Annotated in this window: 108 protein-coding genes and 2 pseudogenes (1 of these 110 running past the window's edge); 50 read left to right on the top strand and 60 right to left on the bottom strand. The window is 72.9% G+C overall.

Translation table 11 applies throughout. The features are described 5' to 3' along the window. The 5 genes from AB0E85_RS13855 to AB0E85_RS13835 form a co-directional block, all read right to left on the bottom strand. Positions 1-310 carry the beginning of a SulP family inorganic anion transporter gene (locus AB0E85_RS13855; RefSeq protein WP_361925859.1) on the bottom strand. Its footprint begins 1,202 nt before the window's first position, so the window shows 310 of its 1,512 coding nt (coding positions 1-310); it begins with the start codon at positions 308-310; its stop codon lies off the left edge, out of view. Further along, positions 310-636 carry a carbonic anhydrase gene (locus tag AB0E85_RS13850; protein WP_361925857.1) on the bottom strand — a complete coding sequence of 109 codons (327 nt, stop codon included), beginning with the start codon at positions 634-636 and terminating at the stop codon, positions 310-312. The genes AB0E85_RS13855 and AB0E85_RS13850 overlap by 1 nt, the downstream gene beginning before the upstream one ends. Positions 637-1,154: 518 nt before the next feature. Next, positions 1,155-1,859, bottom strand: coding sequence for a hypothetical protein (locus AB0E85_RS13845; protein WP_361925855.1), 705 nt, complete (start codon positions 1,857-1,859; stop codon positions 1,155-1,157). Between the two features lie 191 nt (positions 1,860-2,050). Then, on the bottom strand, positions 2,051-2,587 hold the full coding sequence (locus AB0E85_RS13840) for a MarR family transcriptional regulator (protein ID WP_361925853.1): 537 nt from the start codon (positions 2,585-2,587) through the stop codon (positions 2,051-2,053). A gap of 34 nt (positions 2,588-2,621) precedes the next feature. Further along, entirely contained in the window at positions 2,622-3,722 is a 1,101-nt protein-coding gene (locus AB0E85_RS13835) for a PP2C family protein-serine/threonine phosphatase (protein ID WP_361925851.1), read from the bottom strand. A gap of 171 nt (positions 3,723-3,893) precedes the next feature. Between AB0E85_RS13835 and AB0E85_RS13830 the strand changes: the two genes are divergently transcribed. Next, positions 3,894-4,415: a nitroreductase family deazaflavin-dependent oxidoreductase gene (locus tag AB0E85_RS13830; protein ID WP_361925849.1), complete on the top strand. Its 522-nt coding sequence runs from the start codon at positions 3,894-3,896 to the stop codon at positions 4,413-4,415. A 175-nt stretch (positions 4,416-4,590) separates the two neighbouring features. Then, a complete protein-coding gene (locus AB0E85_RS13825; RefSeq protein WP_361925847.1) occupies positions 4,591-5,103 on the top strand; it encodes a hypothetical protein in 513 nt (170 codons plus the stop codon). A 229-nt stretch (positions 5,104-5,332) separates the two neighbouring features. Here the strand turns inward: AB0E85_RS13825 and AB0E85_RS13820 are convergent, their stop codons facing one another. Genes AB0E85_RS13820 through AB0E85_RS13805 form a run of 4 tightly spaced genes read right to left on the bottom strand, consistent with a single transcriptional unit; the run spans position 5,333 to position 7,752 of the window. Next, the gene (locus tag AB0E85_RS13820) at positions 5,333-5,839 is read right to left on the bottom strand and encodes an N-acetyltransferase family protein (RefSeq protein ID WP_361925845.1); all 507 of its coding nucleotides are present in this window, start codon (positions 5,837-5,839) and stop codon (positions 5,333-5,335) included. Continuing rightward, entirely contained in the window at positions 5,836-6,255 is a 420-nt protein-coding gene (locus AB0E85_RS13815) for an arsenate reductase ArsC (RefSeq protein ID WP_361925843.1), read from the bottom strand. The genes AB0E85_RS13820 and AB0E85_RS13815 overlap by 4 nt, the downstream gene beginning before the upstream one ends. Next, positions 6,248-7,321 carry an ACR3 family arsenite efflux transporter gene (gene arsB, locus AB0E85_RS13810; protein ID WP_361925841.1) on the bottom strand — a complete coding sequence of 358 codons (1,074 nt, stop codon included), beginning with the start codon at positions 7,319-7,321 and terminating at the stop codon, positions 6,248-6,250. Before arsB ends, AB0E85_RS13815 begins: the two co-directional genes overlap by 8 nt. 23 nt (positions 7,322-7,344) lie before the next feature. Beyond that, the gene (locus AB0E85_RS13805; RefSeq protein ID WP_361925839.1) at positions 7,345-7,752 is read right to left on the bottom strand and encodes a metalloregulator ArsR/SmtB family transcription factor; all 408 of its coding nucleotides are present in this window, start codon (positions 7,750-7,752) and stop codon (positions 7,345-7,347) included. Positions 7,753-7,831: 79 nt separating this feature from the next. Here AB0E85_RS13805 and AB0E85_RS13800 point away from each other — a divergent pair, with 79 nt between their 5' ends. From AB0E85_RS13800 to AB0E85_RS13780, 5 genes are all read left to right on the top strand, one after another. After that, complete coding sequence (locus AB0E85_RS13800) at positions 7,832-8,305, top strand: ArsI/CadI family heavy metal resistance metalloenzyme (protein ID WP_361925837.1); 474 nt, start codon at positions 7,832-7,834, stop codon at positions 8,303-8,305. Between the two features lie 260 nt (positions 8,306-8,565). Next, the gene (locus tag AB0E85_RS13795; RefSeq protein ID WP_361925835.1) at positions 8,566-9,615 is read left to right on the top strand and encodes a TerC family protein; all 1,050 of its coding nucleotides are present in this window, start codon (positions 8,566-8,568) and stop codon (positions 9,613-9,615) included. Positions 9,616-9,718: 103 nt separating this feature from the next. Further along, a complete protein-coding gene (locus tag AB0E85_RS13790; RefSeq protein WP_361925833.1) occupies positions 9,719-9,955 on the top strand; it encodes a hypothetical protein in 237 nt (78 codons plus the stop codon). A gap of 445 nt (positions 9,956-10,400) precedes the next feature. After that, positions 10,401-10,895 carry a hypothetical protein gene (locus AB0E85_RS13785; protein WP_361925831.1) on the top strand — a complete coding sequence of 165 codons (495 nt, stop codon included), beginning with the start codon at positions 10,401-10,403 and terminating at the stop codon, positions 10,893-10,895. Between the two features lie 139 nt (positions 10,896-11,034). Further along, a complete protein-coding gene (locus AB0E85_RS13780; protein WP_361925829.1) occupies positions 11,035-11,595 on the top strand; it encodes a DM13 domain-containing protein in 561 nt (186 codons plus the stop codon). A gap of 189 nt (positions 11,596-11,784) precedes the next feature. Here the strand turns inward: AB0E85_RS13780 and AB0E85_RS13775 are convergent, their stop codons facing one another. The 4 genes from AB0E85_RS13775 to AB0E85_RS13760 form a co-directional block, all read right to left on the bottom strand. After that, positions 11,785-12,894 (bottom strand): SPFH domain-containing protein, encoded by a 1,110-nt coding sequence (locus AB0E85_RS13775; protein WP_361925827.1) that lies wholly within the window; start codon positions 12,892-12,894, stop codon positions 11,785-11,787. Positions 12,895-12,922: 28 nt separating this feature from the next. Then, complete coding sequence (locus tag AB0E85_RS13770) at positions 12,923-13,360, bottom strand: NfeD family protein (protein ID WP_361925824.1); 438 nt, start codon at positions 13,358-13,360, stop codon at positions 12,923-12,925. Between the two features lie 154 nt (positions 13,361-13,514). Next, positions 13,515-14,909 (bottom strand): phosphatase PAP2 family protein, encoded by a 1,395-nt coding sequence (locus AB0E85_RS13765; protein WP_361925822.1) that lies wholly within the window; start codon positions 14,907-14,909, stop codon positions 13,515-13,517. Positions 14,910-15,069: 160 nt separating this feature from the next. After that, positions 15,070-15,924, bottom strand: a complete 855-nt coding sequence (locus tag AB0E85_RS13760) for a LysR family transcriptional regulator (protein WP_361925820.1) — start codon at positions 15,922-15,924, stop codon at positions 15,070-15,072. A gap of 103 nt (positions 15,925-16,027) precedes the next feature. Here AB0E85_RS13760 and AB0E85_RS13755 point away from each other — a divergent pair, with 103 nt between their 5' ends. After that, the gene (locus tag AB0E85_RS13755) at positions 16,028-16,753 is read left to right on the top strand and encodes an SDR family oxidoreductase (RefSeq protein WP_361925818.1); all 726 of its coding nucleotides are present in this window, start codon (positions 16,028-16,030) and stop codon (positions 16,751-16,753) included. A 24-nt stretch (positions 16,754-16,777) separates the two neighbouring features. Here AB0E85_RS13755 and AB0E85_RS13750 read toward each other — a convergent pair whose 3' ends face one another. Beyond that, complete coding sequence (locus tag AB0E85_RS13750; RefSeq protein WP_361925816.1) at positions 16,778-16,936, bottom strand: hypothetical protein; 159 nt, start codon at positions 16,934-16,936, stop codon at positions 16,778-16,780. A 384-nt stretch (positions 16,937-17,320) separates the two neighbouring features. Between AB0E85_RS13750 and AB0E85_RS13745 the strand changes: the two genes are divergently transcribed. From AB0E85_RS13745 to AB0E85_RS13715, 7 genes are all read left to right on the top strand, one after another. Beyond that, positions 17,321-17,524: a cold-shock protein gene (locus AB0E85_RS13745; protein WP_184848139.1), complete on the top strand. Its 204-nt coding sequence runs from the start codon at positions 17,321-17,323 to the stop codon at positions 17,522-17,524. Between the two features lie 180 nt (positions 17,525-17,704). Further along, positions 17,705-19,207, top strand: coding sequence for a DEAD/DEAH box helicase (locus AB0E85_RS13740; RefSeq protein ID WP_361925813.1), 1,503 nt, complete (start codon positions 17,705-17,707; stop codon positions 19,205-19,207). Between the two features lie 43 nt (positions 19,208-19,250). Continuing rightward, positions 19,251-19,484: a CBS domain-containing protein gene (locus AB0E85_RS13735; RefSeq protein ID WP_361925811.1), complete on the top strand. Its 234-nt coding sequence runs from the start codon at positions 19,251-19,253 to the stop codon at positions 19,482-19,484. A gap of 470 nt (positions 19,485-19,954) precedes the next feature. Then, a complete protein-coding gene (locus AB0E85_RS13730) occupies positions 19,955-20,305 on the top strand; it encodes a MerR family transcriptional regulator (protein WP_033310065.1) in 351 nt (116 codons plus the stop codon). A gap of 258 nt (positions 20,306-20,563) precedes the next feature. After that, entirely contained in the window at positions 20,564-22,627 is a 2,064-nt protein-coding gene (locus AB0E85_RS13725; RefSeq protein ID WP_361925809.1) for a discoidin domain-containing protein, read from the top strand. 19 nt (positions 22,628-22,646) lie between these two features. After that, positions 22,647-23,243: a TetR/AcrR family transcriptional regulator gene (locus AB0E85_RS13720; protein ID WP_361925808.1), complete on the top strand. Its 597-nt coding sequence runs from the start codon at positions 22,647-22,649 to the stop codon at positions 23,241-23,243. A 122-nt stretch (positions 23,244-23,365) separates the two neighbouring features. After that, a complete protein-coding gene (locus AB0E85_RS13715; protein ID WP_361925806.1) occupies positions 23,366-23,653 on the top strand; it encodes a DUF4190 domain-containing protein in 288 nt (95 codons plus the stop codon). Here the strand turns inward: AB0E85_RS13715 and AB0E85_RS13710 are convergent. From AB0E85_RS13710 to AB0E85_RS13695, 4 genes are all read right to left on the bottom strand, one after another. Further along, positions 23,631-24,203 carry a CGNR zinc finger domain-containing protein gene (locus AB0E85_RS13710; protein ID WP_361925804.1) on the bottom strand — a complete coding sequence of 191 codons (573 nt, stop codon included), beginning with the start codon at positions 24,201-24,203 and terminating at the stop codon, positions 23,631-23,633. The genes AB0E85_RS13715 and AB0E85_RS13710 overlap by 23 nt on opposite strands. A gap of 102 nt (positions 24,204-24,305) precedes the next feature. After that, positions 24,306-24,749, bottom strand: a complete 444-nt coding sequence (locus tag AB0E85_RS13705; RefSeq protein ID WP_361925802.1) for a hypothetical protein — start codon at positions 24,747-24,749, stop codon at positions 24,306-24,308. Positions 24,750-24,915: 166 nt separating this feature from the next. Then, positions 24,916-26,127, bottom strand: a complete 1,212-nt coding sequence (locus AB0E85_RS13700; protein ID WP_361925800.1) for a cation:proton antiporter — start codon at positions 26,125-26,127, stop codon at positions 24,916-24,918. A gap of 518 nt (positions 26,128-26,645) precedes the next feature. Next, positions 26,646-27,431, bottom strand: coding sequence for an AraC family transcriptional regulator (locus AB0E85_RS13695; RefSeq protein ID WP_361925798.1), 786 nt, complete (start codon positions 27,429-27,431; stop codon positions 26,646-26,648). 70 nt (positions 27,432-27,501) lie between these two features. Between AB0E85_RS13695 and AB0E85_RS13690 the strand changes: the two genes are divergently transcribed. Together AB0E85_RS13690 and AB0E85_RS13685 are read left to right on the top strand one after the other, a co-directional pair. Next, entirely contained in the window at positions 27,502-28,344 is an 843-nt protein-coding gene (locus AB0E85_RS13690; protein ID WP_361925796.1) for a phytanoyl-CoA dioxygenase family protein, read from the top strand. Continuing rightward, positions 28,341-28,616 carry a hypothetical protein gene (locus AB0E85_RS13685; RefSeq protein WP_361925794.1) on the top strand — a complete coding sequence of 92 codons (276 nt, stop codon included), beginning with the start codon at positions 28,341-28,343 and terminating at the stop codon, positions 28,614-28,616. Before AB0E85_RS13690 ends, AB0E85_RS13685 begins: the two co-directional genes overlap by 4 nt. 160 nt (positions 28,617-28,776) lie before the next feature. On the opposite strand, the gene AB0E85_RS13680 is transcribed toward AB0E85_RS13685, so the two are convergent. From AB0E85_RS13680 to AB0E85_RS13655, 6 genes are all read right to left on the bottom strand, one after another. Then, positions 28,777-29,979 carry an acyl-CoA dehydrogenase family protein gene (locus AB0E85_RS13680; protein WP_361925791.1) on the bottom strand — a complete coding sequence of 401 codons (1,203 nt, stop codon included), beginning with the start codon at positions 29,977-29,979 and terminating at the stop codon, positions 28,777-28,779. Between the two features lies 1 nt (position 29,980). Further along, positions 29,981-30,949, bottom strand: a complete 969-nt coding sequence (locus AB0E85_RS13675; protein WP_361925789.1) for a 3-hydroxyacyl-CoA dehydrogenase NAD-binding domain-containing protein — start codon at positions 30,947-30,949, stop codon at positions 29,981-29,983. Next, the gene (locus AB0E85_RS13670) at positions 30,946-31,692 is read right to left on the bottom strand and encodes an acetoacetate decarboxylase (RefSeq protein ID WP_361925787.1); all 747 of its coding nucleotides are present in this window, start codon (positions 31,690-31,692) and stop codon (positions 30,946-30,948) included. Before AB0E85_RS13670 ends, AB0E85_RS13675 begins: the two co-directional genes overlap by 4 nt. A 7-nt stretch (positions 31,693-31,699) precedes the next feature. After that, entirely contained in the window at positions 31,700-32,476 is a 777-nt protein-coding gene (locus AB0E85_RS13665) for a crotonase/enoyl-CoA hydratase family protein (RefSeq protein ID WP_361925785.1), read from the bottom strand. Between the two features lie 36 nt (positions 32,477-32,512). Continuing rightward, positions 32,513-33,682 (bottom strand): CoA transferase, encoded by a 1,170-nt coding sequence (locus tag AB0E85_RS13660; protein ID WP_361925783.1) that lies wholly within the window; start codon positions 33,680-33,682, stop codon positions 32,513-32,515. Positions 33,683-33,833: 151 nt separating this feature from the next. Next, the gene (locus AB0E85_RS13655; RefSeq protein ID WP_361925781.1) at positions 33,834-34,745 is read right to left on the bottom strand and encodes a LysR family transcriptional regulator; all 912 of its coding nucleotides are present in this window, start codon (positions 34,743-34,745) and stop codon (positions 33,834-33,836) included. A 123-nt stretch (positions 34,746-34,868) separates the two neighbouring features. Between AB0E85_RS13655 and AB0E85_RS13650 the strand changes: the two genes are divergently transcribed. The 3 genes from AB0E85_RS13650 to AB0E85_RS13640 all read left to right on the top strand — a co-directional run bounded on the left by AB0E85_RS13650 (position 34,869) and on the right by AB0E85_RS13640 (position 38,026). Beyond that, positions 34,869-36,041 carry a sensor histidine kinase gene (locus AB0E85_RS13650; protein WP_361925779.1) on the top strand — a complete coding sequence of 391 codons (1,173 nt, stop codon included), beginning with the start codon at positions 34,869-34,871 and terminating at the stop codon, positions 36,039-36,041. Then, a complete protein-coding gene (locus AB0E85_RS13645; RefSeq protein WP_361925777.1) occupies positions 36,038-36,751 on the top strand; it encodes a response regulator transcription factor in 714 nt (237 codons plus the stop codon). The genes AB0E85_RS13650 and AB0E85_RS13645 overlap by 4 nt, the downstream gene beginning before the upstream one ends. A gap of 96 nt (positions 36,752-36,847) precedes the next feature. Then, a complete protein-coding gene (locus AB0E85_RS13640; RefSeq protein WP_361925775.1) occupies positions 36,848-38,026 on the top strand; it encodes a serine hydrolase domain-containing protein in 1,179 nt (392 codons plus the stop codon). Positions 38,027-38,044: 18 nt separating this feature from the next. Here the strand turns inward: AB0E85_RS13640 and AB0E85_RS13635 are convergent, their stop codons facing one another. From AB0E85_RS13635 to AB0E85_RS13625, 3 genes are all read right to left on the bottom strand, one after another. Next, on the bottom strand, positions 38,045-38,722 hold the full coding sequence (locus AB0E85_RS13635) for a response regulator transcription factor (protein WP_361925773.1): 678 nt from the start codon (positions 38,720-38,722) through the stop codon (positions 38,045-38,047). After that, a complete protein-coding gene (locus AB0E85_RS13630; RefSeq protein WP_361925771.1) occupies positions 38,719-39,951 on the bottom strand; it encodes a sensor histidine kinase in 1,233 nt (410 codons plus the stop codon). Before AB0E85_RS13630 ends, AB0E85_RS13635 begins: the two co-directional genes overlap by 4 nt. Positions 39,952-40,057: 106 nt before the next feature. After that, the gene (locus AB0E85_RS13625; RefSeq protein WP_361925769.1) at positions 40,058-42,265 is read right to left on the bottom strand and encodes an MMPL family transporter; all 2,208 of its coding nucleotides are present in this window, start codon (positions 42,263-42,265) and stop codon (positions 40,058-40,060) included. Positions 42,266-42,613: 348 nt separating this feature from the next. Here AB0E85_RS13625 and AB0E85_RS13620 point away from each other — a divergent pair, with 348 nt between their 5' ends. After that, a complete protein-coding gene (locus tag AB0E85_RS13620) occupies positions 42,614-42,817 on the top strand; it encodes a cold-shock protein (RefSeq protein WP_003991681.1) in 204 nt (67 codons plus the stop codon). A 152-nt stretch (positions 42,818-42,969) separates the two neighbouring features. Continuing rightward, complete coding sequence (locus AB0E85_RS13615; RefSeq protein ID WP_361925767.1) at positions 42,970-44,418, top strand: DEAD/DEAH box helicase; 1,449 nt, start codon at positions 42,970-42,972, stop codon at positions 44,416-44,418. Between the two features lie 573 nt (positions 44,419-44,991). Here the strand turns inward: AB0E85_RS13615 and AB0E85_RS13610 are convergent. Continuing rightward, positions 44,992-45,987: a LacI family DNA-binding transcriptional regulator gene (locus tag AB0E85_RS13610; RefSeq protein WP_361925913.1), complete on the bottom strand. Its 996-nt coding sequence runs from the start codon at positions 45,985-45,987 to the stop codon at positions 44,992-44,994. 277 nt (positions 45,988-46,264) lie between these two features. Between AB0E85_RS13610 and AB0E85_RS13605 the strand changes: the two genes are divergently transcribed. Continuing rightward, positions 46,265-48,319 carry a glycoside hydrolase gene (locus tag AB0E85_RS13605; protein WP_361925765.1) on the top strand — a complete coding sequence of 685 codons (2,055 nt, stop codon included), beginning with the start codon at positions 46,265-46,267 and terminating at the stop codon, positions 48,317-48,319. 100 nt (positions 48,320-48,419) lie between these two features. Here the strand turns inward: AB0E85_RS13605 and AB0E85_RS13600 are convergent, their stop codons facing one another. After that, complete coding sequence (locus tag AB0E85_RS13600) at positions 48,420-48,785, bottom strand: SgcJ/EcaC family oxidoreductase (RefSeq protein ID WP_361925763.1); 366 nt, start codon at positions 48,783-48,785, stop codon at positions 48,420-48,422. A gap of 100 nt (positions 48,786-48,885) precedes the next feature. Here AB0E85_RS13600 and AB0E85_RS13595 point away from each other — a divergent pair, with 100 nt between their 5' ends. Further along, entirely contained in the window at positions 48,886-49,776 is an 891-nt protein-coding gene (locus tag AB0E85_RS13595) for a LysR substrate-binding domain-containing protein (RefSeq protein WP_361925761.1), read from the top strand. A gap of 54 nt (positions 49,777-49,830) precedes the next feature. Here AB0E85_RS13595 and AB0E85_RS13590 read toward each other — a convergent pair whose 3' ends face one another. Beyond that, positions 49,831-50,763: an NAD(P)-binding domain-containing protein gene (locus AB0E85_RS13590; RefSeq protein WP_361925759.1), complete on the bottom strand. Its 933-nt coding sequence runs from the start codon at positions 50,761-50,763 to the stop codon at positions 49,831-49,833. Between the two features lie 70 nt (positions 50,764-50,833). Between AB0E85_RS13590 and AB0E85_RS13585 the strand changes: the two genes are divergently transcribed. Beyond that, positions 50,834-51,184 carry a helix-turn-helix domain-containing protein gene (locus tag AB0E85_RS13585; protein WP_361925757.1) on the top strand — a complete coding sequence of 117 codons (351 nt, stop codon included), beginning with the start codon at positions 50,834-50,836 and terminating at the stop codon, positions 51,182-51,184. A gap of 165 nt (positions 51,185-51,349) precedes the next feature. Here AB0E85_RS13585 and AB0E85_RS13580 read toward each other — a convergent pair whose 3' ends face one another. Next, positions 51,350-51,829 carry a MarR family transcriptional regulator gene (locus AB0E85_RS13580; RefSeq protein ID WP_361925755.1) on the bottom strand — a complete coding sequence of 160 codons (480 nt, stop codon included), beginning with the start codon at positions 51,827-51,829 and terminating at the stop codon, positions 51,350-51,352. An 81-nt stretch (positions 51,830-51,910) separates the two neighbouring features. Here AB0E85_RS13580 and pip point away from each other — a divergent pair, with 81 nt between their 5' ends. Then, on the top strand, positions 51,911-52,873 hold the full coding sequence (gene pip / locus AB0E85_RS13575; protein ID WP_361925753.1) for a prolyl aminopeptidase: 963 nt from the start codon (positions 51,911-51,913) through the stop codon (positions 52,871-52,873). Positions 52,874-52,941: 68 nt separating this feature from the next. Here the strand turns inward: pip and AB0E85_RS13570 are convergent, their stop codons facing one another. Further along, positions 52,942-54,285, bottom strand: coding sequence for a BTAD domain-containing putative transcriptional regulator (locus tag AB0E85_RS13570; RefSeq protein ID WP_361925751.1), 1,344 nt, complete (start codon positions 54,283-54,285; stop codon positions 52,942-52,944). 118 nt (positions 54,286-54,403) lie between these two features. Here AB0E85_RS13570 and AB0E85_RS13565 point away from each other — a divergent pair, with 118 nt between their 5' ends. From AB0E85_RS13565 to AB0E85_RS13540, 6 genes are all read left to right on the top strand, one after another. Beyond that, positions 54,404-54,910, top strand: a complete 507-nt coding sequence (locus AB0E85_RS13565; RefSeq protein WP_361925749.1) for a hypothetical protein — start codon at positions 54,404-54,406, stop codon at positions 54,908-54,910. 114 nt (positions 54,911-55,024) lie between these two features. Next, positions 55,025-55,912, top strand: coding sequence for an amidohydrolase family protein (locus AB0E85_RS13560; RefSeq protein WP_361925747.1), 888 nt, complete (start codon positions 55,025-55,027; stop codon positions 55,910-55,912). A 98-nt stretch (positions 55,913-56,010) separates the two neighbouring features. Beyond that, entirely contained in the window at positions 56,011-57,990 is a 1,980-nt protein-coding gene (locus tag AB0E85_RS13555) for a glycoside hydrolase family 97 catalytic domain-containing protein (protein WP_361925745.1), read from the top strand. Between the two features lie 113 nt (positions 57,991-58,103). Further along, on the top strand, positions 58,104-60,308 hold the full coding sequence (locus AB0E85_RS13550; RefSeq protein WP_361925743.1) for an MMPL family transporter: 2,205 nt from the start codon (positions 58,104-58,106) through the stop codon (positions 60,306-60,308). A 5-nt stretch (positions 60,309-60,313) separates the two neighbouring features. Further along, positions 60,314-61,504 (top strand): sensor histidine kinase, encoded by a 1,191-nt coding sequence (locus AB0E85_RS13545; protein ID WP_361925741.1) that lies wholly within the window; start codon positions 60,314-60,316, stop codon positions 61,502-61,504. After that, positions 61,501-62,139, top strand: coding sequence for a response regulator transcription factor (locus AB0E85_RS13540; RefSeq protein WP_361925739.1), 639 nt, complete (start codon positions 61,501-61,503; stop codon positions 62,137-62,139). The genes AB0E85_RS13545 and AB0E85_RS13540 overlap by 4 nt, the downstream gene beginning before the upstream one ends. A gap of 5 nt (positions 62,140-62,144) precedes the next feature. Here the strand turns inward: AB0E85_RS13540 and AB0E85_RS13535 are convergent, their stop codons facing one another. From AB0E85_RS13535 to AB0E85_RS13525, 3 genes are all read right to left on the bottom strand, one after another. Further along, positions 62,145-63,434 carry a VWA-like domain-containing protein gene (locus tag AB0E85_RS13535; RefSeq protein WP_361925911.1) on the bottom strand — a complete coding sequence of 430 codons (1,290 nt, stop codon included), beginning with the start codon at positions 63,432-63,434 and terminating at the stop codon, positions 62,145-62,147. A gap of 470 nt (positions 63,435-63,904) precedes the next feature. After that, entirely contained in the window at positions 63,905-65,152 is a 1,248-nt protein-coding gene (locus AB0E85_RS13530) for a MoxR family ATPase (RefSeq protein ID WP_361925737.1), read from the bottom strand. Between the two features lie 92 nt (positions 65,153-65,244). Further along, a complete protein-coding gene (locus AB0E85_RS13525; RefSeq protein WP_361925735.1) occupies positions 65,245-66,582 on the bottom strand; it encodes a hypothetical protein in 1,338 nt (445 codons plus the stop codon). Positions 66,583-66,803: 221 nt separating this feature from the next. Between AB0E85_RS13525 and AB0E85_RS13520 the strand changes: the two genes are divergently transcribed. Genes AB0E85_RS13520 through AB0E85_RS13505 form a run of 4 tightly spaced genes read left to right on the top strand, consistent with a single transcriptional unit; the run spans position 66,804 to position 68,836 of the window. Further along, a complete protein-coding gene (locus AB0E85_RS13520; RefSeq protein ID WP_361925733.1) occupies positions 66,804-67,208 on the top strand; it encodes a sortase-dependent protein in 405 nt (134 codons plus the stop codon). Beyond that, positions 67,205-67,819: a class F sortase gene (locus tag AB0E85_RS13515; RefSeq protein ID WP_361925731.1), complete on the top strand. Its 615-nt coding sequence runs from the start codon at positions 67,205-67,207 to the stop codon at positions 67,817-67,819. The genes AB0E85_RS13520 and AB0E85_RS13515 overlap by 4 nt, the downstream gene beginning before the upstream one ends. After that, positions 67,816-68,307 carry an RNA polymerase sigma factor gene (locus tag AB0E85_RS13510; protein ID WP_031113208.1) on the top strand — a complete coding sequence of 164 codons (492 nt, stop codon included), beginning with the start codon at positions 67,816-67,818 and terminating at the stop codon, positions 68,305-68,307. The genes AB0E85_RS13515 and AB0E85_RS13510 overlap by 4 nt, the downstream gene beginning before the upstream one ends. Continuing rightward, positions 68,291-68,836: a hypothetical protein gene (locus AB0E85_RS13505; RefSeq protein ID WP_361925729.1), complete on the top strand. Its 546-nt coding sequence runs from the start codon at positions 68,291-68,293 to the stop codon at positions 68,834-68,836. Before AB0E85_RS13510 ends, AB0E85_RS13505 begins: the two co-directional genes overlap by 17 nt. A 9-nt stretch (positions 68,837-68,845) precedes the next feature. Here the strand turns inward: AB0E85_RS13505 and AB0E85_RS13500 are convergent, their stop codons facing one another. After that, positions 68,846-69,823 carry a cytochrome c oxidase assembly protein gene (locus AB0E85_RS13500; protein ID WP_361925909.1) on the bottom strand — a complete coding sequence of 326 codons (978 nt, stop codon included), beginning with the start codon at positions 69,821-69,823 and terminating at the stop codon, positions 68,846-68,848. A 282-nt stretch (positions 69,824-70,105) separates the two neighbouring features. Between AB0E85_RS13500 and AB0E85_RS13495 the strand changes: the two genes are divergently transcribed. Continuing rightward, the gene (locus AB0E85_RS13495) at positions 70,106-70,957 is read left to right on the top strand and encodes a putative RNA methyltransferase (RefSeq protein ID WP_361925727.1); all 852 of its coding nucleotides are present in this window, start codon (positions 70,106-70,108) and stop codon (positions 70,955-70,957) included. Here AB0E85_RS13495 and AB0E85_RS13490 read toward each other — a convergent pair. From AB0E85_RS13490 to AB0E85_RS13460, 7 genes and pseudogenes are all read right to left on the bottom strand, one after another. Continuing rightward, positions 70,951-71,625, bottom strand: coding sequence for a DUF4328 domain-containing protein (locus AB0E85_RS13490; RefSeq protein ID WP_361925725.1), 675 nt, complete (start codon positions 71,623-71,625; stop codon positions 70,951-70,953). The genes AB0E85_RS13495 and AB0E85_RS13490 overlap by 7 nt on opposite strands. 4 nt (positions 71,626-71,629) lie before the next feature. Further along, on the bottom strand, positions 71,630-71,989 hold the full coding sequence (locus AB0E85_RS13485) for a DUF952 domain-containing protein (protein WP_361925723.1): 360 nt from the start codon (positions 71,987-71,989) through the stop codon (positions 71,630-71,632). Further along, positions 71,986-72,957 (bottom strand): class A beta-lactamase, encoded by a 972-nt coding sequence (gene bla / locus AB0E85_RS13480; RefSeq protein WP_361925721.1) that lies wholly within the window; start codon positions 72,955-72,957, stop codon positions 71,986-71,988. Before bla ends, AB0E85_RS13485 begins: the two co-directional genes overlap by 4 nt. Positions 72,958-73,789: 832 nt before the next feature. Then, a complete protein-coding gene (locus AB0E85_RS13475) occupies positions 73,790-74,341 on the bottom strand; it encodes a TerB family tellurite resistance protein (protein WP_184848085.1) in 552 nt (183 codons plus the stop codon). 154 nt (positions 74,342-74,495) lie between these two features. Further along, positions 74,496-76,421, bottom strand: a complete 1,926-nt coding sequence (locus AB0E85_RS13470; RefSeq protein WP_361925718.1) for a hypothetical protein — start codon at positions 76,419-76,421, stop codon at positions 74,496-74,498. Positions 76,422-76,494: 73 nt separating this feature from the next. Beyond that, a complete protein-coding gene (locus AB0E85_RS13465) occupies positions 76,495-77,751 on the bottom strand; it encodes a serine hydrolase domain-containing protein (RefSeq protein ID WP_361925716.1) in 1,257 nt (418 codons plus the stop codon). A gap of 180 nt (positions 77,752-77,931) precedes the next feature. Continuing rightward, positions 77,932-78,318: pseudogene (locus AB0E85_RS13460) on the bottom strand (ATP-binding cassette domain-containing protein); the annotation flags it as partial. 312 nt (positions 78,319-78,630) lie between these two features. On the opposite strand from AB0E85_RS13460, the gene AB0E85_RS13455 reads away from it, so the two are divergent. Continuing rightward, entirely contained in the window at positions 78,631-78,993 is a 363-nt protein-coding gene (locus tag AB0E85_RS13455) for a DUF1304 domain-containing protein (RefSeq protein ID WP_062928074.1), read from the top strand. 2 nt (positions 78,994-78,995) lie between these two features. Here the strand turns inward: AB0E85_RS13455 and AB0E85_RS13450 are convergent, their stop codons facing one another. After that, complete coding sequence (locus AB0E85_RS13450) at positions 78,996-79,409, bottom strand: DUF5994 family protein (protein WP_361925714.1); 414 nt, start codon at positions 79,407-79,409, stop codon at positions 78,996-78,998. 181 nt (positions 79,410-79,590) lie between these two features. Here AB0E85_RS13450 and AB0E85_RS13445 point away from each other — a divergent pair, with 181 nt between their 5' ends. Next, complete coding sequence (locus AB0E85_RS13445) at positions 79,591-79,965, top strand: DUF6479 family protein (protein WP_361925712.1); 375 nt, start codon at positions 79,591-79,593, stop codon at positions 79,963-79,965. A gap of 13 nt (positions 79,966-79,978) precedes the next feature. Beyond that, a complete protein-coding gene (locus AB0E85_RS13440) occupies positions 79,979-80,467 on the top strand; it encodes a hypothetical protein (RefSeq protein ID WP_361925710.1) in 489 nt (162 codons plus the stop codon). Here AB0E85_RS13440 and AB0E85_RS13435 read toward each other — a convergent pair. Both AB0E85_RS13435 and AB0E85_RS13430 read right to left on the bottom strand, forming a co-directional pair. Beyond that, entirely contained in the window at positions 80,461-81,189 is a 729-nt protein-coding gene (locus tag AB0E85_RS13435; protein ID WP_361925708.1) for a carboxypeptidase regulatory-like domain-containing protein, read from the bottom strand. The genes AB0E85_RS13440 and AB0E85_RS13435 overlap by 7 nt on opposite strands. A 540-nt stretch (positions 81,190-81,729) precedes the next feature. After that, positions 81,730-83,412: a glycoside hydrolase family 13 protein gene (locus tag AB0E85_RS13430; protein ID WP_361925706.1), complete on the bottom strand. Its 1,683-nt coding sequence runs from the start codon at positions 83,410-83,412 to the stop codon at positions 81,730-81,732. Between the two features lie 294 nt (positions 83,413-83,706). Between AB0E85_RS13430 and AB0E85_RS13425 the strand changes: the two genes are divergently transcribed. After that, positions 83,707-84,642 (top strand): LAETG motif-containing sortase-dependent surface protein, encoded by a 936-nt coding sequence (locus tag AB0E85_RS13425; protein ID WP_361925704.1) that lies wholly within the window; start codon positions 83,707-83,709, stop codon positions 84,640-84,642. 204 nt (positions 84,643-84,846) lie between these two features. Here AB0E85_RS13425 and AB0E85_RS13420 read toward each other — a convergent pair whose 3' ends face one another. After that, positions 84,847-85,821 (bottom strand): nucleoside hydrolase, encoded by a 975-nt coding sequence (locus AB0E85_RS13420; RefSeq protein WP_361925701.1) that lies wholly within the window; start codon positions 85,819-85,821, stop codon positions 84,847-84,849. 198 nt (positions 85,822-86,019) lie between these two features. Between AB0E85_RS13420 and AB0E85_RS13415 the strand changes: the two genes are divergently transcribed. Continuing rightward, on the top strand, positions 86,020-86,565 hold the full coding sequence (locus AB0E85_RS13415; protein WP_361925699.1) for a pyridoxamine 5'-phosphate oxidase family protein: 546 nt from the start codon (positions 86,020-86,022) through the stop codon (positions 86,563-86,565). Positions 86,566-86,611: 46 nt separating this feature from the next. Here the strand turns inward: AB0E85_RS13415 and thrS are convergent, their stop codons facing one another. After that, positions 86,612-87,832 (bottom strand): threonine--tRNA ligase, encoded by a 1,221-nt coding sequence (gene thrS / locus AB0E85_RS13410; RefSeq protein ID WP_361925697.1) that lies wholly within the window; start codon positions 87,830-87,832, stop codon positions 86,612-86,614. A gap of 346 nt (positions 87,833-88,178) precedes the next feature. Here thrS and AB0E85_RS13405 point away from each other — a divergent pair, with 346 nt between their 5' ends. Beyond that, positions 88,179-88,964 (top strand): hypothetical protein, encoded by a 786-nt coding sequence (locus AB0E85_RS13405; RefSeq protein WP_361925695.1) that lies wholly within the window; start codon positions 88,179-88,181, stop codon positions 88,962-88,964. Positions 88,965-88,982: 18 nt separating this feature from the next. Here the strand turns inward: AB0E85_RS13405 and AB0E85_RS13400 are convergent, their stop codons facing one another. The 4 genes from AB0E85_RS13400 to AB0E85_RS13385 form a co-directional block, all read right to left on the bottom strand. Next, positions 88,983-89,774 (bottom strand): GAF and ANTAR domain-containing protein, encoded by a 792-nt coding sequence (locus AB0E85_RS13400; protein ID WP_361925693.1) that lies wholly within the window; start codon positions 89,772-89,774, stop codon positions 88,983-88,985. Between the two features lie 190 nt (positions 89,775-89,964). After that, entirely contained in the window at positions 89,965-90,795 is an 831-nt protein-coding gene (locus AB0E85_RS13395; RefSeq protein WP_361925907.1) for a TIGR03943 family protein, read from the bottom strand. After that, positions 90,792-91,799, bottom strand: a complete 1,008-nt coding sequence (locus AB0E85_RS13390) for a permease (RefSeq protein ID WP_361925691.1) — start codon at positions 91,797-91,799, stop codon at positions 90,792-90,794. Before AB0E85_RS13390 ends, AB0E85_RS13395 begins: the two co-directional genes overlap by 4 nt. 71 nt (positions 91,800-91,870) lie before the next feature. After that, positions 91,871-93,214 (bottom strand): tetratricopeptide repeat protein, encoded by a 1,344-nt coding sequence (locus AB0E85_RS13385; RefSeq protein WP_361925689.1) that lies wholly within the window; start codon positions 93,212-93,214, stop codon positions 91,871-91,873. Between the two features lie 134 nt (positions 93,215-93,348). Here AB0E85_RS13385 and AB0E85_RS13380 point away from each other — a divergent pair, with 134 nt between their 5' ends. After that, the gene (locus AB0E85_RS13380) at positions 93,349-93,495 is read left to right on the top strand and encodes a hypothetical protein (protein ID WP_361925917.1); all 147 of its coding nucleotides are present in this window, start codon (positions 93,349-93,351) and stop codon (positions 93,493-93,495) included. Positions 93,496-93,536: 41 nt separating this feature from the next. Here AB0E85_RS13380 and AB0E85_RS13375 read toward each other — a convergent pair whose 3' ends face one another. The 5 genes from AB0E85_RS13375 to AB0E85_RS13355 form a co-directional block, all read right to left on the bottom strand. Further along, on the bottom strand, positions 93,537-94,940 hold the full coding sequence (locus tag AB0E85_RS13375) for an extracellular solute-binding protein (RefSeq protein ID WP_361925687.1): 1,404 nt from the start codon (positions 94,938-94,940) through the stop codon (positions 93,537-93,539). Next, positions 94,940-97,468, bottom strand: coding sequence for a substrate-binding domain-containing protein (locus tag AB0E85_RS13370; protein WP_361925685.1), 2,529 nt, complete (start codon positions 97,466-97,468; stop codon positions 94,940-94,942). The genes AB0E85_RS13375 and AB0E85_RS13370 overlap by 1 nt, the downstream gene beginning before the upstream one ends. Positions 97,469-97,472: 4 nt before the next feature. Next, positions 97,473-97,808, bottom strand: a complete 336-nt coding sequence (locus AB0E85_RS13365; RefSeq protein ID WP_361925683.1) for a hypothetical protein — start codon at positions 97,806-97,808, stop codon at positions 97,473-97,475. Positions 97,809-97,931: 123 nt separating this feature from the next. After that, positions 97,932-98,993 (bottom strand): hypothetical protein, encoded by a 1,062-nt coding sequence (locus AB0E85_RS13360; protein ID WP_361925681.1) that lies wholly within the window; start codon positions 98,991-98,993, stop codon positions 97,932-97,934. Positions 98,994-99,058: 65 nt separating this feature from the next. Beyond that, entirely contained in the window at positions 99,059-100,279 is a 1,221-nt protein-coding gene (locus AB0E85_RS13355; protein ID WP_361925679.1) for a PP2C family protein-serine/threonine phosphatase, read from the bottom strand. Positions 100,280-100,400: 121 nt separating this feature from the next. Here AB0E85_RS13355 and AB0E85_RS13350 point away from each other — a divergent pair, with 121 nt between their 5' ends. Both AB0E85_RS13350 and AB0E85_RS13345 read left to right on the top strand, forming a co-directional pair. Continuing rightward, entirely contained in the window at positions 100,401-100,841 is a 441-nt protein-coding gene (locus AB0E85_RS13350) for a hypothetical protein (RefSeq protein ID WP_361925677.1), read from the top strand. A gap of 149 nt (positions 100,842-100,990) precedes the next feature. After that, positions 100,991-101,959: a hypothetical protein gene (locus AB0E85_RS13345; RefSeq protein ID WP_361925675.1), complete on the top strand. Its 969-nt coding sequence runs from the start codon at positions 100,991-100,993 to the stop codon at positions 101,957-101,959. Here the strand turns inward: AB0E85_RS13345 and AB0E85_RS13340 are convergent. After that, entirely contained in the window at positions 101,856-103,202 is a 1,347-nt protein-coding gene (locus AB0E85_RS13340) for a PLP-dependent aminotransferase family protein (RefSeq protein ID WP_361925673.1), read from the bottom strand. The two genes, AB0E85_RS13345 and AB0E85_RS13340, sit on opposite strands and share 104 nt — an antisense overlap. A 79-nt stretch (positions 103,203-103,281) precedes the next feature. Here AB0E85_RS13340 and AB0E85_RS13335 point away from each other — a divergent pair, with 79 nt between their 5' ends. Both AB0E85_RS13335 and AB0E85_RS13330 read left to right on the top strand, forming a co-directional pair. Then, complete coding sequence (locus AB0E85_RS13335) at positions 103,282-104,091, top strand: alpha/beta hydrolase (RefSeq protein WP_361925671.1); 810 nt, start codon at positions 103,282-103,284, stop codon at positions 104,089-104,091. A 58-nt stretch (positions 104,092-104,149) separates the two neighbouring features. Then, positions 104,150-105,151, top strand: a complete 1,002-nt coding sequence (locus tag AB0E85_RS13330) for an endonuclease/exonuclease/phosphatase family protein (protein ID WP_361925669.1) — start codon at positions 104,150-104,152, stop codon at positions 105,149-105,151. An 80-nt stretch (positions 105,152-105,231) separates the two neighbouring features. Here the strand turns inward: AB0E85_RS13330 and snpA are convergent, their stop codons facing one another. Next, positions 105,232-105,909 carry a snapalysin gene (gene snpA, locus AB0E85_RS13325; protein ID WP_361925667.1) on the bottom strand — a complete coding sequence of 226 codons (678 nt, stop codon included), beginning with the start codon at positions 105,907-105,909 and terminating at the stop codon, positions 105,232-105,234. Between the two features lie 173 nt (positions 105,910-106,082). Between snpA and AB0E85_RS13320 the strand changes: the two genes are divergently transcribed. Beyond that, a complete protein-coding gene (locus AB0E85_RS13320) occupies positions 106,083-107,042 on the top strand; it encodes a LysR family transcriptional regulator (RefSeq protein ID WP_361925665.1) in 960 nt (319 codons plus the stop codon). 148 nt (positions 107,043-107,190) lie between these two features. On the opposite strand, the gene AB0E85_RS13315 is transcribed toward AB0E85_RS13320, so the two are convergent. Beyond that, on the bottom strand, positions 107,191-109,287 hold the full coding sequence (locus tag AB0E85_RS13315; RefSeq protein WP_361925663.1) for a PhoX family protein: 2,097 nt from the start codon (positions 109,285-109,287) through the stop codon (positions 107,191-107,193). Positions 109,288-109,566: 279 nt separating this feature from the next. On the opposite strand from AB0E85_RS13315, the pseudogene AB0E85_RS13310 reads away from it, so the two are divergent. Next, positions 109,567-110,418: pseudogene (locus AB0E85_RS13310) on the top strand (Toxic cation resistance protein); the annotation flags it as partial.

Below are 110,418 nucleotides of genomic sequence, written 5' to 3'. Positions count from 1 at the left end.
TCAAGAAGCCCATGGCGAGCTGGAGCAGGCCGGCGAACAGCACGATCACGCCGAGCGTGCCCACGCCGAATGCGCTGACGGCCTCGAAGACGATCACGGTCAGACCGGCGGCGGGTCCGGAGACCTGGAGACTGCTGCCGGGCATGAACCCGGTGACGAGGCCGCCGACGATGCCGGTGATGAGGCCGAGTTCGGCGGGGACACCGGAGGCGACCGCCACGCCGACGCACAGCGGCACCGCGACCAGGAAGACGACGACGGACGCGAGGAAGTCCTGCCGCAGATAAGGGAACCGGGACAGCACGGTCATCAACTCCCTGTCACCAGATCGAGGGTGCCGGGCTCCCTGCGGGGGTCCCGCGCGTTTCCGCTCGGGACCGCGAAGTGCCGGCCGGTGGGGATGGCGGAGGCGTACGGCGGGACGGGGTTGCCCGCGGTCCGCAGTTCGAAGAGCTCGGCGGGCCCGGCGCCCGTGATCAGAGCGTGGACGACACGAGAGTCCGAGCAGGTGATGAAAGACCTGCGGAGGGCGGGCGCGGAGGCGGACGGCCCGCCGCCGTCGCCCCGGCCCTCGATGCGAGCGGATTCCTCGGGGTGCTGTCCGAATAAGCGGGCGTTGTCGATGAGGGGTTGCATGGTGTGCGGACCTCCTGGCGCGCCGTGGGGTGCGCGTCGGACTTACCGGGCAGGGGTGTGGGGTTGTCTCTGCTCAGCAGCGGGTCACCTGCGAGACGGCCGGTGAGCGGGCGGACGTCCGTCTCGGCGTCCGGCGATACGAAAGGCGGCGCGGGTCGGCTCGTAGGCGGGACGGCGACAAGAGTGAAAGCACAGTCCGTGACCTCACACCTCGGAACATGCGCCCCCCTCAAGGCAGCCCATTACCTTTTGCGTGCGCCAACGGCCGGTCAAGGATCAGTCAAGAAACACGTTAACTCGGCAAAGTCGTTTGCGGGGTCAACTGAGCCTTCGCAGGTCGAGAGAGCCTGAAAAGCGAACTGGAGTTGGCGCGAAGCTGTCATTTCCACAGGAAAGCGGGCCCCAGCAAGTCCTCCTACGCCGACACCCACCGGAAATACCGGCCATTGGTCATACGACTTCAGACCCTGCCGTTCAATCGGTCATATCCAGACGGGGGTGCGGCCCGGTGGTCGGCCTCAGAGCGACGGACGGGGCGCTCGGTCAGGAGCGGAGAGCCGGTAGGACCGCACGACGGCGACCGCACATGCGGACACGAGCCCGGCCAGCCAGCCGCCCAGTCCACTGAGGGCGTCCAGGGCGGACCCGCCTCCCTCAACACCGCGCGGCGGCACCCGTCCCTTCACGTCGTACACGACGGCGATCGCGTCACCAGGCCGGGTGGTCTGCTCGCAGCCGCGCCAGATACGGACCTTCATGGGAACGCCGTTCCGGTCGATCACCGAGCAGAGGTAGCGGCCACGGCCGGAGACATCCGCCGAGCCGCCATCGACCGCGGTCACCACCACGTTCTCCACACGCCCCCGCTCCGCCAGGACGAAACCCGCCGCGGCCTGGGGCGTCTGGAGAGCGAGGCAGACCGCGAGCACCGCGACGACACCGACCAGCGCACGTCCTGCCCGCACCCCGCACAGGTACGAAACGAGCAGGGCGGCGCACACCAGGCCGCCCTCGCCTGCGGCAAGCCCGGTGATCCCGTACCAGGCACCGGCGACCGTGCTCCCGACGATCGCACCCGCCGCCAGACCTCCCGCGAGGAAGCCCTTGGCGGTCAGCCGGATCGGCGGCAGCCCGACGAACTCGGCCGGCCCCCACACCATGCCGCGCAGACGCACCATCAGATGCGGTTCCGCCGCGAGGGCGGAGTGTCGTCCACGCCGCATGCGTGCCACCCCTCCCCGCCTCGCTTCCGACCGCGCCATCCTGATGGGCGCGGGAACGCCGCGCACCGCCCGGCCCCGGACAGACACGCATGGTCCGCATTGCCGGGATCCGGCAGTGATACCGGATCCCTTCACGATTCCCTTGCATTATGCAAAACAGACCGCAGGTGGAGAAGACCGGCCCGAGCCCGTCAGGCGTCGCCGGCCACGGGAACATCCATGGCCCACCCCAGCGGGTGCGATTCCGTCTCGTCCCGGGCCGGAGCGAGAGGCTCTCCCCCGGCCTCGTTGAAGGCCGCCAGCGCCTCGATGAGGGCCAGTCGCTGTGTCGGGGTGAGCCGCTCCACGATCTCGGCGATCGCGGCGCGGCGGCGGCCGGTGACGTCGGCGACCGTTCGGCGGCCCTCCTCCGTGAGCCGGAGCAGGGTCTCGCGGCGGTTGCCGGGGTTGGACTGCCGGTCGGCGAGACCGGCGGCGATCAGCCGGTCGACCATCCGCATGGCGGTGGACGGGGCGACCCGGAGCAGGTCGGCGAGCGTGACGAGCTTGGTGGCACCGCGGGTGGACAGCACCACGAGCATTCTGAACTGGGGCAGTGTCACCCGTTCCTCGACAGCGGCGAGGGAGCGCGCGGAGATCCCCACCAGCAGGCGGGACGCGGTCAGCACCGACCGGGTCACCACGTCCACGTCGTCCATCGCCCCCGCAGGGGTCTCACGCTCCGGCATGCGTCCTTTCTACCGTGCGGACGCACCTGCTCACTCAGGTGACGGAACCAGATTTTCCTTCCCCCTGACCGTCCCCATGACCGTGGTAGCGCAGCAGAAGCATCGCGGCGTCGTCGTGCGGCGGTCCGACGGAGTGCCGGCCGAGGTCCTCGCGCAAGGTCTCCAGGGCGCGGTGCGCGTCCGGGTCTTTCAGCAGGTGCGCGCGCTCGCCCACGGGATAGAAGCGGCCGTCCTCGTCGCGGGCCTCGGTGACGCCGTCGGTGTACAGCAGAAGCTGCTCCCCCGGGGAGAAGCCCACCCGGTAGGGTTTCGGGCCCTCGCTTCCGTGCGTCCCGAGGCCCAACGGCAGGGCGAACGAGTCCGGTTGCGGGAAGTCGACCGTGCCGTCCCCGCGCACGATCATCGGGGCCGGATGACCGTAGTTGAGGAAGACCGCCTCGTGTGCCGTGCCGATCTCGGCGAGGATCGCGGTGACGAACTTCTCCCCCTCCAGCTCCCGGGCGACGCTGCGCTCCAAGCGCTCGCCGAGCCCCGACAGGTCGGCCTCGTCGTACGCCGCCTCCCGGAAGGCACCCAGCACCACGGCCGCCGTTTCCACCGCGGCCAGACCCTTGCCCTGGACGTCTCCCACGATGACCCGCACACCGTGCGGGGAGGCCACCACCTCGTACAGGTCCCCGCCGATCCGGGCTTCGGCGACCGCCGACGTGTAGGACACCGCTGCCTGTAGCGGACCCGCGGTCAACGGCACCGGCCGCAGCAGTACCCGCTGGGCGACCTCCGCGATCGACCGCACACTGGCCAGCTCCGCCTCCCGGCGCGAACGCATCACCGCGGCCGCGACACCCACACCGGTGACACCGGCCACCGAGGCCAGCGCGGTGTAGCCCCGGCGCCCGTCGAACAGCCCGTCGTACAGCCCCAGCGCCACACACAACACCAGGGCCGCGAGCCCGAACCAGACCGTACGGCGCCACCCCCCGACCAGCCCGGCGAAGGCTGGCCCCAGCGAGACCAGCGGCAGGAATCCGACACCGGGCCCTGCCACGATGTCCGTCACCGCGACCACCGCCATCACCAGGACCGGCATGCAGGACAGCAGCGTCCAGCTCGACGGCGGCTTCCGGTCGGTCATGCGGCACTCCTGCGATGTCGCGGCTGTCGAGAGCCGCCGGTCTTCCCCGCAGGCGCCCCTCCCCCACCTTTAGACTATGCAAAGGTGGCTTCCGCGACACGACTCCTGCCGGGGGTCCTTTACTCAATCGATTCCGAAAGACGACATTCCCGACCCGCGGAAGGTCCCAGCATGGCCGCCAGAGACACCACGTCCCGCCGCCCACGGCCTCCCAGCGGGTGGCGACGCCTGGCCCTGCGCCTGCCGGTCCTGCTCTACCGCGCGGGGCTCGGCCCTCTCTTCGGAAAGCGGCTCCTGCTGTTGCACCACACCGGCCGGGTCTCCGGCCTCGACCGCTTGACGGTCCTCGAGGTCGTGTCCTTCGACCCGGCGGAGCCGAGTTGGACGGTCGCCTCCGGCTTCGGTCCGCGGGCCGACTGGTATCTGAACCTGCGCGTGCAGCCCAAGGCCCTGATCCGGTTCGGAAACCGCCCGCACGCGGTCACCGCTCACTTCCTGCCGGCCGAGGACGGCGCCGAGATCATGGCCGACTACGCGTGCAGGCATCCGCGCTCCGCCCGCCGACTGTGCGCGTTCATGGGGATCCCTCTTGACGGCGGCGAGGCATCGTTCCGCGAGGCAGGGCAGGCCATTCCCTTCGTGCGACTCGAAGCCTTCGGCGGGTACGGCCGGGCCGCGCGCAGGCACTCGTGATGCCGAAACGTCACTCAAGAGCACTGGCGATCATATTTTGCACTGTGCAAGCATCGGGACCAAGGGTCGGCCGACGGCCGATCGGCACAGGACAACCTTCCGGCCGTGGGCCGGCCCCCTGCTGGATGCGGCGGCCGCCACCGGCCGCACGGGCCGCACAGGAGGAAACGGGGACGTGGCGCCGGAACGGGACAGGCAAGGGACGCCGGACGGCTCGGATGCCACGCCGTCCCGTGCCGGTGATGTCTGGCTGAAGTTCCTGGCGGACAACGAGCGCGCCATCCGCGAGTCCGCCCCCAAGGAGCCCTCCGCGCAGGAACGGGCATCGGCCCGTCCACCTCGCCGGCTCGCCGCCGGCCGACAGAACCCGCCCGACCGGCGTCCCGATCACCCCCTGGCGGACGCGGACGCCGTGGGTGACCTGTGGCAGCCCGAAGGTCCAGGGCCGGCTTGGCGAGAGCTCGACGGGCCCGCCAGACTCCGCCGTGCCGGCCGCGTGATCGCGACGGTCGCGGCCATCGGCCTGGCCCTCGGGGCCTGGTCGCTGCTGTCCACCATGGCGGGCGCACCGAGCGACGGGCCGGGTGGCGGCACGGTCCAGGAAGTGGGGGAGGCGCCCGGTGCCGTCCCCACGACCAGCCCCGGATCCCCCGCCGTCGAACCGACACCGACCGCCCCCCTGGGGTGAAGGAGCCTCGCCGCCAACCCGGCCGATCCCGCCAACCGTTACATGCTCCAGACCCCGGTGATCGGCGCCGGCTGCTGAACTGGCCCGCCCAGGAGCTCTGACGGCCCGCGGCGGAGCGGTCCCACCGGCTTCTCGACAGGAGTAGTCGTTGCGCTGGGCGTCGCCGGACTCCGGAAGCAGGGTGGGCCCCGGAGTGTTCCGGGGCCCACCTCGTCGTCGTGTGTTCGCTCTATGCGATGAGAGGGCTGCGGCGTTCGACCAGGACCACGTCGCGCCATACGCCGCGGTGTCGGCCGATGCGTTCGCGTGTGCCGATGACGCGGAATCCGGCTCGCCGGTGCAAGGAGAGACTGGCGGCGTTCTCGGGAAAGACGCCGGACTGGATCGTCCAGATGCCCGCCGCTTCGGTCGATCCGATCAAGGTCTGCAGGAGGGCTGAGCCCGTCCCCCGGCCGCGGGCTGCGGGGTGGACGTACACCGAGTGCTCGACCACGCCGGCATACGCGCACCGATCGGAGACGGCCACGGCAGCGACCCAGCCCAGCCCCCTGCCGGCGTCGTCGAGAGCGACGTAACGATGCCGGGGCAGCTTGGCGGCATCGAACTCCTCCCACGTGGGTGCGACCGTCTCGAAGGTGGCATGGCCCTCGTCGATACCGAGTTGGTAGATCGTCAGGACCTCGTCGGCATGCTCGCGGCCCATGGCCACGATGCGAACCGTGCCTGTGAGACTCATGCTCGGCTCGCCGGGGCGATCTCGTCGACCAGGCCGCGGACGCGCTTGTCGATCTCGTCGCGGATCGGGCGAACCGCTTCCACGCCCTGCCCTGCCGGGTCGGGGAGTTCCCAGTCGAGGTAGCGCTTGCCGGGGAAGACGGGGCAGGTGTCCCCGCAGCCCATCGTGATGACGACGTCGGACGCCTGGACCGCTTCCACCGTGAGCACCTTGGGCACCTCGGCCGTGATGTCGATGCCCGCTTCCGCCATGGCCTCGACCACAGCCGGGTTGACGGTGTCGGCGGGGGCGGAGCCTGCGGAGCGGACCCGGACGCGGTCGCCCGCGAGGTGGGTGAGGAAGGCGGCGGCCATCTGTGAGCGCCCGGCGTTGTGGACGCAGACGAACAGGACGGACGGGGTGGCTGTGTCAGGCATGGGCTGCCTCTTCCTGAGATGGCGGGACGGCGGCCGGGGCGGTGAAGTAGCGGCGCGCGTACAGGGCGACGTACACCAGGCCGATGAGTGCCGGCACTTCGATGAGGGGGCCCACGACGCCGGCGAGTGCCTGGCCGGAGGTGGCTCCGAAGGTGGCGATGGCGACGGCGATGGCCAATTCGAAGTTGTTGCCCGCAGCGGTGAAGGCCAGCGTCGTGGCGCGCGAGTAGTCCAGACCGACGGCACGGCCCAGGGCCATGGACCCGGCCCACATGACGGCGAAGTAGACCAGCAGCGGCAGGGCGATGCGGGCGACGTCCAGCGGCTGTGAGGTGACCGCGTCACCTTGCAGGGCGAAGAGGACGACGATGGTGAAGAGCAGGCCGTAGAGGGCGAAGGGGCCGATGCGCGGAATGAGTTCGGCTTCGTACCAGGTGCGGCCCTTGGTCTTCTCACCGATGCGGCGGGTGAGGTAACCGGCCGCGAGCGGGATGCCGAGGAAGATGAGCACGCTGCGGGCGATCTCCCACACCGACACGTCCAGGCCGGTCTGTTCCAGGCCGAGCCAGCCGGGCAGGGCGGAGAGGTAGAACCAGCCCAGCGCCGAGAAGGCGATCACCTGGAAGACGGAGTTCAGGGCGACCAGGACGGCGGCGGCTTCGCGGTGTCCGCGGGCAAGGTCGTTCCAGATGATGACCATGGCGATGCAGCGGGCCAGGCCGACGATGATCAGGCCCGTGCGGTAAGCGGGCAGGTCCGGCAGGAACAGCCAGGCCAGGGCGAACATGAGCGCCGGGCCGGCCACCCAGTTCAGCAACAGGGACGGCAGCAACAGGCGGCGGTCGCGGGTGACGGTGTCGAGGCGGTCGTAGCGGACCTTGGCCAGCACCGGGTACATCATCACGAGCAGGCCCAGCGCGATCGGCAGGGACACTCCCGTGACCGTCACCTCGGCCAGGGCGTCACCCAGCCCCGGAACCAGGCGCCCCAGGCCGAGCCCCACCGCCATGGCCGCGAGGATCCAGACCGCCAGGTAGCGATCGACGAAGGACAGGCGTCCCGCCACACTCCCTTCAGCAGCGGCAGTGCTCACGAGGCGGCCCCGGCAGGCGCTGTGCGGTCGGGCAGCGGTTCTCCTGCCGGACGGGTCAGGATCGCGGCAAGCCGGTCGGTCATCTCCGGGACCAGCCAGTAGTAGACCCAGGTGCCGCGCCGCTCGCAGTCGATCAGACCGGCCTGCCGGAGCAGCTTGAGGTGATGGGAGATCGTCGGCTGGGACAGGTCGAACGCCGGGGTCAGGTCGCACACGCAGACCTCGCCGCCCGCACGTGAGGCGATCATCGACAGCAGCCGCAACCGCACCGGATCACCCAGCGCCTTGAACACCTTGGCCAGCTCCACCGCCTGGCCCTCGTCCAAGGGGGTCGTCAGCAGCGCTGGGCAGCAGTCGCCGGCCGCATCGTCCTGACCCAGCACCACGAACTCTTGATTCGACATTTCTCTATGTTGACATCCTTCGATTCAGAGCGCAATGTTGCATCGACAGACATCAATACAACCCGTTGGGAGTCGTGTCATGTCTCGCGCCCAGCTCGCCCTTCGCGTCAGCGACCTCGAAGCGTCGGTCACCTTCTACTCGAAGCTGTTCGGCACCGAACCGGCCAAGCGTCGCGAGGGCTACGCCAACTTCGCCATCACCGAGCCCCCGCTCAAGCTCGTCCTGATCGAGGGGCAGCCCGGCGAGGAAACGCGCCTGGACCACCTCGGCGTCGAGGTCGAGTCCACCGACCAGGTCAACGCCGCCACCACCCGGCTCAAGGACGCCGGCCTGGCCACCTTCGAGGAGAACGACACCTCGTGCTGCTACGCCCTCCAGGACAAGGTGTGGGTCCACGGTCCCGGCAAGGAACCCTGGGAGGTCTACGTCGTGAAGGCCGACGCCGACAACCTCGGCAAGAGCGCCGACCCCAACGCCGCCGGGGACGCCTGCTGCGCCGGCCAGGCGACCGAGGAGGCCCCGGCGGCGGCCGGATGTGCCTGCGGCCAGTGATGCGGACGGCCTGATCGGCCGAATGCCGGTCCGTCTCGGTTTCCGTCTCAGTCAGCGACGGTCACCACCGTTCATGCGAGTCCATCCAAGTCGGGTCACGCTTCCGCTTGCTCGGCTGCCCCGACGCGAAGGGGGGCGAGGTCCCGCTCCGGATCACGGCCGGGGCGCTGGTTGCGCATCCACACTGGGCGACAACCGCCGAGGTGTGCTCCAGACTCGAAAAGAGACCTCCGGTCGACCGCACCTGAGGGGCCACGCCCGTGTATGACGTTCCGTTCTGGTTGTGGGCGGTGTTCGCCGTCACCGTGCTGGTGTCGCTGGCTGTCGATCTGCTGGCGCACCGGCAGGCCCATGTGATCGGTTTCCGCGAGGCCGCCGCGTGGAGCGGGGTGTGGGTGGGGCTGGCGATCGTCTTCGGTGTGGTGGTGTTCCTCGTGGTCGGCACGACCGCCGGGGTCGAGTACACCACCGCCTGGCTGCTGGAGAAGAGCCTGTCCGTCGACAACCTCTTCGTCTTCGCGCTGATCTTCGGCTACTTCCAGGTGCCGCGCGCCTACCAGCACCGCGTGCTGTTCCTCGGGGTCCTGGGCGCCCTGGTTTTCCGCGGTGTCTTCCTCGCCGCGGGCGTGGCGGTGGTCAGCCGCTTCACGGCCGTGCTGTTCGTCTTCGCCGCCATCCTCTTCTGGAGCACGTACAAGATCCTCAAGGGCGAGGAGGAGAGCTTCGACCCCGGCAGGAGCCTGGCCGTGAGGCTGCTCCGGAAGGTCGTCCCGGTGCGGGACGAGTACGCCGGGCCCCACTTCTTCGTGAAGGAGGCCGGGCGGCGGGTCGCCACCCCGCTCCTGGCCGTCGTCGCCGCGATCGAGGCGGCCGACCTCGTCTTCGCCGTGGACAGCGTGCCCGCCGTGCTGGCCGTGAGCAGCGACGCCTTCATCGTCTACACCAGCAACGCCTTCGCCATCCTCGGCCTGCGCGCCCTGTACTTCATGCTGGCGGGGCTGCTCGACCGGTTCCACTACCTCAGTACGGGCCTGGCGGTCATCCTCGCTTTCATCGGCGTCAAGCTCATCCTCCAGGCCGCCCACGAGACGATCAGCACCGCCGTTCCCGAAATACCCTCGCCCATCAGTCTCGCCGTCATCGCCACCATCCTGGCCATCTCCGTCGCGCTCAGTCTGCTGCGACCACCACCCGACCAGGCCGGCGGCACGCCCGTCGCTCGGACCGCCGGGCCCGAAAGCTCGTCCCACGGTGGCTCCACCCAGCAGGCCGACCCGCCTGACCCCCCTGAGGCACCCGACGCCAGATGACCACCCCTACGGCATGGCAAGGGCACCGCAGCGGCTCATCAGCACCGGATGATCACGCCAAAACGATTCCAAATCTACGCAAAGCAGTCGTAAAATATCACCTATGAGCGCTGAGCAGAAGTCCCAGGCGACCACACCGTCCACCTACGTCTGCCACTCATGCAAACAGCCGGTGGACGCCGTGGTGGAGCGGCACAAGAGCATGGGCGTCTACGTCCCCCACTGGACCGCCGGCCCCTGCCACAACCCGCGGTGCGACCACTTCGTACCGGAGCAGATACCGATCAGCTCGGTCCGCAGCAGCGTCTGGAAGGACGTCGCCGGCTGGACCGGCCACTGACCGGCACCCGCTGACGCGGGTGACCAGGCCACCGACCTGAAGGACGCCGGATGCGCGTGCGGCCAGTGATGCGGACGGCCTGATCGGCCGAATACCGCCGACCGGCAACGGTTTCCGGTCGCGCCGAGGATGATCATTCAAGCCACTGGGTGGCGAAGGGGAAGGTTTCCTAGGCCAACTCGACCCAGGGTGCGGCACGGACCTGCTATGCCTGCTACAGCAATGAATAAGTAGGTCCGTGTCAGGAGGGTTGGTCTCCCTCGCATGTGGCATGACGTGGGGCGCACACCGGCCCGGAGTCATGCCACATGAGGACCGGAAAGGGGAGAGAGTGAACTTTCGGGGTGCCCGGGTCGCGTCGTTTGCGGCGCCGCTCGGGATTGGCTTGCTGCTTGGACTGATAGGCCCTGCCGCTGAGCGTTGGGGTGGTCTTCCAGGTGCGGCCGTGGGCGCCGTTTTCACCGGTGGGTGGCCGTGGGCCTGTTACGCGTTCCTGGTGGGCTATTTCCGCCGGTCGAAAATCGAATCGGTCGTCCTCGCGCCTCTGGGGCTGGCTGTCGGTGTCGTGGCCTACTACTTGATCAAGGGGAACCTGGCCTCCGTGGGTGGACTGGATTCCGCAGGTGTGAATTCCTCCGGAATCGCCCTCTGGGGTGTGCTGGCATTCCTCTTCGGAGCACCCCTGGGGCTCCTGGGGAACCTCGCACGGGTGCCGGGCATCGGCGGCCTGTTCTTCCGGCTGCTTGTTCCCCTGGTGGCCTTTTATGAGACGTCCATGCGTCTGGAGACGGAGTCGCACGGGCCGAGTCAGGTTGTGCTGGGCACCTGGACCGCCGTCAGGTTCACGGCTGTGGCCGTCGCGATCGCCATGGTGGGCCACACGCTCCGGGGTTGGTGGAGGTCTCGCCGTGTTCGCTCCGCCGAGGTGGGCGTTGGCTAGCGTCCGGTGATCGTGCCGGAAGGCATCCCGGCCCACCGGCGCGGCGTAAGGATTCCGTCATCACCTGCGGGGTGTGGGACGGGCCCCGGCTTCCGTTGAATGGGACAGGACGGAAAAGCTCCCGGAGAGCGAGGCGGGGATGGGGCGCGTGCAAAAGGTACTGACCAGGCCGCTGGTCATCGCGGTTCTGGTGGTGGCGGTCGGCGGAGTCGGCTTCGGGCTGTACTGGTTCCAGCCGTGGAAGCTGTGGCAGGACGAGACCGTGGAGGAGGCTTTGCCCCAGGTGGTGGAGACCTCGGCGCCTCCTGCGGCGGCACCCTCCCGGACCCCCACGACGCCGGCCGGACCGCAGACGCTGGCGAGCGGTGAGCTGATCACTCACGAGCACGCGACTTCGGGCACCGTGAAACTCGTACGGCTGGACGACGGCTCTCACATCGTCCGGCTGGAGAACCTCGACACCAGCAATGGACCCGACCTGCGCGTGTGGCTCACCGACGCGCCGGTGAAGGAAGGGAAGGCCGGCTGGCACGTCTTCGACGACGGGAAGTACGTCAGCCTCGGCAAGCTCAAGGGCAACAAGGGCAGCCAGAACTACGTCGTGCCCGAAGACGTCGACCCGGCCCGGTTCAGCAGCATCAGCATCTGGTGCGACCGGTTCGACGTCTCCTTCGGCGCCGCCGAACTCGCCCGCGCCTGACGGGCCCTGAGAGACCGGCACCGGTGACGCTTCGCCGAACGCCGATGACGTGCTGCCGCACGCGGTGCCACGCTGACCGCCGGTTCCAGCCGCAGTCATCCAGCGCATCTGCGTGCGCGGACGTCACCCCAGGGTGGTTCCGGGGGGGGGAGGACTCGGTCCTCCCCCAGGCGGTGGCCGGCGGTGGGTTCAGTCGTCGGACGTCCGCCCCCGGCGCGGCACCTGCGGTGACTTCGCCGCCTCCGCCTCAGCCTTGGCGTCGCTCACCGCCGCGGCGGCCTGCTTGCCGGCCTCGTCGGCGGCCGCGGCGGCGTCGAGGGCGGCCGTCGAGCCCGTGTCGAGCTGCGGGATCCCGGGCTCGTGCGAGGCCTCGTCGGCAGCGGCGGTGGCTGCTTCCTCGGGTGGCGCGGGGCGTGGAGCGCCCGCCGTCGGCTCGTCACCGAACGCCCGGGTGACGGTGCGGACCGCCTCGGTCAGCTCGCCCGGGATGACCCAGAACGTGTTGTTGTCGCTCCTGGCCAAGTGCGGGAGTGTCTCCAGGTACTTGTAGGCCAGGATCTTGGGGTCGGCGTTGTTGCGGTGGACGGCCTGGAAGACGAGCTCCACCGCCTTGGCCTCGCCGTCCGCCCGCAGGATCATGGCCTGCTGCGTGCCCTGCGCCTCCAGGATGTCCTTCTGCTTGGTGCCCTCGGCGGTGAGGATCTTGGCCTGCCGCTCCCCTTCGGCGTGCAGGATGGCGGCCCGCTTGTCGCGCTCGGCCCGCATCTGCTTCTCCATCGCCTCCTTGATGGTGTGCGGTGGATCGATCGCCTTGATCTCGACGCGGTTGACGCGAATGCCCCATTTGCCGGTGGCGTCGTCCAGGACGGCGCGCAGCCGGGAGTTGATCTCCTCGCGCGAGGTGAGCGTCTCCTCCAGGTCCATGCTGCCGATGACGTTGCGCAGCGTGGTCACGGTGAGCTGGTCGATCGCCTGGAGGTAGTCGGCGACCTCGTACGCCGCCGCCCGCGGGTCGGTGATCTGGTAGTAGAGCACGGTGTCGATGTTCACCACGAGGTTGTCCTCGGTGATCACCGGCCGGGGGTCGGACGAATAGACCTGCTCGCGCACGTCGAGTTTGGTGTTGATGCGGTCGGCCACCGGCAGGACCAGGTTCAGGCCGGGCTGAAGCGTCCGGCGGTACCGGCCGAACCGCTCGATGTTGTAGCGGCGGGCCTGCGGGACGATCCGCACGGTGGAGGCCACGAGGAAGACGATGACGAGGGCCGCCACGAGAATGGGGATGACAACTGGATCCACAGTGCCTCCGTTGCTGGTGTTCAGCCGTTCAGGGAAGGAGCTCGCGGGGGTAGACGATGGCGGTGGCCCCTTCGATCTCCATGACGTCCACCAGCGCTCCCACCGGGATCACATGGCTCTCGTCGAGGGCGCGGGCGGACCATTCCTCGCCGGAGAGTTTGACCAGGCCGCGGGTCGCGGTGACTTCCTGCACGACCTCGGCCCGCTTGCCGATCAGCGCGTCGCTGCCGTCGCGGACGAGCGGCTGCTGTGCCATGTGCCGCAGCGCGACGGGACGGACGAGGACGAGGCCCGCCGCCGCCGCTGCCCCCAGGGCCAGGAGCTGGCCGAGCAGACCGATGCCGACACCGGCGACGACGGCGGCGACCAGCGCGGCGCCCGCCAGCAGCCCGAAGACCAGGGTCAGGGTGAAGAACTCCGCGGCACCCAGCGCCGCGGCAGCGAGCAGCCACAGGAACCACGGCATCGTTTCGCCCTTCTTCTGGGGCTTTCTCCACCAAGCTACCGTCCGGACACGCCGGGCAGAACAGACACGGCAGCCGTGGTTCTCGCGCGTCGGGCGGCCCGTCCGACCGGAGGCGTCCGGTCCGGCCGGCGGGCCGCTCCCCTTCAGCGCGTGATCAGTGCGGCTCCGGGGCGGGCGTGGGCGTGGGAGCGGGGCCTTCCTGCTCTCCTGACGTGGCCTGCGCCGGCGCTGCCTCCTCGACCGGGGGCCGGGGGCCCGGCAACCGTGGGGTGGGCCTCGGTGTGGTGCGGACGTAGCCGTAGATCACCGAGGTCATGGCCAGGACGAGCAGGGGTCCGGACAGTTCCGGATGTGCGGCCATCTGCGTCGGCAGGTAGCGGTAGGACAGCAGGAGCGCGGTGAAGACCGTGGTGCCGTAGGCGACCAGCAGGATCCCCGGGCGGTCCCAGCCGCGGTCGAGCGAGCGCAGGGCCGCCTCGATGGTGAGGGCGAACACCACACCGGCGATGAGGTCCACGCCGTAGTGGTAGCCGAAGCCCAGGGTCGCGGCGAGGGTGACGACCAGCCAGAACGTGCCGGCGAGCCGCAGGGCCCGGGGCGCCTTGCGGGTGTGGACGAAGATCGCGACGGCCCACGCCGTGTGCAGGCTGGGCATGCAGTTGCGAGGGGTGATCCCGTCGTACGTCATCGGCTGCGGGGTGGTGACCGGCAGCGGGATGTGCGGCCACAGGTTGGCCGCCGCCCACTGCACGCCGCCCGTGCCGGAGGCGCCCGGGCCGTAGGCGAAGACGGGGCCGACCACCGGGAAGAGCATGTAGAAGGCCGGTCCGAGGAGGCCGATCACCAGGAACGTGCGCACCAGGTGGTGGCTGGGGAAGCGGCGCTCGACCGTGACGTTGCGCAGCTGGTAGAAGGCGACGACGACCGCGGCCACCGCGAGCTGGCCGTAGACCAGTTGGAGCAGATGGCTGCTGTAGGGGTCGGTGGCCTCGACGATCCGGCCGGCCAGCCAGGAGGGGTTGCCCAGCGCGTGGTCGGCGGTCGCCACGTACTGGTCGAGCACCGTCGGGCGGGTCTTCGCCGTGATGAACAGCCAGGTGTCACCGACCTTGCGGGCGGCGACCAGCAGCAGGCCCAGCCCGACGCCCTTCAGCAGCAGGACGCGGTCAGGGCCGGTGCGGCGGGTGACGGCGATGACCGCGGTGCCCAGCATCACCCACAACGCGCCGGTGCCGAAGACGTGGCCGCCCGTCATGTCGGCGTCCGCCGCCCACCGCACCGGCAGGAGGGCGGCGTCGATGCCGAGCGCGGCGCCGGCCGCGATGAACCGCTGCCGCCAGGTGAGCACGACCATCATCAGCCCCAGGCCGCCGTAGAGCGGCCCCGGTTTGGGGGCGAGGACCAGGCCCTTCACCTGGTTGGTGATCGGCCCCGGTTCGCCGTAGCGGCGCGCGGCGACCTCCAGCGCGATGAGGAATCCGAGCGTGACCACGCCCGCCGCGCCCCACAGCAGCACGCGCCTGCGGCGCCCCGCATCCCACGAACTCATGTCGCTTATTCGCGAAAACACCCGCGATGCTCTGGCTATCAATCTTTTGGCCGATTCTTCCGAATGGCTGGGCAGATGGAGAGCGATGGAGGGACCATCGCGAGTTCGAACATGTTATCGGAGGGTGTCGGTCCCGCCCGGCCTAGGCGGCTCCGCCCTCTCACGAGCTCACCCGTATCGCGGTGCGGACCAGGTCAGCGACCGCCCGGGACCGGCTGTGCGGTGGCCAGGCGATCACCGTGGTGACCGTCGGCGCGTCCGGCACCGGCACGGCGGCCAGCCCGTCGCGCAGCTGGGTCCGGCAGGACTCCGGCGCGATCCAGCAGGCGCGGCCGAGTGCGATCAGCTGGAGGAGCTGGGCGTGGTCGCGGGCCCGGGGGCCGGGGCCGGCCGGGTAGGTGCCGTCGGGGCCGGGCCAGCGGGGCACCGGCAGGTCGCGGAGGCCGGTGACGTCGGCCGTACGGAGATGGGGCCGGCCGGCGAGGGGGTGCCCGGCCGGGAGGATCACGACCTGCCCCTCCGTGCAGAGCTCTTCGGTGTCGAGGCCGGCCGTGGTGTCGAACGGCCGGTGCAGCAGCGCCACATCGGCCCGGCCGTCGCGCAGCATCGGTCCCTGCTCGCCCATGCCGCACAGGAGCAGATCGACACCGGCCGCGCCGGGTTCGGCGGCGTGGGCGTCGAGCAGTTTCGCCAGCAGCTCGCTGGAGGCGCCGGCCTTCGTCACGAGGACCACGCCGGCCTCGCCGGCCGGGGCGAGCGCCGCGCGGCGGGTCCGGCGTTCAGCGGCCTCGACCGCTTCCAGGGCCGCCCGGGCCTCCCTCAGGAGCACCGCTCCGGCCTCCGTCAGGGTGACCGCACGGCTGCTGCGCTCCAGCAGGACCGCTTGGAGACGCCGTTCGAGCCGGCCGATCGCCCGCGACAGCGGGGGCTGCGCGATCCCGAGCCGCTGGGCGGCCCTGCCGAAGTGAAGCTCCTCGGCGACGGCGACGAAGTACCGCAACTCCCTTGTCTCCACGCCGTGATGGTACTGCTCCGAGCTGGGCCGATACCGGTGCGGTATCGCCGCCCACCCGATCGGTGTTGGCCCGCCGGCCCCGGACGCGGACAGGATCGGCGGCATGAGCGAACAGACGATCGCGCTGGTGACCGGCGCGAACAAGGGCATCGGGTACGAGATCGCGGCGGGCCTGGGCGCCCTCGGCTGGAGGGTCAGGGTCGGCGCCCGGGACCGGGAGCGGCGCGAGACGGCCGTCGCGAAACTGCGGGCGGCCGGCGCCGACGCGTTCGGCGTACCGCTCGACGTGACCGACGACGCGAGCGTGGCGGGGGCCACCGCACTGGTCGAGGAGAGCGCCGGACGTCTCGACGTGCTGGTCAACAACGCGGGGATCACCGGCAGTGTGCCGCAGATGCCCACCGGGGTGGATCCGGCGACGGTGCGGACGGTCGTGGAGACCAACGTGATCGGTGTCATCCGCGTCACCAACGCGATGCTGCCGCTGCTGCGCCGCTCGTCGTCGCCGCGGATCGTGAACATGTCCAGCGGCGTGGGCTCCCTGACCCGGCAGACCACTCCCGGCAGTGACACGGGCCCGATCTCCGCCGCCTACACGCCGTCCAAGACCTTCCTCAACGCCGTCACCGTCCAGTACGCAAAGGAGCTCCGGGACACGGGCATCCTCATCAACGCGGCGTGCCCCGGCTACTGCGCGACCGACCTCAACGGGTTCCGCGGGGTCCGCACCCCGGAGCAGGGCGCGGCGGTCGCGGTCCGGCTCGCGACGCTGCCCGACGGCGGCCCGAGCGGCGGCTTCTTCGACGACGAGGGCGAGGTCCCGTGGTAGACCCGCCGGGAGCCGCGGGCCGGTTCAGCCGAAGGGGACGGCGTCCGTCACGGAGGTGTGCCAGGACGCGGCGGCGGACGAAGAACCCTGCGTCGCACCGGTGTCCGCGGCCTTGTCCGAGTCCCGGCACGCGGTCATCAGCACGGCTCCGCCGACGAGGGCGCTGTCACCGATCGGTGACATGTGCACGTACCTTCGGTCCGGGCAGGGCCCGAACGGGTGATGTGACCTTCGTCGCGGCAGCGGCGTCGGGGCGCCATCGCCGCCGCGCCGTGCATCGGCGGAGGTCACAGGGCCGGCGAGCGAGGGTGCGACAGGAAGAGCCGCGCCCGCGCACGGCAATATCTGTGCCCGCAAAATGAGAAATAGAAGCAGGGTCCGCCGAGTATTCCCCGATCACCCGGCGAAACAGAATTTTCGCACCACCCGGCGCCGAACCCACCGTGCTACTGTCGATCTCAGTTGCAGGTGTGGTTGCCAGAAGGTCATTTCCTACGGGGTAATCATCACGGCGACATGGAATTCACAGACGGTGAATTCCTGAAACCGCCTCCGAAGGAGAAACAAATGGCTACCGGCACTGTGAAGTGGTTCAACTCGGAAAAGGGCTTCGGCTTCATCGAGCAGGACGGCGGCGGCGCCGACGTCTTCGCCCACTACTCGAACATCGCCACCCAGGGCTTCCGCGAGCTGCTGGAGGGCCAGAAGGTGTCGTTCGACATCGCGCAGGGCCAGAAGGGCCCGACGGCCGAGAACATCGTGCCCGCCTGACATCGGCGCTCGCGCACATTTCGCAGCTGGGGCCCGCACCTGAAGGGGTGCGGGCCCCAGCTCGCTGTTTTTCCCGCCGGCCCGACCCGGCCGCAACGACTTCGGCTCGTCTCGAGATTCTCTGCGCCGCTCCACTGCTGCGGATTTTCCTTGCCACGCGCCCATCGAGGAAGGTCCCGCATGAAGCGTTCCCACACATCCCGTACCCGTGACCGTTTCTCAGGAGGTGACGGCGACGGCCGCCGCTTCGGCAGGCAGAGCCGCTCCGGTGGTCCGAGCCGCTCCAGGAGCTACGGAAGCCGCCCGGCCCTCCAGGGCGAGTTCGCCCTGCCGAAAACGATCACACCCCCACTGCCCGCCGTCGAGTCGTTCGCCGATCTCGCCCTGCCCGCGCGGCTGTTGGCCACGCTCAGTCAGGAAGGCGTGACCGCGCCGTTCCCGATCCAGGCGGCCACCCTGCCCAACTCCCTGGCCGGCCGGGACGTCCTGGGGCGCGGCCGCACCGGCTCGGGCAAGACCCTCGCCTTCGGCCTCGCCGTACTGGCCCGGACCGCAGGGCGGCGCGCCGAGCCGCGTCAGCCGCTCGCGCTCGTCCTCGTACCCACCCGCGAGCTCGCCCAGCAGGTCACCGACGCGCTCACTCCGTACGCCCGTTCCGTGAGCCTGCGGCTCGCCACGGTCGTCGGCGGGATGTCCATCGGCAGGCAGGCCGGTGCGCTGCGCGCCGGGGCCGAGGTGGTCGTCGCCACGCCCGGGCGGCTCAAGGACCTCATCGACCGGGGTGACTGCCGGCTGGACGGCGTCGACATCACGGTCCTCGACGAGGCCGACCAGATGGCCGACATGGGTTTCATGCCGCAGGTCACCGCCCTGCTCGACCAGGTGCGGCCCGGTGGGCAGCGGATGCTGTTCTCGGCCACCCTGGACCGCAACGTCGACCGGCTGGTCCGCACCTACCTGGACGACCCGGTGGTCCACTCCGTCGACCCGTCCGCGGGCGCGGTCACCACGATGGAGCACCACGTCCTCCATGTGCACGACGCGGACAAGCACCGGACCACCACCGAGATCGCGGCGCGGGACGGCCGGGTGATCATGTTTCTCGACACCAAGCACGCGGTGGACTCGCTGACGACGCACCTGCTGAAGAGCGGTGTCCGTGCCGCGGCCCTGCACGGCGGCAAGTCACAGCCCCAGCGGACCCGGACCCTGGCCCAGTTCAAGAGCGGCCACGTGACGGTCCTGGTGGCGACCAACGTCGCGGCGCGCGGCATCCACGTCGACAACCTCGACCTCGTCGTCAACGTGGACCCGCCCGGTGACCACAAGGACTACCTGCACCGCGGCGGCCGTACGGCGCGGGCCGGCGAGTCCGGCAGCGTGGTCACGCTGGTGACACCGGGCCAGCGTCGCGGCATGAGCCGGCTGATGGCGTCGGCGGGCATCACCCCCCGGATCGCCCAGGTGCGGTCCGGCGAGGCGGAGCTGAGCCGTATCACCGGTGCCCAGGCCCCTTCCGGCGTCCCGGTCGTCGTCACCGCGCCGCGCGCGGAACGCCACCGCGGAGCATCCGCCCCGTCCCGGGGCCGACGGGGCCGCCGCCCCGCCGGCCAGGGCCGCCCCGCCGGCGAGGCGGCGCGCCCGAGGGCGCAACGGCGGACCGGCTCCGGCTCTGCCGCGTAGCGCCCCGCGCCCACCCGCCCCCACCTCTCGGCAGGAGACACCCATGACGCCGGTTCTGACGCAGCACCCCGCCACGGCCCGCGCGCCGCGCATCCGTGACGACATGACGGTCGAGGTGGCGCTGTCCCTCATGGCCGGTGCCCGGGTCGACCACCTCGTGCTCTGCGACGGCGACGACCAGAGCACGGGCGTGGTCACCCTGGCCCGGCTCACCGTTCTCCGGAACGCCCCCACCTACACGGACCGGGTCCGTCTCCGGGACGTCCCGGAGAGCTGACACACCGGCGGGTGACCGCCACCCGGAGATCAGTGAGGGCCCTGGCGACGCGCGTCGCCAGGGCCCTCACCGCTGTGTCGCGGCACGGTCGTCCCTGATCAGAAGCGACAGGATGCCTGCGTCCGACGGACTTAAAAATCTGTCTTTGTCAGAGTAGACATTCGACCCTCACCGCGGTTAGCCTTCTTCTCGTAGACATGGTCAGAGGAGAACCGAGGAAGGACGGAGGAGCAGACGCCATCAGGATCGCCCGGCCGGGAAGCTCTCGGTCCGGGTACCGCAAGACCCCGGATTGGATGGTGGTCCCCGGTCACGCAGCCGCGATCCCCGCACCCCTCCCGCACGCGGGCCGGGTAGCGGAAACAGAAGGTCGGCGCAGCATGAGGGCCGACAGATGGTGTTGAATTTCCTTCGGGGCCCTGGTGCCGTACGGCGCCAGGGCCCCTCGACGCGTTCCACTACGAGGTGACATGCCGGCTGATACTCCGCTCAGCGATCGTCTGGACGACGACGACTACCCCGCCTACACGATGGGCCGGGCCGCCGAGATGCTCGGCACGACCCCCGGCTTCCTGCGTGCCATCGGGGAGGCCCGTCTGATCACTCCGCTGCGCTCGGAGGGCGGGCACCGCCGGTACTCCCGCTACCAGCTGCGGATCGCGGCGCGCGCCCGCGAACTCGTCGACCGGGGAACCCCGATCGAGGCCGCCTGCCGCATCGTCATCCTGGAGGACCAGCTGGAGGAAGCCCAGCGCATCAACGCGGAGTACCGTCGGGCCGCGCAGGAGGCGTCCGGCGTGACCGATCGCGGCCCGAGCTGATCGGCTGAACGCCCGCGGGTCACCTCACCCGCACCATGAGACCCCAGGTCGGCGACCCGGGGGTTTGCTGCTGCCCCGGCCGAGCGGCCGAGGCCCGGCCGCTCGGGGGCCCGCCCGGGGGAACCAGCCCCCCCCCCGCTCACCAGGTCAACCGTCCCGGACCCTTGACTCATCAGGCGGTAGTGGCGATTCTCGTCGCACACTTTGCGAGGTCATGACAACACGACCGAGCGACCCGCCGACCGAGGGACGTGGGCTGTGACCAGTTCCGGACGCCCGTACCGCCGACGCAAGAACCTCACCGTTGTGTCGCTCCTCCTGCTCGTGCTGTCGATCGCGCTCGGCCCCACCCCGAGCGCGGCGGCCGGAAGCGACTGGTGGGAGCCGGCCGCACGGCCCGCGCCGGACTCCCGGATCAACGTCACGGGCGAACCCTTCACCGGCACGAACGCCGAGGGCGAGGTGCGCGGCTTCGTCGACGCACACGACCACATCTTCTCCAACGAGGCCTTCGGCGGCCGTCTGATCTGCGGAAAGCCGTTCTCCGAGCAGGGCGTGGCCGACGCGCTCAAGGACTGCCCCGAGCACTACCCGGACGGCTCGCTCGCGATCTTCGACTTCATCACCAACGGCGGCGACGGCAAGCACGACCCGAACGGCTGGCCCACCTTCAAGGACTGGCCCGCCCACGACTCGCTGACCCACCAGCAGAACTACTACGCCTGGATCGAGCGGGCCTGGCGCGGCGGCCAGCGGGTGCTCGTCAACGACCTCGTCACCAACGGCGTGATCTGCTCCGTGTACTTCTTCAAGGACCGCTCCTGTGACGAGATGACGTCCATCCGGCTCCAGGCCAAGCTGACGTACGACATGCAGGCCTACGTCGACAAGATGTACGGCGGGCCCGGCAAGGGCTGGTTCCGGGTCGTCACCGACAGCGCGCAGGCCCGCAAGGTCATCGAAGAGGGCAAGCTGGCCGTCGTCCTGGGCGTCGAGACCTCCGAGCCGTTCGGCTGCAAGCAGGTCCTCGACATCGCGCAGTGCAGCAAGGCGGACATCGACAAGGGGCTCGACGAACTCCACGCGCTGGGCGTGCGCAGCATGTTCCTGTGCCACAAGTTCGACAACGCCCTGTGCGGGGTGCGGTTCGACTCGGGCACGCTCGGGACGGCCATCAACGTCGGGCAGTTCCTGTCGACCGGCACCTACTGGAAGACCGAGACCTGCAAGGGCCCGCAGGCCGACAACCCCATCGGCAACGCGGCGGCGCCCGCGGCCGAGAAGAAGCTCCCGGCGGGTGAGGAGGTCCCGACGTACAGCGCCGACGCGCAGTGCAACGTGCGGGGGCTCACCGGCCTCGGCGAGTACGCCGTCCGCGGCATGATGAAGCGCGGCATGATGCTGGAGATCGACCACATGAGCGTCAAAGCCACCGGCCGGGTGCTCGACATCTTCGAGTCCGAGTCCTACCCGGGCGTGCTGTCCTCGCACAGCTGGATGGACATGGACTGGACCGAACGGGTCTACGGCCTCGGCGGCTTCATCGCCCAGTACATGCACGGCTCCGAGGGGTTCATCGCGGAGGCGAAGCGCACCGAGGCCCTGCGCGACAAGTACGGCGTGGGCTACGGCTACGGCACCGACATGAACGGCGTCGGCGGCTGGCCGGGACCGCGCGGGGCGGACGCGCCGGACAAGGTCACCTACCCGTTCAAGAGCGTCGACGGCGGCTCGGTCATCGACCGGCAGACCACCGGAGAGCGCACCTGGGACCTGAACACCGACGGGGCCGCCCACTACGGTCTCGTCCCGGACTGGATCGAGGACATCCGGCGCGTCGGCGGCCAGGACACGGTCGACGACCTGTTCCGGGGCGCCGAGTCCTACCTCGGCACCTGGGCGGCCTCCGAGAACCACGAGGCGGGGGTCAACCTGGCGGCCGGATCCGACGCGTCGGCCAGCTCCTCGGAGTGGAGCCTGTTCACGAACTACAAGCCGCACCGCGCCGTCGACGGCGACCGCGGCACCCGCTGGGCCAGCGACTGGAGCGACGACCAGTGGCTTCAGGTCGACCTCGGCTCCGCGCGAACCGTGGGGCGGGTCACCCTCGACTGGGAGCGCGCGTACGCGAAGTCGTACCGGATCGACCTCTCCGCCGACGGCACGACCTGGCGTACCGCGTGGTCCACGACCGCCGGCGACGGCGGTCTCGACACCGCGCGGTTCGCCGGCACACCGGCCAGGTACGTCCGCGTCCACGGCCTGGAACGCGGCACCGACTGGGGCTACTCCCTCCACGAGGTCGGCGTCCACAGCCGCTGACACCCACGAGAGGGGCTCCATGGCACGGTTGCCGTCCGCCGAGCGGCGGCGACAGCTCACCGAAGCGGCGATCCGGGCGATGGCCCGGGACGGCGTCCCCAGGACGACGACCCGGTCCATCGCCGCGGAAGCGGGCGTCTCGCTGAGCGTCTTCCACTACTGCTTCGACTCCAAGCAGCAGCTGGTCGAGTCCGTCATCACCACCATCACCGGGCACTACGTGACGGTGGTGAGGGAGGCCATCCGGCCCCGAGCCACCCTGGAGGAGACCGTCCGGGCCGGCTTCCAGGCGTACTGGGACCACGTCCGCGCCCACCCCGACGAGCACATGCTCACCTACGAGCTCACGCAGTACGCACTGCGCAGCCCCGGTTTCGAACACCTGGCACGCCGTCAGTACGAGCTGTACGCCGAGACGTACACCGAACTGATCGACCAGCTGCGCGGGACCATGGGTCTGCGCCTGCGCGTGCCGGTGCCCGTGCTGGCCCGGTACCTGGCCGCCATGACCGACGGCCTGACGCTCAACTACCTCGTGCTCGGCGACGACGCGGCCTGGACGGCCGTCCTCGACACGGTCACCGCGCACGTCGCCGGACTGGTGCAGGAGAACTGACGGGATCCTCCTCCGAATCGGTTGTCATGGGAACGGCCCTGAGGGGCATTCGAACAAAACAAGTCGAAAGTGAGGAGAGTGCGGCCCGTTCGGTCCGTGCCATCGACAACTGGGAGTTTTCCATGGCGAGTTACGGCGGTTCCTCTGCCGCGTCCTCCGGTTCGCGCACCAACGGCCTGGCGATCGCGAGCCTGTGCTGCGGCATCATCGGCCTGTTCTTCCTGAACATCATCCTGGGCCCGCTGGCCATCATCTTCGGTGCCGTCGCCCGGCGGCAGGCATCGGTCAAGAGCGGCGCCGGAATGGCGAAGGCCGGCATCATCCTCGGCGTCGTCGACGTGGTCCTGTGGCTCGTCCTCCTGGCCGTAGCCAGCAGCAACGGCGGCTTCAGCTGGTACGTCGGCGGCTAGCCTCCGCCGTGGTCCTCTTGCGGGCGCGGTACGCGGCGGCCTTGATCTTGTTGCCGCAGGAGTCCATCCCGCACCACTGGCGCCGCATGCCGCGCGAGCGGTCGATGTAGGTGCGGGTGCACTCCGGGTTGTCGCACTCCTTGAGCAGGGGCACGTCCGGGCCGCTCAGGAGCTCGACGGCGTGCCGCGCCACCAGGGAGAGGGCCTCGTCCGGCGTCGCCTGCGTCCAGCGCCCCGACGGGGTGAGCTGGGGGACGGCGGGCGGCGTACGGGCGGCGTTGTTCACGACGGTCAGCGCCGCCCCGTCGTACTCCTCCCCGAGCCGGCGGGCGGTGACCAGCAGGTAGACCGCCTCCCGCACGGCCCTCGCCCGCTCGACGTCGGCCTCCTGGCCCGGGGAGACCGCGTCGACCAGGCCGGACTCCACGTACCAGGCGTTCAGCCGGTCCGGCGTCACGAACATCTCGAAGCGCACCGAACGGCGGGCCCGGAGCGTGGCGGCGAAGTCGAGCGCCGGGTTTCCGCAGACGAAGACGTGATCGAGATTCACGTCACCATTCTGACCGGTGACCATTTCCCCGGGCAAGCCTCAGAGGTGATCGGCGTCGACGACGCGCGGTGGTGACGTCCGAGAAGTGGGGGTGGCTCTGCGTCAGGAGTCGTACAGCCCGTCGCCGGTCCTGGTGTCGGAGCCGACGTGGCCGGGGGCCATGCGGCGGTAGGCGGCCCGGGCGTGGACGAGGCGGGCCAGGGCCGTGCCGATGAGGGCGGCGGTGAGCAGGCAGGCCAGCCAGGTGGTGTCGCGGTGACCTGCCCAGGTGAGGACGCCCGCGGGCGGTATGGCGAAGCCGTTGAGGAACAGCCAGCACAGGAGTGCCGTGCCGGGGGCGGCCGCGAAGCGGGCACACAGCCCCAGCAGCGCGGCCAGCAAGGACAGTGCGGGCAGGGCCAGTTCGGTCCGGTCCGGCCCCACCACGGTGTTGAGGAGCGCCACCAGCACCAGTGCCCCGACGCCGGCCCCCGCCCAGACCAACGGCGTGGCCACGGGCTGGGGGACGGGCCTGGCTCCGGTGCCCAAGGGCTTCCACTCGATCATGCTGGCGCTTCCTTCCGGTCCACCTGGACGGAATTCTCCCCCGGCCTCCCCTGCCGGTCCCGGGGTGCTCGTCAGGGTCCCACCCGGGCCCTTTCCCGTGAAACAGCCAATCCGGACAGTCAGGGGGCGGACCGGCTCTCCGGCCGGGCACACCGGCCTCTTCCGGTCAACCGCGGGCGGTGGCCGTCTCCTTGGCGGAGTCGGTGACCGGTGGGGCCGGGCGGGGGCGGCGGTGGGCGGCGCGGCGGGCCAGGGGTTCGGTCCAGCGGGCCGCCAGGGGGCCGAGGATGACCAGGATCAGGACGTAGGCGGTGGCCAGCGGGCCGATGCGGGGTTCGGCGCCGACCGCGAGACCGGCGATGACGATGGAGAACTCGCCGCGTGCGACCAGGGTGCCGCCCGCGCGCCAGCGGCCCCTGGACGAGATGCCGGCCCGGCGGGACGCCCAGTAGCCGGTGGCGACCTTCGTCAGGGTGGTGACGGCCGCCAGGGCGAGCGCGGGCAGCAGGACGGGCGGGATGGCGGCCGGGTCGGTGTGCAGTCCGAAGAAGACGAAGAACACCGCGGCGAACAGGTCCCGCAACGGGGTGAGGAGGCTGCTGGCGCCCTCGGCGACCTCGCCGGACAGGGCGATGCCGACCAGGAACGCGCCGACGGCCGCGGAGACGTGCAGCTGCTGCGCGAGCCCGGCGACGAGCAGGGTCAGACCGAGGACGGCCAGCAGGAGCATCTCGGCGTTGTCCGAGGACACCGCGCGGCTGACCAGGCGGCCGTGCCGCAACGCCACGTACAGGACGGCGCCCACGGTGCCCAGCGAGATCAGCAGGGTGACCGCGCCGCCCGCGAGGCCCACCCCGGCCAGCAGGGCGGTGAGGATGGGCAGGTAGACCGCCATGGCCAGGTCCTCCAGCACGAGCACGCCGAGGATGACCGGCGTCTCGCGGTTGCCGAGCCGGCGCAGATCACCGAGCACCTTCGCGATGACCCCGGAGGAGGAGATCCAGGTGACCCCGGCCAGGGCGACGGCGGCGACCGGCCCCCAGCCCAGCAGGAACGCCATGGCCGCTCCAGGGGCGGCGTTGAGGACGAAGTCCACGGCTCCGGAGGGGTATTGGGTCTTCAGCGTGGTGACGAGTTCGGAGGCGCTGTACTCCAGGCCGAGCAGGAGCAGCAGGAGTATGACGCCTATCTCGGCGCCGGTGGCGACGAACTCCTCGCTGGCCCGCAGCGGCAGGATGCCGCCCTGGCCGAAGGCGAGTCCGGCCAGCAGGTACAGGGGTATGGGCGAGAAGCCCACCCGTCCGGCGAAGCGTCCCAGGAGCCCCAGGGCGAGGATGATCGCCCCGAGTTCGATGAGCATGGCGGTGGTGTCGTGCACGGGCGTCTGACCTCCGTTGATCGGGTCTGCGGCGTCTGTGCCGTGGGCGTGAACGCCCCGGGTGCGGCTCGGTGAGCGGTGGGATGGGGCCGGGCCGCGTGCGAGGCGGCGGAGCCGGACAGGGCGATGCGGCGTCGGCGGCGTGCTCCACTCCGACGGACAGCGGCGCGAGCACGCGTCCCGCCCCGCCCTTGGACATCGGGCGTCAGGCGTCAGGCGACCGGCTGGCGTCGACCGTCACGCGTCGGGCAGCACGCGTCGCGCGTCAGAAAGAGAGGAGACCGCTCACGCGGAGCGGTCGGTATCAGGGACGCCGTCACGGGCGGCGTTGTGGACGCGGACAGGCACCACTCGCCCCATGTCACGCCCCCTCACGCCGGCCCGGAAAGCCGGGCGGCCACTGTCGACGAACCGAGCGGCCGGCGCGACTGTGCGCGGCGCCGCTCAACCGAGCGTAAGAGCTCGGTAAAGAATCCTAGCGCACGCCAACGCTCCGTGATCGCACAGTCGTTCATGGCCTACGCACCGGCGGCCTGCCGCACGGCGCGCGGGGACGCGCCGAGTTCCTTGCGGCAGGTCTTGTTGAACGCCTGGAGGTCGGGGATCCCGACCGTCGCCGCGACGGCCGGGATCGCCAGCGTCGAGGCGATGAGCAGGTGGCGGGCGCGCTCCATGCGGCGGCGCCGGACCCAGCCGACGACCGTGTGCCCGGTGTCCTCGCGGAACAGCCGGGTCAGGTGCGTGTGCGAAACCCCGGCGGCCCGGGCGATCCCGGGAACGCTCAGCGGATCGGCCAGGTGCTCCTCGATATGGGCCATGGCCGCCCGCAGCGCCGGGTGCCGGGACCCGGAGGGCGTCTGCGCGGCCGCGGCCAGACCGGTCGTGCGCCACAGCGCCGTCCACAGTTCCGCGGAGGCCCGGGCCGGGGACTGGGCGCACGCCGCGATCGTCTGGCGCAGCAGGGCGCTCAGCACCGCCGCCTCCGCGCCGGCGTCCTGCATCGCCGGGAGCCGGTGCCGCTCCCCGTCGCCCGGCAGCCGGAAGTGTGCGTACAGGTGCTCGCAGCGCGGGGCGTCGTAGTGGAAGTGCACCTCCATGCCGGGCGGTACGAGGCTGAGGTGACCGGGGCGGATCGGGTGCCGTGCGCCGCCGAACTCCAGGGTGCCGGAGTAGCCGTAGAGGTGGAGCTGCCACAGGTGCGGGAGGCGGAAGACCTCGTGCGGGCCGGCGGAGCCGTGCACACCCACGCCCGCGTGGACCAGGTCCGGCGGCAGTTCGAGGGGCAGTTCCACGTGGGTCGGCATGGTGGAAAATTACCAGTGCTTGTCGATTACGCCCCACGACATCCACCCTCTGCCCTTCTACGGTTGCGTCATGCAAACCACGAAACAGCTGTTGAGCTCCGCCGAGGTGGCGCGCTTCACGGCCCACGGATTCCTGCGCCTCGACGGCGTCGTGCCCCGGGAGATGAACGAGGAGGCGCTCGGTGTCTTCGCCGCCGGGGCGCTGCCCGCCGTGCCGTACGGGACTCCGGTGCCGGTGGCCTTCCCGGAGGGTTCCTTCACCCGGCGGCTCGTCGAACTGCCCGCCGTGGCGGGTGCGCTGGAGAGCCTGGTGGGACCCGATCCGGACATCGACCACCACTTCGTCCACACCCGCATGCCCCGGGAGGGCAATGCGCAGGCGTTGCACGCCGACGCCCTCATCGACGTGCGGCCCGACGCGTTCGACGTGCAACTCATGTACTACCCGCAGGAGGTGACCGCCGACATGGGCGGCACACTCGTCGTCCCGGGCAGCCATCTGCGGCGCATCAACGAGTCCGACACCGGCCGCTACCAGAACCTGCTCGGCCAGACCCGGCTGACCTGCCCGGCCGGCACCGTGCTCCTGATGCACCACGGCATCTGGCACGGCGGGCGGCGCAACGACAGCGACACCGTGCGCCACATGTACAAGATCCGCTTCAATCCGACCGTGCCGCAGGTGCGGCTGTGGGACACGCGGGACCTGGACTCCCCTGCCGTACGCGAGGAGTTGGGGCGCTTCTTCCCCTGGTACGAGCAGGCCACCGGCCGGCTGGAGATCCACAACCGGGTCCTGCTGTGGCGCTCCATGACCGCCGACCCCGGCTTCGACATCGAGCACTGGGCCACCCGCATCGCCAACCGGCCCGGCGCGTCCACCGCGCCCGCCGCGCAGAGGAGCACCGTATGACCACCACCCGGCAGCAGGTCCTCGTCCTCTACCTCGACAACTCCGCCCTCGACTCCCGGGTCGTCGGCTGGGCCCGCTACGACGGCACGGGCACGACCCGCCCGACGACCGGCGACAGCGACGAACCCCCGTACGACACGGGGGTCGGCGCCCTGGAGGACGGCTGGCGGCTCTTTCAGGCGTCCCCGCTCATTCCGCCGTATCCGGGGGCGGAGCACGCGACGTCGTTCCTCAAGCACGAGTTCTTCTTCGAGAAGCTCGTGTCTCGGTGAGGACGGCCGCCGGAGCGCGCTTCGGCGGTGGCCTTCCGGCCCTGCTCTTCACCGCCGAACCCGACGCGTTGGCGGTCCCGCCGCCCGATCAGCGCACCGAAGCCGGCCGGGCATGACGAAACCCCGGGTCACAACCCGGGGTTGGTTCGTCTCATAAAGCTCAGACGAATGCGCTCTGGCCCGTGATCGACTTGCCGACGATCAGGGTGTTCATCTCGCGGGTGCCCTCGAAGGAGTAGATCGCCTCGGCGTCGGCGAAGAAGCGGGCGATGTCGTGCTCCAGCAGGATGCCGTTGCCGCCGAAGATCTCACGGCTCCAGGCCACCACCTCGCGCATCCGGGAGGTGACGAACGCCTTGGCCAGCGAGGAGTGTTCGTCGCGGAAGATGCCGGCGTCCTGCAGCCGGGCGAGCTGCGTCATCATGCCCCAGGAGGCGGTGATGTTGCCGAGGCTCTTGACCAGCAGGTCCTGCACCAGCTGGAAACCGCCGATCGGGCGGCCGAACTGGCGGCGCTCCCGGGCGTAGTCCAGGGCCAGTTCGTAGGCGCCGACCATGACACCGAGCGCCTGCCAGGCCACTCCCGCACGGGTCGCGCGCAGGATCTCGGCGACGTCGCGGAAGGAGTTGATGTTCTGCAGCCGGTTGGCTTCCGGCACCCGGACGTCGGTCAGGGTGATCTCGGCGTTCTCCACGATCCGGAAGGCGATCTTGCCCTCGATCTTCACGGGGTCGAAGCCGGGCGTGCCCTTCTCGACGACGAAGCCCTTGACGTGGTTGTCGTCGAGGTCGCGCGCCCACACCACGACGTAGTCGGCGAAGGTGGCGTTGCCGATCCACTTCTTGGCGCCGTTCAGGACCCAGGTGTCGCCCTCGCGCCGGGCGGTGGTGCGCATGCCGCCCGCGACGTCGGACCCGCCGAGCGGCTCGGTCATCGCGAACGCGCCGATCTTGTCCATGGCGGCCATCGCCGGCAGCCAGCGGTCGCGCTGCTCCTGGTCGCCGCCGGAGTAGATGGAGTACATCGCCAGACCGTTGTGGACGCCGAAGAAGGTGGACACCGAGGCGTCGGTGCGGGCCATCTCCATGGCCATCGTGCCGCTGAGCAGGTTGCTGACGGCGGGACGGTGCTCGCCGTAGCCCTCATAGGGGAGGCCGGCGAGGCCGCTGTCGCGGAAGAGGGTGATGAGCTCCGTCGGGAACCGGTCCTTGCCCCAGTTCTCGTTCACCAGCGGCTTGACCTCGTCGCGCATGAGGGCGCGGGTCTTGAGGAGGAGCTTGCGCTCGTCGTCGGGCAGCAGCGCCTCGTAGTCGTAGAAGTCCGCGACCAGCTGGTCCTGGAGGGGTTCGTGCGTGGTGGTCATCTCAGTTCTCCTCCTTGTCCGCGCTGTCCAGGGCTGCCAGGACAGCGAGTTGCCTGCGGTCGCGCGTCCCGGTCAGTTCCGAGTACGTGGAGGAGCCGTAGGCCTTTTCCACGGCTTCGATGAGCCGTTCCTGTGCTTCCTCTTGTTCCTTCTGTTCCATCTCATGCGCCGGGGTGCCGAGGCCCGCGCCCGTCTGCTGCATCGACTTGCCGATGTGCTCGACCAGGTGCCGGTAGCCGCCGGGTCCGCCGCCCAGGTGCGCGCCGAGGAACGGCCCGACCGTGGCCCAGCGCAGGCCCAGCGAGTTGATCACGACCTTGTCGAGGTCCTCGGGGGTCACCACACCCTCCTGGACGAGGTACGCGGCCTCGCGGCTGAGGGCGTTCTGGAGACGGTTGCCGACGAAGCCGGGGATCTCCTTGCGCTCGACGACCGGGGTGCGGCCGACCGAGGTGTAGAAGTCCACCGCGTCCAGCACGGCGTCCTCGCCGGTGCGTATCCCGGGCACGACCTCGACGAGCGGGACCAGGTGCGGCGGGTTGAAGGGGTGGCCGATCAGTACCCGGGCGGCGTCCTCGTCGGACAGCTCCCCGGTGAACGCGCTCGACGGGATCGCCGAGGAGGAGCTGAGCAGCAGGGCGTGGGCGGGTGCCTCCCGGGCGAGGGTGGCGAACAGGTCCTTCTTGAACGCGGCCCGCTCGGGGCCGTTCTCCTGGACGACGTCGGCGTCCCGGGCGGCCTCGGTGACGTCGGCCGCGAGGTGCACGCGGTCGGCCAGGCCGGTGGTGTCCAGGCCGCGGGCGGCCAGGTGGGGGGCGTAGGTGGCCAGGGCCTCGTCCACCGCCTCGGCGAGGTCGGGGCGCGGGTCGCTCACCCGGACGGTCAGGCCGTGCGCGGCGAACAGCGTGGCCCAGGACAGTCCGATGGTCCCGGCGCCGATCACCGCGGCGGTACGGAAGGCGCGGTTCATGACGCGGCTCCCTTCAGGTAGTCGTGGACCGGCTCGACGCCCGCCAGCGTCAGGTCGGTGAGGATGTGGGAGGCGGAGACGACCTCCAGCACCGGCAGGTCGGCCAGCGGGGCGAGCACGTGCTGGAACAGCTGGAGCCGGGCGGGGCCGGTCCAGGCGCCCTTGACGGTGACGTCGGTGATGCGGGTGCGGACGAGTTCCTGCACGCGCGGGAGGCCGTCGTAGCCGGGGATCGTCTTGAGCATGAAGGTGGGCACGGTGATCTGTGCCTCGGCCTCGGCCCGGTCCAGCTCGTGGTGCTTGTAGCCCATGGTCGCGGTGGCCACCCGCAGGCCGCCGTGGTCGAGGGTGCCGACGAGCGCACCGGAGTCGACGTACAGCGACGGGGAGCCGATGACCTTCGGGTAGGCGGAGACCTCGCGGCCGGAGGCGGTGGCCGGGAAGTTGTCGAGGTGCATCGTGTGCAGGTACTCGCCCTGCTCGCCCTCGAAGCGGACGGGGATCGCCTGGCCGGCCTCGGTGTAGGGGCCGTAGCCGCTGACGTCGCCCATCTTCATGACCTCGAACCGGACCAGCGGCTCGTCGATCCGCAGGGGTTCGGGGACGACGGCCCGCAGGGCGTCGGGGTCGGTGCGGTAGACGACGTTGAGGTACTCGCGGTCGGTGAAGCGCGGCACCATCGGCGCGTACGCCGGGCTCGTGAGGGGGGTGGTGACGCGCTGTCGTACGTCTGCGGCCTTCATGTCCGGCTCACCGCCCGGTCCACCGCGCGGGGCGGCGCTCGGCGAAGGCGGTCATGCCCTCGCGGACGTCGTCCGAGGCCATCAGGGACTTCATCTGCGTGCGCTGGAAGGCGAAGGCCTCCTCGTCGGACGCCCCCTCGGCGGCGCGCACGACGCGCTTGACTGTGGCGAGGGCGAGCGGTGCGTTCTCGGCGACCCGTTCGGCCAGCCGGAGCGCCTCGGCGACGGCCTGTCCCTTCGCGGTGACCCGGTTGGCCAGGCCCAGTTCGCCGGCCCGGCGGCCGTCGACGGGATCGCCGGTCAGCAGGAACTCCATCGCGAGGTGGTGCGGGATGCGCTCGGGCAGCCGGATCACGCCGCCGCCCGCGGCGATCAGGCCGCGCTTGACCTCGGGCAGGCCGAACCGGGCGTCCTCGGCTGCGACGATCAGGTCGCAGGCCAGGGCCAGTTCGAAACCGCCGCCCATGGCGAAGCCCTCGACGGCGGCGATGAGGGGCTTGTCCGGCCTGGATTCGGTCAGGCCGCCGAATCCGCGGCCCTCGACCTCGGGCGACTCGCCGCGCAGGGCGGCCTTGAGGTCCATGCCGGCGCTGAACGTGCCGCCCTCGCCGGTCAGGACGCCGACCCGCAGGGCGGGGTCGGCCTCCAGCTCGTCGAGTGCGGCGGCCAGCGCGGTGGCGGTCGCGGCGTTCACGGCGTTGCGGGCCTCGGGGCGGTCGAGGGTGATCAGCAGGGTGGAGCCGATGCGTTCGGTACGAACGACGGGAGGTGTGGGGGTGCTCATGACTGTCCTCCTGTGGGCAATCAGCAGGTGACGGCGTCAGCGGGTGGCGGCGTCGAGTTCGGCGAAGACGTCCTCGGTGTCCTGGCCCGCGACGGGTGCGAGGCGGCGGATCGAGCCGGGGGTGGCGGAGAAGCGCAGCGGGATGCCGATGGTGCGGACCGTGCCCTCGGTGGGGTGCTCGACGCTGTCGAGCAGGTGGCCGTCTCGGACGTAGGGGTCGTCGTGGGCGCGGTCGAGCTCCAGCACCGGGGCCATCGGGATGCTGTGCTTGGCGCACACCTCGGCCCACTCCTCGGTGGTCAGCGCCGGGGCGCAGGTCTCCAGCAGCGCGGCCAGGTCCTCGTGGTCGGCGCTGTCGATGGCGTCGCCGTTCACCCGCGGGTCCTCGGCGAGGTCAGGGCGCCCGGCGGCGGTGAAGAAGTCCCGGTAGTTGTGCGGGTTGTACGGCATGACGCAGGCCAGGCCGTCCTTGGTGCGTACCGCCTTGTGGCCCTTGAGCATCGACAGCGCGAAGCCGGTGGGGCCGGTCTCGGGCACGTGGGTGTGGCCCGCGAGGTGCTCGACCAGGTTGAAGGCGATCAGGGTGTCGGTCATCGGGATCTCGATGAGCTGGCCCTGGCCGGTGTTGTTCCGGTGCAGCAGGGCGGCCAGCACGCTGTAGGCGATGGTCAGCGAGGAGACCTTGTCGCCGATGATGGTCGGCAGGTAGACGGGCTCGCCGAGTGCGCGGTCGGCGATGTCGACGAGGCCGGAGGCGGCCTGCACGGTCTCGTCGTAGGCGGCGTTGCCCGCCCGGTCCGAGTCGCTGCGGAAGCCCTGGGCGTGGGCGTAGACGAGGCCGGGGTTGCGGGCGGCGATGTCGTCGTAGGACAGGCCCAGGCGGCGCAGGGCGCCGGGGCGCATGTTGGTGATCAGGACGTCCGCGGTGTCGATCAGCCGCAGCGCGCGCTCGCGGTCGGTGTCGTCCTTGAGGTTGAGGGCGACGCTGCGCTTGTTGCGGTTGACGTTGAGGTTGAGCGGGGTCATGCCCGGCGTGGTCTTGTAGTGGCCCACGCGGACGGTGTCGGCCGGCGACTCGATCTTGATCACGTCGGCGCCCAGGTCACCGAGGATCTGGGCGGCGTAGGGGCCCATCACCACGGTCGAGAGGTCGATCACGCGGACGCCCCGCAGCGGGCCTGCGACGGTGTCGGTGGTGTCCGTCATCGGTTTCTTCACTCCTTCGCTCGCCATGTGTGTGTATCTGGAAACTAAGTTAGCGCGGCGAGTCGGTGAAGGGAAACGAATGGTGTGACCGAATAACGAAAAGCGGTATGACCGCAGCGGTCATACCGCTTTTGGTGCTGTTTTACGGTGGTTATGAGTGGAGCGGTTCGGCGAAAATCTCCCTGGCCGCCTCCACCACTTCCCGCAGGTCACCACCGTTGGCCCGGTCCTTGCGCCAGATGAGTCCGGTCTCCATACGGGGATGGAAATCGGAGAAAGGAAGGACGGTGACACCGTCCAGACGATAATTCTGCACCGGACTCCTGGGGTCCAGCATGGAAATGGAGAACGCCAGGCCACTGGAGACTATTTCCGAGATTCCCTCGAATGTGGCGCTGCCCAGTTCGATGCGCTTCTTGATGCCGAGTTCGGCGAGCTGCTGGTCGAGGCCGCGGAAGTAGGCGTTCGTCACCGCCGTCGGGGAGCCCGCGTAGGCGAGTTCCGCCAGCTCCGCGAGGGCGACGGACTCCCGCCCCGCGAACCGGTCCAGGGGAACGACCGCGCCGAGCCGCTCCGACATCACCGGCATCTGCTCCAGCGCCGGGTCGCCGCCGGCCGGGAGCCGGGCCAGGGTCAGCGCCAGCCTGCCGTCGCACACGGCGTCGACGAGCCGGTCGGTGCCGCCGGGCCAACGTTTGATCTCGAACCGGTCGCCGACCCGCTCGGCCAGGGCGTCCATCCGTTCCCGCAGGTCGGGATGGACGCCGGTGGGCACGCCGAGCAGCAGGGTGGTGCGCTGCGGCCGGGCCGTCTCGTCCAGCCGCCACTTGATGGAGTCGACCTGTTCCAGCACGCCGCGGGCGATCGGCAGCAGCGCGCTGCCGGCCGCCGTGAGCCGTACGTGGTGGGTGTCCCGGTCGAACAGCCGGTGCCCGAGCTCGTTCTCGAGGTCCTTGATCCGCCGGCTCAACGGGGAGGCCGCCATGTGCAGTTTGCGGGCGGCGGTGGAGAAGTTCAGTTCTTGGGCGACGGCGAGGAAATAGCGCAGGTGCAGGAGCTCCACGGGATCAAGCCTAACCACTGGGCCCCTGCCCCCTCGCCGCAGCCGGAGACGTCAGGCCTCCATGCCGGTCGCCCGTTACGGTTCGGGGGTCGGGTCGCACGGGACGGGGGGTCGTACGTCGCCATGGGTATAGGTGGGAGATGGCGCGGGTGGTGGGACCGGGGCCGGGTGCTCGCGGCGGCCCATCCGCTCCTGGTCGACACCGGCGTCGCGCTGCTCGTCCAGGGCGCGATGACCATGCCGTTCCTCCTGCCGCGCGCGCCCGGACTGCCCCCGGCGACCTGGGCCGCGTACGGGCTGAGCACGCTCACCGTCCTGCCCCTGGTCTGGCGCAGGCGCGCTCCGCTCGCCGTGCTGTTCGCGATGCTGGCCACCAGCCTGCTGTACCGGCTGACCGTCGACGGGCCAGGGCAGCCGCTGCCGTACACCGGGCTGGTCATCACGTACACCGTCGCCGCGCTGGCGGGCCCGGCGCAGCGCCTCCTCGCCGGGCTGGTGCTGGTGGTGGCCGTGCCGGTGGGCGTCTGGCTCAACACCCGGTCGGCACGCGAACTGACCTTCTCCTTCTTCGTGTTCGCCGCCGCCTACGTCTTCGGGCGGCTGACCGACGCCCGGCAGCGGGCCCACCGCGTCGAGGCCGAGCAGGCCGCCGTCCGCGAACGGGCCCGGATCGCACGGGAGATGCACGACATCCTCTCCCACGCCGTGAGCCTGATGATCGTGCAGGCCGAGGCCGGACCGGTCGCGGTACGGGCCGCGCCCGAGCGGGCCGAGGCCGCCTTCGACGCCATCTCCGCCACGGGGCGGGAGGCCATGACGCAACTGCGTCACATGCTGGGGGTGCTGCGGGACGGTGCCGGCGAGGACGACGGCACCGCCCCGCGCGAGCCGCAGCCGGGGCTCGCCGCGCTGCCCGGCCTTCTCGACCGGGTGCGCGGGAGTGGACTCGATGTGGTGTACCGGACCGCGGGGGACACCGGGCCGGTGCCCCCAGCGGCCGGGGTGACCGTCCACCGGGTGGTCCAGGAGGCCCTGACCAATGTCGTCAAGCACGCGGAGGCACAGACCGTGACAGTGGAACTGATTTGTAGCGCCGGCGAGTTGGAGGTCGCCGTGACCGATGACGGGCGAGGGGCGCAGGCCGTGTCGCACCGGGGCGGGCACGGGCTCGTCGGCATCCGCGAACGGGCCGCCGCGCACGGAGGTGACGCGGTCACCGGGCCGGGAGCGCACGGGCACGGCTTCGAGGTGCGGGTGCGGATCCCCCTCTCCACCGCGGCGGAGGTCGCGAGATGACGATCCGTGTCGTCGTCGCCGACGACCAGGAACTCGTGCGCAGCGGCTTCGCGATGATCCTGGACGCGCAGCCGGACATCGAGGTCGTCGCCGAGGCGGGTGACGGCCGCGGGGCCCTCGACGCGGTGCGGCGGCACGCGCCCGACGTCGCGCTGCTCGACATCCGGATGCCCCGCATGGACGGCATCGAGGCCTGCCGGGCGATCAGCGCGACGGGCGACTGCCGGACGGTGATGCTGACGACCTTCGACTCCGACGAATACGTGTACGACGCGCTGCACGCGGGTGCGAGCGGCTTCCTGCTCAAGGACGTCCGCCGGGACGACCTCGTGCACGCCGTGCGGGTCGTCGCCCGGGGCGACTCGCTGCTCGCCCCCTCCGTCGCCCGGCGGCTGGTCGAGCAGTACACCCGGCCCGCAGCCGCCCGGGCCCGCCGGTCCGACCCCCGGCTCGACGTGCTGACCGCCCGGGAGCGCGAGACACTGCTGCTCCTCGCGCGCGGTCTGTCGAACGCCGAGATCGCCGCCGAGCTGGTGGTCAGCGACCACACCGTCAAGACGCATGTCGGCAACGTGCTGTCGAAGCTGGGCCTCAGGGACCGGATCCAGGCCGTGATCTGCGCCTATGAGACCGGCCTCGTCGCGGCCGGTGATCCCCCGCCCGGGGGATCGGCGGGGGCCGGGCCCTCCCCCGCGCCGGCGAGGAAGTGACACCGCAGGACCACCGGCGGGAGCGATCCGCGGGACGGCACGGCTGCGGAGGATGAGTCCGTCGCCCAACGTCGCCTTGTCTCACCGGAGTTCGCCATGAAGAGCCGTACCCGCCTGCTGACCGCCGCCGCGCTCGTCGCCGCGCTCGCCGCGGGGCCGTCCGTGCTCCCGGCCGTCGCCTCCGCCCCCGCGGCTTCCGCCCCCGCCGCGTCGTCGGCCGCGCCGTCCCCCGGCCCGGCCCTCGAAGCCGCCATCGCCGGCCTGCCCTCCGCCGACGCCACCGCCGCTCTCGTGCGGGTCGGGGGCAAGAAGGGCGCTTGGCACGGCAGTTCGGGCGTGCACGATCTGGCGACCGGCAGGCCCGCCGATCCGGCCGCCCGCTTCCGCGCCGGATCCGTGACCAAGGTCTTCACCGCCGCGGTCGCCCTGCAACTGGCCCGGGAGGGGCGGCTGGACCTCGACCGCAGCGCCCGCTCCTACCTGCCGGAACTGATCCCGGCGGCGTACCGGGGTGTCACCGTCCGGCAGCTCCTCAACCACACGCACGGCATCCCGGCCCCGGACTTCCCCGGCACCACCGTCGAGGAGTGGTACGCGAACCGTTTCCAGGTCCACCACCCGGAGGACATGGTCCGCTCGGCGACGTCGAAGAAGCGCGAGTTCGCGCCGGGCGAGCGCCAGCACTACCTCAACATCGGCTACACCATCACCGGCCTGCTCATCGAGCGCGTCACCCATGACTCCTACGAGCGTCAGGTCGCCCGGCGGGTGCTCGGGCCGCTCGGACTGCGGAACACCTACCTCCCCGGAGCCGCCCCCCGGATCGCCGGGCCGCACAACCACGGCTACCAGACCATGCGCCTCGACGACGGCACGACCGGGCTCCGGGACGTGTCCGTGTGGGGGGCGACGGACGGATGGGCGGCCGGGGACATCATCTCGACCACCGCGGACCTGGAGCGCTTCACCAACGCCCTGTTCGAGGGGCGGGTCGTGCGCGGACCGCTGCTGGAGGAGATGTTCACACTGCCGGGGGTGACCGACTTCGGGACGGGGGAGCCGGCCGCCTACTCCGTGGGCCTGTCCATGAAGGTGCTGGGCGGGCGCGAGGTGTGGGGCAAGACGGGCGGGCGCTGGGGTTACAACGCCGCCATCGCCTCCACCCGCGACGGCTCCCGCACCCTCGTCTACAGCGTCAACTCCACCGACGCCAAGGGCCAGGGCATGAACCCGACCGCCGAGACGATCATGGTCGCGGCCTACGGCAGGCCGTGATCGGGGCAGGCGCGGGGCTCACGCCGGTGGCGTCGCCCGTACCAGCCCGGTCTGGTACGCGATGACGACCAGCTGCGCGCGGTCCCGGGCGTGCAGCTTGGTCATGGCCCGGTGGATGTGCGTGCGGACGGTCAGCGGGCTGAGCGTGAGGTCCTCGGCGATCTCCGAGTTGGACCTGCCTTCCGCGGCCAGGGCCATCACCTCGCGTTCGCGGACCGTGAGGTCGGCCAGGCGCTCGGGGGGCGCGAGGCCGGTGCCGGGGGCCGGCGCCATGAGGAAGCGGGTGATGAGGGAGCGGGTGGCGACGGGCGAGAGGAGGGCCTCGCCGGAGGCCACCGTGCGCAGACCCGACAGGAGGGTGTCGGCGGTGACGTCCTTGCCGAGGAAGCCGCTGGCGCCGGCGCGCAGGGCCTGGGCGACGTAGTCCTCGGTCTCGAACGTGGTCAGGATCAGGACGCGGGTGGCGGACAGATCGGGGTCGGCACACAGCTCGGAGGTGGCGGTGAGGCCGTCGGTGCCGGGCATGCGGATGTCCATCAGGACGATGTCGGGGCGCAGCTCGCGGGTCAGCTCGACCGCCTCGGCGCCGTCGGAGGCCTCGGCGACCACCTCCATGTCCGGGCAGGAGTCGATGAGGATGCGGAACGTGGCCCGCAGCAGCGCCTGGTCGTCGGCGAGCAGCACCCTGATGCTCATGCCGTGGTTCCTTCCGCGAGGTGGACGGAGGGTTGCAGGGGCAGCTCGGTGGTGACCTCGAAGCCGCCTTGGGGGCGGGGGCCCGCGCACAGTTCGCCGCCGATGGACAGGGCCCGTTCGCGCATGCCCATCACACCGAACCCGCGGCCCCGGGCGGCCTCCGGCTTGCTGGGGCCGTCGTTGCTGACCGTGATCAGCAGACGGGAGCCGGTGTAGGCGAGGAGCACGTGGGCGGCCTCGGCCGTGGCGTGCTTGGTGACGTTGGTGAGGGCCTCCTGCACGATCCGGTACGCGGTCAGGTCGACGCCGGGCGACAGCGGCTGCGGCTCCCCTTCCGTGTGGACGGTGACCTCCAGCCCCGCCGACTCGCATGCCGAGACCAGCTCGGGCAGCCGGGACAGGCCCGGGGACGGGTCCAGTCCCAGGGAACCGGGGGCGTCGTCGTCGCGCAGCAGGCCGAGCGTGGCCTTCAGTTCCCGCAGCGCGGAGGACGTGGTGCCGGTCAGGTCGGTGAGGATCTTCTGGCTCTGTTCGGGGCTGGTGAGGGCGAGGTGTGCGGCCGTTCCGGCCTGGGCGTTGGCCAAGGCCATGTGGTGGGCCACCACGTCGTGGAGCTCCCGGGCGATGCGCACCCGCTCCTCGGTGACGCGCAGGCGGGCCTCCTCCTCCCTGGTGCGCTCGGCGTGTTCGGCCCGGGCCTGAAGCGACCGGAGGTAGGCGCGCCGCAGTTGCGTCATCTTGCCGGCCGCGAGCGGCAGCATCAGCCAGAAGATCGGGCCGATCGTCCTGAGCAGCAGCGAGACGTGGTTCATGGAACCGGAGAACACCGCCGCGAGCGTCACCGCGAGCAGGGTGGACAGGCCGTGGATGCGGGTGGACCTGCGGTCGGTCTGCGCGGCCAGCCAGTAGAGGGCGGCCATGACCGGTGCCAGCAGCAGGGGCGTGACCAGGTAGCCGAGTCCGACCGCGGTCACCGTACAGGCCCCGGCCACCACGACGGCGGAGCGCGGGTGAGTGCGGTGCTTGAGCAGGACGAGGCAGGCCACGCCCATGAGGGCGGTGGCGGTCTTGTCATGGTCCGGCGGGTCGGCGCCGGGCATGGTGAGCGTTCCGCCGAGGGCGGTACAGCCCATCAGTGCCAGGACCATCGCCAGGTCGACGAGGAACACGTGGCGTGCCGAGAATTCCTCGAGGCGATCCTGGTAGCGCCGCTCCAGACTGATGTTCATCGGGCTCTCCGGTCGGTGGGGCTGGGACCATCGTGGTCGACGTCGGGCGGGAACGCCCGAGGGGCCGCCCGTGTCCTTCGCCACGGGCGGCCCTGTGCGGGGTTGCTCAGGTGCGGGCCGGCTCCAGATCGGGTGCGGTGTCCGCGGCCGGTTCGCGCTCCGGCCGGCTCAGGGCCTCGCCCTCCACGTCGACCCTCGGCAGCGCCCGGTCCAGCCACTTCGGCAGCCACCAGGCCTTGTCGCCGAGCAGGGCGAGGACGGCCGGCACGATCGCCATCCGTACGACGAAGGCGTCCAACAGGACGGCCGAGGCGAGCCCGAAGCCGATCATCTTGATCATGGAGTCGCTCTCACCGATGAACCCGGCGAACACCGCGATCATGATGAGGGCGGCGGCCACGACCACCCGGGCGCTGTGGTGGAAGCCGGAGGTGATCGCCCGGGAGGGCGACTCGCCGTGGACGTAGGCCTCCCGCATCCGCGAGACGAGGAACACCTCGTAGTCCATCGCCAGGCCGAAGACGATGCCCACCAGGAAGATCGGCATCAGGCTCATGATCGGGCCGGTCTGCTCCACGCCGAGGAGCTCCGCGCCGTGGCCCTGCTGGAAGACCACGACGACCGCGCCGAGCGAGGCCAGCACCGACAGCAGGAAGCCGAGGGCCGCCTTGACCGGGACGAGCACGGACCGGAAGACCACCAGCAGCAGCACGATCGCCAGGCCGACCACGACCACCAGGTACGGGATCAGCGCGGCCTGGACCTTCTCGCTGATGTCGATGTTCATCGCGGTGGTGCCGGTGACCTCGTAGGTCGCGCCGGTGCCGGACTCGATGCCGGGCCGCTCGTCCCGGATGGTGGTCACCAGGTTCTTGGTCTTCTCGTCGGTCGGCGCGGTGGCGGGCACGGCCGAGAAGACGGCGGTGTCGCCGGCCTCGTTGAAGCGGGCCGGGGAGACGGACACGACGCCCTCGGTGCCGCCGATCTCCTTCGCGATCGTGCCGGCGGCGGCCTTCGGGTCGGCGGCGCCCTTGGCGTCCACGACGATGGTCAGCGGTCCGTTGAAGCCCGGCCCGAAGCCCTCGGCGAGCGCGTCGTAGGCCCGGCGCTCGGTGGTGGAGGTCGGCTTGGCCTCGTCCCCGGGCATGCCCAGCTGGAGGTCGGCGGCGGGCAGGGCGAGGGCGCCGAGGCCGACGACGCCGAGGAGCAGGACCGGTATGGGGCGGCGCAGCACGAACCGCGCCCAGCGGGTGCCGGCGTTGTCCCCGGTGCTCTCCTCGATCCGGCCGCTCCTGCGCGCCTTGCGGGTGAGCACGGCGTTCGGCCAGAAGCCGAGGAGTGCCGGGACGAGGGTGAGGGCGATCAGCACGGCGACGACGACCGCGCCCGCCGCGGCCAGCCCCATCTTGGTGAGCATCGGGATGCCGACCACGGCGAGGCCGGCCAGCGCGATCACGACGGTGAGCCCGGCGAACACGACCGCGGAACCGGCCGTGCCGACGGCCATCCCGGTCGCCTCCTGCGGGGAGCGGCCCTTGGCGCGCTCCTCGCGGTAGCGGGAGACGACGAACAGCGCGTAGTCGATGCCGACGGCGAGGCCCAGCATCATCGCGAGGGTGCCGGTGGTCGTGGACAGACCGAGAGCGCTGGACAGCGCGAGGATCGTGGCCATGCTCACGCCGACGCCGATCACGGCCGTCAGCAGGGGCAGCCCGGCGGCGGCCAGCGAACCGAAGGTGATCAGGAGCACGACCGCGGCGATCGCGACGCCGATCACCTCGGCCATGCCGCCCGCCCCGCCCTCGGCGGCCAGCGCGGTCCCGCCCGCCTCGACGGTCAGCCCGGAGTCCCGGGCCCGGTCGACGGTCCGTTCCAGGTGGTCGCGGCTGGCGTCGGTGAGGTCGTGGGCGCCGACCTTGTAGGTGACCGTCGCGAAGGCCGTCGTGCCGTCCTTGCTGATCGTCTTCGCGGCGAACGGGTCCACGGCGTTCGCGACCTGCGTGCCGTCGCCCAGCCCGGCCACGGCCTTCTCGACGGCCTTCTTGTTCGCGGCGGCCGTGACCTTCTCGCCGCCCGGCGCGATGAAGACGACCCGGGCCGTCGCGCTGTCGGCCGTGGCGCCGGGGAAGCGCTGCTCCATCAGGTCGAACGCCTTCTGGGACTCGATGCCGGGCATCGAGAACTCCTCGTCGACGGCCCCCGGCGCCTTGAGGGCGCCCAGCCCCACGGCGGCCAGGACGGCCGCCCAGACCAGGGCGACGTACCAGCGCCGCCGGAAGGCCAGACGGCCCAATCGATACAGGAAAGCAGCCACGGCAGGAGGTCTCCACATCTGGTGTCGGACGTCTGCCAAGCCTGTCCGGGAGCGGGTCGTCCCGTCGTCGTGCGCCTGCCGACAATCTCGGGTACTCGAAACGCAGTACGACGGGACGCGCCGCTCCACCCCGGGTACGAGATTGCCGGGCCATCCAGCCGGGCCTGTGCTACCTTGGCTGGCGTTGCAGTTTTGGTTCCCAGAGACTTCGAGTGCTCTTTCGACCTTTTGTCGACGAGCACTCTTTTTTGTTTCCGAGGATTCTCGGATCTCCTTAGGGTGATCAGATCGGCGACTACGGGTCCGCAAGGTGCGGGCCCTGAGTACTGCCTCTCAAGGGAGATTCATATGGCTACCGGCACCGTGAAGTGGTTCAACTCGGAAAAGGGCTTCGGCTTCATCGAGCAGGAGGGTGGCGGCCCGGACGTCTTCGCCCACTACTCGAACATCGCCACCTCGGGCTTCCGTGAGCTCCAGGAAGGCCAGAAGGTCACCTTCGACGTCACGCAGGGCCAGAAGGGCCCGCAGGCCGAGAACATCGTTCCCGCCTGACGCGTACGCGAACGCCCTGAACCGGGGCCCGCACCCTCGCGGTGCGGGCCCCGGCTCGTTTTGCTCTTCACCGGCTCAACTCTTGCGAATCCAGCGGCCCTTCGGTGCCGCCGCGCATTCCTCGACGCGTGCCGCATCGAGGAAGGTTCCGCATGGACCGCACCGCTCGCAAGAACAACGGCTCTCCCCATTCCCGCGGTAACGGGTACCGGCCCCGCAAGTCCGGCGGCGCGGGCAGCGCCGCCCGCCCCGCGGGCGGCGGACGCGCAGGGCGCCGCCCCGCCCCCAGCCGGGAGTTCGCACCGCCCGCCACCGTCACCCCGGCGCTGCCCGCCGTCGAGGCGTTCGGCGACCTCGACCTGCCCGAGCGGCTCCAGGCCGCGCTGCGCGCCGAGGGCCTGACCGCGCCGTTCCCGATCCAGGCGGCCACCCTGCCCAACTCGCTGGCCGGCCGGGACGTCCTCGGCCGCGGGCGCACCGGCTCGGGCAAGACGCTCGCCTTCGGGCTCGCCCTGCTCGCCCGCGTCGACGGGCGGAAGGCCGAGGCCCGGCAGCCCCTGGCCCTCGTCCTCGTGCCCACCCGCGAGCTGGCGCAGCAGGTCACCGACGCCCTCACCCCGTTCGCCCGCGCGCTGCGGCTGCGGCTCGCCACGGTCGTCGGCGGACTGCCGATCGGCCGGCAGGCGAACGCGCTGCGCACCGGCGCCGAGGTCGTCGTCGCGACCCCCGGCCGGCTCAAGGACCTCATAGACCGGGGTGACTGCCGCCTGGACCACGTCGACATCACGGTCCTCGACGAGGCCGACCAGATGACCGACATGGGCTTCATGCCGCAGGTCACCGCCCTGCTCGACCAGGTGCGGCCCGGCGGTCAGCGGATGCTCTTCTCGGCCACCCTCGACCGCAACGTCGACCGGCTCGTCCGCACCTACCTGCACGACCCGGTGGTCCACTCCGTCGACCCGTCCGCGGGCGCGGTCACCACGATGGAGCATCACCTGCTGCACGTGGAGGACGACGACAAGCACGCCACCACGACCCGGATCGCCGCCCGCGACGGACGCGTGATCATGTTCCTCGACACCAAGCACGCCGCCGACCGGCTCGCCAAGAAGCTGCTCGCCGTCGGCGTGCGCGCCATGGCCCTGCACGGCGGCAAGTCGCAGTCGCAGCGGACCAAGACCCTGGCCCGCTTCAAGGACGGACAGGTCACGGTTCTGGTGGCCACCAACGTCGCCGCCCGCGGCATCCACGTCGACAACCTCGACCTCGTCGTCAACGTGGACCCGCCCGGCGACCACAAGGACTACCTGCACCGGGGCGGCCGTACGGCCCGGGCCGGCGAGTCCGGCACCGTCGTCACGCTGGTCCTGCCCCACCAGCGGCGTGAGATGACCCGGCTGATGTCCGACGCCGGGATCACCCCGCAGGTCACCCGGGTCCGCTCGGACGAAGACGAACTGAGCCGCATCACCGGGGCGCAGGAGCCGTCGGGCGTGCCCGTCGTCCTCACCCCGCCGCCCGCCGAGAAGCCCCCGGCGCGCACGGGTTCCGCCTCGAACGGACGGCGCGGCAGGCCGTCCCGGGGCCGCCGCCGCTGAACCGGCCGCCGGGCCCTACGGGCTCGGCGGCGGCCGCGGCACCGTGCGCTCCCCGTTCGACGACAGGAGCAGGGAGCCCTCCGGGACCGCGGCGAGGCCTGCGAAGCGCGGGGCCACGCCGGGGACGCCGTGGGCGAAGAGGGCCGGTCGGGGTGGTGTTCGACGCCCCGCGGAGCCCGACCGCCAGGCCCTCGGCCTCGACGCGGCGCTCGCCCGTGGTCAGGGACACCGACCACAGCCTGCGGTGCTCGACGTCCACGGTGAACAGCACCTCGCCCTGCACGGCGGAGCCGGACCCTGCCTCGCTGGGGGACCGTGCACGCCGCGCCCGCGGCGCTGCCGCGCAGCGACGCCTCGGAGGCGGTGGCGACGATGGCGCCGCCGCCCGCCGCGATCACCCGCCCCGGTGCCGCCGTCCGCCGACGGGGCGGGACACGGGAAGTGACCGACCGGCCCCCTGCCGCCCTCGGCCACGAGGCCCTACCCGCGGTCATCAGACCCCGACCCGGATGCCACGCCTTCCGAGTGCGGACGCGCCGCGGCGCCCGGTCCGCTGCCGAGGGCGTCGCCGCCTCACCGCCCGGGCCGCGGCGCCGCCGTACTCGCCCGTCGCACCAGCCGCGTCGGCACCAGCGTCGTCGTCCCGTGCTCCACCCCGTCCTGCCGCATCTTGCTGAGCACCCCCTCCACGCACAGCCGCCCCACCTCGGCGAAGTCCTGGTGGATCGTGGTGAGCGGCGGGAGGAAGTCCGCGGACTCGGGGATGTCGTCGAAGCCGACGACGCTGATGTCGCCGGGGACGCGGCGGCCGCGTTCGTGCAGGGCGCGGAGCAGGCCCAGGGCCATCTGGTCGTTGGCCGCGAAGACCGCCGTGCACTCCGGCTCGTCGGCGAGGAGCAGGCCCGCCCGGTAGCCGGAGGCGGCCGACCAGTCGCCGCGAACCAGGGGCGGCGGGGTGCGGCCCGCCCCGGTGAGGGTGGTGCGCCAGGCGTTGGCGCGGCGCTGGGCGGCGAAGGAGCCCTCGGGACCGGCCAGGTGCCACACCGTGTCGTGACCGAGGTCCAGCAGGTGCCGTACGGCGTCCCGGGCGCCGCCCGCCTGGTCGGTGTCGACGACGGTGTAGCGGTCGCCGGCGTCGGAATCGGCCACCACGACCTGCACACCGGGCGGCGGGGACACCGTCGCCGCGTCGAGCAGGTGGATCTCCATGATGACGATGACGGCGTCCACGGCGAGCTCGCCCAGCCGGGAGAAGGCACCGTTCACCTCGTCCTGGGTCGGGACGGCCACCGGCAGCAGGGTGACGGCGTACCCGTGCTCGGCGGCGGAGGTGGCGATGGCCTCCAGGGTGCGGATGTTGCCCATCGTGGACAGGGAGAAGGTGATCACGCCGAGGGTGCGGAACTCGCCCCGGCGCAGCGCCCGGGCCGCACTGTTGGGGCGGTAGCCCAGCTCCCGCATGGCGGCCAGGACCTGCGCACGGGTGTCCTCGGTGACGCCCGGGAAGCCGTTCGAGACGCGGGAGACGGTCTGGGAGGAGACCCCGGCGAGCTGGGCGACGTCCGCCATGGACGCGCCCTGGCGGGGCCGGGCCGCACGTCTTCTCGTACGGCTCGCGCCCCCCGGTTCGCTCTCCCCGCCCACGGTGCCCACCCGCCCCTCGTTCCCCTCGCCGCGCACCCGGCGCAATTTTCGGTCCGGCACGAGTCCTTGACCCCTGAGATTCGGACAGTGTAGACATCCCGCCAGTGGATGTTTACGTAAACATTGCCTAGTCGAAACCGTACGAGAAAGCGTCAGACCGCACCAGAAGCCCGCACCGGTCGCACGAGCTGGAGTACTCGAGATGGCACACCGCACCCGTAAGAGAAGGCTCCTCGGGGCCATCGGCGTCACCGCCGTGGCGACCGGAACCCTCCTGGCCACGACGACCCTGCCCGCCGCGCACGCCGAGCCGGCCCAGGCCGCCGCTGCCGGCGTCACCGTCCGGCCCGACCCCTCCTACGCGGGGGACAAGTTCGAGGGCTGGGGCACGAGCCTGGTCTGGTTCGCGAACGCCACCGGCGACTACCCGCCCGCGGTCCGCGAGAAGCTCTACAAGCTCCTCTTCGGCGACGACGGTCTCAACCTGAACATCGCCCGCTACAACATCGGCGGCGGCAACGCCCCCGACGTCAAGGACTACCTGCGGGCCGGCGGCGCCGTCGAGGGCTGGTGGAAGGCCCCGGCGGGCACCACCCGCGAGGACGTCGACTGGTGGGACGCGGACGACCCGGCCGACTGGAACAAGAACGCCGACAAAACGCAGCGCTGGTGGGTCGACCGCATCAAGAAGGACATCACCCACTGGGAGACCTTCAGCAACTCCCCGCCCTGGTTCATGACCGAGAGCGGCTACGTCTCCGGCAACTTCGACGCGGGCAAGGACCAGCTCAAGACCGACTCGGTCGACGACTTCGCCGAGTACCTGGTGGGGGCCACCGAGCGTCTCGAGAAGGCGCACGGCATCAAGGTCGACACGCTCGACCCGTTCAACGAGCCGAACACCAACTACTGGGGCACCAAGCTCGGCCCGGACGGCGAGCCGGTCGGCGGACGCCAGGAGGGCGCCCACATCGGCCCCGAGCTCCAGCAGAAGGTGCTCCGCGCGCTGGCCCCGGTCCTGGAGAAGTCCCGTTCGCACGCGGAGATATCCGCGATGGACGAGACCAACCCCGGCACCTTCGCGACGAACTGGAACTCCTACCCCCAGGAGGTCCGCGACCTCGTCGCCCAGATGAACGTCCACACCTACGGCACCGGTCAGCGCACCACCGTCCGCGACCTGGCCAAGGCCGCCGACAAGCCGCTGTGGATGAGCGAGGTCGAGGGCGACTGGGGCGACGGCCAGAGCTTCACGGACATGCGGCCCGGCCTGGGCCTCGCCCAGCGCATGGTGGACGACCTGCGGGAACTGGAGCCCAAGGCCTGGGTGTTCTGGCAGCCCGTCGAGGACTACGACAACATGAAGCCGGGCGGCGAGTCCGCCAAGGGCGGCAACTGGGGCGAGATCCAGCTCCCGTTCAGCTGCACCTCGAAGGACACCCTGAAGTCCTGCCCGATCTACACCAACACCAAGTTCGACACGGCCCGCAACTTCACGCACTTCATCAAGCCCGGCGACCGGCTGATCAAGACGAACGACACGTCCAGCACCGCGGCGGTCTCCCGCAAGGGCGACGCGGCGACCGTCGTCCACGTCAACAGCGCCACCGAGGCGCACGACGTCACGCTCGACCTGTCGAAGTTCGGCCGCGTCTCCTCCCGCGCCACGGTCACCCCGGTGGTGACCAGCGCCGACGGCAAGCTGGAGAAGCACAAGCCCGTCCGCGTGACCGGCAAGCAGGCCACCCTCACGGTGCCCGCGCAGTCGGTGACGTCCTTCCTCGTCAAGGGCGTCTCGGGTGTCGCGAAGGACGCGGCCGAGCTGCGCAAGGGCCACACCTACCGCCTGACCGGCGTCCAGAGCGGCAAGGACCTCAGCATCGCCGGCAACGGCACGGGCCTGGTCATCAAGACCCCGAACGCCTCCGACCCCAGCGGTCAGCAGTGGCGGGTCGAGCAGATCCGCGGCGAGGACAACCGCAAGCGCTACGTCCTCACCGAGACCGGCTCGGACAAGCGCCTGGCCGTCCGTGACGGCGCCCTGGTCGCCGAACCCGACGCGGGCCGACGCGACGCCGCCGCGCAGTGGATCGCGTCCACGACCGGCGACGGCACCTGGACGCTGGTGAACGCGGCGACGGGCCAGCTCCCGGACGTCGGGGGCCAGTCCACGAACGACGGCGCCTCCGTGGGCGTCTGGCAGCCGAACTCCGGCTCCAACCAGCGCTGGAGGGTCACTGAGGTGACCGGCGGCTAGCGCTTCGCGTCCCGCCCGGCCTTCTGTCCGCGCCCCCGCCCGTCATCGGCATCCGATGGCGGGCGGGGGCGCCGTCGTGTCCTGCCCCCTCGGTGTCGGATCAGGGGACCGGCGGGACGAACTCCGGCTGGTCCAGCACCCGCAGCCAGCTTCCGTCCGCCTGCCTGCGGACCACCTGCGCCCGGGCCCCCGCCCCGTCCTTCGGCGGGGTGGAGGTGAGGGCGATGTCGCCGTGGACCAGGGTCGGCAGGGGCTCTTCGGGTTCGAAGTGCGGGCGGTCGGCCAGGACCTTCTCCCAGAGGGTGCGGATCGCTTCGCGGCCCACCGTGCGCCGGCCGGGCGGGTAGGCCAGGACCGCGTCCTCGGCGTACAGCGCGGCGACTCCGGCCGCGTCGCCGGCGTTGGAGCGCTCGACGAACAGACGGGTGATGTCCTCGGGGCGCATGGCCTTCGCGTACTCCGGCACGGGGTCCTCCTGCGATCGGGCTTCCTCGGTGCTTCCAGCCTCACTCCGGGGTGATCAGAAGTCCAACAGATGGAACTGATCGAAACTAGAATCAGCAGTCATGGAACTGAGGCAGTTGGAGTACTTCGTCGCGGTCGCCGAGGAGCGGAACTTCACCCGGGCCGCCGAGCGGGTGCACATCAGCCAGTCCGGAGTCAGCGCCCAGATCCGCCAGTTGGAGCGGGAGCTCGGCGCCGAGCTCTTCGACCGGACCGCGCGCACCGTGACGCTCACCGACGCGGGCAGGGCTGCGCTCGACCACGCCCGGGCGACGCTCGCCGCGGCCGGGGCCGTCGGCCAGGCGGTGGGGGAGGTGACCGGCCTGATCCGGGGCACGCTCGTCGTCGGCATGGTCATCGGCTGCACCGTCACACCCCTGTTCGACGCCCTCGCCGCGTTCCACCGGGCCCATCCGGGAGTGGAGATCTCCCTGCTGGAGGACAACTCGGACCGGCTCGTCGAGGCGGTCCGCCCCGGCACGGTCGACGTGGCCCTCGTCGGGACGGCCGCGGCCCCCGAAGGGCTGGAGGCCCTGACGATCATCAGCGAGCGGCTCGTCGTGGTGGTTCCGGACGGTCACCCCCTGGCGTCGCGGCGGCGGGTGGTGCTGCGGGACGTCGCCGCCCATCCGATCGTGTGCATGCCGCCGGGCACCGGCCTGCGGACCGTCTTCGACGGGGCCTGCGCCGCGCGGGACCTGCGGCCCCGGATCGCGGTGCAGGCCGGCGCCGCGGACGCCGTCGTGGACCTCGCGGCCCGCGGGCTCGGCGTCGCCGTCCTCAGCGCGTCGATGGCCGCGGGCCGGGGCGACCGGGTCGTCGTCCGCACCATCGACGACGTCCGGACACCGGCGCTGCTCGCCCTGGTCTGGCGCAGCGGGCGGAGCCCTGCGGTGCGGGGGCTCCTCGCGCAGTGCCGACGCGCGTTCGGCGTGCCCGGCGGCCCGGCTTAGGGGTCCTTTCACGATGAGCGCCCGACGCGGGCGGGTGAAAGGACCCGAGAGCCGTCACCGTCGTCCGATGATCTCCGCGATGCGGAGGAAGCCGTCCTGCCCGTGGCCCAGCCCGATGGTGCGGCGGGCCATGCCCTCGGCCGCGCGCATGACGCCGGCGTCGATGCCGTGCGATTCGGAGACGTGGACGATGTGGGACATGGACGACGCGGCCGAGGTGAGCGGGTTGCCGTCGCCGGAGTAGGTTCCGGCGTCGGCGTCCGCGGCGGTCTCCGCGAACAGCGGCGGGAGGATGGCGCCGATGCCCTGGGCGAAGGGGGCCAGTTCGGTCGCGGTGACGCCCTCGGCCCGGGCCACCGCCAGGGCGTGCGCGTAGCCCGACATCGCCGTCCAGAAGATGTCGAGCAGGGCGATGTCGTAGGCGGCGGCCCGGCCCGGATCCGCGCCGAGGTGGGTGTGCGAACCGCCCAACGCCTGTCGTACGGAGGCGACTTCCTCGTAGAGGTCCTCCGGACCGCTGTACAGGAACACCGCGTCGGGCGTGCCGATGGTGGTCGTCGGGGTCATGATCGCGCCGTCGAGGTAGCGGACGCCGTGCTCCGCGGCCCAGTCGGCGGTGTCGCGGGCCCGGGCCGGGGTGTCGGCGGTCAGGTTCACGACCGTACGGCCCTTGAGGGCCGCCGCGACCCCGTCCTGGCGCAGCACGGCGTCGGCGGCGTCGTAGTTCACCACGCAGACGACGGTCACCTCGCTCGCCGCCACCGCTTCCGCCGCGGAGGCCGCGCCCGCTGCACCACGGCCGAGCAGTTCCCGGTCCCGGCCCGGGGTGCGGTTCCAGACGGTGGTGCGCAGGCCCGCGTCGACGAGCGCGCCGGCCAGGGCACGGCCCATCGGGCCGAGACCGAGGACGGTGACCGTGGTGACCCGGTGACCGGCGGGCCGCCGGGCGGAATGCGCCGGGGCGGTGGAAGCGCTGTACGAAGTCATCGTGAACTCCTCTGGTGCGCAGGGCGGTTGCTCTGCATGACAGTGACAATGCATAAGAAAAGGGGCGGACATGACGCGACGGCGGCAGGATCCGGACGTGTGCGGGGTGACCGCCGCGATCGCGGTGGTCGACGGCAAGTGGAAGACGGCCCTGCTCTGGCTGCTGGAGTCGGGACCGCACCGCCCGGCGGAGCTGCGCCGGCAGCTGCCGGGCCTGTCAGAGAAGGTGCTGACCGAGGCCTTGCGGGAGATGGCCGCGGACGGGCTGGTGCACCGGGAGGTGTACGACGTGCTGCCGCCGAAGACGGTCTACTCCCTGACCGCGTTCGGCCGTGAACTCTCCGAAGCGCTGGCGCCGTTGTCCGACTGGGGCCACCGGCACCTGGAGAATCTCGCCGAGGCCGCCCGGTCGGCCTCCTGAGGCGGGTGCCACCTCCGTCCCTTGTGGATCCTGTGCCTCACCGGCCGCCCACCACCAGGTTCGCGCGGCACCGGCGCACTGCCAAGTCCCCACAAAAAAGTGGGTACTCCAGGGGGCCGGAAACCTCCTGCCCCCTGTCGGCCGACCCGGCGGGCCGGCCCCCGGTCACATGGTCCGGCGAGCCGCCGCTACCCGTTCCCGGAACGGCCGCCGTCCCACCGCCTGCGCGACCTCGGCCAGCAACTCCCCCAGCGGCATCGACAGTTCCGCGTCCAGCTCGGCCATCGCCGCGGCCGTCGCCTCCCACTCCGCCTCGATCCGCGGCAGCAGCGACCGGGCCTCGGCCGTGAGGCCGACCAGCCGGCGGCGGGCGTCCAGCGGATCGGGGGTGTGGACGACCAGGCCCGCGCGGGCCATCTGGGCCGCGGTCTGGCTCGCCGCCGAGTGCGTGACGCCGATGGCCTCGGCCAGGTCGCGCACGGAGAGCGGTCCGTGCGCCACGAGCGCACGGACGACCGGGGAGAAGCGGGGCCGGTACCCGGCCATGCCCTGCTCCTCGCAGAACGCGGCCACATCGCCGTCGAGCAGCTCCAGGACGTGGCGGAGCAGCGTCCCCACGGCGGCCGGATCCGGTTGATTCCTCACCTTGATAATCTAACAGCGCTGTTACATCCCGGGTTCGTCCGAGGCAGATCATCCGAGTCAGGTCGGGGGAGGACATCGCGCATGCCCGAGCGTTATCCGCCCGGCATCGAGCCGTACGCGCACGGCATGCTCGACGTCGGCGACGGCAACCGCGTGTACTGGGAGGCCTGCGGGAACCCCGCGGGCAAGCCCGCCCTCGTGCTGCACGGCGGGCCCGGGTCCGGGGCGGGGCCGTTCTGGCGGCGGCTGTTCGACCCGGCGGCGTACCGCATCGTGCTGCTCGACCAGCGCGGGTGCGGGCGGAGCACGCCCGACGCGGCCGATCCCGGGACCTCGCTCGCCGCCAACACCACGCACCATCTCATGGCGGACATCGAGCTGTTGCGGGAGCACCTCGGCATCGGGACGTGGCTGGTCCTCGGCGGCTCCTGGGGCGTCACCCTCGCCCTGGCCTACGCCGAGCAGCACCCCGGGTCCGTGTCCGAGCTGGTCCTCTTCAGCGTCACCAGCACCACGCGCCGCGAGGTGGAGTGGGTCACCCGGGACATGGGGCGGATCTTCCCGGAGGAGTGGGCCAGGTTCCGCGCCGCCGTGCCGGAGGCCGAGCGCGAGGGGAGCCTGGTGGACGCCTACGCCCGGATGCTCGCCGACCCCGATCCCGCCGTACGGGAGCGGGCCGCGCGGGAATGGTGCCGGTGGGAGGACGTGCACGTCTCCACCCTGCCGGGGCACCGGCCCGACCCCCGCTACGAGGACCCGCGCTTCCGGATGCGCTTCGCCCGGCTCGTCACGCACTACTGGCGGCACGCGGCCTTCCTGGAGGAGGGGGCGCTGCTGCGCGACGCCGGGAAGCTGGCCGGCATCCCGGGCGTGCTGATCCACGGCCGGATGGACATCAGCGGGCCTGCGGACATCGCGTGGCACCTGGCACAGGTGTGGCCGGACGCGGAACTCGTCCTGATCGGCGGCGAGGGACACGGGCTGTCGGGAACCTCCTCGACGGCGGCCGTGGTGGCGGCGACGGACCGGTTCCGGCACGCCTGAGGTCTCCGAAGCCCCCGCCCGGCGGGCCGCCGGGGTCCACCGGCGACGGTCCGCCTGCGGATCGGCCCCTAGCTCACAGCACAGCCCCGTCCCGCCCCGCACGTGCGCAGGCTGCACCATCTGCGGCGGCCGCTCTCGTCGAGGAACAGCCAGCCGCAGTCGGGGGCGGGGCAGGTGCGGACGGTGAAGCGGCGGGGGTCGGTGAGGAGTTCGCCCGCCGTGCGGGCCACCGCGTGCAGGGGCAGGCGCAGTCCGGCGGACGGGGACGGCTGCCAGCGGCCCAGGCCGTCCTCGCCCCGGGTGAGGACCGCCAGCCCCGCGGCCTCCTGCACCACCGCGGCGACCGCCTTGAACGCCCGGCCGTCCTGGGGGTCGGTCAGGCAGGCGTACAGGTCCGTGCGGAACCGCCGGGCCTCGTCGAGGGCGGCGGTGGCCTCGTCCGGCCGGCGCAAGGCCTGTTCCCGGAGCCGGGCGGTCTGCCGGTCCTCGATCAGGTCCAGGTGCCCGGCCCACACGGCGAACGTGGCGTAGCCGGACAGCCACTCCGACCCGGGCAGCCGGTCCGCGCCCCACCCGGCGTAGGTGTTGCAGAACTCCAGCGCGGGGTGTCCGCTCGTGCTCCAGGGGAGCCACTGGTCGTCGACCCGTACCGCGTAGACGGGCCCGGGCGGCCGGTCCAGCCGGGGGTCTCCGCTCAGCATCCGCTCGTGCAGGGTGCGCAGTTCGCGGCTCGGGTCGATGCCGAGGTCGGTCGCGAGGACGGCGCGGGTGCGGTCGTAGAGCCGGAGCGCTTCGGCCCGGCGGCCCGTGCGGTGCAGGGCGGTCATCTGCGCGGCGACCAGGCGCTCGCGGACCGGGTGCTCCTGGAGCAGCGGCGTCAGGTCCGCGACGACCCGCTCGGGCAGTCCCATGCCGAGCTGGGCCTCCGCCCGTCGTTCCACCGCCGTCAGCCGCAGTTCGCCCAGCCCGCCGTCGAGCCGGGAGCGCAGCCGGTCGTCGGCGACGTCCGCGAGCAGGGGGCCCTGCCAGAGCGCGAGGGCACGGCCGTAGCGGCCGATCCGCTCCACCGGGTCACGGGCGTCGGCCGCGTGCCCGACGAGCTCGGTGAACTCCCGCGCGTCGATCCGGTGCGGGCCCCGCTCCACGGCGTAACCGTCGTGCCGGGTCTCGACGGACACCCCGTACGGCCGGAGTGCGGCGCGGAGCCGGCCGACGTAGGTGTGGACGGTGGCGCGGGCCGAGGCGGGCGGGGCATCGTCCCAGAGGAGGTCGATGAGGCGGCCGGTCGGGACGGAGTGACCGGCGTGCAGCAGCAGGACCGCCAGCAGGCACCGCTCCTGACGGCGGCTGCCGAGCAGCACCGGCCGCCCCTCGTGACGGGCGGCGAACGGACCGAGCAGCTGGAAATCCATGACTGTCCGGCAGGGTAACCGGGCGGCGGGCCGGGGGCCGGGCGTGGTGAGGCTTTGGTCAGAAGCAGGGGCCAGACTTCGGCGCACCGTCCTTCCGCCCCTCCGCACAGGGAGAACCATGCGCCGAACCGCCCTCGCCCCCCTGGCACTCGTGGCCGTGCTCCTCGGCCCGCAGCCCGCGTCCGCCGCGACCGGGACCGGCTGGGAGCCCGCGCCCTCCGCACCGTGGGACGTCGCCGCCGGCGCGCGGTGCGACTTCCCCGTCCACGGCGAGCCCGTCGTCGACGAGGTCGTGCGGCGGGTGCTGAGCACCCACCCCGACGGCTCCGCGCGGCGGGTCGCCTACCAGGGCGATCTGGTCATCCGCGTCACGAACACCCTGACCGGCGCCGCCCACGACGCCGACGCTAGCGGCTCGGCCGTCGTCGAGTACCGGCGCGACGGATCACAGCGCTGGGCCGTGCACGGCCCGGTGTTCGTCGGCGTCGGGGAGGGCGGGGGGACCCTGCCGCGCGGCCTGTACATCGTCGACGGCGTCTACACGATGGACATCGGCGCCACCGGGTACAAGTCCGTGCACCTCCTCCACGGGAGCACGGACGACCTGTGCGCCCGCATCGGCTGACGCGTCACGGCACACGGGCGGGGCTGTGGGCTGCCGCGGGCGTGACCGATCCCTCACGAATCCCTCGCCCACGCCCCTGGCCCCACCACCCCCTCCCATCCGATCGTGTGCACCATGAACGATCACGGTGACGAGCCCGACGACATCCGCCGCTTCTGGGGTCGGCTCGGGCTCCCCGGCCTCGTCGACGTGCACACGCACTTCATGCCCGAGCGGGTCCTGAACAAGGTCTGGGAGTACTTCGACGCGCTCGGGCCGCTCACCGGCGGACTGGAGTGGCCCATCACCTACCGGGAGGCGGAGGCCGAACGGGCGGAGATCCTCCGGGGGTTCGGCGTACGGGCCTTCACCGCGATGCTCTATCCGCACAAGCCCGGCATGGCCCGCTGGCTGAACGGCTGGGCGGCCGACTTCGCGCGCCGCACCCCGGACTGTCTGCACACCGCGACCCTGTTCCCCGAGCCGGGCGTCGAGGCGTACGTCCGGGAAGCCGTCGAAGCGGGCGCGCGGGTCTTCAAGGCGCATGTGCAGGTGGGGGCCTACGACCCGGCCGACGAGCTGCTCCGCCCGGCGTGGGGCGTGCTGGCCGAGGCCGGGGTTCCCGTGGTGATCCACTGCGGCTCCGGCCCCGCGCCCGGCAAGCACACCGGCCCCGGGCCGATCGCACGGGTGCTGGCGGAGCACCCCCGGCTGCGGCTGATCGTCGCCCACATGGGGATGCCCGAGTACGAGGAGTTCCTCGACCTCGCCGAGCGGTACGGGGAGGTGCGGCTGGACACGACGATGGCGTTCACCGACTTCGCCGAGCGGCTCGCGCCGTTCCCGCCCCGGGCCCTGCCCCGGCTGGCGGACGCCGGCGACCGCATTCTGCTCGGCTCCGACTTCCCCAACATCCCCTACCCGTACCTGGACCAGCTCCACGCCCTGGAGCGGCTGGGTCTCGGGGACGCGTGGCTGCGGGCCGTGTGCCACGACAACGCGGCGAAACTCTTCGGCCTCTGACGGGGTCTTGACCCGCCTTCGCCGGTGCGCGTAGAACTGCACTCGCCACCGGAAGAAAACGGTTACTACACCATTACCCGAAGGGAAGGCCCCTGCCGATGAGAGCTTCGGGAGACCGGGAAGAACCCTCCGCGAGGCCGGCGGCCCGCCGGACGGTCCTCAAGGGCGCCGCCACCGCCGGGCTGGCCGCCGCCGGACTGGCCGCCGCACCGCCAGCCGCCGGGACCGGCGCCGCACCCGCCGCGTCCGCGACCGGCGGTGACCGGCCGCAGAGCGTCACCGCCCGGCTGGGCGGCACCTCCGTCACCCTCTCCGTCACGGACGGCATCCTCCGCTGGTCCGTCCGCCGCGGCGGGCGGACGGTGGTCACCGCCTCGGCCCTCGGCCTCCGGCTCGACGACGGCACCGTCCTCGGCCGGGACGTCCGGGTGATCCGGGAGCGGCACCGCACCCGACGCACCACCTGGACCCCGGTCTACGGCCGCAACGCGACGGTCACCGACCACTACCAGGAGCAGAGCTGGGACTTGACGGACCGGGCCACCGGGATCCGGTTCGGCGTCGAGGTCCGCGCCTACAGGACGGGCGTCGCCCTGCGCTACCGCCTCCTCGGTCAGGGCACCGCCACCATCGCCGACGAGCTGACGACGTTCGTCTTCCCGGACGGCACGACCGTCTACAGCGCCCGCGACGAGAACGCCTACGAGCCCGTGGCGCCGGGCTCCCTCCCCGTCACCGGCACCGCCACCACGGACAACGGCCCCCTGACCGACCTGCCGCTGACCGCCACGCTGCCCGGCGGTCTCATCGCCTGCGTCTGCGAGTCGTCACGGGTCGCCTACCCGCGGCTGATGCTGAGTTCGGTCCCGGGCGAGCCGAACACCCTCTCCGCGTTCCTCATGGAGCACACCGCCCGCGGCACCGGCCCGGTGGAGACGTCCACGACCGTCACCACGCCCTTCGCCACCCCGTGGCGGGCGGTGGTCATCGGCGCCACCCACGCGGAACTCGTCGACAACGCCGAGCTGGTCCTCAACCTGGCCCCGCCGAGCGCCCTCCCCGACACCTCGTGGATCAGGCCCGGCAAGGTCTTCCGCTGCGAACTCACCACCGCCGCCGGCCTCCAGGGCGTCGACTTCGCCGTGGCCCGGGGCCTGGAGTACATCGAGTACGACGCCGGCTGGTACGGCCCGGAGTTCAGCACCCCCGACGCCACCCGGCCCATCGCCGCCATCGACCTGCCGTCGGTCGTCTCGTACGCCACGAGCCGGGGCATCGGCGTCTTCCTCTACGTCAACCGGCTCGCGCTGACCGACGCCGACTCCCTGTTCGCGCTCTACAAGAGCTGGGGCGTGCGGGGCATCAAGCTCGGCTTCATCAACGACGGCACGCGGACGATGACCGACCAGATCATCGACTGGGCACGGACGGCCGCGACGTACGAGCTGCTGATCGACATGCACGACGACGTCCGGCCGTTCGGGTACGAGCGGACCTACCCGAACTGGATCAGCCTGGAGGGCGTGCGCGGCAACGAGCAGTTCCCGACCGCCACGCACAACGTGACGCTGCCGTTCGCCCGCAACATCGGCGGCCCGATGGACTACACGATCTGCTACGGGCAGTCCCGCGACAAGACGACCAACGCCCACCAGATGGCCATGGCCGCGGTCTACTACCAGCCGCTCAACTTCCTCTTCTGGTACGACAAACCGTCCAAGTACAGCAACCCGGCGAACTGGCCCGGCCTGCCCTGGTTCAACGCCGTGCCGGTGACCTGGGACGAGAGCCGCACACTCGCCGGTGCGATCGGCGAGTACATCGCGGTGGCCCGGCGCAACGGCTCCACCTGGTACCTGGGCGCCATGACGAACGAATCGTCCCGCACCCTGTCCCTCCCCCTCTCCTTCCTCGGCGGCGGCACCTGGACGGCGACGGTCTACGCCGACGGCACCCCCGGCGCGGACCCGTACCGGACGCCGGTCGTGGTCGGCACCCGGACCGTCACCGCCGCCGACACCCTCGACGTGGCGATGGCCCCGGCGGGCGGCCAGGCCGTCGTCCTGAAGCCTGGCTGACCGCCCGGCCGGGGTGGGGACACCCCCAGGGCCCGGGTCCACCGAACGGTGGACGGCAGGTTCAGCCGAGTGCCTCTGTCCGGCAACCGCCCTGTTCAGCAACGCTTTTGGGCATGAATTCACTGACTGTGCGCGTGGCGCGCTGGAGTGCGCGACATCCTTGGCGGGCGATCGTCGGCTGGCTGGCGTTCGTGGTGCTGTGCCTGGGGGCCGGCAGTGCCGTCGGCACCAACAGCGCGAAGACGGCGGACTACCGGGTCGGTGAGGCCGGCCGGGCCGAGACCCTCGCGGCCGAGGCCCAGCTGGAACGCCGGTCCGCCGAACAGGTGCTGATCTCCTCCCGTTCGGGCGGTGCCCTGGACCAGGGCACCGCACGGGCCGCCGCGGAGGACCTGACCGACCGAATGCGGCGACTGCCGGAAGTGGCGGGCGTCGCCGAGCCGTTGCTCTCCGACGACCGGCGGATCCTCATGGTCGAGGTGGCGCTGAAGGGCGAGGAGCGGGACGCCAAGGACAAGGTCGACGCGCTGCTGGCGCAGACGGCGGCGGTGCAGAAGAGCCACCCCGGGCTGCTGCTGGAGGAGACCGGAAGTCCCTCCGTCAGCAAGGGAGTCGACAAGCAGCGCAGTGAGGACCTGGCGCTGTCCGAAGCGATCACCCTTCCTGTCACCCTGCTGACGCTGCTGGTGGTGTTCGGGTCGGTGACCATGGCCGGGGTGCCGTTGCTGCTGGCACTGTCGTCGATCGCGGCGGCCGTCGGGCTGTCGATGGTCGTCTCGCACCTGTCGCCCGACGCCGGGGTCGGCACCAACGTCATCCTGATGATCGGCCTGGCGGTCGGCGTCGACTACACGCTCTTCTACCTCAAGCGTGAGCGGGAGGAACGGGCCCGCTCCGGCGGCCGGCTGTCCTCCGAGGCCCTGGTGGAGCTGGCCGCGGCGACCTCGGGGCGGGCGGTCGTCGTCTCCGGGTTCGCGGTGGTCGCCTCCACGGCCACGCTGTACCTGGCCTCCGACGTGATCTTCTCGTCCCTCGCGACCGGCACCATCGTGGTCGTCCTGGTGGCGGTGGCCAGTTCGCTGACGGCCCTGCCCGCGCTGCTGGTGAAGCTGGGGCGGCGGGCGGAACGCCGGGCATCGCGGCGGGCGGAGCGCGGGAAGCCCGTCCGCAGGGTGCGGGGCGCAGGTGGCGGCGGCCGGATGTGGAACGCGCTGCTGCGACCCGCGGCCCGGCATCCCCTGGCCACCCTGTGCGTATCGGTCGTGGCGCTGCTGACGCTGGTCGTCCCGCTGACCGGACTGAAGATCACCGAGATGAGCCGGGACACGCACTCCCGTGCGATTCCCGCGATGCAGGTGTACGACCGGCTCAACGAGGCGTTCCCCGAGCAGCGGGTGACCCACCAGGTCGTCGTGCGGGCCGACGCCTCGCGGTCGGCGGAGGTCACCGCCGCCCTACGAGAGGTGGCCCGGCGGGCGGAGGCCGACCCGCTGTTCACCGGGGCGTCGCGGATCCGGACCTCGGCCGACGACCGCACCAGCACCCTCGAACTGAAGGTGCCCTACCTCGGCAACTCCGAGGAGGCGTACGACTCCCTCCACCGGCTCCGGGACGACTTCCTGCCCGCCACCGTCGGCCGGATCACCGGCGCCGAGTACGGGGTGAGCGGCGACGTCGCCCGCTACGCCGACTATCCCGCCCACCAGAACGGCAAACTGCCGCTGGTGCTGGGCGCGTTGCTGCTGGTGACGTTCGGGATGACCGTGTACGCCTTCCGCTCGGTGGTCCTCGGACTGCTCGGCGTCGCCCTGAACCTGCTCTCCGCGGCGGCGGCGCTCGGGCTGCTCGTGCTGGTCTTCCAGGGGACCTGGGCGGAGGGCCTGCTGGGCTTCGAGTCCACCGGCTCGATCGGGTCGCGCGTGCCGCTGTTCCTCTTCGTCATCCTCTTCGGGCTGTCGATGGACTACCAGGTGTTCGTGGTGAGCCGGATCCGCGAGGCGGCACTCGCCGGGGTGCCCACGCGGCAGGCGGTGCTGGACGGTATCCGGTCCTCGGCGAGCGTGGTGACCAGCGCCGCGGTCGTGATGACCACCGTGTTCGCCAGCTTCGTCTTCCTGCACATCATCGAGATGAAGCAGATCGGCTTCGTCCTGGCGGCGGCCGTGCTGATCGACGCGTTCGTGGTGCGGGTCATGGTGCTGCCGGCGGCGATGCTGCTGCTGGGCGAGGCGAGCTGGTGGCCCTCGCGGGCGGTGCGGCGGGCGGCGTCCGCCCCGGAGAAAAGGCGCCCCTCCCGTGCGGCGGTCGACGTACGTTGATCGGTATGACCGCTCTCGCCGGATCCACCGCCGACGTCTTGTGGGCCACCTCGCTGCGCCGCTGGAACGCGGTGTGCTGGCTGCTGTTCGCCCTGATGGCCGTCGGGCTGGTCGCCATGAACCGGCCCGGCGGGAGCAAGTGCGCGGCGCTGGTCCTGCTCGGAGGTGTGGTGCTCTGCTACGGGGCCCTCGACCGCTTCCCGGCCAACCCCGTCGTACGGCCGCACGTGTACCTGTCGGCGCTGGTGGTGGCGTTGGGCGGGCTGGCCTATCTGCGCGGCAACTACGCGGCCTTGTTCATGGTGACGCTGCCGCACTACTGGATGTTCGGGCGGACGCCGAGGGCCGCGATGGTGTTCCTGGGGCTCGCCGCGGTCGCGACCCTGGCCGGGAGCGTGCTGCGGGACGACGGCTGGACGGTGGAGTTCTTCACCGAGACGCTCGTGTCGACCCTGCTCGTCGTCGCCGTGGGGGCGCTGATCGGGCTGTGGGCGCACTCCGTGGTCGCGCAGAGCGCCGAACGGGCCCGGTTGCTCGCCGAACTGGAGGAGGCGCAGGCCGAGTTGACCGAGGCGCACCAGCGCCAGGGCGCGGCGGACGAGCGGGAGCGGATGGCCCGCGACATTCACGACACCCTCGCGCAGGGCTTCGCCTCGATCATCGTGCTCGCCGAGGCGGCCCGGATGGGCCTCGGCACCGATCCGGCCCGCAGTGGCCGGCAGTTGGGGTCGATCGAGTCCACCGCACGGGAGAACCTCGCCGAGGCGCGGGAGCTGGTCGGATCGGGCCGGCGGCCGGACCAGACCGCGGCGGGTCCGGTGGCGGAAACCCTCCGCCGCACCCTGGACCGCTTCGCCGAGGACACCGGCCTCACCGTCGACGCCGACCTGGAGGACCTGGAGTGCGACCAGCAGACCCGGATCGCGCTGCTGCGCTGCACCCAGGAGTCCCTGGCCAACGTCCGCAAGCACGCCCGGGCCTCCACGGTCGGCGTGGTCCTGGCCCGGCAGCCGTACGGGGTGGAGCTGGAGATCACCGACGACGGGGCGGGGTTCTCGGTGGAGGAGTCGTCGGGCTTCGGTCTGGACGGCATGCGCAAACGACTGGCGGAGCTGGGCGGGAGGCTGACGGTGACGAGTTCGTTGGGGGACGGGACCCGGGTCCTGGCGCTGATACCGCCGGGGGCCGCGGCATGACGAACGGACCGCTGCGCATCGTCGTCGCCGACGACCACACCGTCATGCGCGCCGGAGTGGTGGCCCTGCTCGCCGCCGGGACCGGCATCGAGATCGTCGGCGAGGCGGGCGACGGCCGCGCCGCCCTCGACCTCGTCGCACGCCACGCACCCGATGTGGCCCTGGTCGACCTGCGGATGCCCGTCCTGGACGGCGTGGCCACCACCACCGAGATCGTGGCGCGGTTCCCCCGCACCAGGGTGCTGATCCTGACCACGTACGACACGGACGCGGAGATCGAGCGCGCGGTGGAGGCCGGGGCGATCGGCTACCTCTTGAAGGACACCACCCGTGAGCAGCTGGCCGACGCGATCCACGCGGCGGCCCGCGGCGAGACCGTGCTGGCGCCCCGGGTCGCCGAACGCCTGGTCGCCCGGATGCGCCAGCCCGCTCACGTCCCCTTGACGGCCCGCGAGTCGGACGTGCTGAACGCGGTCGCGGACGGACTCACCAACGCCGAGATCGGCCGTCGGCTCGTCATCGCCGAGGCCACGGTGAAGACGCACCTGCTCCGCCTGTTCGCCAAGCTCGACGTGAACGACCGGACGAGGGCGGTGGTGGTGGCGATGGAACGGGGGCTGCTGCCCCGGCCGTAGGGCGTTCAGGAGCCGATGTCGACCACCCGGGCCCACGCCGGGGGTGTGTCCGGGACGTACTCGGGGTCGGACTCGTCGTAGGCGTGAGGTGCGTACTGGCGCGGGAAGAGGCCGATCACCGTGCGGCACGGGGGCCGGGCCTCCGGCCAGGGAGTCTGGCCGTCGGTGAGGGCGACGACGACGTCGGGGGCCGGGCGGGTGCGCAGGGCGCGGGTGAAGCCGGCCCGCAGGTCCGTGCCGCCGCCGCCCGTGAGCGGGATGCCCTCGGGGCCGCACAGGCGGCGGGCGACCCCGGCCGAGGCGTCGCAGGGCACCACCGTGACCAGGTCACGGCGGCCTCCCACGGCCCGGGCGATCGCGGCCACTTCCAGCAGGGCGCTGCCCAGTTCGGCGTCGCTGACCGAGCCCGAGGTGTCGATGACGACGGCGACGCGGGGCGGGCGGCGGCGCAGGCTCGGCAGGACCGTGCCGGGCAGTGCGGTGGAGCGGCGGGCGGGGCGGCCGTAGGTGTAGTCCTCTCCCGCGCCGGGGGCGGAGGCCGCCGAGCGGACCGCCGCGCCCAGCAGCTGCCGCCACGGCTGGGGCGGGTGGAAGGCCTCCTCGGCCCAGCGTCGCCAACCCTGCGGGGCGTTGCCGGGGCGGCCGGTGATGCCCTGGGCGACCCGGAAGCGGACCGCGTCGCGCTCCTGCTCGCTCAGGCCGTGCGCGCCGTCCGGGCCGAGTTCCCACTCCCGCTCCAGGCCGTCGGCGCCGCTGCCGCAGTCGAGCCAGGCCAGGTCCTGTGAGCGCGGGCCCAGGGTGAACTGCCGCAGGTACTCCTCCATCAACTCGTTCTCCGACAGGCCGAGATGGCCCGGTTCGACGACTCCTTCCGGGCGGGCCAGGCCGTCGCCGTAGACGTCGTCGTTGATCTCGAAGTCCGCGGCGATGTTCATCCGCAGCCGCTCCCCCGGGCCGCTGAGGCCCCGCTCGCGGGCGACCCGGTCGCTGCGGGCATGGTGGTCGCGCAGCAGGTGCGACACCTCGTGCACCCACACTCCGGCCAGTTCCTCGACGGGCGTGCGGTCCACGTACGCCGGCGACACATAACACCGCCAGTAGCGGTCGACACCCATCGTCGGCACCCGCCGCGACGCGACGACGTGCAGGGCGAAGAGGGCCGTGGCGAGGTAGGGGCGGACGCGGGCGGCGTGCAGACGGGCCGTGAAGAGCTTGTCCCGGTCGAGGACCCCGGGCGCGTCCGGCGCGCCGGTCGCCGTCGGTCCGGGGACGGCCTCGGGCACACCGGTCACCATCGGTCCGGGGACGGCCTCGGGCACACCGGTCACCGTCGATCCGGGAGCGGCCTCGGGCACACCCGTCGCCGGCCCAGGAGCGGCCTCAGACGCACCGGTCGCCATCGCCCCAGGGGCCGCCCCAGGCGCACCGCTGGCCGTCGGTCCGGGAGCGGCCTCGGGCACACCCGTCGCCGGCCCAAGAGCGGCCTCAAACGCACCGGTCGCCATCGCCCCAGGGGCCGCCCCAGGCGCACCGCTGGCCGTCGGTCCGGGAGCGGCCTCGGGCGCACCCGTCGCCGGCCCAAGAGCGGCCTCAGACGCACCGGTCGCCATCGCCCCAGGGGCCGCCCCGGGCACAGCGGTCGCCGTCGATCCACGGGGGGCCTCAAGGGCCACCTCCGGCGCACCGGTCGCCGTCGGCCCAAGGGCCGCCTCAGGCGCGTCGGTCGTCGTCGGCCCGCCCCGGTCGCGGCCCCGGCCGGCGGCCGTCATCGGCCCGCCTTCGCCGCGGCGGCGGCCGCGACGGCGGCCGTGGCCCGGTCCGCCCGCCGGGACAGGGACACCACTCCGGCCAGGCGCTCGACGGACGCCGGGACGTCCCAGTCGTCCCGGCGCAGGGCGGCGAGCGTGGTCGCGGGGACGACCACCACATCCGGGGGGCCGGTCTCCAGGGCCTTCGCCAGGAGCGCCCAGGCCGCGTCCCAGCGCAGCCGCTCCGGGCGGTTGCGCACGGCGGCCACGACGCCGTCCAGCGCGGCCTGCCGCAGATCCCCGCGCTCCGGCAGCACCGCACCGGCCGGGTCGGCCAGCAGCGTCTCGGGGTCCGGGAGATCCATCCGGTCCATGCTCGCCAGCAGTTCGAGCCCGGGCCCGTCCCCGACGGTGCCCCGGACCAGCAGCGAGAGGACGTCACGGGAGGAGCCGGCCGCGGTCGCGAAGGCGATCAGGTGCAGCGTCATCTCCCAGCTGCGCGGGGACGGCCACGGCCCGCCCCGGCGGGTCTCCCCGCCGGGCAGCCGGTGCGTGAGCTCGGGTCGTGCGGCGAGCAGCCCGCACACGGCCCGGCGGGCGAGGTCCACGGCCTCCGGGAGCTTGTCCGGGTCGAGGCGGGGCAGGGTCGCCCGGGGCCAGATCCCGCCGAGGCCGCGCACGACGACGTCGGTGTCGTGCGTCCACAGCAGGTGGACGAAGCGGTTGGCGAGGGGAGGGCTCAGTTCCCAGCCGTCCGCGGCCGAGGAACGCGGGTTGGCGGCGGCCACGATCCGCACGCCCGGCGGCAGTCGCAGCGCGCCGATCCGCCGCTCCAGCACGAGCCGGAGCAGGGCGGCCTGAACGGCGGGCGGCGCGGTGGAGAGTTCGTCGAGGAACAGCAGCCCGCGCCCGGCCCGCACCAGGCGCACGGCCCAGTCCGGCGGGGCCATCGGCACGCCCTGCTCGGCGGGGTCGTCGCCGACGATCGGCAGCCCCGAGAAGTCGGACGGCTCGTGCACGCTGGCGATCACCGTGGTCAGGGGCAGGTCCAGGGCGGTGGCGAGCTGGGTCAGGGCCGCGGTCTTGCCGATGCCCGGTTCGCCCCACAGCAGCACCGGCAGGTCGGCGGCGACGGCCAGGGTGAGGGCCTCCAGCTGGGTGTCGGGGCGGGGTTCGGTGGTGGTGTCCCGCAGCAGGGCCAGCAGGTCACCGGCCACGTCGAGCCGGGCGGCGGTGTCGGACGGGAACGAGGTGTGAGAGCGCATGGGTGATCACCTGTGTGCCGGTGGTGAGCCGTCTCGGTGGAATGCAGGGCAGGGTGGGGGCAGGGCGTTCGCCCCGGCCGGGTCGGGCCGGGTCACACGGGGCGTGGGTGCGGGTCGTCGTCGCGGGAGAGGCGGCGGCCCCAGGGGCGCAGGCTGCCGGGCGACGGGCCCTCCAGGCCCGCGCGGTACAGCCCGTGGGCGATGCGCCGTCGGGCGGCCGTCTCCAGCGCATCCCGCAGCGGTCCGTCGCGCAGCACCGCCTCGGGGCCGAGCAGGCTCTCGACCGCGGCGAGCGCACCGGCGACGTCTCCGTGGTGGAGGCGTTCGCGGACGCCGGGGAGGCAGTCGGGGCGGCGGTGTGCCGCGTCGACGGCCCGCAGACAGGGCAGCGGGGGACCCCCGAGGGCGGCGAGCAGTTCCTCCCGCCGGATCTCGTCCGGGTCGTGGTCGAGGGCGGCCAGTGCGCCGTCGACCAGGCCGATCCGGTGCCGGGCGCCCCGGCACTCCACCACCCGCGGGTCACCGGTCCGGCGCGGCGCGCCGGGGCCGCCGGTCCGCTCGGCCCCCAGCGCCGCGGCGACCAGCGGATGCAGCCGCCCGGCGTCGATCGCCCCGGCCCGCAGCAGCTCCAGGTCGGGCAGCACCCAGGTCGCCGCGTCGGGCAGCACGGGGAGCGAGGCGTCGGGGGCGCGTGCGGAGGACATCGCCGTCCGCGCGCCGCCGTCGGACACCTCCAGGACGACCCGGTGGCGCGTCCCGAGGCGCACGGAGACCTTGCCGCCGGACCGCTGTTCGGCCCGCAGCAGGATCTCCGCCTCGGCCGCCCACCGGTCGACGGCGCACCGCTGCCCGAGCGTCGGCGGCCCGGCCGGATCCGGGAACGCACCGCCCTCGCCGGACCGCGCCCGCAGTTCGCCGGCCCGGCGGGCGTCCCACAGGTGGCGGTGCAGGTCGAGCCGGAAGCGCCGGCTGGGACGCGGGTGCGGATGATGCCGGTGGGCCTCCCGCGCCCGGGAGGCGTCCCACAGGTCGAGGCTGATCCGCTGCCCGGCGTCCGCCCAGGCCGGGGGCGTCCGCACCACGAGGTGCAGCGCTCCCGGACCGGTGGCGCCGTAGCGGGCCAGGGTGAGGGTCAGGCCCGGCCGCAGCAGCCCGTCGGGGGCGATCCTCGGCATGTGCCAGCGCAGCAGGTCGGGGGCGAGGTGCCGGAGGTCGGCACGGAGCCGGGCGGCGAACTCCCGTCCGTGGCGCCGGGCCAGGAGACGCGGCTGAAGGTCGACGTCGATGTTCGCGGCGGCGCAGGCGCCCGCCCAGTCACCGGCACGGCGGCGCGCGGTCGCGGTCTCGATCATGGAGGGCGGCACGGCGAACTCGCGCACGCGCGGCCAGAAGGAAAGCGGGAAGTCCCCGTTCGCGAGGTCGGTGAGCATCAGCACTCACCTTGCGCGGACGGGTCCCCCAATCTGTTGACAGAGTGAGTCGTCATCGCGATGGATGCTAGCGGCCCCGACTCCCGCGCGCGACAGGTTATTTCGGAGCCCCTGCGGCGGCTTTGCCATCTCTTTACAACCCGCCCCGGCGCCGCCTCGTCTCTCCGCACGATCCGTCACCCAGCCCGACCACCGGGCGACCGACGAAGGAGTGCGATTCCATGCGCCGAACTGTCCTGTGCGCCCTGGCCCTCACGGGCACCGCCGTCCTGATGGGCACCGGAACCGCGTTCGCCGACGGGCCGGCGACCCCGAGCCCGGTCCCGGCGTCCGCCGCGCCCACCACCCAGCCGGAGCAGAGCGCCGAACCGACCCGGGCGGCCGAACCGACCCCGGAACCGGCCACTGACGGACCGACCCCGGCGCCGGCCACTGACGGACCGACCCGGGCGCCCGCCGAGGGGCAGGTCTCCCGCGTGCCGAGCGGCGCACCCGACACCGGTGTGACGGCGTCCACGGCCTCCGGGAGCGACGGCACGGCTCTCGGCGCGGGCGCCGCCGCGGTGCTCGCCCTGGGGGGCGGCACGGTCTTCGTCGTACGCCGCCGCCGGGCGACCGGGGCATGAACTCGTTCTCCAGGCGCGCCGTCACGGCCGGGGCGCTGGCGTCCCTGCTGACGGCGTGCGCGGGCCACGGGACCACCCCGCCCCGGCCGGAGACGACCGCTTCGCCGGTCCCGGCCAGGAGGGCACGCCCGCTGGCCCGTTCGGTCCCGGTGCGGCTGCTGATCCCCTCGATCGGCGTCGACACCCCGGTCCTCCGGCTGGGTCTGGCGGCCGACGGCACGGTGCAGGTGCCGCCGGTCACGGCCCACGACCGGGCGGGCTGGTACCGGCACTCGCCGACGCCCGGCCAGACCGGTCCGTCGGTGCTCCTCGGCCACGTCACCGTCGGCCCGTACGGCGACGGAGTCTTCCGGCACCTCGCCCGGCTGCGCCGGGGTGAGCGGATCACGGCGCGCCTGGAGAACGGCACGGCGGCGGAGTTCGCCGTCACGGCGGTGCGGACCGTCCCCAGAACCGACTTCCCGGCGGACGACGTCTACGGGAACGTGGGCCGCCCCGAGCTGCGCCTGATCACGTGCGGCGGAGCACGGACCGGCGACGGCTACGCGGACAACGTGATCGTGTTCGCGGCGCTGAGCGCCGCGAAGTACCCCACCACTGGAGAGCGTTGAAACGGTCCCGCGAGAAGGCAGCGTCCGAGCTGTTCGCCGCCCTCTACCCGCGCCTCGCCGGCTGGTGCCGCCGGCTCGTCGACGACGACGGGACGGCCCACGAGATCGCATCGGAGGCGTTCACCCGGCTCTGGGCCCGCTGGACGTCCGTGGAGGAGCCCCGCGGGTTCCTCTACGTCACCGCGGCCAACCTGGTCCGGGACCACTGGCGCAAGCTGGAGCGCGAGCGCCGGGCGATGCACCGCGTCACCTCGGAGGCCGCCGTGCGCCCCCACCCCGAACAGGCGGACCCGTCGGTGCGGCTGCTCGTGCAGTCGCTGCCGGAACGACTCCGCGTCCCGATCCTCCTGCACTACTACGCTGACATGCCGATCCGGGAGGTGTCCGCACTGACCGGGCGCAAGGAAGGAACCGTCAAGGCCGACCTGCACGCGGCCCGGGAACTGCTCCGCGTCCACCTGAGGAGAAGCCTTGACCACACGCCTTGACGACGACGGCCCCGAGCCCGGCACCGACGACCCGCTCGCCGTGATCCTGCGCCCCTCCTCGACCGACTACCTGGGCGTGCCCCCCGGCCAGTTCGAGACGATCCGCCGCCGGGCGACCCGCCGCCGTCTGCTGCGCACCGCTGCCGGGGCGGGTCTGTGCTGCGTAGCGGCCGTCCTCATCAGCATCCCCCTGCGTCACACGGCACCCGAACGCCCCACCACACCGACGATCCCGATGGCCCCGCCCGTCACGCGGACGGCGCCGCCCACCCCGTCGGCGTCACCCACCCCGTCGGCGTCACCCACCCCGGTACCGTCCCCGTCCGAGTCGTCGCGCCCGTCGTCCCCGGGCACACGTCGCCCCGCCACGGACGCCCCCCGTGCCGCGGGCGGCCCCGCCACTCCGGAGAGGGAGGTGACCGGTCCGGCGGAGGCGTCCCGCGCCCCGTCGGCCACCCCCACCTCGGTACGCCACGTCCCCCCGGCGGCCCGCCCGAGCCCGGACCGGTCGGCCGCCGGCAGCCGCTGACGGCCCGCGTCAGTCGCCCCGCCCCTGCCGCCGCACCCGCTCCGCCACCTCACCCTCCTCGGTCTCCCACCAGGGCCGGACCAGTTCCGCCGGCCCCTGCCCGGCGGGGGCGGCGGGGGCGAGTTCCCCGTCGAGACGCCGGTCCAGTACGGCCGTCTGGGCCCGCTCGGCCCGCACCCACTGCGCGAGGACCACCAGCAGGAAGGGAAGCGCCACCAGTTCGGAGATGCCCAGCATGGCTCCGCCGCCGAGCTGCTGGTCATGGTGGACATCAGGGGACCAGGGCGGCGCGTGGTGCAGGTACCAGGCGCCCGCGATCAGCGTCCCGTGCGTCATGACCACCAGCCCGGGCACGGCGTCGACGACCCCGTCCAGGAAGACCAGGGCCGCCCGGACCGGGTGGGTGCACCAGGCGGGCAGGGCCTGCTCGCGGGTGAGCACCGGCAGTACGAACAGGCAGCCGGCCGCCAGCAGATGGAGATACATCAGTTCGTGCAGCCAGCCCACCCGCAGCGCGGTGGCGAAGTACGGCGTGAAATAGACGGCCAGTTCGGTGGCCAGCACCAGGACCGTGCTGACGAGGGGGAACGTCAGCAGCCGGACCAGACGGCCGGTCAGCACCCGCCGCACCCGGCCCGCGCCGCCCTCCGGCAGCGCCTCCACCGCGAGCCGCAGCGGATCCCCCAGGGCGAGGCCCAGCGGAGCGAGCAGATCGAGCCCGACGTTCTGCACGGCGGCCGGCCAGAACAGCTCGTGGTCGTAGGCGGCCAGGCCGGACATCGTGGCCACGACGATCGTCCCGAGCCCGAGCAGCACGAAGGCGGCGAGCCGCGCCGGCGGCCAGGACCGGCCCCGTCGGCGCACCCGGACGACACCCCAGCCGTAGAGCCCGCCCAGCACGGCGACGAGCAGGAGGGCGGGGACGTCCGGCTGCCACGACCCCAGCAGCCGTCCGACGGTCGGTTCCGGCAGGTACACAGCCGACAGTTCGCTCACCGGCGGACGATAACCCCCGAAGTTCAGGAGAGGGGCGGCAGGGTGGGCCGGTAACCTGGACGCATGGCTCTGGCATGCAACGCCCTGCCCCACTGCTTCCTCTGACGCCGCGGTGAGGACGGCGACGTGAATCGGTCACGTCGCCCTCCTCGGCGTTCCCGCCCCCGCTGCCCTTCCCGGCAGCCGTCCGGCGGGCGCCGACGCCCCACCGTCCGCCGCCGCACGCGGCGCACCCCCGCTGCCCGGCGGTGCGCCGCGTTCAGAGGAGCACCCATGCCGTCCGACCGACTCCTGTCCGTCCTGACCTGCCCCCAGTGCCCAGCCGGTCTCGAACCCACCCGCGGTGCCCTGCGCTGCGCCAACCGGCACACCTTCGACATCGCCCGCCACGGCTACGTCAGCCTGCTGACCGGCCACCGGCGCGCGCCGAGCGCCGACTCCCCCGACATGGTCCGCTGCCGCGCCGCGTTCCTCGGCGCCGGGCACTACGACCCGCTGGTCCGCACCCTCGCGCGCCTCGCCGGGGAGCTGGCCCCGCCCGACGCCACCGTCCTGGACGCCGGGACGGGCTCCGGGCACTACCTCGCGGCCGTCCTGGACTCCCTGCCCGGGGCTTTGGGCCTGGGGCTGGACAGCTCCGTGCCCGCCCTGCGCGCGGCGGCCCGCGCGCATGCCCGTGCGGAGGCCGCCCGCTGGGACGTGTGGCAGCCGTGGCCGGTGCGCACCGGCTGCGCCGACCTCGTCCTCAACGTCTTCGCGCCCCGCAACGGGCCCGAGTTCGCCCGCGTCCTCGGCCCGGACGGCGCGCTGCTCGTCGTCACCCCCACCGTGCGGCACCTGCGTGAACTGCGCGGTCCGGTCGGGCTGCTGGCGGTCGACCCGAGGAAGGAGGAGCGTGTGCGCCGGACCCTGGACGCCCGCTTCCGGCTCGATCGCACCGAGCCGCTGGAGTACGCGATGAGGCTCACGGCCGAGGACATCACCCGCCTGGTGGGCATGAGTCCGACCGCGCATCACCTCACCGCCGAGGAACTGCGGTACCGCACCGGGCGGTTGGGGACGCCGGTGCCGGTCACGGCCTCCTTCGCCGTGTCGGTGCACCGGCCGCTGCGGCCCGGTCAGTAGCCCCGGCCGGCGACGTGCTCCTGCTGTGCCGTCGTGAGCGTGTGGACCATGAGGGCGGCGGCCCCGGCCGCGGCGACGATCACCAGGTCGGCGGCGAGCAGGGGCAGGACGCCGTTGTAGGCGCGGGCGATGATCTCGTCCGTGTCGTCGGAGTAGATGATCCCCACGCCGCCGGCCAGGCCGGCCAGCCACAGGCCCCACCACCAGTTCACGACGGCCGGCAGCCGCCGCTCGGGGAAGACCGAGCGGTGGACGTCCGCGACGATGCCCCGGGGTATCCACAGGTTCACGACGGGGACGATCCAGCCCACCCAGAGCCAGGGGTAGCCGTAGCGCGGGTCCGCGCCCGAGAGGGCCTTGGCGTTGTCCCTCATCCGGTCCAGCCAGAGCAGGAACACGATCACGCAGAGGGCTGTGACGGCGCTGCCCACGGAGGCGACCAGGTGGTAGGAGTCCTCCAGGGGGTTCAGGGGCCGGTGCACGCCGCCGCCCTGGTCGGGCGGGCCGGACGCCGGCTGTCCCGCCGTGGCGAGCCGGATGTGCCAGACCGCCCGGGCCACCCAGGCGGCCCCGGCGAGGGCGAGGGCCGCGACGGCGCAGCGGGCCGCTCCCCGGACGGGGCGCAGGGAGAGGCCAGGAGCACCCGGGGCGGACTTCTGTTCGATCACCCGGTCATCCTGCCGTACGCAGCTCCGCGGCCCGGCCCTGCCCGTCGAAACACACCTCCAGGACGTGGTCGACGGCGTCCCGGTCGAGGGGGCCGAACACGTGCGGGAACAGTACGTCCCCGGCGACCCCCGGCGGCGGGGCGGGGGCCGCCGCCTCCCACTCCACCCTGGCGGCCAGCCGCGTCTCGTCCAGGGCGAGCACCAGCAGAGGCCGGGGCGCGTCCCGGTAGAAGGCGTTGACGACGGCCAGCGTGGTCGCCTCGTCCGGGGAGCAGTGCACGAAGCCCTCCTCGGCGAGGGAGGCGGGCGCGTAGGACCGGCCGGCACCGGCCCAGACGGTGCTCGGTACGACGTGATAGATCATGGCCCCGTTATAGACGGCGACGGAATCCCCGGGAGCCGCAGGGCGGCGATGGCCCGCCGGGTCGCCTCGGCGATCAGGGCGTCCGAGGGTTCGGCGTCGCGGCCGGGCCGGTCGGTCATGACGGCCAGGACGAGCGGCTCGGTGCGGGGCGGGTGGACGACGGCGATGTCGTTGGCCCTGCCGTAGTCGCCCGTGCCGGTCTTGTCGGCCACCTTCCAGCCCCGGGGGAGTCCGGCCCGGATGCGGCGGGCTCCGACCTCGGTGGCGTTGCGCGAGAGCCAGTCCGTCAGGAGCCGGCGTTCCCCGGTGGGCAGGGCGGTCCCGAGGAGGAGCCTGCGGAAGTCGGTGGCGATCGCCTGCGGGGTGGTGGTGTCGGCGGGGTCGCCGGGCGGTACGTCGTGCAGTTCGGGCTCGTAGTGGTCCATGCGGCTGACCTCGTCGCCGAGCCGGCGCAGGTAGGCGGTGAGCTTCGGCGGGCCGCCGATGTCACGCATCAGCAGGTTGCCCGCCGTGCCGTCGCTGAAGCGGACGGCGGCGTCGCAGAGTTCACGGAGGGTCATCCCGGTCGTGACGTGCCGGCCGGTGACCGGCGCGGTGGACCGCAGGTCGGCCTCGGTGTAGGTGACGCGCCGGTCCAGGCCGCTCAGCGTGCGGTGGTGCAGGACCGCGGCCGCGGCCAGGGCCTTGAACGTCGAGCAGAACGCGAAGCGTTCGCCGGCCCGGTGGACGACCGTGGCACCGGTGCCGGTCGCGAGGGCGTAGACGCCGACGCGGGCACCGTACTCCCGCTCCAGGTCCGTCAGCCGGGGACGGTGGACCGGCGCTCGCCGCGACGGCGCGCCGGTGGGCGTGGGGGTGCGTTCCGGACCGCCGGCGGGGCGGTCGTCCGTGCCACACGCGGCGAGCGGCAGCAGGACCGCGGCGGCCAGAAGGGCCCGGCGGCCCGGGTCGGTCCGATCGGCGGTCATACGACGGTCTCCTTCACGGCGGACCTGGGCGCGAGTCTAGGTACTGCCCCCGGCACGACCGCGGGGTGCCTCCGCAGGCGAACCCGGGCGCACACCTCGGATCCACCGCAGGAGAACCCGGCGCGCAAGCCCCGGAGCCGCCGCAGGCGAACCCAGGCGCACGCCTCGGTGCCGCCGCAGGCGCAACCGCGGCGAGCGGCCCCCGGACGACCAGCCCGGCGGAGCCGCCGCAGGCCGCCCCGGGCGCACGCCTCGGAGCCGCCCCCGGCGCAACCGCGGAGTGCCGCCGCGAGCCGAGTCGCCCAGGACAGCGGCGAACAGACCCCGGACGACCGGCCAGGCGTGAGCCGCCGCACTCGGGCCGGTGTCTGCGGCGGCCTCGGGGGGGGCGCCGCAGCCGGTACGGTGCGCCCACAAGCCTCGGCGCCGCCGCAGGCGGACCCAGGCGCAAGCCTCGGCGCCGCCGTCGGCGCAACCGCGGAGTACCGCCCCGTGCGAACTCGCCCAGGACAGCGGCGAACAGACCCCGCACGACCGGCCAGGCGGAGCCGCCGCACGCGGACCCAGGCGCACGCCTCGGTGCCGCCCCCGGCGAAACCGCGGAGTACCGCCCCGTGCCGAGTCGCCCGGGACAGCGGCGAGCGGACCCCGGACGACCCGCATGGCGGAGGCGTCGCAGGCTGACCCAGACGCACGCCCCGGAGTCGCCGCAGGCGCAACCGCGGCGAACAGACCCCGGACGACCGGCCCGGCGGAGCCGCCGCGTGCGGTGGTTCGCCCGGTCGTGGACGCCCTGCTCGATCCGTGAGCGGCAGAGGCCCGGCTCACCCGGTCAGAGCTGGAACTCGGCCGGGGACACCCCCAGCGCCGCACAGGCCTCGCGCAGGACCGTGGCCTCGGCCTGGGAGAAGTGGCCGTCGGCGCCGGCGATGACCATGCCCGTCTGGATCACGGCCCTGGCCTCGGTGGGCTTCTTGGCGGCCTTGGCGATCTCCTGCATCGCCTCGGTCTTGCCGTACTGGAAGTTGGCCGTCAGCTGGTCCACATGCTTGTTGAACCGCGTGCGCAGCTGCTCCGGCGGGAAGTTCTGAAGTACGTCGTTGCTGAGGATCATCGACTCGACCTGCTGGCGCTCGGCCGGGTCCACCTGCCCGTCGGCCGCCGCGACCAGGGCGCACATCGCCATGCTCGCGTCCCGGTAGGCACCGCTCTTCAGCTCGTTCTTCAGCGACCCGAGCTGCGTCTTCAGCAGCCCGACCAGCTGGGCCTTGCTGCCGCCGCCGGACCTCGCCCCGCCGCTGTGCCCACCGGTCGTCGCACCCCGGCCGCCCTGATTCTGCTGGAGAGCCTTGGCCTGGTCCTTGAGCCGGTCCCACACTGCCATTGACGTCACCTCGGTACTAGTCGGCATCACCTGGCGCACCCGCTCACGCGCGCACACCCTTCCAACGCCCGACCCACGGGCAAAGGTTCCGCACAACGAAACGGAGACCGCCCGCCCCCGGAAGCCGGGGCCGGGCGGTCTCCGTGGCCGGGCGTCAGGCGTTGTCGCGCGACCGGAGCTTCAGGCGCGGGGCGAAGCGGAACGCGGCGAAGCCCACCGCGGCCAGGCCCGCGGCCGCCGCGAGGAGCAGGCCGATGCCGCCCGCGCCGGTGGAGGCGAGGCTGCCGCCGTCGAGATTCGTCGACGTGCCGCCCGTGGTCGAGGTGCCGTCACCGCCGGTCGTGCCGGACGTGGCGTCACTGCTCGACGGGCTCGGCTCCGCGGAGGGGCTCGGGTCATCCGTGGGGCTCGGGGACGGCGAGGCGGACCCGTCACCCGGGCCGGGCTCCTGCGAGCCGTCGCCCTCGACGACCTCGACCGCGAACTGGGTCATGGCGTCCCCGACCGAGGCGGCCACGGTGTACGTGCCCGTGCCCTCACCGGCGGTCAGGGCCGGGGCCGTCGCTTTGCCCGAGGCGTCGGTCTTCACGCGGACCACCCGGTCCTCGCCCTCGAAGCGGGGCGCGTCCTCGGCGGTGTCCTCGACGCGGAACTCCACCTCGGTGCCGGCCGGTGCCGTCGCGCCCGACTTGACCACCCGGGCGACCAGCGCTTCGGCGAAGTCCTGGCCCTGCTCGGCCTTCTGCTTGTCGCCGTCGGAGGCACTCACGACGTACGGGGACTCCTTGACCCGCACGGTGAAGGCCGTCGACGCGCCCTGGGTCTTCGCCCGGACGGTGAACGAACCCTCCTTGCGGCTGCCCAGGCCGATCCACGGGGACTGCGCCCGGCCCTGCGCGTCGGTCGCCACGACCGTCGTGTCGCCGTCGGGGCCGCCGGTGAGGTAGAAGAACGGCTTCAGGCCGTCCGGGTCCTCGACGGTGTAGGTCACGGACGCGTCCGCGACCGGCTTGCCGTCCTTGCCCTGCGCCACCACGGCCAGCGGCTTGACGTCGGTGCCCGGCTGGGTCGTCACGTCGGTGCCGGTGACCTGGGCCAGCCGGTCGACGGGCAGGCCCCGCCACTGGAGGACGATCCGGCCGGGTCCGCCGGGCGCGTTGGCGCCGCCCTCGGCCACCCCGGAGTTGACCGGGTCGCCGGAGGGGGCCCAGAACGGGTCGTTCTTCTCCGGAGCCTTGTTGCCGCTGCCGACGACGAGCCGGGCGTCGTCCACCCGGGCCGGTTCGGCGTAGCTGGAGCCGCCGCCACCGCTGCCGGTGGTGGGGTCGTTGCCGGTGGTGGAGCCGGTCTCGGCACCCGTGCCGCCGCCACCGCCCGCGTAGCCGGCACCGCCGCCGCCACCGCCGTAACGGCCCGCGCCGCCGGCCCCGCCGGCACCGCCCTTGGCGTGGTCGGCGCCCGCGGCGCCGTTGCCGGTGCCCGCACCGCCCTGCGCGCCGGAGGCGCCCTTGCCGCCACGCCCCTTCTCCAAGGCGTCCTGGCCGGACTCACCACCGGCGGCGCCCGCCTGGCCGTGGGCGACGTCGCCGCCCCCGCCGCCACCGCCGCCGGCGACGACCAGCGCCGAGCCGCCGCTGGTGCGGATGGCACTGCTGTTGCCGCCGCGGTCCGCGAGGTTGCTGCCGCCCTTGCCGCCGCGGGCGTCACCGGCGTTCGGCCCCGCGACGGCGATGCTCAGCGCCTCTCCCGGACTGACCTTCAGGGTGCCGCCGACGAAGCCGCCCGCGCCGCCGCTCGTCATGGAGTTGCCGCCGCCGCCCTCTCCCCAGGCCCGGACGTCCAGGCCCGTCACGCCGGCCGGCACCGTGAACTCCTGCTTCGCCGTCGCCGGATCGAACAGCCGGCAGCCGGAGAAGCCCTCCGTCGGTGCGCACGCCTTCCCGGCGAGCGCCGCACTCCCGGCGGCCGTCGCGGCCGGCGCACCCGTGAGGGCGGTGCCGGCCGTCAGCGCCACGAAGGTCAGGGCCGCGGCACCGCGCCGGAGTCTGGCGCGGCGCGGCACGGCGGAACCGTGATGCATCAAGGAATCTCCCCAACTCGTCACAAGCTCCCCCCCAGGGAGCCATGAAGTGCTCGATCAGAATCGAACATGACTAGTGGGACAGCTGATCAAACCTGAGGCTCTTGGTCAACCGAGAATGGTTGATTCCGGACGCGGGAGCCTCGGGGCAGAGCGCGCGGACCACGTGCGTGGCGATGGCCTCGTCGATCGGGTGCAGCTTCGGACGGCCGTTCTCGTCCAGCTCCTGGTACTTCATCAGGTTCTGGGCGAGGGCGACCTGGCGCTTGCCGTCACGGCTGGACAGCGCGATCGTGCCGGCGCCGAACACCGCCCCGTCGTGGCCCCAGAAGCGGCCGCAGCCGCGCAGTTCGAGGGCGTAGATGCCGAGGCCGTAGTCCATGCCGGAGACGGGGACCGTGCGCGTCATCTGGTCGAGGGACGCCTTGCCGACCAGCTTCCCGCCGAGCAGGGCGCGGTAGAAGCGGTTCAGGTCGTCGGTGGTGGAGACGACCGAGCCCGCGGTGGACGCCCACGACATGTCGTAGACGCTGAAGTCGCGGGGCGGGTCGAACGCGCCGAACCAGGACTCGTACATCCGCGGGTGCGGACCCTTGATGTACGGAGTGCGCGGCAGGTACGTGTGGCGCAGCCCGGCCCGGTCGATGACGTGGCGGGTGAGGTAGGCGTCGGCCTTCTGGCCGGTGACCTTCTCCAACAGCAGCCCCGCGATGACGTAGTTGGTGTTGGAGTACGAGCCGGGAACCGAACCGGGGCGTCCGGTCGCGGGAGCCGCGAGGCCCATCCTGACCAGTTCCGCCGGGCGGATGGAGCGGAAGCGTTCCTCTTCGAGACTGTCCGCCGACTTCTCGGCCAGGGAAGGGAAGGCACTCAGGACGTAGTCGCCGATGCCGCTGGTGTGGTTCAGGAGCATGCGGACGGTGATCTCCCGGCCGCGCTCCCCGGGTATCAGCTCCGGGAGGTAGTCGCCGACGGGCGCGTCGAGCCGGATCCGGCCCCGCTCCACCTGCTGCATCACACCCACGGCGGTGAAGGTCTTGCTGATGCTGCCCACCCGCTGGCGCATGCCCGGGGTGACGGGCCGTCCGGTGGCCACGTCGGCCACCCCCGAGGCGCCGGTCCACTTCTCGCCGCCGTCCCGGACGGACGAGAAGACGCCGTACATGCCCGCCTCGTGGACGGCGTCCAGCGAGTCGCGCAGCGCGGACTTGTCCAGGGACACGGCGTCCCGGGGGGCGGCGGGGCCGGCCTGCGCGGGCCCGGTCAGGACGGCGGTGGTGGTCAGCAAGGTGGTGCCCAGGACGGTTCCGAGGAGCCGTGCGATGCGCAACTGCTTGTCCCTTCCCTGATGTTCGAGTACGTCGAGGTGCGAGTACTTCGATGTTCGACCGCGCCGGTTTTCGACTCGGTCGTGTTCGAACAGGTCGGGAATCATCGTCTTGGGCGGCGGACGGCCCTTACATCCTTCCGAGGGATGATCGAAAACCGGCCGCCGATCGCTGACGCGCCGTCAGGCCGCTTGCGGGTCCGCCGTGATGCGCAGCGCCTCCACCAGCTCCCGGTACAACGCGTCCGTCGCGAGCAGCTCCGCGTGGCCGCCGCGGGTACGGACCCGGCCGGCCTCCATCACCACGATGGTGTCCGCGTCGATCACGGTCGACAGCCGGTGGGCGATGGTGACGACCGCGCCGGTCGCCGCACGGGCGCGCACGCAGGTCTGCACGGCGGCCTCGGTCAGCCCGTCGAGCCGAGCCGTCGCCTCGTCCAGGAGCAGGACGTCCGGGGTGCGCAGCAGGGCCCGGGCCAGGGCGATGCGCTGCCGCTCACCGCCGGAGACCGCCGCGCCGGACAGGGGCGTGTCGAGCCCCTCGTCGAGGGCGTCGACCTTCTCGGCGACTGGAGTGCCGTGATGTCCTGACCGGGTTCGCTGCTCGGGTCCCGCAGGCCGAAGGCCCAGAGCGGCAACGCGAGAGGACGGAGACGCCCAGGGCGCCCTCGGAGACCCGAGGCGGGAAGACCGGGCCCGGCTCCCGAGCGGCACACGCGGGGACGCGACGGCCGGACCCGGCCTTCCTCTGCCCGCAATCTGCCACCCACCCGACCGGCCCGCCTCCGGGGCGGGCCCGAACGGGGAGAGGTGAGGCCCCGCCGGCCGGGCAGGGGGCGGATCGGTGAGGAGGGGGCCGGCGGGGTCTGTGATGATGTGCGCATGTCGACGCTTGCCACCATCGCGGTACTGGCCCTCGCCGCGCTCCACGCCTACATCCTGGTGCTGGAGATGTTCCTGTGGACCTCGCCGCGGGCCCGGGCCGCCTTCGGCACCAGTGCCGAGTTCGCCGCCTCGACGAAGGCCCTGGCGGCCAACCAGGGGCTCTACAACGGGTTCCTCGCGGCCGGCCTGGCGTGGGGCGCGGTGGCGTCCGACCCGGTGGGCTTCCAGGTGTCGGTCTTCTTCCTGGTGTGCGTGGCGGTCGCGGGGCTCTACGGCGCCGCGACGGCGAGCAGGAAGATCCTCTTCGTCCAGACCGTCCCCGCGCTGGCCGCCCTGGCCCTGGTGCTGCTCGCGCGCTGACGTCAGACGCCCTGCGTGACGGCCCGCTCCATGATCCGGCGGGCCTCCGCCTCATCGGTGGCGGGCGGCACCACCAGCAGGTCCCAGCGTCCCCGGCCGGGGGCGAGCAGGCACACGGTGTGCGGGGCGGTCGGCGAGTCCGTGCGCCCCACGTGCACCGCCTGGCCCCCCACGACCATCCGCTCCGGGCACTCCGGCCAGGTGTCCCCGTTGACCAGGACACTGCCGATCCGGCCCCAGACACCCGGCAGCCCGCCGAGCAGCCCGGGCAGTTCGGCAGCCAGGTCGTACGAGCGGGGCCACCACGCCCCGTCGATCCGGCGGGCCGTGCGGCCCTGGCGCGCCGGGTCCGCGATCCGTAGCCGGACCTCGGACGGGGCGGGGACGGACGGCGGGGGCGAAGAGGCGGACGTCATCGAGGGACTCCTGCTGCGGAGGGGCGGCGAGACCGGTTCGGCCACCGGTTGCGACATACCCTCGGCATATCCACCGTACGCCGTGGGCGGTACGGAGGCCGGGGCCGCCCGTACGACGAGAAGGGTGAGCAGGGGGGACATTCCGGGCGCTTTATCGCATTCCGTCGGTGATACTTGGGGCATGAAGACGGCAACGTATGCAGAACTGGCGGCCTCGTCAGATCACGCGGTCGCCGTGACCATCGCCTTCGTCGGCGGGCTGATCGTGGCCTGTGCGCTGATCTGGGCCGTGCGGGTCGGGATGCGGGTCATGGACAAGGACACCCATCACCCCACCCCGGAGGAGCAGCCGCACATGCCGGAGACCGGTCCGGTCCGCGAGACGCGGGAGATGCGGGAACCCGACGACGTGCCGGTCGTGACGCGCGACGGGCAGCGGCTCATGCCGCATGAGCTCCACCGTGCGAGCACCAGGACCGGAAAGGACCAGAAACCGCGCCGCTGGTCGCCCGGATCCAGTGGATCCTTCGGCGGCGGCGGCCTCGGCCGCACCTGAGGCCGTGGTCGTCATGTCCGCCCGCCACCGGGGGCGCTGGGCCACGTCAGCGGCGGCCGCGGCGCTGGCCCTGTCCGCGGTGCTCGCGGGCTGCGGCGGTGACGACACCGCCTCGGACGCCGCGAGCAAGGCGGAGTCCGCGGTGGGGTCGATCGCCTCCGAGGCCGGCGAGGCGGTGGAGTCGGCCTCGGCCGAGGCGCAGCAGCGGCTCGACGAGATCCAGGACGGCGTCGACGTCAAGGGCGACGTGACGACCGGGGAGCCCGTCACCGGCTCCGACGGCCGGGTCCGCGCGGACGTCACCGCCCGCAACACCGACGACTCGGCCCGGTCCTTCGCCGTCCAGGTCGACTTCACGAACGCCGACGGCCGGCTGGTCGACACGGTGATCGTCACGGTGGACCACGTGCAGGCCGGCCACTCCGCCACGGCCACCGCCCGCAGCACCCACGACCTGTCCGGTGAGGTCCGGACCGAGGTGGCCCGGGCGGTCCGCTACTGAGCCCCGTCGTCCGGTGCCACCGAGATGTCGACCTGCTCGCTCATCGCGCTCACCCCGTTCAAGGTGGCGACGGCCTGAAGCCGGTTCGCGCCCGCAGGGAAGCCGGTCCCCGGGGTGCAGGCCCAGGTGCCGTCGGGGGCGGCGGTGGTCACGCAGGTCTCCAGGTCGTCCTTGTCCCGGACGGTGACCTGGGCTCCCGGGTGGGCGGTGCCGGAGATCTCCGGCCGGGCGGCCAGCGGTACGCCGGACAGCGGGCGGGTCAGGGTCGGCCCGGCCAGTCCCACGGTCACGGCACACCGGCCGACGGCCCGCGGCACGCCCCGGCCGTCGGTGAGCCGCAGGGCGCAGCCCCGCAGCCGGGTGCCCGGAACGGCGTGCGCGGGCACGGCCAGCACGAACGGGAACGCACGCTCCTGCCCGGCCGAGCCGCCGGTGACGGTGTACGTCGCGCTGCGCCCGTCCGCGGCGACCGAGCCGCGGTAGCCGGACGCGTCGAGGGGCATGCCGGTCACCCGTGTGCCCCGGGGCGCGGTCAGCGTCAGTGTCGCGCCCGCGGCCGTCTCCGGGACGCCCGCGACCTCGACGATGCCCTCCCGGCCGGGTGCGATGGTCGCGGCTCCCCACAGGCCGCCGTCGCGAGCCGCCGCGGGCGCACCGGGAACCGCGAGCGCCCCCACGACCAGGGCCCCCGCCACGGCTGCTGTCCTGCTGTACCTGTTCATGGCGGGCGGAACTCCCTGTCCGGACACGGTCGACAGCCCCATCCTCCCGACCACCCCCACCCCCGGCACCCGCTACTACGCCACACGAGCCCCCCAAGCCCCAGACCGGACGCACCCCCCAGGGGCGCGAGGAACTACGCAACCAGCCACAACGACGCCCCCCAGGGGCGCGGGGAACTGCGCGACCAGCCCCCACACCCCCGCGGACACACGACGACCCGAATCCGCACACCACCCCAGGGGCGCGAGGAACTGCGCAACCAGCCACGACGGCGCCGCAGAAGCACGACACCGAAACACGCACACCCCCCAGGGGCGCGGGGAACTGCGCAACCAGCCCCCACACCCCCGCAGACACACGACGACCCGAATCCGCACACCACCCCAGGGGCGCGAGGAACTGCGCAACCAGCCACGACGGCGCCGCAGAAGCACGACACCGAAACACGCACACCCCTCAGGGGCGCGGGGAACTGCGCGACCAGCCCCCACACCCCCGCAGACACACGACGACCCGATTCCGCGCCACCCGCGGAGCGCTCAGCGGCCGAGCCACACCGTCGTGTCAGGCCCCACCCGCCCGTCCTCCAAGGGCGCGCTGCTCAGCAGAACCTCACCGGCCGGCAGCTCGACCGCCGCGCCGGACAGGTTGGCGACGCAGCGCCACCCCTCGTTGCGGTCGAACCGGAGCACACCGTCCGGGGCGTCCGCGGCCCACGTCAGCTCCTCACCGTCCAGCAGCTTGCGGCGCAGCCGCAGGGCCGTGCGGTAGAGCTCCAGGGTCGAGCCCTCGACACCGTCCTGCGCCTCGACCGCGTACGCGGCGAAGCCGGGCGGCTGCGGGAGCCAGGCTCCGCCGGGCCCGAAGCCGTACGACGGTCCGGACGTCGTCCACGGCAGCGGCACCCGGCAGCCGTCGCGGCCCTTGCGCACATGCCCCGTCTGCTCCCAGATCGGGTCCTGGAGCACCTCGGTGGGCAGGTCGGCGACCTCGGGCAGGCCGAGTTCCTCGCCCTGGTAGACGTACGCCGAGCCGGGCAGCGCCAGCATCAGCAGCGTGGCCGCCCGGGCCCGCCGCAGCCCGGCCGCCTCGTCGACGGCCGGGGCGTGGCCGCCGGAGAGCAGCCAGGCGTTGAGGTCCGTGCCGGGCGGCAGCGTCAGCCGCGTGGCGTGCCGCACGACGTCGTGGTTGGAGAGCACCCAGGTGGCCGAGGCGCCCGCCGCCCGGGCGGTGGCGAGCGAGTCGGTGATGACCTGCCGCAGTTCCTCCGCGTCCCAGCCGGCCTGAAGGTACTCGAAGTTGAAGGCCTGGCCGAGTTCGTCCGGGCGGGCGTACAGCGCACGCCGGGCGCCGGGCACCCACGCCTCGGCGACGGCCATGCGGGGCGGGCGGTAGGCGTCGAGGATCTTGCGCCAGTCGCGGTAGATCTCGTGCACGTCGTCACGGTCGTAGAAGGGGTGGGTGCCGGGCGGCAGTGCGGTGAGCGCCTCCTCACGGCTCAGCTCGGGCCGGCCGAGGTCGCGCAGGGGTTCGCTCAGGTCCTTGACGAGGGCGTGGGCGACGTCGATGCGGAAGCCGTCGACCCCGCGGTCGGACCAGAAGCGCAGGGTGGTGCGGTAGTCGGCGCGGACCTCCTGGTTCCCCCAGTTGAGGTCGGGCTGTTCGGGGGCGAACAGGTGCAGGTACCACTGGCCGTCGGGCACCCGCTTCCAGGCGCTGCCGCCGAAGACGGACTGCCAGTCGGTGGGCGGGAGTTCGCCGTGTTCGCCGCGCCCGTCGCGGAAGACGTAGCGGTCGCGGGCCGCCGAGCCGGGGCCCGCGTAGAGGGCCTCCTGGAACCACGCGTGCCGGTGCGAGGAATGGTTGGGCACGATGTCGACGATGACCTTCAGGCCGAGGCGGTGGGCCTCGGCGACCAGGTCGTCGAAGTCGTCGAGGGTGCCCAGGCGCGGGTCGACGCCCCGGGGATCGGCGACGTCGTAGCCGCCGTCGGCGAGCTCGGAGGGGTAGAAGGGGCTCAGCCACAGGGCGTCCACGCCCAGGGCGGCGAGGTGGGTGAGGCGGCGGGTGATGCCGCGCAGATCACCGAGTCCGTCGCCGTCGGCGTCGGCGAAGCTGCGGGGATAGATCTGGTAGACGACGGCCTGGCGCCACCAGTCGGGGTCCCGGGACGACAGGTCGAGGGTCGAGCGATCGGTCACGCGGTCTCCTTCACAGGGCATACGGGCGACAGCTTTGAATCTGTCCAGAATGCCGGAAAAAGGAACCATCACGGTGATCGGAGTGATCCATTCCCGCTGTGATGAAAGTGTGACGGAGGGACAACTTCCTTTGCATTACCGCAGGTTGACAGTGTGCTGCGGCGCCGCCACGATGGGGCCACTGAGGCACATGTGACCAATGAGCCCAGTGTTTCTCAGACCACTCGTTTCCCGGTGCGGCCCCGGCAGCCGCGTGCGTCGCGCTGCCCGCATGCCGTCATCCGGGTCCGGCACACGCCAAGAAATGGGATACGCATGTCCATAGCGAGACGTGTCACCGCGCGACGCCTGCTGGGGACGGGCGCCGCAGCCCTCGTCCTCTGCGCCGCCTCCGCCACGACCGCCTTCGCCACCGGAACGCCCGGCGGCGACGGCTGGTCGTCCGGCGGCAGCTACAAGCCGGGCACGGGCGCGGGCACGGAGACCGGAACCGACCGCTGCCAGTTCTCGCTCGACGGCACGAACTTCTACGACTCGGTCAAGGTCGACGACCAGAACCTGAAGCCGACCGAGGACGGCAAGGTCCACGTCAAGGTCCGCACCGCCGGTGGCGCGGCCACCTGCACGGCCTCCCTCGCGTCCTACCTCGCGCACGGCGCGACGTTCGCGACCTCCGGCGAGCAGGTGTTCGTCGACTTCGACACGGTGACGGTCAAGCCGGGCGCCACCGACTCGCTCGACATCGCCATCCCGGACAAGGGCTGCTTCGGGCAGATCGACCTCTACCGGGGCGCGGTGAAGTTCGACGGCGAGCTCGACGCGAAGGACGGCTTCGAGCACGGTGAACTGCCCAAGGGACCGGACCGCCCGGTCATCAAGGACAAGCTGATCGCGGCCTGGAACGGCGGCACGAAGGACTGCACGACCCCGCCGCCCGCGGAGGAGGAGCCGCCCGCCTCCACGCCGCCCGCGAGCCCGTCCGAGCCGGCCGAGCAGACGACGCCCCCGGCGAGCCCGTCGGAGCCGGCCGAGCCCTCGACGCCGCCGTCCTCCGGCACGGACACGCCCACCCCGAGCGCCTCCGAGTCGACGCCCACCGCCCCCAAGCCGAACGGCGGCGGCGGTGACCTCGCCGAGACGGGCGCCAACAGCAGCACCGGCCCGATCGCCCTCGGCGCGGCCGCCCTGCTGGCGGGCGGAGCGGCCCTCGTCGTCGTGACCCGCCGCCGCGCGGCCAAGCGCGGCGCGTAGGCAGCGCGAGCCTCAAGACGCCCGGTGTGCTGTCGTCCGGCGGCGACAGCACACCGGGCGTTCTCGCGTCTGGGTCCCGGCCACCGCGCGAGCTCCGCTACCGCAGCAACCGGGTGTCCGGCAGCCACCGTCGACGCGCCCGATGCCGATGTCGGCCCGTCGGGTCGCCCGCGGCGCGAAGACCGCGGCGCGCCGCGGCCGGCGTCAGACCTCGACGGTCGCCAGGTACAGCTTCACGTAGCGCTCCACGTCCACGTCCAGCCCCACGTCGACCAGGGGCTGTTCGCGCGTGCCCTCGTGGATTTCCGCCTCGCCGGGGCGCGGGCGGCGGTCGACGATCGTCATGCCGCGCGTGGGGCCCGGCGCGAGGGAGACGTCCACCGGGAGGCGGTGGGTCGTCAGGCCCTCCGGGTCGACTACCGCGCAGACCGCGCCCGCGTCGCCCAGACCGCCGGCCGTCTCGGAGGGATCGTCGGGCCGGCTGTCGGGGTGGGCCGGGCGGTGGGCGAGCAGCTGCCCGGCCAGCCGCGCCCCGGGCTCGCCGCTCTCGCACAGCCTGCGCACATCCGCCGCGGGGACCACGACCCGCGTGAACACGTCCAGCCCGTACATCGTGATCGGCACCCCGGCCGTGAGCAGGATCGCGGCGGCCTCCGGGTCGTGCCAGACGTTGAACTCCGCGACGGGCGTGGCGTTCCCGACGGCCGCCGCGCCGCCCATGAAGACGATCCGCTCGATGTTGCGGACCACCTCCGGGTGGGTGCGCAGCAGCAGCGCGATGTTGGTGAGCGGGGCCATGGGGACGAGGGTGACGGGGCGCGGGGAGGCGAGGATCTCGCGCCGCAGCAGCGTCACCGCGTCGACGTCGGCGGGCCTGCGGGCCGGCCGCGGCAGGCCCAGGTCGCCCATGCCGTCGCGCCCGTGCACGTGCTGGGCCGAGCGGGGCGCCTCGATCAGCGGCCGCTCGGCGCCCCGGGCGACGGGGATGTCGGGGGCGCCGGCCTGCTCCAGCACGGTCAGGGTGTTGCGGACGACGCCGTCCACGTCCGTGTTCCCGGCCACGCAGGTGATCGCCCGCACGTCGAGCGCCGGGTGCCGTACGGCGAACAGGAGGGCGAGGGCGTCGTCGACGCCGGTGTCGCAGTCGATGATCACCGGGATGCGCCGGCCGTCCGTCACGGCGGGACTCCTTCCAGTGGTGGTGCGGGGAGCTTCCTGGCAGCGACCCTACGGCCTGCCCGGCGGCCCGCGCGCCCCGCTGACGCCCCAGCCCTCGCGGTCGATGACCGTCCGGCCTGTGAGACCCGAACGGACGCGGCGATGATTCCGGCCCCGGCGGACGGTCGTTACGGGGAGGAGACGACGAAGGAGTCCGCCATGCCCGCACAGACGCCGGTGACCGAACTCGACGCCCGCTACAGCTCGGCGCTCACCCCCCGCCCGGGAGCCTCGCAGGTGACGGCCACCGAATGGGCCGAGGCCCGGCGGCGGCTGGAGGCCGCCGAGATCTTCTGGGTGTCCACGGTGCGGCCCGGCGGCCGGCTGCACGTCACGCCCTGCATCGCCGCCTGGCACGACGGGGCGCTGTACTTCTCCACCGGCCGCACCGAGCAGAAGGCGAAGAACCTCGCCCGCGACGCGCACTGCGCCCTGACCACCGGGACGAACTCCCTCACCGACGGGTTCGACCTCGTGGTCGAGGGCACGGCCGAGCCGGTCGCCGACGGTGCGCTGCTGGAGGAGGTGATCACGGCGTTCGAGACGAAGTACGGGCCGCACATCACCTCCCCCGAGGGCACCTTCCACGGCATCGGGGACGAGTTCCGCAGCGGCGACGCGGTGGTGTTCGCGGTGGCCCCGGGCACGGCGTACGGCTTCGGCCGGGACCACGGGGTCTACAGCCACACGCGCTGGACGTTCTGAGCCGCCCCGACCCCTGGTGATCCGTCCCGGCCCGTGGTGATCCCGGCTACGACGGGTCCCACAGCCCGGGCCCGCGGGCCGCCACCCGGTCGCCGATCCGGCGCAGCAGCTCGGCGCCGGGCAGGGCGTCCGGCCGGCGGCCGTCGCGCAGGCGCGGTGCCACGAGTCCCGCGGCGGCCTCCCGCCCGCCGATCACCGCCTGGTACGGGACCAGCCGGGCCGCGCGGATCCGGGCGGCCAGGGTGCCCTGCTCCGGGCCGGCGACCTCGGCGCGCAGACCGGCCTCCCGGGCGCGTCCGGCCAGGGCCCCGGCGGCCTCGAACTGCTCCTCTCCGACCGGCAGCACCGCCAGCTGCACCGGCGCCAGCCACGGCGGGAAGGCGCCGCCGTGCTCCTCGACGAGGTGCGCGACCGCGCGCTCCACGCTGCCGATGACGCTGCGGTGCACCATGACTGGGCGGTGCTTCGCCCCGTCGGGGCCGATGTAGTGCAGGTCGAAGCGCTCGGGCTGGTGGAAGTCGATCTGCACGGTGGACAGGGTGGCCTCCCGGCCCGCCGGGTCGGTGATCTGCACGTCGATCTTGGGGCCGTAGAAGGCCGCCTCGCCCTCGGCCTCCTCGTAGGGGATGCCGGAGCCGTCCAGGGCCTCCCGCAGCAGGGTGGTGGCGCGCCGCCACAGCTCCGGGTCGGCCACGTACTTGCCGCCCTCGCCGGGCAGCGACAGCCGGTACCGGGACGCGCGGATGCCCAGGTCCGCGTAGGCGCGGCCGATCAGCTCCAGCGCGGCGCGGGCCTCCGGGACGGCCTGCTCCAGGGTGCAGAAGATGTGCGCGTCGTTGAGGGTGATGGCCCGCACCCGGGTCAGGCCGCCGAGGACACCGGACAGCTCCGAGCGGTACATGCCGCCCAACTCGGCCATGCGCAAGGGCAGTTCACGGTAGCTGCGGGAGCGGGAGCGGTAGATCAGGGCGTGATGGGGGCAGAGACTGGGGCGCAGCAGGACCTGCTCGGTGCCCACGTCCATCGGCGGGAACATGTCGTCGCCGTAGTGGTCCCAGTGCCCGGAGGTCTCGTACAGCTCGCGCTTGCCGAGGACCGGCGAGTACACGTGCCGGTAGCCCGCCCGGCGTTCCGCGTCGCGGATGTACTCCTCCAGGGTGTGCCGCACGGTCGCGCCGTCGGGCAGCCAGTACGGCAGCCCGGCTCCCATCAGCGGATCGGTGTCGAAAAGGTCCAGTTCACGGCCTAGCCGGCGGTGGTCGTGCATGGTGACTCCTCGTGGTCGGGGAGGACGAGCACCACACGGCGAAGCCCCGGGGCACTCGCCCCGGGGCTTCGGACATCAGCTGTCAGCGCGCCGGGACACTCTCCGGCGTCGTCGTGGCGGACGGGTAGGACTGGGCGCGCTGCATGGGCGTGACCGTAACAAGGGGGCCGGAGGCGGGCGAGGGATTTTCGGAGGGCGGCCGCGGGTGTTCCGGTCCGCTCACTCGGACGGCCCGTATCGCTGGTGGGCGGGCGGGTGCGGTGGTGCCGTAAGAGCATCCACCCGTTCTCGGAGAGACCGCTCCGCCCGGAGGCGCCTCCACGAGCCCCTCGCAGGAGGCACCCCGATGACCCATCCTCCGGCCGCCCGCGCCCTCCTCGCCTCCGCGCTGTCCGCGACCGCCCTGCTGGCCACGGCCGGCTGTGCCGTCGACGACGAGCCGCGCCCCCGGTGGTTCTCCGCCTCCGCGTCCGCCTCCGGCGCGTCCCCCGCCGTCGAGCAGCCCGCCGGTTCCGGTGCCGCGCTCACCGAGGCGCAGGCCCAGGCGGCGCTGGTCACCGAGGCCGACCTGGGCGAGCCGTGGGAGCCGACCCGGGGTGCGCGGACCTGGCGCGACGGGCTGCTCAAGGGCACCACGGAGGACGGGGACTGCCAGCGGCTGCTGGACGCCCTCTACATGGAGGAGCCCTTCGGCGCCCCGAAGGGCCCGCAGGCGACGTCCGCGCTCGACGACGGCGACACCGACGCCCAGCTGCGCTACCGGGTCGCCGCGTATCCCCCGGCGGACGTGGACCGCACGCTGGACTGGATGAAGTCGCTGCCGGACCGGTGCGGTCAGTTCACGGTCACGACGACCCGCGGCGTCGTCCAGGGTGTGGAGGTCCGCGACCTGCCGCTGCCGCCGGTGGGGGACGCCCGGCAGGCCCTGCGGGTCACCCTGGCCGGGGAGACGGAGGACGGGGAGCTGACCTACCTCACCATGGACCTCGCCGCCGTCCGCGTCGGCGAGGAGGCGATCACCCTCACCAACGCCGGTCTCGACGAGGTGTACGCGGAGGTCACCCAGCAGGCCGTGCAGCTCGGGGCGCAGCGCCTGGCCGAGATCAGGAAGCAGGGCAAGGCACAGATCTGACGCCCCGGGCCCCGGGCGTCACGACCGGTCGAAGCGCGTGCGGTGGGCGATCACGTCCCGGGCCACGTCCAGGGCCGTGCGCCCGTGCGCGAAGGCGTCCGCCCGCAGGCGGGCGAGCGCGTCGTCCGCGCCCACGCCGAGCTGCGCCATGATCATGCCGACGGCCCGGTAGACCTCGTCGTGGTCGGTGGCCAGGCCGCTCAGCCAGTCCTCCCCGTCCGGAGTCTCGGGCTCGTCCCCGTGCGGCAGGGCCATCAGGGCCACGGTCATCACCCCGGCCACGATCCGGGCCACGTGCAGCTGGCCCTCGGTGAGCCCGCCCGGCCGGTCGCGGTAGAGGTCGAGCGTGCCGACGCACACCGTGCCGCTGCCCAAGGGCATCGCGTACACCGCCCGCACCCCGGCCTCCGTCGCCTGTTGGGCGAAGACCGGCCAGCGTCCCGCGTCCCGGCCCGAGGTCAGGTCGCAGGCGAGTACCGGCGCGCCGTCCTCCAGGGCGCTCTGGCAGGGACCGTCGCCCAGCGTCGCCTGGATCTGGGCCAGGTGCGCGGCCTGCGTACTGCTCGCGCTCAGCTGCACGGGCATGCCCTCGCTGCGCAGGGACACGCTGGCGCCGGTCACCGGCAGCAGTTGCACCGCCACCTCGCACAGCCGCCCCGGGATCTCTCCGGGCTCGGCGCCCCGCACGCCTCGGGCGATCACGTCGGCGGCCCGGGCTCCGTCCGGGTCCGGGTCACCGCCTCCGGTGCGGCTGGGACCCGGATCGCCGTCGGGGGCACCTCCCGGATCGTCCCTGGGCCGCACGACCACCGCCTCCTTCGCACCGCGGCTTGCGCCATCACCGTTTCCGGGGCGCCCCGCCGGCAAGACGGCCGGCCCTCGTGCGGCCGGGTCCCCGCACCCGCCCGGACCGCGCCTCCGGGCCTCCCGGAGGTGCCCCGACTACCCGTGGCGGAAAGGCCGAAACCCCTGGGAGGGCGCCCTTCGCAGGGGTGCGGCCTCAGCGTTTCTCGTACGGGCTGTCCGGCTGCGGCACCTGACGGACGGAGCGGGCGTCGACGACCGGTGGCCAGGCGGCGTCCGAACCGAGCCCGCCCTCGGGGTGCCACGTACCGGTGACCGTCACCCACGTGTCGACCGGCGGGGCCTGCGCACCGCGCACCTCGGCCCTGGCGGCCGTGACGTCGGCGGCGCAGCAGGAGACCAGGAGGCGGGTGACGTACCAGGTGCCGTCGCCGCCGCGGGTGACGAACCCGGTGAGCCGGACCGTACGGCCCTGAAGGGAGCGGCCGCTGTCGTAGACCGCCCGGGAGCCGAACTCCCCGAGGGTGAGGTCGACCGGGTTCCCGGACGGCAGGGCCGGGAAGGTGCCGACGCCCCGGGCGGCACGCTGCGCCGCCTCGCGCTCCGCGCTGTAGGAGCCGAGCGCGGGCGGCGGGAACAGCAGGAGGGCCAGGGCGGGGAGCGTGAGGAACCAGGCGACCCGGGGCCCGCCGGGGCCGTGACCGTGCCCCGCGTGGCCTTCGTCGTCCCCGTCTGCGTGCCCTGCGTGGCCGTCGTCGTCCCCGTCTCCGTGCCCCGCGCGGCCGTCCTCGTCCCCGTCTCCGTGCCCCGCGCGGCCGTCCTCGTCCCCGTGTCCGTGCTCCTCCTCCGCCCCGTTCCCCGCCACCGCCACCGCCACGCCCAGGAGCACCAGCACCGCCCCGGACACCACCAGGTACGGCCGCAGCCCCGCCTGGACGTAGCGCAGATACAGGTCGCTGAAGAGCGACACCCTGAGGATCGCCGCGCCCACGAGCGCGAGCAGCACGGCCGGTCCGCGGCGCCTCACAGCAGCCACCACCCCACCAGGACGCTGCTGGTCACGGCGGCCACCCAGGTCGCCGCCGAGAACCGCACCGCGAAGGCCCTGCCGAACGTGCCCGTCTGGAGCGCGATCAGCTTCAGGTCGACCATCGGCCCGACCACCATGAACGCCAGTCGCGCGGTCGGGGAGAATCCGCTCAGCGACGCCGCCACGAACGCGTCGGCCTCGCTGCACACGCACAGCACGACCGCCAGCAGCGCGAGCAGCAGCACCGACAGCCAGGCGGACCCGGTGAACACCTCCAGCAGCGACCGCGGCACGACGATGTCGAAGGTGGCCGCGGCCGCCGCCCCGACGACGAGGAAGCCGCCCGCGTGCAGGAAGTCGTGCTGAAGCCCGGAGACGAAGGCCCGCGGGCCGCCGCCCGGGGTGTGCCCGCCGCTCCGCTTCGGCAGCCGCAGCCACTCCTCCCGCCCGAAGCGGGCCCACAGCCAGCCCATCACCACGGCCGTGCCGAGCGAGGCGAGCAGCCGGCCGAGGACCATCTCCGGCTGCTCCGGGAAGGCGATCGAGGTCGCCACCAGGACGACGGGGTTGATGGCGGGCGCCGACAGCAGGAAGGCCAGCGCGGCCGCCGGTGCGACACCCCGCCGCATCAGGCTTCCCGCCACCGGCACGGACGCGCACTCGCACCCGGGCAGCACGACCCCCGCGGCCCCGGCGACCGGCACGGCGAGCGCCGTGCGGCGGGGCAGCACCCGCTGGAAGACCCGCTCGGGCACGAACGCCCCGATCGCCGCCGACACGAGCGTGCCCAGCAGCAGGAACGGCACGCCCTGCACGGTGATCGCGGTGAACACCGTCCACCAGGCCGCGACCGGCGGGGTGTAGAGGTCGAGCGCCAGCAAGGGCCCGAGCACCGTGGTCACCGTCGCGATGGCGAGCAGCGCGGCACCGCCGAGCACGGCGTACACCAGGGCGCGCAGGCCCAGCCGTATGCCGTCGGCCACCGTTCGTCGATTCTCCACGCGCCCGCCCCGGTCGTTCACATCCCCGGAGGGAGGCTAACCCGCACGGCAGTACGAAGACGCCCACTTCCTCACAGCGGGGGCTGTGCGGGCGCGGGCCCGAGGGTGGTGGTGCCGGGGGCCGTACGGTGCCCGAGGCCCGTCCGGTAGGCGTCCAGGGCCGCCTCCACCCGCCCGGTCCGCCGCAGCAGGTCGCCCAGCAGCCGGCACAGGTCGGCCAGGTCACCCGCGGCACCGGCCCGCTCCAGCAGGCTCAGGGCCCGCACGTAGTGCTCCTCGGCCTCCTCCGTGCGGCGGGCGTCCTCGGCGATGATGCCGAGCAGCCGGTGTGCCGCGGCGGAGTGGACGGCGCCGCGCTCGGGGGACAGGTGCCCGAGGACGTCGTGCAGCAGGGCCGCCGCCTCGTCGGACCTGCCGCGCCGGTGCAGCACGTCGGCCAGCTCGACGGCGACCTGGCTGCTGTAGAGGGCGGCGCGTTTGGCCGACAGCATGCCGAGGGCCTCCCGCAGCTCGGCCTCCGCCCGCTCCAGCTGCCCGTCCTGGGCGTAGACATAGCCGCGCATCCAGTGGCAGTTGGCCAGTTCGGTGCGGATCTGCAGACCCCGGTACAGCTCGGCCGCCTTGGCCAGGGAGGCGTCGGCCTCGGCGAGACGGCCCTCGGCGACCAGGGTGCGGGCGACGGACCGGTGCATGCGGGCGACCAGGGCGGGGTCGCCGGACTGCGGGGCGAGGGCCAGGGCGACCTCGGCGGCCTGGGCGGCCCGGGCGTGCGCGCCCATGTCCATGTACGGGCCGATGGCACTGGCGTAGAGCAGCAGCAGGGCGTCCGGGTCGTGCAGACCGCCGCGGTTCAGTTCGTCGAGGGCGCTCTCCAGCAGGTAGACGGCGTAGCGGAGTTCGCCGGCGAGGTAGTGCGCCACGGCCCGGCCGCGCAGGGCCGGGACCCGGGCGGGCAGCGGCGCGCCGGCCAGGCACTCCTCGGCCCGCTCGAAGTACTGCCGGCCCGCCACCAGCTCGCCCGTCTCCAGGGCGCACTCGCCGAGGCCGAGCAGGGCGGCGGACCGCTCCGCGGCCAGGCCGCGCGTCTCCGCCTCGGCGAGCAGCCCGGCGTACTGCCCGGCCGCCGCCTCCGTCTCACCGACGGCGAGGGTCCGCTGCGCCTCGGTCAGCCGCAGCCGCAGCTCGGTCACGAGCCGCGCCGAGTGGCCGCCGGCCAGCTCGTCGAAGGCGACGCCGAGCCGGTCCGCGAGATGCCGCAGGGCGTCGTCGGAGGGGCGTACCCGGCCCGACTCCAGGGTGGAGATGTAGGCCGGTGTGTACACGGGCTCCGCCAACTGGCGCTGGGTCAGCCCGCGTTCCACACGCAACCGCTGCACCCGGCGCCCGATGGTCCCGGGATCGTCACGCTCCCCCACGCCAACTCCCCTTGCCCCTCTTGCCGTTCGACCTGGACTGCCCCTAGGTTAAACGGAGTGTTAAGCCGGATTGTTGAACTCGTTTAACACGTTGCCGCCGTAGTCACCGCCCCAGTTGCGAGGTCGCCGTGCCGATGCGCACACGCACCGCCGAGCGGTACGCCCGAGGCTTCACCGCCGCACTCGTCGCCGTGGCGACCCTGCTGCTCGCGGCGAACGCGGGTCCGGCGAGGGCCGAGACCCCGGAGCCGGCCCAGCGGACGGTGGCCGACTCGCGCTGAGCGCGACGGCGGGGCCGGCCCCGTCTCCGGCCGTCACCGGGTCAGCCGGGCAGAACCTCGCGCAACGCCTCGTCAAGGTTCTTCGCCACCTCCGCGTCCCTGGGCGGCCGGGAGCGGTACAGGGCGCCCAGTTCGGTGATGAGGGTCTGGGTGACGGCGCCGTACAGCGGTGTGCGGGGGCGCTGCACCGCCTCGCTCAGGGAGGGCAGCAGGATGTCGCGGGAGTAGCTGACGCCGCCGGCGAGCCCGTCGGGTGCCCTGACCTCGGCGCTCTCGCCGGTGGGGGACGCCGAGGGGCCCGTGGAGTAGACGGAGGCGTGCCGGCACTCGGGGGTGCCGCCGGGATTCTGGTAGGCGGAGGTGCGGGTCGCGGCGAACCCGGCGCGCAGCAGGCAGCGTTCGCTGTCCGGGTCGGTCAGGAACGCGATCAGCTCGGCCGCCTTGGCGGCCCGCTGCTCGGACGTGTTCGAGGTGACGGCCAGGTTCTGCCCGCCGAGCACCGCCTTGCCGGGCAGCCGGGCCACACCGAGCTCCTCCTTGAACGTCTCGTACAGGGCCGGGTAGACGTACGGCCAGTGCCGCAGGAACGTCGTGCGGCCCTCCGCGAAGGCGCTGAGCGACTCGGCCTCGCGGGACCCGGAGGCCTCGTCGAGCAGGTACGTCGGTGACTGCGTGCGCTCCCGCAGTTCGGTCACCCCGGCCGTCAACTGTGCCTCGTCGGCGGTGTACCGGCCGTCCCCGTCGGTGAGCGCGAAGTCCGGGACGGCAGAGGCGAACGCCTCGATCGCGTTGACCGTACGGCCCTCGTAGGCGGCGAGCTGCGTGGTCCACCCCGCCTTGTAGTTCTCGGGCTTCGTGGAGTCGAGGTTGACGGCGTCGATCAGGTCCCGCAGGTCGGCCCAGGTCGCTGCCCGGCCCGGTTCCGTCTGGGAGGCTCCGGCCTCCCGCAGGTGGTCCTTGCGGTAGTACAGCAGGCCCACATCGCTGTTGAAAGGGACCGCGTACCGCTTCCCGTCCCAGAACGACGTCCGGTCGACGGCCTCGATGATGTCGCCGGGCGCCTTCACCGCCGCCCCGGTCAGCGGGCGGACCAGGCCGGCCTCGGCGAACTCCGGGATCCAGGTCACGTCCAGGTTCACCACGTCGTACTCGGCGCTGCCCGACTGGAGCGCGCCGAGCAGCTGGCTGCGCTGCTGGTCGGCGGAGCCGGGGAGCTCCACCAGCCGCGCGCGGTAGCCGCCTTCGCCCTCCCTGGCGTTCCAGGCGTCGATCAGCTGCTGGCGGATGCCGTTCTTGCCGGTCACGTCCTGCCCGCTGGCCACCACGATCCGGGGCGGGTCGGCGGCGCCCTGCGGCTGCTCCGGCGGCGTGTCCCTGCCGGTGCAGGAGGTGAGCGCGAGCAGGGACAGCAGCGACAGCGCGGCGGCCGTCAGGCGACGGGCCATCATTCCTCCCCCATTCCGGTGCGGGCGACCTCGTCGTGCAGGGCGGGCACGAGGTCGTCGCCGGTGTCGAGGCAGCGGCCCCGGCCGGCCTCGGCGATGCGCGGGGCGGGGCTGTCCCGGTCGCAGCCCGCACTGCTCAGGGACACCATGGCCACCGGGACGCCCGCACCGCCGGCCCGGTCGAGGACCTCCTTGAGGGCCTTCCCGGTCAGACGGCCGTCGTCCTCGCCGTCGGTGAGGTACACGATCAGCTGCGGCCGGTCGTCGCCGCTGCCGCGCTCCCGCATGAACGCCAGGGCGTCCAGCAGCGCGCCGGGCGGATCGGCCTCCGCGTCCCGCACCTCGGCGGCGTCCAGGGCGGCTTCGGCCTCACGGCGCCCGTGCGTGCCGAATTCCAGCAGCTCGGTGTGCGTACGGTCGCCGGTGCCGTGCACCGCCCACACCCCGTACTCGTCCTTGCGGCCGAGTCCGGGCAGGGTTTGCTTGAGGATGCCCGGGCCGCCGCTGGGGCCGTCCCACCTGCCGGCCATGGAACCGGAGCTGTCGAGGAGGTACAGCACCCGTCCGGGTCCGTGCGCGTTGCCGTACTTCTCCAGCGTCTCGTTCATCGTCGTGGGGTCGGCTGCCCTGGCCGGGCGCACGGACTCGGTGACGCCCTCGGGTGCCGATGCCTCGTCGAGCAGGCCGCGTTCACCCGTCGGGGACCTGAAGCCGTGCTCGCCGAGCAGCGTCCGGCCGTCCTCCCCGGTCAGCCAGGAGTGGAAGCGGTCCACCGCGTCGTCCCGCGCGGCGGCGTCCCGGTCGCCGTCCTCCCAGCGCACGCGCACGAACGCCGGTTCCAGACCGGGCACGTCGTCGGGGTAGGCGGCCACGCGCTCGGCGCGGGTTGCCGGGTGACAGCCGGTGCCGCTCTTCAACAGGAACTCCGGGACCAGCGCCGCGCCGCGGTCGTCCACGGCGTCGCCGCGGCCGGGCAGCGCGCACAGCAGCCGCACGGCCGAGGGCTCGGGCCGCTCGGTCCGGGCGAGGCTCCGCTCGGCACGGCGCGCGTCGTCGCCGTACAGGCCCGTCGTCGCCAGCAGCGCCGCGTCGGTGAACTCCGGGTCGGGCCGGTGCAGTTCCACCGCGCCGTCGGCTTCTTCGAGGGCGGCGAGCAGCTTGGACAGCGACTGCCCGGTGGGTTCGAGGCCGGCGCCCAGGGCCTTCGGCACGGCCAGCACGACCGGCGAGTACGCGATCGGATCGGGCTCCGGTTCCAGCAGGGCGAAGATCCGGTCCTCCTCGGCCGCGGCCTCGGTGACCCGGTCGACGTCGGCGCCGGTGGCGGGGATCCACACGTCCGGCTGCGGGCCGATGTCCCGCTGCGGGTTGTCGTCCTCCCGGGGCTGCTGCCAGGCGTCGGTCCGCTCACCCAGGGCGTTCACCACCGCCGCGGAGCCCGCGCTGTTGACGGTGATGCCGCTGCGCCGGCAGCCCTCGCCGGTGGTGTTGGCGTCCGAGGTGACGTAGTCGTCGGCCGCCGCCCGCACGGCCGGCTCCAGGTCGGGGTCGACGAGGACGCGCAGTTCCAGGGCCGGTGCGCAGGGTCCGGAGTCGCCGGTCAGGGCCAGGATGCCGTAGCCGCCGGCGCCGGTGGCGAGCACGGCGAGCAGAGCCGCCAGCCCGGTACGGCCAAACCGGGCGAAGGCCTTGCGGGCGCGGGCGACCAGGCGCCGGAGCCCCGCGAACCAGCCGCCGTGCACGGTCTCGGTCCTCTGCACCACGACCCTCGGCCCCGCCGCGAGCAGCACGTCCGCGTCCTGATTCCACGGGGGAGCGAGCGCCTGCGGCCGCTGCGAGTCGTCGTCCTCCGCCCGGTAGTCAGCCGCCGCCATCCGCTCCTTCACCGCGGTGTACAGCCCGGAGAGCCACACCTCGCCGCCCTCGTCCAGGACGTGCGTGACTTCGCGGGTGAAGGGTGTCGCCGTGTCGGCGTCCCCGCCCAGGATGCAGCGGTTGGGCTGCACGCTCATCAGCAGCAGGATCTTGTGCTTCTTGCGCTTCGGATCGTCGAAGCGGTGCCAGATCCCCGCCGCGTTGCCGGCGTAGCAGCAGTCGAGGATCACCACCACCTGCTCGGCGTTGCTCTCGGCGAGCTCGCCGAGCACCTCGCTGAAGCGCACCGAGCCGGGCAGCCCGTTGCCCGTGAGCACCCGCGCGGTGCGCATCTGGAGGTGCAGTTCGCTGCCGGAGGTGGAGGTGACGGCGTGCCCGGCGAAGTAGAACAGCAGCAGCCCTCTGGCCTCATGGCAGACGCGGCGCAACTCGCGCGTGAAGTCGTCCGGGGCCGGTGAGGCCAGGGCCCGCACCTCGCCGGCGCCGAAGACCCCGCCCCGGCGCAGCGCGTCCTCGAGTCCCGTCCTGTTGTGCCGCACGGCCGGGAGCTGACCGCTCACGCCCTGGGGGTGGTCCGACGCCGTGTGGTCGTACTCGGACACACCGGCCAGCAGCGCCCGGTTCACCTTGCCGCGCGGGTCGAAGCGGCTCACCGGCCTACTCCCCGTCGGGGTCCAGTGGGCGGATCCGCGGCTCGGGATCGCCGCCCTGGAGCCTGCTCCGGTTGTTCGTCCAGGTCTTCACCGCGCGGGCGGTGTACTCGGTCAGGGCCGCGACCGTGACGACGTCACCGAGGATCGTCAGCACGAGTTCCAGGTCGGGCCCGAGCCGCCCCGGGGCCCCGTCCGTGCCGGACCGTTCGTCGATGCGCAACTGCCGCCCGGAGAGCAGCGCCTCCAGCGGCTCTTCGCGCTCCAGCCACGTCTTCAGAGCTCTGAGGTCATCCGCGGTCGCGTTGCCGCCCAGCCGGACGCGCACGCCTAAGACAGCCACTTGGTCCCCCTCTGTCATACCCGACATCATGACACCGGGTCAGGCTCGGCGGCAGACCTGTGACGTGACCTGCGAAAGCGGTTGCACGCCCCCTTCACGCCATGCGCACACGGCGTACGCGGCTCAGCCCTGGGTCTGCAACTGCCTCAGCTGGCGCTGCACATGGTCCAGCGCGCCTTCGCGCCGCCCGGGTACGCGCCCGCGCAACGCGGCGAGCGCGGCGCCCAGCTCGCGGGCGGGGGCGGTGTCGCGGACCTGGCCCCACTGGTGGTGCGCCCGGTCCACGGCGGCCTCGACGGCGGGGGCGTCCGGGGCCTGCCCGGCGTTCAGGCGGGCGGTGGCGATCATCAGCCAGGTGCGGCAGCTGCGGGCGGCGTCCCCGGCGAACATCGCCAGGTCGGCCCGCACCTCGGCCCAGTGCAGGGCCTCTTCGGACGCGGGTCCGTGCGCGGCGACGGCCAGCTGCTCGTGCCGGGCGGCGAGCGCGTCGGCTTCCGTGTGCCGGCCGGACTGGACGGCGGCGGTGATGGCGGCGTGCGGATCCCCGCCCGCCGGGCCCGACGTGCTCAGCACCAGGTCCGTGCCCGCGCTCTCCGGAGCGATCCGGGTCAGCGCCTGCTGGTGCAACTGCTCGGCCGGCGGCCGGATTCCGCTGCGCAGGATCGTCGCGACGGCCTTCATGTACGCCGGCTGCGCGACCGTGCGTCTGGACGGCGGTGGCGCGATGCGGCCGTGCACGGCGTTGCCCCGCCCCGAGTCCAGCGGGGTGCTCCGCAGCAGCTCCCAGGTCTCGGCGTCGGCGTGCAGGTCGAGCAGGAGGGTCGTGGCACCCGCGGGCCTGAGCCGCAGCTCCTCCCGGAACCAGTGCCACGGGAAGGCGGTGTAGCGGGCCGTGGAGGCGGTGGTGCGGGCCAGCGCGAGGTGCGGCAGGCGCTGGCGGCGGTCGAGCTGGAGCTGGCCGGTGACGTACACGGTGAGCGGGCCGGGGGCCGCGGCGGCGGCGCGCAGCCGGGTGAGGACGGCCTGCGGCTCCAGCGGGTCGGCGAGTTCGACGACGTTCGCGGTGTCGGTGCCGGACAGCACCGCGGGCGCCACGGCGGCGAGGACGGGGAGCACGGAGGCGGCGTCCACCAGGCGCCCCTTGCCCACCGGCGAGGCCGCCAGCAGCAGCACGGTTCCGGGCATGGCCCCACCCCCTGTGTCGATCACGTACGCCAGCACCGTAACCGCTGCGGCTGCAAAGGAGGGTCTCAGGACCGCAAACGTCCGCCTTCGGGGGCTTCGCCCCCCGCTCCGGGGTGGGTGGAAGCCCTGCGGACGGCGAACACGGTCGTGTCGTCGGCGAGGTGCCCGCCGCCGTGCCGCAGTGTGCCGTCCCGTACGAACGCGGCCAGGCGGGCGGGTTCGGCGATACCCGGGTCCTCGGCGACGGCCCGGGACACCTCGTCGGCGAGCGGGTAGAAGGCCCCGGTGCCGTCCCGGGCCTCGGTCACGCCGTCGGTCACCAGCAGCACCGTCTCGTCGCCGGAGACCCGCCACCGCCGGGTCCCGGGCGGCCCCGGCACCAGCTCCCGGCAGCCGAGCGGCAGTCCGGCCCCGGCCGACAGCGTGCGCACCCCGCCGGGCCCGACGGCCAGCGGCGGCTCGTGCCCGAACAGCAGGACGTCGACCTCCTGCTGCTCGTCGTCGGGGAAGGCGAGCAGGACGGCCGTGGCGAACCGGTCGCCGTCCGAGCGGCCCAGGGCGACGGTGTGCCCGCGGTGCCGGATCATCCGCGTCTCCAGCCGCTCGGCCACGGTCGCCAGGTCCGCCTCGTGGTAGGCGGCCTCACGGAACGTGCCGAGCAGCGCGGCCGCCGCCTCCACCGCGCCCAGGCCCTTGCCCTGCACGTCGCCGACGAGGACGCGGGTGCCGTGCGGGCCGGGCTGGATGTCGTAGAAGTCGCCGCCGACGCGGGCGTGGGCGTCGGCGGTGAGGTAGACACCGGCGTGGTCGAGGCCGCCCCAGCCCGGCGGCAGCGGGCGCAGCACGGTACGGCGGATGGTGTCGGTGACGTCCCCCATGTGCAGCGCGCGGTGCTCGTCGCGCACCCGGATCGCGCAGGCCAGGACGGCGAGGATGCCGCCCAGGGCGACGAGGACGAAGTCGCCGCGGCCGGCCCGGTACTCGTGCGGCCAGGCGCTGTCGGCGACGACGTACGTCACCAGGGAGACGACCGCGAACAGGATCGTGCCCCACACCCCGCAGAGCGCGGCCGCGATCCCCGGCACGAGCACGATCCAGGAGATCATGCGGAACTCGCCGATGGTGTGGTAGTCGGCCACCGCGATGGCGACGAGCAGCAGCAGCGGCGGCACCCACGCCACGCTGCGGCCGCGCACCCGCAGCAGTTCCTGCCGCCGCACGACGTCCCGGCCCCCGGCCCGGGCGTGCCGGACGAGCGGGCCCTGCCCCCTGCCGTGGCGGCTCACGGCCCCAGCGAAGCACGGGGCCGCACCGGCCGCATCCCGTTCCGGCCGTTCCGCCGACTTGCCACCGGCTGCCCGCCGGTGTGCCCTGGTTCCAGGGGCAGGGACAGAGAGGAGAGCTGTCATGGCTCATGCGGCACCCGCCTCACGCAGGATGATCACGCAGCGCCGTAGGCCCGACGTGTTCGGCCCGCGGGTCCACGCCGCCGTGAAGGTCGGCCTGCCCGTGGTGCTCGGACTGGTCTACGGCTTCTGGGCCGCGGCCAACCAGCGTCACGGCGGGCCCATCACCGGCTGGAACCTGCTGTTCGGCTTCGTCACGGCGCTCGTGTTCGCCGTGTTGTTCGCCGCCGTGTGCGCGCTGGCCCCTCGGCTGCCTCGCGAGCTGCACGCGCTGTGCTGGTTCGTCTTCTCGGGCTGCGCGGTCGGCTTCCTCTACAGCCAGACCGGTGCCTCCGTGTTCAGCTCCAGCGGCCTCGGGCTGCTGGTGGGGGCGGCCGTCCTCGCCATGGTGTTCTACCGCTACTACACGCACGAGGACGCCGCGGGACGGCGGATCGGCTGACGGGGACCGGGACACCCGTTCGGGCGAGTCCGCCGAAGGGCCCGGGACGGCCGTTTCTCGCAGGTGGAGTGCGCTGCGGCGCGGCCGTCGGGCGACCGGACGCCGCCGCAGCGCTCGCGGGCCGGGCCCCGGGCGCCTTGCCTGGAAGCGTGTCCGAGCGCGACCGGGCGCCCGTAGCCGAGAAGGCGCCCCGACGATCACGGAACGTCCTGTCGGCCGTTCTGCTCAGCCTGGCGTGCCTGCTGGTGCCGTTCGGGGCACTGGCGTCCTGGGCGGCCCACGGGCTCACCGACACCGGCCGCTGGGTCCGGACGACGGCACCGCTCGCCGCCGACCCGGACGTGCGGGGCGCGGTCGCCAAGGCCGTCGGGGACGGCGTCCTGCGGGAGGCCGCGCCCGCGGCCGGTTCCGGTCCGCTGCGCGGGGACATCGGCCCGTTCGTGCACGACGCGGCGCGCTCCTTCACCCGCACCGAGGCCTACCGCACCGCCTGGGAGGCGGCGAACCGGGCCGTGCACGACGCGGTGCTGCGCGCCCTGCGCGACGACCGCGCGCGCGGAGCCCCGGTCACCGTCGACGCCGCACCCGTCATCGCCCGGGTCAAACAGCAACTCTCCGACGACCACGTGCCGTTCGCGCACCGCATCCCGGTCACGCACACGCGGATCCCGGTGCTGCCGGCCGAGGACGTGGACCGACTGCGCAAGGGGTACCACGTGCTGGACATCGCCGCCTTCTGGCTGCCGCCGGCCGCCGCCGTCCTCGCGGTCGGCGGGATCGCCGTCGCCGTGTGCCGCCGCCGCGCGGTCACCGCTCTCGCCCTGGGCACGGCCCTGGGCGGGGCGCTGCTGGTCCTCGCCGTCGCGATCGGCCGCCGCCTCACCCTCGCCGATCTGCCCGACGCGCTCCACCGCCCGGCCGCGGGCGCGGTCTACGACGCGCTGACGGCCTCCCTGCGCACGGTGTCGTGGCTGCTGTGTCTGCTGGGCCTGGCAGTGGCCGCCGGTGCCTGGCTCACGGGCCGGTACGGTCCCCGGCTCTTCGCGCGGCGACGTGGGCGAGGGTCCGCAGTGCCCGTCGCAGATCCGGTTCCGGCGCCGACGCGAGCCCGAGCCTGACGGCGTCGGGCGTGTGCCCGGGGGCGACGGCGAAGGCGGGGCCGGGCGTGACGGCGATGCCGTGCGCGGCGGCGGCGGCCGTGAAGGTGTCCGCGCGCCACGGGGCGGGCAGCTCCCACCAGGCGAAACAGGAGGCCGGGTCGGACCGCACGGTGAAGCCCGCGAGTTCCTCGGCGAGGATCCGCTGCCGCCGTGCCGCGTCCGTACGCTTGGCCGCCACCAGCCGCGCCACCGTCCCCTCCCCGGTCCACCGCACGGCCGCCTCCAGCGCGAACCGCCCCGCGCTCCACCCGCCCGACCGCACGGCGTCGCCCACCGCGGCGACCCGGTGCGGCGGCACGACGAGGAACCCGGCGGTGAGCCCCGGGGCGACCCGCTTGGAGAGCCCGTCGACGACGTGGGTGAGGGCCGGGGCGTGCACGGCGAGCGGATCACCGGGCTCCCGGAGGAAGGACCAGATGCGGTCCTCCACGACCGGCAGGTTCAGGTCGTGGACCAGCTGGGCGAGTTGCAGCAGCCGCGGCCTGCTCGTCGTCCGGGACGTCGGGTTGTGCAGCGTCGGCTGCACGTAGAGGGCGGACAGCGGCGCCGAGCGGTGCGCGGCCGCCACGGCCTCCGGGAGCAGCCCGGCCGCGTCCCCGGCCAGCGGCACCAGGGTGATGCCGAGCCGCACCGCGATCTCCTTGACCAGCGGATACGTCAGCTGCTCCACCCCGACCCGGCCGCCCGGCCGGACCAGGGAGGCCAGGACGGCGGCGATGGCCTGCCGGGCGTTGCCGGTGAACAGCAGCCGCTCCGGGGCCGGGCGCCAGCCCGGGGTGGTGAGCAGCGTGGCCGCGGCCTCCCGGGCGGCCGCGGTGCCGGTGACGGCGGCCGGTAACAGCGCTTCGGCCAGCACGTCGGGGCGCAGCAGCGGCGCCAGGACGGGGGCGAGCAGCTCCGGCTGGCCGGGCGCGACGGGGTAGTTGAGCTCCAGGTTCACGGGCGCGGCGGCCGGACCGGGCTCGGTGAGCGCCTGCCCCGCCGGGCCGTCCGGTGCGGCCCGTACGAAGGTGCCGCGCCCGACCTCCCCGACGACCAGTCCCCGTCGCACCAGTTCGCCGTAGACCCGCCCGGCCGTGGACGGGGCGATGCCCCGTCGGCGTGCGAACGCCCGCTGGGGCGGCAGCCGTTGGCCGGGTCGCAGCCGGCCGGTGGCGATGTCGTCGGCGATGCGGTCGGCGATGCGCCGGTAGTCACTCATCAGCCGGTCTCCCTCTTGGATTGCACCGAGAGCAAAGATCTTATTGCACCGAGTAGTTGGGCGGCCTAGGGTCGACGTCATGGCACCCTTCCTCGCATACGAGGACAAAGGGACCGATACGCATCGGGTTCCCCTGGTCCTCGTCCACGGCCACCCCTTCGACCGCACGATGTGGGCCCCGCAGCTCGCGAGCTTCCCGGGTACCCGCCGCGTCATCGCCCCCGACCTGCGCGGCTACGGCGCCTCCCCCACGACCCCGGCCGTCAGGGACTTCTCGGAGTTCGCCCGGGACGTCGAGGCCCTGCTGGACGAGCTGAACGTGGAGTCGTTCGTCCTCGCGGGGCTGTCGATGGGCGGGCAGATCGTCATGGACTGCTACCGCCTGTTCCCCGAGCGCGTCCGCGGCCTGGTCCTCGCGGACACCTTCCCGGCGGCGGAGACCCCCGAGGGCGTGCGCACCCGCGACGCCATGGCGGACCGGCTCCTCGCCGAGGGCATGCGCGGTTACGCCGACGAGGTCCTGGAGCGGATGGTCGCCCCGTACGCGTCCGCCGAGGTCAAGGCGCACGTCCACGGCATGATGACCGCCACCGCCCCCGAGGGCGCCGCCGCGGCCCTGCGCGCCCGCGCCCGGCGCCCCGACTACGGCCCCCTGCTGTCGCGCGTCCACGTCCCGGCCCTGGTCGTCGTGGGAGCCGACGACACCTTCACGCCCGTCTCCGACGCCCTGGCCCTGCACGCGGCCCTCCCCGACGCGGAACTGCACATCGTCGACGGCGCGGCCCACATGCCCAACCTGGAACGCCCGGACGTGTTCGACCGGGCGCTGGAGGAGTTGCTGGCCCGCGTCGATGCCCGGCAACCTTCCCCCGCCCCACCCCGTCCTTGAGGGAGGATTCGCCCGTGAGGGAGGATTCGGGCATCCCCTGCGAACGGAAGGCCGGGCCTTGGACACCGCCGCTGCCGAGTGGACCGCCAGGGACGACGGGCCGGAGCACCGTCCGCCCGGACGGCGGCTCGGCGCCTGGTGTGCCGCCCTGCTGTTCGCCGGAGTGAGCGTGGTCCTCGCCTTCCGGGCCGCCGACAGCGACGGCATCACCCCCGTCCCGCAGCTCCTCGCCTTCCTGCCCTGGCTGCTCGCGCCCACCGCCGTGGCGCTGCTGCTCACGCTGCTGTCCCGCTGGTGGCCGGGGACGGTCTGGGGCGTCGTCCTGCTCGGCCTGCTGGCCTGGTTCATCGAGCCGTACGGCAAGGTCGGCGATCCCGTGGGCCGTCCGGTCGCCGACCTGCGCGTGCTGACCTCGAACGTCGAGTTCGGCCAGGGCACCGCCTCCCTCGTCACCGCCGTCCGCCGCGAGAAACCCGACGTGGTCTTCGTGGAGGAGTGCGACTACGAGTGCGACGCGCTGCTCAAGCGGGACCTCTCGACGGACTACCCGCACCGCCGGGCCGTGGAGGGCGGCGGCTCCGAGGGCTCCGTCATCCTCAGCCGCTTCCCGCTCCGGCCCACCGGGGGCGTACCCGGCACGATGGGCATGCCCGGGGCGGTCGCCGACGTGGACGGGCACGCCGTCCGGCTCCAGCTCGCCCACCCGATGCCTCCGCTGCCCGGGCAGGTGGACCTCTGGCACCGGGAGCTCTCCGCCCTGCGCGAGGCGGCCACCGCCGACCCCGGCACCCCCCTCGTCCTGGCCGGAGACTTCAACGCGTCCCAGGACCACGCGGCCTTCCGCCGCATCCTCGACACGGGCCTGCGCGACGCCTCCCGGCTGGACGGAGCCGACCGAACGGCCACCTGGCCGGCCCGGACGGCACCCACCCTCGGCGTGCAGATCGACCATGTGCTGGTCTCGGAGGACTTCGGCGCGAGCCGCACCCGCATCCTGGACCTCGCCGACACCGACCACCGGGCGGTCGTCACGGACCTGACGCTCCACGAGGACCGCTGACCGGGCCCGGCCGGCACATGGCGCGGACACGGATACGGCCGCCCCGCACCAGCGGGACGGCCGTATCCGCATGGGGTCTGTCAACGGGCCGACTTCTCCAGGGCCTTGTCCATCGCCGCCGCCAGGCCGCCTGCCCACAGCCGGTCGACCCGGGCCCGCTCCGCCGCGTTCGGGTTGGCGTTCGTGCAGGACGGGCCGGGCCCGCCACCGGACATCAGCTCACTGCACGGCCCCGAGTAGTGGTCGGGCAGGCCGAGGACGTGACCCGTCTCGTGAGCGGTGACCCGCGTCGAGTCGTACTGCTGGTTCTGCCGGTAGTCCAGGAAGATGTAGCCGTTGCCCCGCCCGTCGGTGGAGGCGTACGAGCCGCGGGAGTCGTTGCCCTCCCGGTAGCTGAAGTCGGCCGTCGACGCGGAGCCCGACTGGAGCTTCACGTTCGACACCGAGCTGTTCCATATCTGGGTGCTGCGCGCTATCTGCGTCCTGAACGTGGGCGCGCGGGAGGCGTCGTAGACGACCGTGACGGCCGCGGCGGCGCTCGGGTTCTCGGCGCGCTTCTCGGCGACGGACGCGAGGACGGCCTGGAAGAAGGCTCTGCTCGCGTCGGCGTCGGCGGACCGGGAGGAGGTGGCCGACGGGGCGACGAACCCGGCGTGCGGCTCGGCGACCGGGGCCGCCGCGGCGGGAACCGCCGTGCCGAGACCGGCCGTCACGAGGCCGAGACCGAGAACCGCCAGGGCGGACGTGGACTTTCGCATCGAGAACTCCTCGGGTGGGGGTTGAGTCTCACCGGTGAGTTTCGATGCCTGTGCGGCGCCTGTGATGATGGCAACCAGGGATAGGAAGACGCTATCGGCTGCCCAGTTCACCTGGTTTAGCGATGGATTATGTGGCTGGTTAACACCGCGATTCCGCCTTAGCCTCACAGGGCATGGAGCTCGAGGTGAGGCACCTCCGCGCGCTGTGCGCCATAGCCGACACCGGCAGTCTGCACCGCGCCGCCCGGCAACTGGGCGTCGCCCAGCCGTCGTTGAGCACACAACTGCGCCGTATCGAGCAGGAGCTGGGCGGCGTGCTCTTCCTGCGCTCCCACACCGGCTGCCGCCCCACCCCGCTGGGCCGCCTCGTGCTGAGCCGCGCCCGTCCGCTGATGGCCGAGCTGCACCTGCTGGTCACCGAGGCGAGGGCGGCGGCGTCCGGCGGCACCGAGCTGCGCATCGGCTCGACGGCGAGCAAGGCCCTGGCGGGCTGGCTGCGCCGGCTGCGCGCCCATGGCCGAAACCCCAGCCTGCACATGAACGTCTCTCCCAACGCCCTGCTCCGCATGGTCGCCGACGGCCAGCTCGACGTCGCCTTCGTGCACGAGGTGGAGGGCTGCCCGCTGCGCATCCCGGCCGAACTCCGGCTGCGCGTCCTGGTCGAGCGCGAGCCGCAGTGCGTGTCGCTGCCCGTCGACCACCCGGCGGCCGTGAATCAGGAGGTGGACCTGGCCGACCTGGCCGGCGACCGCTGGATGATCGACCCCACGGTCGACGGCGAATGGGACGCCGTCCAGCGGATGTTCCGCGCCGCCCGCGTCAGCCCGCACGTCCTGCACGGCGACTACCACACGGCCGACGCCCTGGTCGCGACCGGCGAGGTCGTCACCGTCTGCCAGCCGACCCGCGCCCCCCGCCCCGACATGGCGGTACGCCGCCTCAAGGGCGACCCGCTCGGCGTACGGCTGCTCGCCGCGGCCCGGACGGAGACCGACCTGGACGGCGTCTACCCGGCGCTGGAGGAGGCGTACGGGGAGGTGGCGCGGCAGGCACCGGCGTACCGGGAATGGCGGGACCCGGAACGGCCGACGCCCGGAGCCCCTCTCAGGCCCTCGAGCCCCGCCCTCCCCTGAACACTTGCCGCCGGGCGGCTGCCGCCGGGCGGCTTCCGCCGGGCGGCTTCCGCCGGGCCGCTGCTGCCGAGTTGCTGCCGCCGGGTGGCTGCGGCCGGGTTGCTGCCGCCGGGCCGCTGCCGCCGGGTCGCTGCCGTCTGTGGTCGGGTCAGACGCCGATGTCGCACCCGTCGGCACGCCACACGGCCACGACGGCCGGACGGACATACGTCCCGGGCCCGTCGGGCCAAGTGCTGGCGGGCTTCTCCACGGACGCCCCGTCGATCTCGCCCGGGTGCTGCACGGCGACCAGGACACGCCGGTCCTGGATGATCGGGCCGCAGGTCTCGGCGCCCTTCGGCACGGTCAGGAACTGCTTGAGCTCACCGCGCCGCTCACCCCGGGTCGCCACACCGAACAGGCCGTCGTGCGAGCCGAGCTGGGCGCCGTCGGTGGAGATCCACAGGTTGCCGTAGGGGTCGAAGGCGACGTTGTCCGGGCAGGAGATCTGGCTGACGGCGTCCTTCGGGAACCCGGCGAAGTAGGTCGCCGGGTCGTCCGGGTCACCGGCGACCAGGAACAACGACCAGGCGAAGCGGGTGCTCTCGGGCCGGTTCCAGCGCTCGGTGAGCTCCAGCACGTGCCCGTGCTTGTTGGCGTTGCGCGGGTTGGCCTCGTCCGCCTTGGCGTTGGAGCCGACGCCCCGGTTGCTGTTGTTGGTGAGGGCGACGTACACCTTGCCGGTCACCGGGTTGGGCTCGATGTCCTCGGGCCGGTCCATCTTGGTGGCGCCCACCTTGTCACCGGCGAGCCGCGTGAAGACGAACACTTCCTCGGCGCTCATCCCGTCCACGTGCGAGACGGCGCCCTGCGCGGTGGCGGTGGCCAGCGGGATCCACTCGCCGCTCCCGTCGAACTCGCCGTCCTTCGGCAGCTTGCCCGTGCCGTCGATCTCGACGGCGGGGGAGTCGCCGGTGAGCTTGGCGACGTACAGCGTGCCCTCGTCGAGGAGGGAGAGGTTGTGCTCGCGCACGGACCTGCTGCTGCCGTGCCTCATCCGCTTGCTGCCGACGAACTTGTAGAAGTAATCGAAGCGCTCGTCGTCACCGGAGTACACGACCGGACGGCCGTCGTGGGTGAGCCGCACGGTCGCGGCCTCGTGCTTGAACCGGCCGAGAGCGGTGTGCTTGCGGGGCGTGGAGGTGGGGTCGTACGGATCGAACTCCACGACGTACCCGAACCGGTGCACCTCGTTCGGCTCCCGGGCGACGTCGAACCGCTTGTCGAACCGCTCCCACTTCCGCTCGCTCGCCCCGGTCCCGATCCCGTACCGCTTGTCGGTCGTCCGGCTGCTGTTGGCGAAGTACTGGTTGAAGTTCTCCTCGCCGTGCAGGGTCGTGCCCCACGGGGTGACACCGCCGGAGCAGTTGTTGAGGGTGCCGAGCACCTTGGTGCCGGTCGGGTCGGCAGAGGTCTTGACGAGCTCGGACCCGGCGACGGGCCCGGTGAGGCGGAACTCGGTGGTGGCGGTGACGCGCCGGTTCAGCTCATGCCGGGAGACTGCGGTGAGCCTGCCGCTCTTGCGGTCGCCCTCCACCACCACGGCGGACAGCCCGTGCGCCGCCCAGGCGATCTCGGCCTGCTCGCGGGTCGGGTTCGCGGCGTCGTAGCCGCGGAACATCAGGATCTCGTCGGTGTACTCGTGGTTGGCGACGAGCAGCTGCCGGTTGCGCTCCCCGGGCAGCGGGAGCAGGGCGAGGAAGTCGCAGTTGTACCCGAACTGCCCGGCCTGCGCCTTCGCGGTCTGCTTCTCCGGGTCGAAGGCGGGCGCACCGCGCAGGATGGGCTCGCCCCAGCGGATCACGACGTTCTGCCGGTAGCCGTCCGGCACGGTCACCGCGTCGGCGGTGTTGGGCGCGACGGGCGCGAAGCGCAGCCCGCGCGCGCCCTTGTGTTTGCGCCGGGCTGCCTCGGAGGCGGCAGCGGCGGACGGGGCGCCCCCGGCCGGGGCGGCGGCGGCCCGCGGAGCCTGCGCGACACCGGCGGCACCCGCTCCCGCGGCGGCCACGGTCACCACGGCCGCGGCCCGCATCATCGACCTGCGGCCGATCGCACCGGCGATCACGTCACCGACGTACTCGTTGGAGCTGGTGTTGGGCACCTCGTGGAAGCAGGCGTCACCACACCGGAAACGACAGGTCATGGCGGACCGGCCGCCGGGGTGCGAACCGGACGGCGTTCCGATCAACGGCAGCAGCTTGCGCACTTTGCTCTCTCCTTGGATGCCCTTGGTGTCAGCGTGACCGTAGGGGCACATATGCGCGAGAGCCGGGCGCCCTGGTGAACAACGGATGAACCCCCGGCCGCCGTACGGGGGTTGCGACGATGCAGACCGGCGGCACCCGCACCGACCGGATGTCCCCCTTGACAAGGTGGAACTGGCACAACAGACCCTGCCCAAGATCACACAGGAGGGCCGCTAACCTTACGTGTCCGTCCTGGCCAGGGATTGACGGCTTCAACTCACGCGAAGGGTTGCGCGCACATGGGCATTCTCACTCGGTTGCGGAACGCGTTCGGTCGGTCCCGCAAGTCACGGACCGCCGAGGCGGAGGGTGCGGCGCCGACGACGACCGCCGGTGAGACGAGCGGGGCCGATGGCCTGACCAGCGAGGACACCGTGGCACCGGCGTCGTCCCCCGCCACGGACCCGAAGGTCCCGTCCCCCTCCCCGGAACCGAACCCCACGCCTTCGGCCAGCGTTCCCGAGCCCCGCACGCCGGACTCGGACTCCGGGGAACACGACCTCGTCTCGGCGGCCTTCGACCATGTGACGGTCCCGAGGCCGACCCGATCGGCGGAGAGCGAGCGGGGCGCTGCGGAGGAGCCGACCCCTGCCGAGGAACCTGCCGGTTCCGAAAAGGCGGTCGCGCAGGACGCGGCACGCGCCGAGGACCCGGCCGGCGCCGAGAAGCCGGCCGCTGCCGAGGAGCCGGCCCGTACCGAAAAGGCGGTCGCGCAGGACCCGGCACGCGCCGAGGACCCGGCCGGCGCCGAGAAGCCGACTGCTGCCGAAGAGCCGACTGCGGTCGAGGAGCCGACTGTGGTGGAGGAGCCGGAGGCGGCGGAGTCTGCCGTGGCGGAGCAGGCCGCGGATGCGGAAGCTGCTCCGGCGCAGACGCCGGTCGCCGAGGAGCCGGAGTCGGCGACGCCGGAGAAGCCCGAGGCCGGCCCGGCCGACGAGAAGCAGGCCGAGCCCGCGGCGAAGACGGACGCGAAGGCGGAAGCCGGGTCCGAAGCACCGGCGAAGACGGACGCGAAGGCGGAAGCCGGGTCCGAAGCACCGGCGAAGACGGACGCGAAGGCGGAAGCCGGGTCCGAAGCACCGGCGAAGACG

The organism is Streptomyces sp. NPDC029044 (assembly GCF_040637495.1).
In the GTDB taxonomy this organism is placed as follows: Bacteria; Actinomycetota; Actinomycetes; order Streptomycetales; family Streptomycetaceae; genus Streptomyces.
This window is presented reverse-complemented; position numbering and strand designations above follow the sequence as displayed.

What these genes read in the sequence shown, in the direction of transcription:
- AB0E85_RS13360 (WP_361925681.1), bottom strand. Translation starts at nt 98,993, where the DNA reads ATGCCCGGAACCGTGCTGCTGCTGGCGGCCTCGCCGGTGGGCAAGGGG.
- AB0E85_RS13605 (WP_361925765.1), top strand. Translation starts at nt 46,265, where the DNA reads ATGGCACACCGCACCCGTAAGAGAAGGCTCCTCGGGGCCATCGGCGTC.
- AB0E85_RS13540 (WP_361925739.1), top strand. Translation starts at nt 61,501, where the DNA reads ATGACGAACGGACCGCTGCGCATCGTCGTCGCCGACGACCACACCGTC.
- AB0E85_RS13405 (WP_361925695.1), top strand. Translation starts at nt 88,179, where the DNA reads ATGACCCATCCTCCGGCCGCCCGCGCCCTCCTCGCCTCCGCGCTGTCC.
- AB0E85_RS13765 (WP_361925822.1), bottom strand. Translation starts at nt 14,909, where the DNA reads ATGAGTTCGTGGGATGCGGGGCGCCGCAGGCGCGTGCTGCTGTGGGGC.
- AB0E85_RS13845 (WP_361925855.1), bottom strand. Translation starts at nt 1,859, where the DNA reads ATGCGGCGTGGACGACACTCCGCCCTCGCGGCGGAACCGCATCTGATG.
- AB0E85_RS13430 (WP_361925706.1), bottom strand. Translation starts at nt 83,412, where the DNA reads ATGCCCTGTGAAGGAGACCGCGTGACCGATCGCTCGACCCTCGACCTG.
- AB0E85_RS13455 (WP_062928074.1), top strand. Translation starts at nt 78,631, where the DNA reads ATGTCGACGCTTGCCACCATCGCGGTACTGGCCCTCGCCGCGCTCCAC.
- AB0E85_RS13800 (WP_361925837.1), top strand. Translation starts at nt 7,832, where the DNA reads ATGTCTCGCGCCCAGCTCGCCCTTCGCGTCAGCGACCTCGAAGCGTCG.
- AB0E85_RS13445 (WP_361925712.1), top strand. Translation starts at nt 79,591, where the DNA reads ATGAAGACGGCAACGTATGCAGAACTGGCGGCCTCGTCAGATCACGCG.
- AB0E85_RS13520 (WP_361925733.1), top strand. Translation starts at nt 66,804, where the DNA reads ATGCGCCGAACTGTCCTGTGCGCCCTGGCCCTCACGGGCACCGCCGTC.
- AB0E85_RS13665 (WP_361925785.1), bottom strand. Translation starts at nt 32,476, where the DNA reads ATGAGCACCCCCACACCTCCCGTCGTTCGTACCGAACGCATCGGCTCC.
- AB0E85_RS13675 (WP_361925789.1), bottom strand. Translation starts at nt 30,949, where the DNA reads ATGAACCGCGCCTTCCGTACCGCCGCGGTGATCGGCGCCGGGACCATC.
- snpA (WP_361925667.1), bottom strand. Translation starts at nt 105,909, where the DNA reads ATGCGAAAGTCCACGTCCGCCCTGGCGGTTCTCGGTCTCGGCCTCGTG.
- AB0E85_RS13615 (WP_361925767.1), top strand. Translation starts at nt 42,970, where the DNA reads ATGGACCGCACCGCTCGCAAGAACAACGGCTCTCCCCATTCCCGCGGT.
- AB0E85_RS13435 (WP_361925708.1), bottom strand. Translation starts at nt 81,189, where the DNA reads ATGAACAGGTACAGCAGGACAGCAGCCGTGGCGGGGGCCCTGGTCGTG.
- pip (WP_361925753.1), top strand. Translation starts at nt 51,911, where the DNA reads ATGCCCGAGCGTTATCCGCCCGGCATCGAGCCGTACGCGCACGGCATG.
- AB0E85_RS13835 (WP_361925851.1), bottom strand. Translation starts at nt 3,722, where the DNA reads ATGACCGACCGGAAGCCGCCGTCGAGCTGGACGCTGCTGTCCTGCATG.
- AB0E85_RS13840 (WP_361925853.1), bottom strand. Translation starts at nt 2,587, where the DNA reads ATGCCGGAGCGTGAGACCCCTGCGGGGGCGATGGACGACGTGGACGTG.
- AB0E85_RS13820 (WP_361925845.1), bottom strand. Translation starts at nt 5,839, where the DNA reads ATGAGTCTCACAGGCACGGTTCGCATCGTGGCCATGGGCCGCGAGCAT.
- AB0E85_RS13555 (WP_361925745.1), top strand. Translation starts at nt 56,011, where the DNA reads ATGAGAGCTTCGGGAGACCGGGAAGAACCCTCCGCGAGGCCGGCGGCC.
- AB0E85_RS13380 (WP_361925917.1), top strand. Translation starts at nt 93,349, where the DNA reads ATGCGCACACGCACCGCCGAGCGGTACGCCCGAGGCTTCACCGCCGCA.
- AB0E85_RS13545 (WP_361925741.1), top strand. Translation starts at nt 60,314, where the DNA reads ATGACCGCTCTCGCCGGATCCACCGCCGACGTCTTGTGGGCCACCTCG.
- AB0E85_RS13640 (WP_361925775.1), top strand. Translation starts at nt 36,848, where the DNA reads ATGAAGAGCCGTACCCGCCTGCTGACCGCCGCCGCGCTCGTCGCCGCG.
- AB0E85_RS13715 (WP_361925806.1), top strand. Translation starts at nt 23,366, where the DNA reads ATGGCGAGTTACGGCGGTTCCTCTGCCGCGTCCTCCGGTTCGCGCACC.
- AB0E85_RS13750 (WP_361925816.1), bottom strand. Translation starts at nt 16,936, where the DNA reads ATGTCACCGATCGGTGACAGCGCCCTCGTCGGCGGAGCCGTGCTGATG.
- AB0E85_RS13485 (WP_361925723.1), bottom strand. Translation starts at nt 71,989, where the DNA reads ATGATCTATCACGTCGTACCGAGCACCGTCTGGGCCGGTGCCGGCCGG.
- AB0E85_RS13755 (WP_361925818.1), top strand. Translation starts at nt 16,028, where the DNA reads ATGAGCGAACAGACGATCGCGCTGGTGACCGGCGCGAACAAGGGCATC.
- AB0E85_RS13745 (WP_184848139.1), top strand. Translation starts at nt 17,321, where the DNA reads ATGGCTACCGGCACTGTGAAGTGGTTCAACTCGGAAAAGGGCTTCGGC.
- AB0E85_RS13695 (WP_361925798.1), bottom strand. Translation starts at nt 27,431, where the DNA reads ATGCCGACCCACGTGGAACTGCCCCTCGAACTGCCGCCGGACCTGGTC.
- AB0E85_RS13495 (WP_361925727.1), top strand. Translation starts at nt 70,106, where the DNA reads ATGCCGTCCGACCGACTCCTGTCCGTCCTGACCTGCCCCCAGTGCCCA.
- AB0E85_RS13515 (WP_361925731.1), top strand. Translation starts at nt 67,205, where the DNA reads ATGAACTCGTTCTCCAGGCGCGCCGTCACGGCCGGGGCGCTGGCGTCC.
- bla (WP_361925721.1), bottom strand. Translation starts at nt 72,957, where the DNA reads ATGACCGCCGATCGGACCGACCCGGGCCGCCGGGCCCTTCTGGCCGCC.
- AB0E85_RS13590 (WP_361925759.1), bottom strand. Translation starts at nt 50,763, where the DNA reads ATGACTTCGTACAGCGCTTCCACCGCCCCGGCGCATTCCGCCCGGCGG.
- AB0E85_RS13830 (WP_361925849.1), top strand. Translation starts at nt 3,894, where the DNA reads ATGGCCGCCAGAGACACCACGTCCCGCCGCCCACGGCCTCCCAGCGGG.
- AB0E85_RS13560 (WP_361925747.1), top strand. Translation starts at nt 55,025, where the DNA reads ATGAACGATCACGGTGACGAGCCCGACGACATCCGCCGCTTCTGGGGT.
- AB0E85_RS13440 (WP_361925710.1), top strand. Translation starts at nt 79,979, where the DNA reads ATGTCCGCCCGCCACCGGGGGCGCTGGGCCACGTCAGCGGCGGCCGCG.
- AB0E85_RS13335 (WP_361925671.1), top strand. Translation starts at nt 103,282, where the DNA reads ATGGCACCCTTCCTCGCATACGAGGACAAAGGGACCGATACGCATCGG.
- AB0E85_RS13780 (WP_361925829.1), top strand. Translation starts at nt 11,035, where the DNA reads ATGGGGCGCGTGCAAAAGGTACTGACCAGGCCGCTGGTCATCGCGGTT.
- AB0E85_RS13620 (WP_003991681.1), top strand. Translation starts at nt 42,614, where the DNA reads ATGGCTACCGGCACCGTGAAGTGGTTCAACTCGGAAAAGGGCTTCGGC.
- AB0E85_RS13570 (WP_361925751.1), bottom strand. Translation starts at nt 54,285, where the DNA reads ATGGATTTCCAGCTGCTCGGTCCGTTCGCCGCCCGTCACGAGGGGCGG.
- AB0E85_RS13680 (WP_361925791.1), bottom strand. Translation starts at nt 29,979, where the DNA reads ATGACCACCACGCACGAACCCCTCCAGGACCAGCTGGTCGCGGACTTC.
- AB0E85_RS13550 (WP_361925743.1), top strand. Translation starts at nt 58,104, where the DNA reads ATGAATTCACTGACTGTGCGCGTGGCGCGCTGGAGTGCGCGACATCCT.
- AB0E85_RS13770 (WP_361925824.1), bottom strand. Translation starts at nt 13,360, where the DNA reads ATGCCGTGGTTCCTGTGGCTGCTCGCTGCCGCGGCGCTGGGTGCCGCG.
- AB0E85_RS13595 (WP_361925761.1), top strand. Translation starts at nt 48,886, where the DNA reads ATGGAACTGAGGCAGTTGGAGTACTTCGTCGCGGTCGCCGAGGAGCGG.
- AB0E85_RS13685 (WP_361925794.1), top strand. Translation starts at nt 28,341, where the DNA reads ATGACCACCACCCGGCAGCAGGTCCTCGTCCTCTACCTCGACAACTCC.
- AB0E85_RS13635 (WP_361925773.1), bottom strand. Translation starts at nt 38,722, where the DNA reads ATGAGCATCAGGGTGCTGCTCGCCGACGACCAGGCGCTGCTGCGGGCC.
- AB0E85_RS13660 (WP_361925783.1), bottom strand. Translation starts at nt 33,682, where the DNA reads ATGACGGACACCACCGACACCGTCGCAGGCCCGCTGCGGGGCGTCCGC.
- AB0E85_RS13815 (WP_361925843.1), bottom strand. Translation starts at nt 6,255, where the DNA reads ATGCCTGACACAGCCACCCCGTCCGTCCTGTTCGTCTGCGTCCACAAC.
- AB0E85_RS13350 (WP_361925677.1), top strand. Translation starts at nt 100,401, where the DNA reads ATGGCTCATGCGGCACCCGCCTCACGCAGGATGATCACGCAGCGCCGT.
- AB0E85_RS13475 (WP_184848085.1), bottom strand. Translation starts at nt 74,341, where the DNA reads ATGGCAGTGTGGGACCGGCTCAAGGACCAGGCCAAGGCTCTCCAGCAG.
- AB0E85_RS13645 (WP_361925777.1), top strand. Translation starts at nt 36,038, where the DNA reads ATGACGATCCGTGTCGTCGTCGCCGACGACCAGGAACTCGTGCGCAGC.
- AB0E85_RS13790 (WP_361925833.1), top strand. Translation starts at nt 9,719, where the DNA reads ATGAGCGCTGAGCAGAAGTCCCAGGCGACCACACCGTCCACCTACGTC.
- AB0E85_RS13705 (WP_361925802.1), bottom strand. Translation starts at nt 24,749, where the DNA reads ATGATCGAGTGGAAGCCCTTGGGCACCGGAGCCAGGCCCGTCCCCCAG.
- AB0E85_RS13525 (WP_361925735.1), bottom strand. Translation starts at nt 66,582, where the DNA reads ATGCTCACCGACCTCGCGAACGGGGACTTCCCGCTTTCCTTCTGGCCG.
- AB0E85_RS13530 (WP_361925737.1), bottom strand. Translation starts at nt 65,152, where the DNA reads ATGCGCTCTCACACCTCGTTCCCGTCCGACACCGCCGCCCGGCTCGAC.
- AB0E85_RS13735 (WP_361925811.1), top strand. Translation starts at nt 19,251, where the DNA reads ATGACGCCGGTTCTGACGCAGCACCCCGCCACGGCCCGCGCGCCGCGC.
- AB0E85_RS13740 (WP_361925813.1), top strand. Translation starts at nt 17,705, where the DNA reads ATGAAGCGTTCCCACACATCCCGTACCCGTGACCGTTTCTCAGGAGGT.
- AB0E85_RS13720 (WP_361925808.1), top strand. Translation starts at nt 22,647, where the DNA reads ATGGCACGGTTGCCGTCCGCCGAGCGGCGGCGACAGCTCACCGAAGCG.
- AB0E85_RS13450 (WP_361925714.1), bottom strand. Translation starts at nt 79,409, where the DNA reads ATGACGTCCGCCTCTTCGCCCCCGCCGTCCGTCCCCGCCCCGTCCGAG.
- AB0E85_RS13805 (WP_361925839.1), bottom strand. Translation starts at nt 7,752, where the DNA reads ATGTCGAATCAAGAGTTCGTGGTGCTGGGTCAGGACGATGCGGCCGGC.
- AB0E85_RS13650 (WP_361925779.1), top strand. Translation starts at nt 34,869, where the DNA reads ATGGGTATAGGTGGGAGATGGCGCGGGTGGTGGGACCGGGGCCGGGTG.
- AB0E85_RS13585 (WP_361925757.1), top strand. Translation starts at nt 50,834, where the DNA reads ATGACGCGACGGCGGCAGGATCCGGACGTGTGCGGGGTGACCGCCGCG.
- AB0E85_RS13425 (WP_361925704.1), top strand. Translation starts at nt 83,707, where the DNA reads ATGTCCATAGCGAGACGTGTCACCGCGCGACGCCTGCTGGGGACGGGC.
- AB0E85_RS13415 (WP_361925699.1), top strand. Translation starts at nt 86,020, where the DNA reads ATGCCCGCACAGACGCCGGTGACCGAACTCGACGCCCGCTACAGCTCG.
- AB0E85_RS13610 (WP_361925913.1), bottom strand. Translation starts at nt 45,987, where the DNA reads ATGGCGGACGTCGCCCAGCTCGCCGGGGTCTCCTCCCAGACCGTCTCC.
- AB0E85_RS13320 (WP_361925665.1), top strand. Translation starts at nt 106,083, where the DNA reads ATGGAGCTCGAGGTGAGGCACCTCCGCGCGCTGTGCGCCATAGCCGAC.
- AB0E85_RS13850 (WP_361925857.1), bottom strand. Translation starts at nt 636, where the DNA reads ATGCAACCCCTCATCGACAACGCCCGCTTATTCGGACAGCACCCCGAG.
- AB0E85_RS13375 (WP_361925687.1), bottom strand. Translation starts at nt 94,940, where the DNA reads ATGGCCCGTCGCCTGACGGCCGCCGCGCTGTCGCTGCTGTCCCTGCTC.
- AB0E85_RS13565 (WP_361925749.1), top strand. Translation starts at nt 54,404, where the DNA reads ATGCGCCGAACCGCCCTCGCCCCCCTGGCACTCGTGGCCGTGCTCCTC.
- AB0E85_RS13690 (WP_361925796.1), top strand. Translation starts at nt 27,502, where the DNA reads ATGCAAACCACGAAACAGCTGTTGAGCTCCGCCGAGGTGGCGCGCTTC.
- AB0E85_RS13340 (WP_361925673.1), bottom strand. Translation starts at nt 103,202, where the DNA reads ATGAGTGACTACCGGCGCATCGCCGACCGCATCGCCGACGACATCGCC.
- thrS (WP_361925697.1), bottom strand. Translation starts at nt 87,832, where the DNA reads ATGCACGACCACCGCCGGCTAGGCCGTGAACTGGACCTTTTCGACACC.
- AB0E85_RS13670 (WP_361925787.1), bottom strand. Translation starts at nt 31,692, where the DNA reads ATGAAGGCCGCAGACGTACGACAGCGCGTCACCACCCCCCTCACGAGC.
- AB0E85_RS13630 (WP_361925771.1), bottom strand. Translation starts at nt 39,951, where the DNA reads ATGAACATCAGTCTGGAGCGGCGCTACCAGGATCGCCTCGAGGAATTC.
- AB0E85_RS13470 (WP_361925718.1), bottom strand. Translation starts at nt 76,421, where the DNA reads ATGCATCACGGTTCCGCCGTGCCGCGCCGCGCCAGACTCCGGCGCGGT.
- AB0E85_RS13730 (WP_033310065.1), top strand. Translation starts at nt 19,955, where the DNA reads ATGCCGGCTGATACTCCGCTCAGCGATCGTCTGGACGACGACGACTAC.
- AB0E85_RS13535 (WP_361925911.1), bottom strand. Translation starts at nt 63,434, where the DNA reads ATGGTGACCGGTGTGCCCGAGGCCGTCCCCGGACCGACGGCGACCGGC.